The organism is Streptomyces eurythermus (assembly GCF_014649115.1).
Taxonomy (GTDB): domain Bacteria; phylum Actinomycetota; class Actinomycetes; order Streptomycetales; family Streptomycetaceae; genus Streptomyces; species Streptomyces eurythermus.
Genome location: NZ_BMSK01000001.1, coordinates 1 through 108,791, shown reverse-complemented (window position 1 = coordinate 108,791; position 108,791 = coordinate 1). Strand labels below are relative to the sequence as shown.

The 108,791-nt window shown below is 70.4% G+C and carries 118 protein-coding genes and 4 tRNA genes (1 of these 122 running past the window's edge); 25 read left to right on the top strand and 97 right to left on the bottom strand.

The window, feature by feature from the left end; translation table 11 throughout:
• From tsaE to IE251_RS00590, 5 genes are all read right to left on the bottom strand, one after another.
• A protein-coding gene (gene tsaE / locus IE251_RS00610) for a tRNA (adenosine(37)-N6)-threonylcarbamoyltransferase complex ATPase subunit type 1 TsaE (protein WP_030778565.1) crosses the window boundary here: on the bottom strand, positions 1 to 76 show its 5' end (the start). It extends 443 nt beyond the left edge of the window; only the first 76 of its 519 coding nucleotides appear in the window; its start codon is at positions 74 to 76; its stop codon lies off the left edge, out of view.
• Positions 36 to 1,301 (bottom strand): alpha/beta fold hydrolase, encoded by a 1,266-nt coding sequence (locus IE251_RS00605; RefSeq protein ID WP_189750933.1) that lies wholly within the window; start codon positions 1,299 to 1,301, stop codon positions 36 to 38. Before IE251_RS00605 ends, tsaE begins: the two co-directional genes overlap by 41 nt.
• A 40-nt stretch (positions 1,302 to 1,341) precedes the next feature.
• Positions 1,342 to 2,511, bottom strand: coding sequence for an alanine racemase (gene alr, locus IE251_RS00600; RefSeq protein WP_189750932.1), 1,170 nt, complete (start codon positions 2,509 to 2,511; stop codon positions 1,342 to 1,344).
• Positions 2,512 to 2,635: 124 nt separating this feature from the next.
• On the bottom strand, positions 2,636 to 4,069 hold the full coding sequence (locus IE251_RS00595) for an NAD(P)H-hydrate dehydratase (protein ID WP_189750931.1): 1,434 nt from the start codon (positions 4,067 to 4,069) through the stop codon (positions 2,636 to 2,638).
• A gap of 54 nt (positions 4,070 to 4,123) precedes the next feature.
• Positions 4,124 to 4,495 carry a holo-ACP synthase gene (locus IE251_RS00590; RefSeq protein ID WP_189750930.1) on the bottom strand — a complete coding sequence of 124 codons (372 nt, stop codon included), beginning with the start codon at positions 4,493 to 4,495 and terminating at the stop codon, positions 4,124 to 4,126.
• 64 nt (positions 4,496 to 4,559) lie between these two features.
• Here IE251_RS00590 and IE251_RS00585 point away from each other — a divergent pair, with 64 nt between their 5' ends.
• The gene (locus tag IE251_RS00585; RefSeq protein WP_189750929.1) at positions 4,560 to 5,342 is read left to right on the top strand and encodes an SDR family NAD(P)-dependent oxidoreductase; all 783 of its coding nucleotides are present in this window, start codon (positions 4,560 to 4,562) and stop codon (positions 5,340 to 5,342) included.
• Between the two features lie 30 nt (positions 5,343 to 5,372).
• Here the strand turns inward: IE251_RS00585 and glmS are convergent, their stop codons facing one another.
• Positions 5,373 to 7,220, bottom strand: coding sequence for a glutamine--fructose-6-phosphate transaminase (isomerizing) (gene glmS / locus IE251_RS00580; RefSeq protein ID WP_189750928.1), 1,848 nt, complete (start codon positions 7,218 to 7,220; stop codon positions 5,373 to 5,375).
• 332 nt (positions 7,221 to 7,552) lie between these two features.
• Here glmS and IE251_RS41620 point away from each other — a divergent pair, with 332 nt between their 5' ends.
• The 3 genes from IE251_RS41620 (at position 7,553) to IE251_RS00570 (ending at position 9,737) form a co-directional block, all read left to right on the top strand.
• On the top strand, positions 7,553 to 7,678 hold the full coding sequence (locus IE251_RS41620; protein ID WP_267925590.1) for a hypothetical protein: 126 nt from the start codon (positions 7,553 to 7,555) through the stop codon (positions 7,676 to 7,678).
• Positions 7,679 to 7,817: 139 nt separating this feature from the next.
• Positions 7,818 to 8,786, top strand: a complete 969-nt coding sequence (gene coaA / locus IE251_RS00575) for a type I pantothenate kinase (RefSeq protein ID WP_234470637.1) — start codon at positions 7,818 to 7,820, stop codon at positions 8,784 to 8,786.
• A 21-nt stretch (positions 8,787 to 8,807) separates the two neighbouring features.
• Positions 8,808 to 9,737 (top strand): DUF389 domain-containing protein, encoded by a 930-nt coding sequence (locus IE251_RS00570; RefSeq protein WP_189750926.1) that lies wholly within the window; start codon positions 8,808 to 8,810, stop codon positions 9,735 to 9,737.
• A 27-nt stretch (positions 9,738 to 9,764) separates the two neighbouring features.
• Here the strand turns inward: IE251_RS00570 and glmM are convergent, their stop codons facing one another.
• The 3 genes from glmM to rplM form a co-directional block, all read right to left on the bottom strand.
• A complete protein-coding gene (gene glmM, locus IE251_RS00565; protein ID WP_189750925.1) occupies positions 9,765 to 11,123 on the bottom strand; it encodes a phosphoglucosamine mutase in 1,359 nt (452 codons plus the stop codon).
• 216 nt (positions 11,124 to 11,339) lie between these two features.
• Positions 11,340 to 11,852, bottom strand: a complete 513-nt coding sequence (gene rpsI, locus IE251_RS00560; RefSeq protein WP_030601145.1) for a 30S ribosomal protein S9 — start codon at positions 11,850 to 11,852, stop codon at positions 11,340 to 11,342.
• Between the two features lie 42 nt (positions 11,853 to 11,894).
• Positions 11,895 to 12,338: a 50S ribosomal protein L13 gene (rplM, locus tag IE251_RS00555; protein ID WP_014674395.1), complete on the bottom strand. Its 444-nt coding sequence runs from the start codon at positions 12,336 to 12,338 to the stop codon at positions 11,895 to 11,897.
• Positions 12,339 to 12,606: 268 nt separating this feature from the next.
• On the opposite strand from rplM, the gene IE251_RS00550 reads away from it, so the two are divergent.
• A complete protein-coding gene (locus tag IE251_RS00550) occupies positions 12,607 to 13,482 on the top strand; it encodes a hypothetical protein (protein ID WP_189750924.1) in 876 nt (291 codons plus the stop codon).
• A gap of 60 nt (positions 13,483 to 13,542) precedes the next feature.
• On the opposite strand, the gene IE251_RS00545 is transcribed toward IE251_RS00550, so the two are convergent.
• The 36 genes from IE251_RS00545 to rpsJ all read right to left on the bottom strand — a co-directional run bounded on the left by IE251_RS00545 (position 13,543) and on the right by rpsJ (position 37,608).
• Complete coding sequence (locus IE251_RS00545) at positions 13,543 to 14,286, bottom strand: polyprenol monophosphomannose synthase (protein ID WP_189750923.1); 744 nt, start codon at positions 14,284 to 14,286, stop codon at positions 13,543 to 13,545.
• Positions 14,286 to 15,590: a UDP-glucose dehydrogenase family protein gene (locus IE251_RS00540; protein ID WP_189750922.1), complete on the bottom strand. Its 1,305-nt coding sequence runs from the start codon at positions 15,588 to 15,590 to the stop codon at positions 14,286 to 14,288. Before IE251_RS00540 ends, IE251_RS00545 begins: the two co-directional genes overlap by 1 nt.
• A gap of 31 nt (positions 15,591 to 15,621) precedes the next feature.
• Entirely contained in the window at positions 15,622 to 17,604 is a 1,983-nt protein-coding gene (locus tag IE251_RS00535; protein WP_189750921.1) for an ArnT family glycosyltransferase, read from the bottom strand.
• Positions 17,601 to 18,623, bottom strand: coding sequence for a glycoside hydrolase family 26 protein (locus IE251_RS00530; protein WP_189750920.1), 1,023 nt, complete (start codon positions 18,621 to 18,623; stop codon positions 17,601 to 17,603). The genes IE251_RS00535 and IE251_RS00530 overlap by 4 nt, the downstream gene beginning before the upstream one ends.
• On the bottom strand, positions 18,623 to 20,041 hold the full coding sequence (locus IE251_RS00525; protein ID WP_189751279.1) for a glycosyltransferase family 2 protein: 1,419 nt from the start codon (positions 20,039 to 20,041) through the stop codon (positions 18,623 to 18,625). The genes IE251_RS00530 and IE251_RS00525 overlap by 1 nt, the downstream gene beginning before the upstream one ends.
• 382 nt (positions 20,042 to 20,423) lie before the next feature.
• The gene (gene truA / locus IE251_RS00520; RefSeq protein WP_189750919.1) at positions 20,424 to 21,287 is read right to left on the bottom strand and encodes a tRNA pseudouridine(38-40) synthase TruA; all 864 of its coding nucleotides are present in this window, start codon (positions 21,285 to 21,287) and stop codon (positions 20,424 to 20,426) included.
• 92 nt (positions 21,288 to 21,379) lie between these two features.
• Positions 21,380 to 21,871 carry a 50S ribosomal protein L17 gene (gene rplQ, locus IE251_RS00515; protein WP_189750918.1) on the bottom strand — a complete coding sequence of 164 codons (492 nt, stop codon included), beginning with the start codon at positions 21,869 to 21,871 and terminating at the stop codon, positions 21,380 to 21,382.
• 115 nt (positions 21,872 to 21,986) lie between these two features.
• Positions 21,987 to 23,009 carry a DNA-directed RNA polymerase subunit alpha gene (locus tag IE251_RS00510; protein WP_003966937.1) on the bottom strand — a complete coding sequence of 341 codons (1,023 nt, stop codon included), beginning with the start codon at positions 23,007 to 23,009 and terminating at the stop codon, positions 21,987 to 21,989.
• Between the two features lie 147 nt (positions 23,010 to 23,156).
• Positions 23,157 to 23,561 (bottom strand): 30S ribosomal protein S11, encoded by a 405-nt coding sequence (gene rpsK / locus IE251_RS00505; RefSeq protein WP_003956432.1) that lies wholly within the window; start codon positions 23,559 to 23,561, stop codon positions 23,157 to 23,159.
• Positions 23,562 to 23,626: 65 nt separating this feature from the next.
• A complete protein-coding gene (gene rpsM, locus IE251_RS00500) occupies positions 23,627 to 24,007 on the bottom strand; it encodes a 30S ribosomal protein S13 (RefSeq protein WP_023547369.1) in 381 nt (126 codons plus the stop codon).
• A 192-nt stretch (positions 24,008 to 24,199) separates the two neighbouring features.
• A complete protein-coding gene (gene rpmJ / locus IE251_RS00495) occupies positions 24,200 to 24,313 on the bottom strand; it encodes a 50S ribosomal protein L36 (protein WP_003998809.1) in 114 nt (37 codons plus the stop codon).
• A 60-nt stretch (positions 24,314 to 24,373) separates the two neighbouring features.
• Positions 24,374 to 24,595: a translation initiation factor IF-1 gene (gene infA, locus IE251_RS00490; protein WP_003948620.1), complete on the bottom strand. Its 222-nt coding sequence runs from the start codon at positions 24,593 to 24,595 to the stop codon at positions 24,374 to 24,376.
• Between the two features lie 151 nt (positions 24,596 to 24,746).
• Complete coding sequence (gene map, locus IE251_RS00485; RefSeq protein ID WP_189750917.1) at positions 24,747 to 25,583, bottom strand: type I methionyl aminopeptidase; 837 nt, start codon at positions 25,581 to 25,583, stop codon at positions 24,747 to 24,749.
• Positions 25,584 to 25,683: 100 nt separating this feature from the next.
• Positions 25,684 to 26,346 carry an adenylate kinase gene (locus tag IE251_RS00480; protein WP_189750916.1) on the bottom strand — a complete coding sequence of 221 codons (663 nt, stop codon included), beginning with the start codon at positions 26,344 to 26,346 and terminating at the stop codon, positions 25,684 to 25,686.
• Positions 26,346 to 27,659 carry a preprotein translocase subunit SecY gene (gene secY, locus IE251_RS00475; RefSeq protein WP_189750915.1) on the bottom strand — a complete coding sequence of 438 codons (1,314 nt, stop codon included), beginning with the start codon at positions 27,657 to 27,659 and terminating at the stop codon, positions 26,346 to 26,348. The genes IE251_RS00480 and secY overlap by 1 nt, the downstream gene beginning before the upstream one ends.
• A 189-nt stretch (positions 27,660 to 27,848) precedes the next feature.
• Positions 27,849 to 28,304: a 50S ribosomal protein L15 gene (gene rplO / locus IE251_RS00470; RefSeq protein ID WP_095748086.1), complete on the bottom strand. Its 456-nt coding sequence runs from the start codon at positions 28,302 to 28,304 to the stop codon at positions 27,849 to 27,851.
• A gap of 2 nt (positions 28,305 to 28,306) precedes the next feature.
• Positions 28,307 to 28,489 carry a 50S ribosomal protein L30 gene (rpmD, locus tag IE251_RS00465; RefSeq protein ID WP_003974250.1) on the bottom strand — a complete coding sequence of 61 codons (183 nt, stop codon included), beginning with the start codon at positions 28,487 to 28,489 and terminating at the stop codon, positions 28,307 to 28,309.
• A gap of 2 nt (positions 28,490 to 28,491) precedes the next feature.
• The gene (gene rpsE, locus IE251_RS00460; protein WP_019753099.1) at positions 28,492 to 29,097 is read right to left on the bottom strand and encodes a 30S ribosomal protein S5; all 606 of its coding nucleotides are present in this window, start codon (positions 29,095 to 29,097) and stop codon (positions 28,492 to 28,494) included.
• A 36-nt stretch (positions 29,098 to 29,133) separates the two neighbouring features.
• The gene (gene rplR, locus IE251_RS00455; RefSeq protein ID WP_030601188.1) at positions 29,134 to 29,517 is read right to left on the bottom strand and encodes a 50S ribosomal protein L18; all 384 of its coding nucleotides are present in this window, start codon (positions 29,515 to 29,517) and stop codon (positions 29,134 to 29,136) included.
• A gap of 3 nt (positions 29,518 to 29,520) precedes the next feature.
• Complete coding sequence (gene rplF / locus IE251_RS00450; RefSeq protein ID WP_030778519.1) at positions 29,521 to 30,060, bottom strand: 50S ribosomal protein L6; 540 nt, start codon at positions 30,058 to 30,060, stop codon at positions 29,521 to 29,523.
• A gap of 24 nt (positions 30,061 to 30,084) precedes the next feature.
• On the bottom strand, positions 30,085 to 30,483 hold the full coding sequence (rpsH, locus tag IE251_RS00445) for a 30S ribosomal protein S8 (RefSeq protein WP_014674378.1): 399 nt from the start codon (positions 30,481 to 30,483) through the stop codon (positions 30,085 to 30,087).
• 214 nt (positions 30,484 to 30,697) lie between these two features.
• Positions 30,698 to 30,883, bottom strand: coding sequence for a type Z 30S ribosomal protein S14 (locus tag IE251_RS00440; protein ID WP_003948630.1), 186 nt, complete (start codon positions 30,881 to 30,883; stop codon positions 30,698 to 30,700).
• Positions 30,884 to 30,888: 5 nt separating this feature from the next.
• Complete coding sequence (gene rplE / locus IE251_RS00435) at positions 30,889 to 31,446, bottom strand: 50S ribosomal protein L5 (protein ID WP_030345436.1); 558 nt, start codon at positions 31,444 to 31,446, stop codon at positions 30,889 to 30,891.
• Positions 31,446 to 31,769, bottom strand: coding sequence for a 50S ribosomal protein L24 (gene rplX, locus IE251_RS00430; RefSeq protein ID WP_030601194.1), 324 nt, complete (start codon positions 31,767 to 31,769; stop codon positions 31,446 to 31,448). Before rplX ends, rplE begins: the two co-directional genes overlap by 1 nt.
• Positions 31,770 to 31,771: 2 nt before the next feature.
• The gene (gene rplN, locus IE251_RS00425; RefSeq protein WP_003998823.1) at positions 31,772 to 32,140 is read right to left on the bottom strand and encodes a 50S ribosomal protein L14; all 369 of its coding nucleotides are present in this window, start codon (positions 32,138 to 32,140) and stop codon (positions 31,772 to 31,774) included.
• Between the two features lie 99 nt (positions 32,141 to 32,239).
• Positions 32,240 to 32,527 carry a 30S ribosomal protein S17 gene (gene rpsQ / locus IE251_RS00420; protein ID WP_020941675.1) on the bottom strand — a complete coding sequence of 96 codons (288 nt, stop codon included), beginning with the start codon at positions 32,525 to 32,527 and terminating at the stop codon, positions 32,240 to 32,242.
• A complete protein-coding gene (rpmC, locus tag IE251_RS00415; RefSeq protein WP_018564811.1) occupies positions 32,524 to 32,748 on the bottom strand; it encodes a 50S ribosomal protein L29 in 225 nt (74 codons plus the stop codon). The genes rpsQ and rpmC overlap by 4 nt, the downstream gene beginning before the upstream one ends.
• Complete coding sequence (rplP, locus tag IE251_RS00410) at positions 32,748 to 33,167, bottom strand: 50S ribosomal protein L16 (protein ID WP_009190136.1); 420 nt, start codon at positions 33,165 to 33,167, stop codon at positions 32,748 to 32,750. The genes rpmC and rplP overlap by 1 nt, the downstream gene beginning before the upstream one ends.
• 5 nt (positions 33,168 to 33,172) lie before the next feature.
• Positions 33,173 to 33,997, bottom strand: coding sequence for a 30S ribosomal protein S3 (gene rpsC / locus IE251_RS00405; protein WP_010036723.1), 825 nt, complete (start codon positions 33,995 to 33,997; stop codon positions 33,173 to 33,175).
• Entirely contained in the window at positions 33,997 to 34,344 is a 348-nt protein-coding gene (gene rplV, locus IE251_RS00400; RefSeq protein ID WP_030601197.1) for a 50S ribosomal protein L22, read from the bottom strand. Before rplV ends, rpsC begins: the two co-directional genes overlap by 1 nt.
• A 45-nt stretch (positions 34,345 to 34,389) precedes the next feature.
• The gene (rpsS, locus tag IE251_RS00395; protein WP_030601199.1) at positions 34,390 to 34,671 is read right to left on the bottom strand and encodes a 30S ribosomal protein S19; all 282 of its coding nucleotides are present in this window, start codon (positions 34,669 to 34,671) and stop codon (positions 34,390 to 34,392) included.
• A gap of 12 nt (positions 34,672 to 34,683) precedes the next feature.
• Positions 34,684 to 35,520: a 50S ribosomal protein L2 gene (gene rplB / locus IE251_RS00390; RefSeq protein ID WP_030601203.1), complete on the bottom strand. Its 837-nt coding sequence runs from the start codon at positions 35,518 to 35,520 to the stop codon at positions 34,684 to 34,686.
• A gap of 40 nt (positions 35,521 to 35,560) precedes the next feature.
• Positions 35,561 to 35,980, bottom strand: coding sequence for a 50S ribosomal protein L23 (gene rplW / locus IE251_RS00385; protein WP_030601206.1), 420 nt, complete (start codon positions 35,978 to 35,980; stop codon positions 35,561 to 35,563).
• Positions 35,980 to 36,630, bottom strand: coding sequence for a 50S ribosomal protein L4 (rplD, locus tag IE251_RS00380; protein ID WP_189750914.1), 651 nt, complete (start codon positions 36,628 to 36,630; stop codon positions 35,980 to 35,982). The genes rplW and rplD overlap by 1 nt, the downstream gene beginning before the upstream one ends.
• A gap of 8 nt (positions 36,631 to 36,638) precedes the next feature.
• On the bottom strand, positions 36,639 to 37,283 hold the full coding sequence (gene rplC, locus IE251_RS00375) for a 50S ribosomal protein L3 (RefSeq protein ID WP_030601213.1): 645 nt from the start codon (positions 37,281 to 37,283) through the stop codon (positions 36,639 to 36,641).
• A gap of 16 nt (positions 37,284 to 37,299) precedes the next feature.
• Positions 37,300 to 37,608 (bottom strand): 30S ribosomal protein S10, encoded by a 309-nt coding sequence (gene rpsJ / locus IE251_RS00370; RefSeq protein WP_003948644.1) that lies wholly within the window; start codon positions 37,606 to 37,608, stop codon positions 37,300 to 37,302.
• 482 nt (positions 37,609 to 38,090) lie between these two features.
• On the opposite strand from rpsJ, the gene IE251_RS00365 reads away from it, so the two are divergent.
• Positions 38,091 to 38,726, top strand: a complete 636-nt coding sequence (locus tag IE251_RS00365; RefSeq protein WP_189750913.1) for a hypothetical protein — start codon at positions 38,091 to 38,093, stop codon at positions 38,724 to 38,726.
• Here IE251_RS00365 and IE251_RS00360 read toward each other — a convergent pair.
• The 5 genes from IE251_RS00360 to IE251_RS00340 form a co-directional block, all read right to left on the bottom strand.
• A complete protein-coding gene (locus IE251_RS00360; RefSeq protein ID WP_189750912.1) occupies positions 38,716 to 39,225 on the bottom strand; it encodes a hypothetical protein in 510 nt (169 codons plus the stop codon). The two genes, IE251_RS00365 and IE251_RS00360, sit on opposite strands and share 11 nt — an antisense overlap.
• Before the next feature lie 20 nt (positions 39,226 to 39,245).
• Positions 39,246 to 40,343 (bottom strand): hypothetical protein, encoded by a 1,098-nt coding sequence (locus tag IE251_RS00355; RefSeq protein ID WP_189750911.1) that lies wholly within the window; start codon positions 40,341 to 40,343, stop codon positions 39,246 to 39,248.
• Positions 40,344 to 40,719: 376 nt separating this feature from the next.
• Positions 40,720 to 41,715, bottom strand: a complete 996-nt coding sequence (locus IE251_RS00350) for a hypothetical protein (protein WP_189750910.1) — start codon at positions 41,713 to 41,715, stop codon at positions 40,720 to 40,722.
• A gap of 39 nt (positions 41,716 to 41,754) precedes the next feature.
• Positions 41,755 to 44,052 (bottom strand): hypothetical protein, encoded by a 2,298-nt coding sequence (locus tag IE251_RS00345; protein ID WP_189750909.1) that lies wholly within the window; start codon positions 44,050 to 44,052, stop codon positions 41,755 to 41,757.
• Positions 44,053 to 44,099: 47 nt separating this feature from the next.
• Positions 44,100 to 44,480: a hypothetical protein gene (locus IE251_RS00340; RefSeq protein ID WP_189750908.1), complete on the bottom strand. Its 381-nt coding sequence runs from the start codon at positions 44,478 to 44,480 to the stop codon at positions 44,100 to 44,102.
• 194 nt (positions 44,481 to 44,674) lie between these two features.
• Here IE251_RS00340 and IE251_RS00335 point away from each other — a divergent pair, with 194 nt between their 5' ends.
• Genes IE251_RS00335 through IE251_RS00325 form a run of 3 tightly spaced genes read left to right on the top strand, consistent with a single transcriptional unit; the run spans position 44,675 to position 46,890 of the window.
• A complete protein-coding gene (locus IE251_RS00335) occupies positions 44,675 to 45,133 on the top strand; it encodes a MarR family winged helix-turn-helix transcriptional regulator (protein WP_229896515.1) in 459 nt (152 codons plus the stop codon).
• Positions 45,130 to 46,563 (top strand): MFS transporter, encoded by a 1,434-nt coding sequence (locus tag IE251_RS00330; RefSeq protein WP_189750907.1) that lies wholly within the window; start codon positions 45,130 to 45,132, stop codon positions 46,561 to 46,563. Before IE251_RS00335 ends, IE251_RS00330 begins: the two co-directional genes overlap by 4 nt.
• 33 nt (positions 46,564 to 46,596) lie before the next feature.
• Positions 46,597 to 46,890, top strand: coding sequence for a DUF1330 domain-containing protein (locus IE251_RS00325; RefSeq protein ID WP_189750906.1), 294 nt, complete (start codon positions 46,597 to 46,599; stop codon positions 46,888 to 46,890).
• Between the two features lie 30 nt (positions 46,891 to 46,920).
• Here IE251_RS00325 and IE251_RS00320 read toward each other — a convergent pair whose 3' ends face one another.
• Genes IE251_RS00320 through IE251_RS00310 form a run of 3 tightly spaced genes read right to left on the bottom strand, consistent with a single transcriptional unit; the run spans position 46,921 to position 48,289 of the window.
• Positions 46,921 to 47,172, bottom strand: a complete 252-nt coding sequence (locus IE251_RS00320) for a DUF397 domain-containing protein (RefSeq protein WP_189750905.1) — start codon at positions 47,170 to 47,172, stop codon at positions 46,921 to 46,923.
• 23 nt (positions 47,173 to 47,195) lie between these two features.
• Complete coding sequence (locus IE251_RS00315; protein ID WP_189750904.1) at positions 47,196 to 47,447, bottom strand: DUF397 domain-containing protein; 252 nt, start codon at positions 47,445 to 47,447, stop codon at positions 47,196 to 47,198.
• Positions 47,444 to 48,289, bottom strand: coding sequence for a helix-turn-helix domain-containing protein (locus IE251_RS00310; RefSeq protein WP_189750903.1), 846 nt, complete (start codon positions 48,287 to 48,289; stop codon positions 47,444 to 47,446). The genes IE251_RS00315 and IE251_RS00310 overlap by 4 nt, the downstream gene beginning before the upstream one ends.
• 150 nt (positions 48,290 to 48,439) lie before the next feature.
• Here IE251_RS00310 and IE251_RS00305 point away from each other — a divergent pair, with 150 nt between their 5' ends.
• From IE251_RS00305 to IE251_RS00290, 4 genes are all read left to right on the top strand, one after another.
• Complete coding sequence (locus IE251_RS00305) at positions 48,440 to 48,916, top strand: ATP-binding protein (protein WP_200692266.1); 477 nt, start codon at positions 48,440 to 48,442, stop codon at positions 48,914 to 48,916.
• A 200-nt stretch (positions 48,917 to 49,116) separates the two neighbouring features.
• Positions 49,117 to 49,962, top strand: a complete 846-nt coding sequence (locus tag IE251_RS00300; protein WP_189750902.1) for a helix-turn-helix domain-containing protein — start codon at positions 49,117 to 49,119, stop codon at positions 49,960 to 49,962.
• A 33-nt stretch (positions 49,963 to 49,995) separates the two neighbouring features.
• Positions 49,996 to 50,541 (top strand): Uma2 family endonuclease, encoded by a 546-nt coding sequence (locus tag IE251_RS00295; RefSeq protein ID WP_234470244.1) that lies wholly within the window; start codon positions 49,996 to 49,998, stop codon positions 50,539 to 50,541.
• Positions 50,538 to 50,885, top strand: a complete 348-nt coding sequence (locus IE251_RS00290; RefSeq protein ID WP_189750900.1) for a hypothetical protein — start codon at positions 50,538 to 50,540, stop codon at positions 50,883 to 50,885. The genes IE251_RS00295 and IE251_RS00290 overlap by 4 nt, the downstream gene beginning before the upstream one ends.
• A 96-nt stretch (positions 50,886 to 50,981) precedes the next feature.
• On the opposite strand, the gene IE251_RS00285 is transcribed toward IE251_RS00290, so the two are convergent.
• The 3 genes from IE251_RS00285 to IE251_RS00275 are packed head-to-tail and all read right to left on the bottom strand — an operon-like array spanning position 50,982 to position 55,382.
• Positions 50,982 to 52,010 carry a serine hydrolase domain-containing protein gene (locus IE251_RS00285; RefSeq protein WP_229896513.1) on the bottom strand — a complete coding sequence of 343 codons (1,029 nt, stop codon included), beginning with the start codon at positions 52,008 to 52,010 and terminating at the stop codon, positions 50,982 to 50,984.
• On the bottom strand, positions 52,007 to 52,294 hold the full coding sequence (locus IE251_RS00280; RefSeq protein ID WP_200692153.1) for a carboxyvinyltransferase: 288 nt from the start codon (positions 52,292 to 52,294) through the stop codon (positions 52,007 to 52,009). Before IE251_RS00280 ends, IE251_RS00285 begins: the two co-directional genes overlap by 4 nt.
• Before the next feature lie 31 nt (positions 52,295 to 52,325).
• On the bottom strand, positions 52,326 to 55,382 hold the full coding sequence (locus IE251_RS00275; protein WP_189750898.1) for a glycosyl hydrolase 115 family protein: 3,057 nt from the start codon (positions 55,380 to 55,382) through the stop codon (positions 52,326 to 52,328).
• Positions 55,383 to 55,553: 171 nt separating this feature from the next.
• On the opposite strand from IE251_RS00275, the gene IE251_RS00270 reads away from it, so the two are divergent.
• Positions 55,554 to 56,558 (top strand): hypothetical protein, encoded by a 1,005-nt coding sequence (locus IE251_RS00270; RefSeq protein WP_189750897.1) that lies wholly within the window; start codon positions 55,554 to 55,556, stop codon positions 56,556 to 56,558.
• An 88-nt stretch (positions 56,559 to 56,646) separates the two neighbouring features.
• Here IE251_RS00270 and tuf read toward each other — a convergent pair whose 3' ends face one another.
• The 17 genes from tuf to IE251_RS00185 form a co-directional block, all read right to left on the bottom strand.
• Entirely contained in the window at positions 56,647 to 57,840 is a 1,194-nt protein-coding gene (gene tuf, locus IE251_RS00265; protein ID WP_030601270.1) for an elongation factor Tu, read from the bottom strand.
• Positions 57,841 to 57,996: 156 nt separating this feature from the next.
• Entirely contained in the window at positions 57,997 to 60,123 is a 2,127-nt protein-coding gene (gene fusA, locus IE251_RS00260; RefSeq protein ID WP_189750896.1) for an elongation factor G, read from the bottom strand.
• A 39-nt stretch (positions 60,124 to 60,162) separates the two neighbouring features.
• Complete coding sequence (rpsG, locus tag IE251_RS00255; protein ID WP_003998848.1) at positions 60,163 to 60,633, bottom strand: 30S ribosomal protein S7; 471 nt, start codon at positions 60,631 to 60,633, stop codon at positions 60,163 to 60,165.
• A 2-nt stretch (positions 60,634 to 60,635) separates the two neighbouring features.
• Positions 60,636 to 61,007 (bottom strand): 30S ribosomal protein S12, encoded by a 372-nt coding sequence (rpsL, locus tag IE251_RS00250; RefSeq protein ID WP_003948652.1) that lies wholly within the window; start codon positions 61,005 to 61,007, stop codon positions 60,636 to 60,638.
• 271 nt (positions 61,008 to 61,278) lie between these two features.
• The gene (locus tag IE251_RS00245; RefSeq protein ID WP_189750895.1) at positions 61,279 to 61,701 is read right to left on the bottom strand and encodes a hypothetical protein; all 423 of its coding nucleotides are present in this window, start codon (positions 61,699 to 61,701) and stop codon (positions 61,279 to 61,281) included.
• Between the two features lie 15 nt (positions 61,702 to 61,716).
• Positions 61,717 to 62,460, bottom strand: a complete 744-nt coding sequence (locus IE251_RS00240; RefSeq protein ID WP_189750894.1) for a hypothetical protein — start codon at positions 62,458 to 62,460, stop codon at positions 61,717 to 61,719.
• A gap of 127 nt (positions 62,461 to 62,587) precedes the next feature.
• Complete coding sequence (locus IE251_RS00235) at positions 62,588 to 66,487, bottom strand: DNA-directed RNA polymerase subunit beta' (protein ID WP_189750893.1); 3,900 nt, start codon at positions 66,485 to 66,487, stop codon at positions 62,588 to 62,590.
• A gap of 99 nt (positions 66,488 to 66,586) precedes the next feature.
• A complete protein-coding gene (rpoB, locus tag IE251_RS00230; RefSeq protein WP_030778446.1) occupies positions 66,587 to 70,072 on the bottom strand; it encodes a DNA-directed RNA polymerase subunit beta in 3,486 nt (1,161 codons plus the stop codon).
• Positions 70,073 to 70,620: 548 nt separating this feature from the next.
• On the bottom strand, positions 70,621 to 71,007 hold the full coding sequence (rplL, locus tag IE251_RS00225; protein ID WP_030601294.1) for a 50S ribosomal protein L7/L12: 387 nt from the start codon (positions 71,005 to 71,007) through the stop codon (positions 70,621 to 70,623).
• A 111-nt stretch (positions 71,008 to 71,118) separates the two neighbouring features.
• Positions 71,119 to 71,649: a 50S ribosomal protein L10 gene (gene rplJ / locus IE251_RS00220; RefSeq protein WP_030601305.1), complete on the bottom strand. Its 531-nt coding sequence runs from the start codon at positions 71,647 to 71,649 to the stop codon at positions 71,119 to 71,121.
• 1,088 nt (positions 71,650 to 72,737) lie between these two features.
• Positions 72,738 to 73,670, bottom strand: a complete 933-nt coding sequence (locus IE251_RS00215; RefSeq protein ID WP_189750892.1) for an SCO4651 family lipoprotein — start codon at positions 73,668 to 73,670, stop codon at positions 72,738 to 72,740.
• A gap of 166 nt (positions 73,671 to 73,836) precedes the next feature.
• Entirely contained in the window at positions 73,837 to 74,562 is a 726-nt protein-coding gene (gene rplA / locus IE251_RS00210; RefSeq protein ID WP_189750891.1) for a 50S ribosomal protein L1, read from the bottom strand.
• A gap of 109 nt (positions 74,563 to 74,671) precedes the next feature.
• The gene (gene rplK, locus IE251_RS00205; RefSeq protein WP_030601313.1) at positions 74,672 to 75,106 is read right to left on the bottom strand and encodes a 50S ribosomal protein L11; all 435 of its coding nucleotides are present in this window, start codon (positions 75,104 to 75,106) and stop codon (positions 74,672 to 74,674) included.
• A gap of 131 nt (positions 75,107 to 75,237) precedes the next feature.
• Positions 75,238 to 75,687 (bottom strand): hypothetical protein, encoded by a 450-nt coding sequence (locus tag IE251_RS00200; protein WP_189750890.1) that lies wholly within the window; start codon positions 75,685 to 75,687, stop codon positions 75,238 to 75,240.
• 26 nt (positions 75,688 to 75,713) lie between these two features.
• Entirely contained in the window at positions 75,714 to 76,592 is an 879-nt protein-coding gene (gene nusG, locus IE251_RS00195) for a transcription termination/antitermination protein NusG (protein WP_189750889.1), read from the bottom strand.
• A gap of 80 nt (positions 76,593 to 76,672) precedes the next feature.
• Positions 76,673 to 76,957: a preprotein translocase subunit SecE gene (gene secE / locus IE251_RS00190; protein WP_030601348.1), complete on the bottom strand. Its 285-nt coding sequence runs from the start codon at positions 76,955 to 76,957 to the stop codon at positions 76,673 to 76,675.
• Positions 76,958 to 77,063: 106 nt separating this feature from the next.
• Positions 77,064 to 77,136, bottom strand: a tRNA-Trp gene (locus IE251_RS00185).
• A gap of 261 nt (positions 77,137 to 77,397) precedes the next feature.
• Between IE251_RS00185 and IE251_RS00180 the strand changes: the two genes are divergently transcribed.
• Both IE251_RS00180 and IE251_RS00175 read left to right on the top strand, forming a co-directional pair.
• Complete coding sequence (locus tag IE251_RS00180; RefSeq protein WP_189750888.1) at positions 77,398 to 78,624, top strand: pyridoxal phosphate-dependent aminotransferase; 1,227 nt, start codon at positions 77,398 to 77,400, stop codon at positions 78,622 to 78,624.
• Positions 78,625 to 78,751: 127 nt separating this feature from the next.
• Entirely contained in the window at positions 78,752 to 79,792 is a 1,041-nt protein-coding gene (locus IE251_RS00175) for an adenosine deaminase (RefSeq protein ID WP_189750887.1), read from the top strand.
• A 22-nt stretch (positions 79,793 to 79,814) separates the two neighbouring features.
• Here the strand turns inward: IE251_RS00175 and IE251_RS00170 are convergent, their stop codons facing one another.
• Positions 79,815 to 80,438, bottom strand: coding sequence for a TetR/AcrR family transcriptional regulator (locus IE251_RS00170; protein WP_189750886.1), 624 nt, complete (start codon positions 80,436 to 80,438; stop codon positions 79,815 to 79,817).
• A gap of 112 nt (positions 80,439 to 80,550) precedes the next feature.
• On the opposite strand from IE251_RS00170, the gene IE251_RS00165 reads away from it, so the two are divergent.
• Positions 80,551 to 81,183, top strand: coding sequence for an NAD(P)-dependent oxidoreductase (locus tag IE251_RS00165; protein ID WP_189750885.1), 633 nt, complete (start codon positions 80,551 to 80,553; stop codon positions 81,181 to 81,183).
• Between the two features lie 31 nt (positions 81,184 to 81,214).
• On the opposite strand, the gene IE251_RS00160 is transcribed toward IE251_RS00165, so the two are convergent.
• From IE251_RS00160 to IE251_RS00135, 6 genes are all read right to left on the bottom strand, one after another.
• Positions 81,215 to 82,270: a UDP-N-acetylmuramate dehydrogenase gene (locus IE251_RS00160; RefSeq protein ID WP_189750884.1), complete on the bottom strand. Its 1,056-nt coding sequence runs from the start codon at positions 82,268 to 82,270 to the stop codon at positions 81,215 to 81,217.
• A 142-nt stretch (positions 82,271 to 82,412) separates the two neighbouring features.
• Positions 82,413 to 82,841: a MaoC family dehydratase gene (locus IE251_RS00155; protein WP_030778424.1), complete on the bottom strand. Its 429-nt coding sequence runs from the start codon at positions 82,839 to 82,841 to the stop codon at positions 82,413 to 82,415.
• A gap of 7 nt (positions 82,842 to 82,848) precedes the next feature.
• Complete coding sequence (locus tag IE251_RS00150) at positions 82,849 to 83,301, bottom strand: MaoC family dehydratase N-terminal domain-containing protein (protein WP_030601369.1); 453 nt, start codon at positions 83,299 to 83,301, stop codon at positions 82,849 to 82,851.
• 160 nt (positions 83,302 to 83,461) lie between these two features.
• The gene (gene rpmG, locus IE251_RS00145) at positions 83,462 to 83,626 is read right to left on the bottom strand and encodes a 50S ribosomal protein L33 (protein ID WP_003948671.1); all 165 of its coding nucleotides are present in this window, start codon (positions 83,624 to 83,626) and stop codon (positions 83,462 to 83,464) included.
• 90 nt (positions 83,627 to 83,716) lie between these two features.
• A tRNA-Met gene (locus IE251_RS00140) sits at positions 83,717 to 83,789 on the bottom strand.
• A 46-nt stretch (positions 83,790 to 83,835) separates the two neighbouring features.
• A tRNA-Thr gene (locus IE251_RS00135) sits at positions 83,836 to 83,908 on the bottom strand.
• A gap of 244 nt (positions 83,909 to 84,152) precedes the next feature.
• Here IE251_RS00135 and IE251_RS00130 point away from each other — a divergent pair.
• Together IE251_RS00130 and IE251_RS00125 are read left to right on the top strand one after the other, a co-directional pair.
• Positions 84,153 to 85,427 (top strand): amidohydrolase family protein, encoded by a 1,275-nt coding sequence (locus IE251_RS00130; RefSeq protein WP_189750883.1) that lies wholly within the window; start codon positions 84,153 to 84,155, stop codon positions 85,425 to 85,427.
• Positions 85,428 to 85,535: 108 nt separating this feature from the next.
• Entirely contained in the window at positions 85,536 to 86,192 is a 657-nt protein-coding gene (locus IE251_RS00125; protein WP_189750882.1) for an SDR family oxidoreductase, read from the top strand.
• 6 nt (positions 86,193 to 86,198) lie between these two features.
• Here IE251_RS00125 and IE251_RS00120 read toward each other — a convergent pair whose 3' ends face one another.
• The 3 genes from IE251_RS00120 to IE251_RS00110 all read right to left on the bottom strand — a co-directional run bounded on the left by IE251_RS00120 (position 86,199) and on the right by IE251_RS00110 (position 87,528).
• Positions 86,199 to 86,411, bottom strand: a complete 213-nt coding sequence (locus tag IE251_RS00120) for a hypothetical protein (RefSeq protein ID WP_189750881.1) — start codon at positions 86,409 to 86,411, stop codon at positions 86,199 to 86,201.
• A 78-nt stretch (positions 86,412 to 86,489) separates the two neighbouring features.
• Complete coding sequence (locus IE251_RS00115; RefSeq protein ID WP_030641125.1) at positions 86,490 to 86,714, bottom strand: hypothetical protein; 225 nt, start codon at positions 86,712 to 86,714, stop codon at positions 86,490 to 86,492.
• A gap of 88 nt (positions 86,715 to 86,802) precedes the next feature.
• Positions 86,803 to 87,528, bottom strand: a complete 726-nt coding sequence (locus tag IE251_RS00110; RefSeq protein WP_189750880.1) for a class I SAM-dependent methyltransferase — start codon at positions 87,526 to 87,528, stop codon at positions 86,803 to 86,805.
• Positions 87,529 to 87,620: 92 nt separating this feature from the next.
• Here IE251_RS00110 and IE251_RS00105 point away from each other — a divergent pair, with 92 nt between their 5' ends.
• Entirely contained in the window at positions 87,621 to 90,239 is a 2,619-nt protein-coding gene (locus IE251_RS00105) for a SpoIIE family protein phosphatase (protein ID WP_189750879.1), read from the top strand.
• Positions 90,240 to 90,307: 68 nt separating this feature from the next.
• Here IE251_RS00105 and IE251_RS00100 read toward each other — a convergent pair.
• A tRNA-Tyr gene (locus IE251_RS00100) sits at positions 90,308 to 90,389 on the bottom strand.
• A gap of 226 nt (positions 90,390 to 90,615) precedes the next feature.
• Here IE251_RS00100 and IE251_RS00095 point away from each other — a divergent pair.
• Complete coding sequence (locus tag IE251_RS00095) at positions 90,616 to 91,107, top strand: YajQ family cyclic di-GMP-binding protein (protein WP_189750878.1); 492 nt, start codon at positions 90,616 to 90,618, stop codon at positions 91,105 to 91,107.
• Between the two features lie 98 nt (positions 91,108 to 91,205).
• Here the strand turns inward: IE251_RS00095 and IE251_RS00090 are convergent, their stop codons facing one another.
• Positions 91,206 to 91,472: a GlsB/YeaQ/YmgE family stress response membrane protein gene (locus IE251_RS00090; protein ID WP_189750877.1), complete on the bottom strand. Its 267-nt coding sequence runs from the start codon at positions 91,470 to 91,472 to the stop codon at positions 91,206 to 91,208.
• Between the two features lie 157 nt (positions 91,473 to 91,629).
• On the opposite strand from IE251_RS00090, the gene IE251_RS00085 reads away from it, so the two are divergent.
• Positions 91,630 to 92,883 carry an APC family permease gene (locus IE251_RS00085; protein ID WP_189750876.1) on the top strand — a complete coding sequence of 418 codons (1,254 nt, stop codon included), beginning with the start codon at positions 91,630 to 91,632 and terminating at the stop codon, positions 92,881 to 92,883.
• A 15-nt stretch (positions 92,884 to 92,898) separates the two neighbouring features.
• Here the strand turns inward: IE251_RS00085 and IE251_RS00080 are convergent, their stop codons facing one another.
• From IE251_RS00080 to IE251_RS00025, 12 genes are all read right to left on the bottom strand, one after another.
• Positions 92,899 to 93,291 carry a YccF domain-containing protein gene (locus IE251_RS00080; protein ID WP_189750875.1) on the bottom strand — a complete coding sequence of 131 codons (393 nt, stop codon included), beginning with the start codon at positions 93,289 to 93,291 and terminating at the stop codon, positions 92,899 to 92,901.
• Entirely contained in the window at positions 93,288 to 94,148 is an 861-nt protein-coding gene (gene htpX, locus IE251_RS00075) for a zinc metalloprotease HtpX (protein ID WP_189750874.1), read from the bottom strand. The genes IE251_RS00080 and htpX overlap by 4 nt, the downstream gene beginning before the upstream one ends.
• 191 nt (positions 94,149 to 94,339) lie before the next feature.
• Positions 94,340 to 95,857, bottom strand: a complete 1,518-nt coding sequence (locus tag IE251_RS00070) for an NADH-quinone oxidoreductase subunit N (protein WP_030778400.1) — start codon at positions 95,855 to 95,857, stop codon at positions 94,340 to 94,342.
• Positions 95,854 to 97,428, bottom strand: a complete 1,575-nt coding sequence (locus IE251_RS00065; protein WP_189750873.1) for an NADH-quinone oxidoreductase subunit M — start codon at positions 97,426 to 97,428, stop codon at positions 95,854 to 95,856. Before IE251_RS00065 ends, IE251_RS00070 begins: the two co-directional genes overlap by 4 nt.
• Before the next feature lie 6 nt (positions 97,429 to 97,434).
• Positions 97,435 to 99,429: an NADH-quinone oxidoreductase subunit 5 family protein gene (locus IE251_RS00060; protein ID WP_189750872.1), complete on the bottom strand. Its 1,995-nt coding sequence runs from the start codon at positions 99,427 to 99,429 to the stop codon at positions 97,435 to 97,437.
• Complete coding sequence (nuoK, locus tag IE251_RS00055; RefSeq protein ID WP_030601406.1) at positions 99,426 to 99,806, bottom strand: NADH-quinone oxidoreductase subunit NuoK; 381 nt, start codon at positions 99,804 to 99,806, stop codon at positions 99,426 to 99,428. The genes IE251_RS00060 and nuoK overlap by 4 nt, the downstream gene beginning before the upstream one ends.
• Complete coding sequence (locus IE251_RS00050; RefSeq protein ID WP_229896512.1) at positions 99,806 to 100,408, bottom strand: NADH-quinone oxidoreductase subunit J family protein; 603 nt, start codon at positions 100,406 to 100,408, stop codon at positions 99,806 to 99,808. Before IE251_RS00050 ends, nuoK begins: the two co-directional genes overlap by 1 nt.
• Positions 100,405 to 100,962, bottom strand: coding sequence for a NuoI/complex I 23 kDa subunit family protein (locus tag IE251_RS00045; protein WP_189750871.1), 558 nt, complete (start codon positions 100,960 to 100,962; stop codon positions 100,405 to 100,407). The genes IE251_RS00050 and IE251_RS00045 overlap by 4 nt, the downstream gene beginning before the upstream one ends.
• Complete coding sequence (locus IE251_RS00040; RefSeq protein ID WP_181797013.1) at positions 100,962 to 101,930, bottom strand: complex I subunit 1/NuoH family protein; 969 nt, start codon at positions 101,928 to 101,930, stop codon at positions 100,962 to 100,964. Before IE251_RS00040 ends, IE251_RS00045 begins: the two co-directional genes overlap by 1 nt.
• The gene (locus tag IE251_RS00035) at positions 101,927 to 103,600 is read right to left on the bottom strand and encodes an NADH-quinone oxidoreductase subunit C (RefSeq protein WP_189750870.1); all 1,674 of its coding nucleotides are present in this window, start codon (positions 103,598 to 103,600) and stop codon (positions 101,927 to 101,929) included. The genes IE251_RS00040 and IE251_RS00035 overlap by 4 nt, the downstream gene beginning before the upstream one ends.
• A complete protein-coding gene (locus tag IE251_RS00030; RefSeq protein WP_189750869.1) occupies positions 103,597 to 104,202 on the bottom strand; it encodes an NADH-quinone oxidoreductase subunit B in 606 nt (201 codons plus the stop codon). The genes IE251_RS00035 and IE251_RS00030 overlap by 4 nt, the downstream gene beginning before the upstream one ends.
• A complete protein-coding gene (locus IE251_RS00025) occupies positions 104,193 to 104,612 on the bottom strand; it encodes an NADH-quinone oxidoreductase subunit A (protein WP_030778387.1) in 420 nt (139 codons plus the stop codon). Before IE251_RS00025 ends, IE251_RS00030 begins: the two co-directional genes overlap by 10 nt.
• Positions 104,613 to 104,853: 241 nt before the next feature.
• Between IE251_RS00025 and IE251_RS00020 the strand changes: the two genes are divergently transcribed.
• The 3 genes from IE251_RS00020 (at position 104,854) to IE251_RS00010 (ending at position 108,390) form a co-directional block, all read left to right on the top strand.
• Entirely contained in the window at positions 104,854 to 106,062 is a 1,209-nt protein-coding gene (locus tag IE251_RS00020) for a sensor histidine kinase (RefSeq protein ID WP_189750868.1), read from the top strand.
• A gap of 155 nt (positions 106,063 to 106,217) precedes the next feature.
• Positions 106,218 to 107,543, top strand: a complete 1,326-nt coding sequence (locus tag IE251_RS00015) for a sensor histidine kinase (RefSeq protein WP_189751276.1) — start codon at positions 106,218 to 106,220, stop codon at positions 107,541 to 107,543.
• Between the two features lie 187 nt (positions 107,544 to 107,730).
• A complete protein-coding gene (locus tag IE251_RS00010) occupies positions 107,731 to 108,390 on the top strand; it encodes a response regulator transcription factor (RefSeq protein ID WP_280842467.1) in 660 nt (219 codons plus the stop codon).
• Positions 108,391 to 108,791: the final 401 nt, after the last annotated feature.

The following is a 108,791-nucleotide window of genomic DNA, read 5'->3' as shown; positions in this document are numbered from 1 at the left end:
GCATCTGCTCCGGGGAGGTGATCGTCAGCCGGATCTCAGCGGCCTCGTGCGCTGCTGGTGCTGCTGGTCGTTCCATAGCCACTTACGGTAGCCCCTGCGGGCACCGCTCCCGCGCGGGTGAGCAGGTCGGCGAGCCGGTCGGTGACCACCTCGGGATGCTCCAGCATCACCAGGTGCCCGGCGTCCGGTACGAGCACCAGCTCGGCGTCGGGCAGCAGGCCGGCGATGGCCTCGCTGTGCTCACTGGGCGTGACCAGGTCCTGCACGCCGGCCAGCACCAGCACCGGCAGGTCCCGGAAGCAGGCGAGCGCCTCGGTCTTGTCGTGGTCGGTGAAGGCCGGGTAGAACTCGGCGACGACGTCGATCGGCGTGGACTCGATCATCCGCTCGGCGAACCGCTCCACCGACGGGTCGACCTCCCGGCCCGCGAACGAGTACCGCTTGATGACCCCGGCGAACAGGTCGGCGGTGGCCCGGCGCCCCTTCTCCACCAGCTCCGCCTGCCGGCCGAGCGCCCGCAGCACCCCGGGCAGGATCCGGCGCACCGCGTTGACGCCGGCCACCGGGAGCCCGAAGTTGACCTCGCCGAGCCGTCCGGACGACGAGCCGACGAAGGCCGTGGCGACCACCCGGTCCCGGATCAGCTCGGGGTACTGGGCGGCCAGCGCCATCACCGTCATCCCGCCCATCGAGTGGCCGACCAGCACCACCGGGCCCTCGGGGACGGCGGCGTCCAGCACGGCCTTCAGGTCCCGGCCGAGCTGGTCGATGGTGACCGGCACCCGGTCCCGGGTCTGGGCCACGCCCCGCCCGGACCGGCCGTGGCTGCGCTGGTCCCAGTACACGCTCCGCACGACCCCGCGCAGGGCGGCCCGCTGGAAGTGCCAGGAGTCCTGGCCGAGGCAGTAGCCGTGGCAGAAGACGACGGTGACCGGGGCGGGCGCCTTGCGGCCGAAGAGCCGGCGCCGGCGCGGGGAGACGTCCGGACCCGGGTCGGGCTCGGCCTCCTCGACCTCGTAGTACAGCTCGGTGCCGTCGTCGGCGTACGCCGTGCCGGGGGTGCCGCGCAGGGTGCCGTACGGGCCGGCCGCGTCCAGCGCCAGCCGGGCCTTGCGGCGCACCTCGCGCCCCACCGTCATCCGCTCCACGGCGACGCCGGCCGCCGCGCCCGCGGCGAGCACGCCCAGCGCCGCGCCGGCTATGCCGGTCGCCCTGCGCCAGCTCCCGGCCGCCCCCGCGGCGGAGGCGGAGGCGGCCGAGGCGACGACGTCCGCCACGGTCTGCGCGCTGCTCTCGCTCACGTACCGCTCCTCTTCCCCTGCTGGAGTTCGCCTGGACGGGTTACCCGGCTTCCCGCTCGTTCACATGGACGCGCGGGACCCGGGTGCCGATGCGGGTGACGATCTCGTACGCGATCGTGCCGCAGGCCTGCGCCCAGTCCTCGGCGGTGGGCTCGCCCCGGTCGCCCGGTCCGAAGAGCACCGCCTCGGTCCCCACCGGGGGCTCGTCACCGCCGAGGTCCACCACGAACTGGTCCATGGCGACCCGTCCGGCGACCGTCCGCCACTTGCCGTCGACCAGCACCGGGCCGGTGCCCGAGGCATGCCGCGGGATGCCGTCCGCGTAGCCGACCGGCACCAGGCCGAGGGTGGTCTCGCCGGAGGTGACGTAGTGGTGGCCGTAACTGACGCCGTGGCCGCCCGGCGTGTGCTTGACCAGGGCCAGCGAGGCGCTGAGCGTCATCACCGGGCGCAGCCCGTAGTCCGCCGGGGTGCCCAGTTCGGGACTGGGCGAGATGCCGTACATCGCGATGCCGGTGCGGACCAGGTCGAAGTGGGCCTCGGGCAGGGTGAGGGTGGCCGGCGAGTTGGCGATGTGCCGCACCTCGGGCCGTACGCCCCGCTCCTCGGCGTGGGCCACCATCTCCCGGAACCGGGTGAGCTGGGCGGCGATGGACGGGTGCCCCGGCTCGTCCGCGCACGCGAAGTGCGACCACAGTCCGGTGATCCGGACCAGCCCCTCGGCCTCGGCGCGCAGCGCCTCGCCGACCAGTTCGGCCCAGTCGGCTCCGGGCTGGCAGCCGTTGCGGCCGAGCCCGGTGTCGGCCTTGAGCTGCACGCGCGCGGGCCGGCCCGCCGCGCGGGCGGCGGCGGTGACCTCGCGCAGCGCCCACATGCCGCTCAGCGACACGTCGATGTCGGCCTCGACGGCCTCCCGCCAGGGGCCGCCCGGCACCCACAGCCAGCACAGCAGACGGCCGGACAGCCCGGCGGCACGCAGCGCGAGGGCCTCCTCGGCGGTGGCCGTGCCGAGCCAGGTGGCACCGGCCGCGAGGGCGGCACGGGCGCACGGCACCGCGCCGTGGCCGTACGCGTCGGACTTGACGACGGCCATCACGGCGGCGCTCTTCGCCCGGGCGCGCAGGGCGCGCACATTGGCGCGCAGGGCGCCCAGATCGATCTCGGCGCGGGCGCGCAGGGCGGCGGTCGGCTCAGCTGCTGTCTCAGTCATCGCGCCCCAGTCTCTCAGAGCCCACCGACGGCCCCTGGGGGGCCGGGGGCCGGTACCCGCGACACCTCCGCCGAGCCCAGGCACCCGGAACCCCCGACGCCCCCGAATGCCGGATCCCGGCGGCTCACCCCCGTACGTTCCGCCAAGCCTCGGGGATCCGGGCCGCCACGTCGTGGGCCCCCGTCGGCGCCCCCTGCGCGGCGAAGCGGCCCGCCAGGCCGTGCAGATACGCGGCCACGCTCCCGGCGTCCAGCGGGTCCAGGCCGGCCGCCAGCAGGGAGCCGGCGAGGCCGGAGAGCACATCGCCGCTGCCTGCCGTGGCCAGCCAGGGCGTGCCGGTGGGGTTGACCCGTACCGGTCCGCCGCCGGGGCCGGCGACCAGGGTGGTGGAGCCCTTCAGCAGGACCGTCGCCCGGTAGGCCGCGGCCAGTTCGCGCACCGCGGCCAGCCGGGCGGCCTCGACCTCCTCGCGCCGCACCCCCAGCAGCGCGGCGGCTTCGCCCGCGTGCGGGGTCATCAGCGTCGGCGCGCCGCGCCCCCGTACGGTGTCCCGGTCGGCCAGCCGCAGCCCGTCCGCGTCGAGCAGTACGGGCACGTCCGTCGCCAGCACCTCGGCCACGGTCGCCGCGTCGTCCCCGGCGCCCGGCCCGGTCACCCACGCCTGCACCCGGCCGGCCTTGGCGGGTCCGGCGTCGGAGACGAGGGTCTCCGGGAAGCGCGCGAGGACCGCGTCCCCGGCCGGGCCGACGTACCGTACGGCCCCGGCGCCGCCGCGCAGCGCCCCGGACACCGCCAGCACGGCCGCGCCCGGGTACCGTGCCGAGCCCGCCGCGATGCCGACCACCCCGCGCCGGTACTTGTCGCTCTCCGCCTCCGGAGTCGGCAACAGCCGGGCCACGTCCGCGTGTTGCAGGGCCTGGAGTACGGCGTCGGCGGGCGGCGGTTCGATGCCGATGCCGACGAACCGGACCACTCCGGCGTACTCCCGCGCGGGATCCACCAGCAGCCCGGGCTTGTACGCGCCGAAGGTGACGGTGAGGTCGGCGCGCAGCGCGGCCCCCCGTACCTCCCCGGTGTCCGCGTCGACGCCGCTGGGCAGGTCCACGGCGACGACGGCGGCCCCGGAGCGCGCGACCGCCTCGGCGAGCCGTGCGGCGTCCGGCCGGAGCCCGCCCTTGCCGCCGATGCCGACGATCCCGTCCACGACCAGGCGGGCCCGCGCGATCGCCTCCTCGCCCCGGTCCGCGGTGACGGTCCGGCCGCCCGCCCGGCGCAGCGCGGCCAGCCCGGCGGCGTGGGTCCGTTCCGGCGCGAGCAGGACGGCGGTCACCCCGGCGCCGCGCCGGGCCAGCCGGGCCCCCGCGTACAGGGCGTCCCCGCCGTTGTCCCCGCTGCCCACCAGCAGCACCACCCGGCTGCCGGACACCCGCCCGAGCAGTCCGGCGCAGGCGGCGGCCAGCCCGGCGGCGGCCCGCTGCATCAGCGCGCCCTCCGGCAGCCGTGCCATCAGGGCCCGTTCGGCCGCCCTTACCGTCTCCACGCTGTACGCAGTTCGCATGGCACCGAGTCTGCCCCCGAACCCGGGCCGTCCACACCCGCGGGGCCGGTCCGGTCAGCCCTCGGCGATCACCACGGCCGAGGCCACACCGGCGTCGTGACTGAGCGACACGTGCCAGGCCCGTACGCCCAGCTCGGCCGCGCGCGCGGCCACCGTGCCCTTCACCCGCAGGCGGGGCTGGCCGCTGTCCTCCACGTACACCTCGGCGTCGGTCCAGTGCAGTCCCGGCGGTGCCCCCAGCGCCTTGGCCAGCGCCTCCTTGGCGGCGAACCGGGCCGCGAGCGAGGCGATGCCGCGCCGCTCCCCGCTGGGCAGCAGCAGTTCGTGCGCCACGAACAGCCGGTCGGCCAGCCCCGGCGTCCGCTCCAGGGACGCCCGGAACCGGTCGATCTCGGCGACGTCGATGCCCACCCCGATGATGCTCATGCCGAGCACCCTACGACCCGGGCCGACGGCGTACCGGCGACACCACGTCACCTACGCTGCGGACATGACCTCATCGAACGCTTATCTCTCCGGCCTGTTCGCGCTGGACGGCCGTGTCGCGCTGGTGACCGGGGGCAGCTCGGGCATCGGGCGGGCCGTGGCGGGGGCGCTGGCGCGGGCCGGGGCGAGCGTCGTGGTCGTGGCCCGGCGCGAGAGGGAACTCGCCGACACAGTGGCGGAGTTGACGGCAGACGGCTGCCGGGCGGCCTGGGTGAGCGGCGATCTGGGCAGCCGGGACGGGGTGCGCGCGGCCGCCGAGGACGCGGTGGCCGTGTTCGGGGAGCCCGACATCCTCGTCAACTCCGCCGGGATCAACCTGCGTCCGCCGCTGGGCGAGCTGGGCGAGGACGTGTGGGACGCCACCATGGCGGTGAACCTGGAGGCGCCGTTCCTGCTGGGGCAGCGGTTCGGGCCGCGGATGGCCGAGCGGGGCTTCGGCCGGATCATCCACATCAGCTCCCAGCAGGCGCACCGGGCGTTCGTGCAGAGCGGCGCCTACGGCGTGTCGAAGGGCGGGCTGGAGTCGCTGGCCCGCTCCCAGGCCGAGGCGTGGTCGCCGTACGGGGTCACCTGCAACACCCTGGTCCCGGGCTTTGTGATGACCCCGCTCAACGCGCGGCTGTCGGCCGACCCGGAGCGGGTGGCGGCCCTGGCCGCGCGCACGATGACCGGCCGCAACGGCGTGGCCGAGGACTTCGCGGGCGCGGCCGTGTTCCTGGCGAGTGGCGCCTCCGCCTATGTCACCGGCCAGTCGATCCACGTGGACGGCGGCCTGTCCGTCCACTGAGGAGCGGCTCCCCGTCCCGGAGCGTCCGGCTCACTCCACGGTGACGGACTTCGCCAGGTTCCGGGGCTGGTCCACCTCGTTGCCCCGGGCCGTGGCCAGCTCGCAGGCGAAGACCTGCAACGGCACGGTGGCCACCAGCGGCTGGAGCAGCGTCGGCGTGACCGGGATGCGGATCAGGTGGTCGGCGTACGGGACCACCGTCTCGTCGCCCTCCTCCGCGATGACGATGGTGCGGGCGCCGCGCGCGCGGATCTCCTGGATGTTGGACACGATCTTGTCGTGCAGGAGGGACCGGCCGCGCGGCGACGGTACGACCACCACCACCGGCAGGTCCTCCTCGATCAGCGCGATCGGGCCGTGCTTCAGCTCGCCGGCGGCGAAGCCCTCCGCGTGCATGTAGGCGAGTTCCTTGAGCTTCAGCGCGCCTTCCAGGGCCACCGGGTAGCCGACGTGCCGGCCGAGGAAGAGGACGGTGTTCTTCGTGGCCAGGGTGCGGGCCAGCGCCCGGACCGGCTCCATGGTCTCCAGGACCCGTTCCACCTCGTGCGAGATCCGGGACAGGTCCTTGATGACCGCGTGGACCTCGTCGCCCCACTTGGTGCCGCGCACCTGGCCGAGGTACAGGGCGACCAGGTAGCAGGCGACGAGCTGGGTGAGGAATGCCTTGGTCGAGGCGACGGCGACCTCGGGGCCGGCGTGCGTGTACAGCACGGCGTCGGACTCTCGGGGGATGGTCGAGCCGTTGGTGTTGCAGATCGCCAGCACCTTGGAGCCCTGTTCGCGGGCGTGCCGCAGCGCCATCAGGGTGTCCATGGTCTCGCCGGACTGGGAGATGGCGATCACCAGGGAGCGGCCGTCCAGGATCGGGTCGCGGTAGCGGAACTCGCTGGCCAGCTCGACCTCGCAGGGGATGCGGGTCCAGTGCTCGATGGCGTACTTGGCGATCAGGCCGGCGTGGAAGGCCGTACCGCAGGCGACGATGACGACCTTGTCGACCTCGCGCAGTTCGGAGGGGCTGATCCGCACCTCGTCCAGGGTCAGCGAGCCGCTGGGGTCGATGCGGCCGAGCAGGGTGTCGGCGACGGCCTTGGGCTGCTCGGCGATCTCCTTGAGCATGAAGTAGTCGTAGCCGCCCTTCTCGGCGGCGGAGGCGTCCCAGTCCACGTGGTAGGAGCGGATGTCGGCCGGGCGGCCGTCGAAGCCGGTCACCGTGACGCCGTCCCGGCGCAGTTCGACCACCTGGTCCTGGCCCAGCTCGATCGCGGAGCGGGTGTGGGCGATGAACGCGGCGACGTCGGAGGCCAGGAACGCCTCGCCCTCGCCGACGCCCACCACCAGCGGCGAGTTGCGGCGGGCGCCGACCACCACGTCCGGGGCGTCGGCGTGCACCGCGACCAGGGTGAACGCGCCTTCCAGCCGGCGGCACACCAGCCGCATCGCCTCGGCGAGGTCGGCGGTGACCGAGAACTCCTCGGCGAGCAGGTGGGCGACGACCTCGGTGTCCGTCTCGGAGGTCAACTCGTGCCCGCGCTCGGCGAGTTCGGCGCGCAGTAGGGCGAAGTTCTCGATGATGCCGTTGTGCACCACGGCGACCCGGCCGGCGTTGTCCAGGTGCGGGTGCGCGTTGGCGTCCGTGGGCCCGCCGTGGGTGGCCCAGCGGGTGTGCCCGATGCCGGTCGAGCCGGTCGGCAGCGGCCGTTCGACCAGCTCCTTCTCCAGGTTGACCAGCTTCCCGGCCTTCTTCGCGGCGGCCAGCCCGCCGTCCGCGAGCACGGCGACCCCCGCCGAGTCGTAGCCTCGGTACTCCAGCCGCTTCAGCCCGGCCATCACGACATCCAGCGCCGACTGTGACCCTACGTATCCCACGATTCCGCACATGAGCGGCAGCCTAAGGGCCACAACCGATCAGAAACGGCCGCACCCTGCCCGGAATCGGAAATTCCCACCGTCGTACGAAGGGCCTTTGTGCAGTCACACCGTCCGAGGCGGGCCAGCCTCCCTTCTCCGGCGCTGTGTGAGGCACGGCTGTCCACGGGCGCGGAGGCGGACCGTTCACAGGCGCGGACGCGGAGGACGGCGCCGCCTGCCTCGACGCGGTCCTCGCCGGGATCGACGCGGCACGGTTCCTGGACCCCGAGGTCCGAGCGGCGCTCACCGACTGCGCGCGCCGCTGCACCCCGGACCTGGCGTTCCGGGTGCTGCTCAGAACGATGAGATGCGCGCCGGACGCCTCACTGTCCCCGGATCAGTACCAGCGGCTGGAGGCCGTCGGATCGGCTCTCCAGTACGGCGAGTTCGTCGTGGACTCCGTGAAGTACCTGGTCGAACGGCCGTAGCGGCACGGACGGTGTTCCTCCCCGGCAGCTCGGGGAGGAACACCGTCCGGTCTCCCGCCGGAGGCCACGTGACGCACCCCACCCCGCCACCCCGTTCAAACTCCGTTAACAATGGACTGTGATCTCACCGGTCTCCTCGATGCCCCGGAGCGCCCACCGGCACAGGCCGGAGGCGACTCCTTACGTCGATCTCACCCGCGCCGAGTGGAGCGCGCTGCGCGACAAGACGCCGTTGCCGCTCAGTGCCGAGGAGGTGGAGAAGCTCCGCGGTCTCGGTGACGTCATCGACCTGGACGAGGTGCGGGACATCTACCTCCCGCTCTCCAGGCTCCTCAACCTCTACGTCGGCGCCACGGACGGTCTGCGCGGCGCGCTGAACACCTTCCTCGGGGAAAAGGGCTCCCAGTCCGGCACCCCGTTCGTGATAGGCGTCGCCGGCTCCGTGGCCGTCGGCAAGTCCACCGTCGCCCGCCTGCTCCAGGCCCTGCTCTCCCGCTGGCCCGAGCACCCCCGCGTGGAACTGGTCACGACGGACGGCTTCCTGCTGCCCACCCGGGAGCTGGAGGCCCGCGGCCTGATGTCGCGGAAAGGTTTCCCCGAGTCCTACGACCGCCGGGCCCTGACCCGTTTCGTCGCCGACATCAAGGCCGGCAAGGACGAGGTGTCCGCGCCGGTCTACTCCCACCTGATCTACGACATCGTGCCGGGCGAACGCCTCGTCGTCCGCCGTCCGGACATCCTCATCGTGGAGGGCCTGAACGTACTCCAGCCCGCCCTGCCCGGCAAGGACGGCCGTACCCGGGTCGGTCTCGCCGACTACTTCGACTTCAGCGTGTACGTCGACGCGAGCACCGAGGACATCGAGCGCTGGTACCTCAGCCGCTTCCGGAAGCTGCGGCAGACCGCCTTCCAGAACCCGTCGTCGTACTTCCGCAAGTACACCCAGGTCTCCGAGGAGGAGGCCCTGGACTACGCGCGCATGCTCTGGCGGACCATCAACCAGCCGAACCTGGTGGAGAACATCGCCCCGACCCGCGGCCGGGCCGGCCTCATCCTGCGCAAGGGCCCGGACCACAAGGTGCAGCGGCTGCGGCTGCGCAAGCTGTAGCCGGTCCGGTTGGATGGGCGCATGCTGCATCTGCGCCTGATCACCCCGGCCGGGCAGACGGAGGAGGTGGTGCGGCTGATTGAGCGGACGGTCGGCACCACCCACCTCGTCGTCCTGCCCGGCACCGCCCGCGACCCCGCCGGCGACCTCGTCCTGTGCGACGTGGCGCGCGAGGCGGGCGACCAACTCATCGCCGGCCTGCGGCGGCTGGGCCTGGAGGACACCGGGTCCATCGCCGTGGAGGACATCGGCCTGTCGCTGTCCCGGCGGGCCGAGGAGGCCGAGAGAAAGGCGCCCGGCGAGGGCGCGGACGCGGTGCTGTGGGAGGGCCTGATCGAGGCCACCCACGAGGAGTCGACGCTCTCGGTCACCTACCTCGCGTTCATCACCCTGGCCACGATGATCGCCGCCTGCGGTGTGGTGCTGGACAACGCGGTCCTGATCGTGGGCGCGATGGCGGTCGGCCCGGAGTTCGGCCCGCTGGCCGGCATCAGCGCAGCGCTGGTACGGCGCCGTCCGCGCCTGGCCTGGCGCTCGGTGCTCGCCCTGCTGGTGGGCTTCGCGGTGGCCATGTCCCTGACGTCCGCCTTCAGCCTGCTGATGGACGCGACCGGGCTGTTCAGCAAGGACCAGTTGGAGGGCGCCCGGCCGAACACCGGGTTCATCTACGCCCCCGACTGGTTCTCGTTCGTCGTGGCCGTGCTCGCCGGCATCGCCGGGATCCTGTCCCTGACCTCCGCCAAGTCGGGCGCCCTGGTGGGCGTGGCCATCTCGGTGACCACGGTCCCGGCCGCGGCCAACGCGGCGGTGGCGCTGGCCTACGGCGACACGTCACAGACCAGCGGCTCCACCGTCCAGCTCCTGCTGAACCTGCTGGGCATCGTGCTGGCGGGGACCGTCACCCTGCTCGCTCAGAAGTATTTCTGGGAGCGTCGGCGCCAACGCCCTTGAAGGGCCCGGCCCCGCCAGGTTCCGGTGCTAGCCCAGCGCCGCCTTCACCGCGTCGGCCAGCCGTCCCGCGACCGCCCGGGCCTGCTCGATGTCCGCGGCCTCGACCATCACCCGCACCAGCGGCTCCGTGCCCGACGGCCGCAGCAGCACCCGCCCGGTCTCGCCGAGTTCCCGCTCCGCCTCGGCGACCGCGGCGGCGAGGTCGGCGGACGTCTTCACCCGCGACTTGTCCACGTCCGGCACGTTGATGAGGACCTGCGGCAGCCGCTCCATGACGGAGGCCAGCTCCCGCAGCGTACGGCCGGTCTGCGCGACCCGCGCGGCCAGCAGCAGGCCGGTCAGCGTGCCGTCGCCGGTGGTGGCGTGGTCGAGGATGATGACGTGCCCGGACTGCTCGCCGCCGAGGGCGTAGCCGTGCTCCTTCATCTCCTCCAGGACGTACCGGTCGCCCACGGCCGTCTGCACGAGCCGGATGCCCTCGCGTTCCATCGCCAGCTTGAAGCCGAGGTTGGACATCACGGTGGCCACCACCGTGTCGGACGGCAGCGCGGACCGCTCCCGCAGCGCCAGCGCGAGCACGGCGAGGATCTGGTCCCCGTCCACCTCCTCGCCGGTGTGGTCCACGGCCAGGCAGCGGTCGGCGTCACCGTCGTGCGCGATGCCGAGGTCGGCCCCGTGCTCGGCGACCGCGGCCTTGAGCAGGTCCAGGTGGGTCGAGCCGCAGCCGTCGTTGATGTTGAGCCCGTCCGGCTCGGCGCCGATCGTGACGACCTGGGCGCCCGCCCGGGCGAACACCTCCGGCGAGACCCCCGAGGCCGCGCCGTGTGCTTCGTCCAGGACGATCTTCAGGCCGTCGAGCCGGTTGGGCAGCACCGCCAGCAGATGGGCGATGTACTGCTCGAAGCCCTCGTCGTACGACCGTACGCGGCCGACGCCGGCGCCCGTCGGCCGCTGCCAGGGCTCGCCGTGCCGGTGGGAGTCGTAGACCGCCTCGATCCGGTCCTCCAGTTCGTCGGCGAGTTTGTGGCCGCCGCGGGCGAAGAACTTGATGCCGTTGTCCGGCATGGCGTTGTGGCTGGCGGAGAGCATCACGCCGAGGTCGGCGCCGAGCGCGCCGGTGAGGTACGCCACCGCGGGCGTCGGCAGCACGCCGACCCGCAGGACGTCGACGCCCGCGCTGGCCAGCCCGGCCACCACCGCGGCCTCCAGGAACTCCCCGGACGCGCGCGGGTCCCGTCCGACCACCGCCGTCGGCTTGTGGCCCTCGAAGGTGCCCGCCTCGGCCAGCACATGCGCCGCGGCGACGGAGAGGCCCAGCGCCAGCTCGGCCGTCAGATCCGCGTTGGCGACACCGCGCACGCCGTCCGTGCCGAAGAGTCGTCCCACTTGTCCTCCTGAGGAAGCATCGTTGTCGGAAGCGGACCGCGCCGCGTCGGGTGGCAGGCGACCCGGTATCCGATCACACAAGCCTTTGAGCGTCTTGTGCCGTTATACGCCCTTGGCTGGGATAAGCGAACGCCCCGGGGCACATGTGGCGTGCCGCCGGGGCGTTCGGAGTACGCGGGGCCGAAGCCCGTACCACGTACGAGCAGGCAGCGAAGCTTAGCGCTTGCTGTACTGCGGAGCCTTGCGGGCCTTCTTCAGACCGGCCTTCTTGCGCTCGACCGCACGGTCGTCGCGCTTGAGGAAGCCGGCCTTCTTCAGCGGGCCGCGGTTGTTGTCGACGTCGGCCTCGTTCAGCGCGCGGGCGACACCGAGACGCAGCGCACCGGCCTGGCCGGAGACACCGCCACCGGCGATGCGGGCGATGACGTCGTAACGACCGTCGAGCTCCAGCACCTTGAACGGCTCGTTGACTTCCTGCTGGTGCACCTTGTTCGGGAAGTAGTCCTCGAGGGTGCGACCGTTGATCTTCCACTTGCCGGTGCCCGGGACGATCCGGACGCGGGCGATGGCGTTCTTGCGGCGGCCCAGGCCGGCGGCCGGCTGCGGCTCGCCGAAGCGGGAGGCCAGGGACTCCGAGGTGTACTCGCCCTCGACGGGGACCTCGGACTCGGTGGTGTAGCTGTCGATGTCAAGCTCTTCGAGCGGCTGCTCGGCAGTGGTCTCGGCCACGATTCTCCTCAGATTCTGTTCAGTCTTAGGGGGTGGCCGGACTTACTGCGCGACCTGGGTGATCTCGAACGGCACCGGCTGCTGGGCCGCGTGCGGGTGCTGGTCACCCTTGTAGACCTTCAGCTTCGAGAGCATCTGACGGCCCAGGGAGTTCTTGGGGAGCATGCCCTTGACGGCCTTCTCGATGGCCTTCTCCGGGTTCTTGTCCAGCAGCTCGTCGTAACGGACGGAGCGCAGACCACCCGGGTAGCCGGAGTGGCGGTAGGCCATCTTCTGGGTCCGCTTGTTGCCGGACAGGTGCACCTTGTCGGCGTTGATGATGATGACGAAGTCACCAGCGTCGACGTGCGGCGCGTAGATCGGCTTGTGCTTGCCCCGGAGGAGGGTCGCAGCAGTGGTGGCGAGACGGCCCAGGACAACGTCCTGAGCGTCGATGACGTGCCACTGGCGCGTCACATCGCCGGGCTTGGGGCTGTACGTACGCACGGTTCGTAGCCTTCGCTTCGAGTGAATGGTCCTAAACAAGGTCACCGAAACGATCACGACAGCCTTGACCCACGGCGGCGACGCAAACCGCGTGCGTGGGGTCGCTGGTCATCGGCCCGGTGGACCGGTGTAAGGGCCCGTCCCGTGAGAATGAGCAAGCCAATACACAACGAAGAAGCAGGTTACCGGCTGGCCCCCGGGCGGGTCAAAACGAGGCGGTCCGCCGCACGGCCCCCGTGTCACCGGGCCCCCGTCTAAGATGCGCCCCATGAGTTACGGGCAGGGGGGACCCCAGTCTCAGTGGGATCCCTGGAAACCGCATTCCCAGCAGCCGTGGAACAGCGGAGAAGACGACGGGACGCCCGACTGGGCCGCGCTCGCCGAGGCCTCCGAGACCCGGAACAAGCGCCGCAAGCTGCTGTTCATAGCCGGCGGTGCGCTGGCCGCGGTCGCGATAGGCACCGCGGTCGCCGTGGCCGTGGTCTCCGCGAACGGCGGTGACCCCGAGGCCGGCCCGAGCAACCTGCCCGCCACCGCCTCCATACCCGGCACGGCCTCCGGGACGCCGTCCTTCGAGCCGACCAGCGCGCCACCGCCGCTGAACCCGGCGGACTTCATATCCAGCGCCAAGAAGGACACCGCTCCGCTCGGCCCCGACACGCTCTTCCCCGGCAAGCAGCTCACGCTCGGCGACACCGTGTACACGAAGGGCGCCACGGACGACACCTCCGGCTGCGCCTCGGTCGCCGGCGGCACCCTGCCGGGCATCCTCACGAACAACGGCTGCACCCGTCTGCTGCGCGCCACCTACACCCACGGCGACATCGCGGTCACCGTGGGCGTCGCCGTCTTCGACAACGCGGCGCAGGCCGGCCGGGCCAAGGCGCAGACCGACGACCGGTCCATCGTCCGCTCGCTGTTCGGCAAGGGCGGCGTCAAGCCCTTCTGCGACGGGGCGTTCTGCCGCTCCACGCGCAACGCCTACGGCCGCTACGCCTACTTCACGATCTCCGGCTTCACCACCGGCAAGGACGTCACGAAGAAGGACACCGACGTCTTCGGCGCCGGCAACGGCCTGGCCCAGTTCACCGTGAACCAGATCCACCGCCGCGGCCAGGAGCAGGCCGAGGCCGCCGCCCGGTAGCCGGCCCGCCCGGCGGCCGCACCGGCCGGTCGCCGCCCCGGCCGGCAGCCGCCCCGGCCGCTAGTACCGCTTCATCCGCAGCCGCAGCGGCAGCACGGCCGACTCCAGCTGGGTGCGCAGCGTCATCTTGGACTCGCCCTCGGTGCGCTCGGTGAACCGGATGGGGATCTCCACGGCCGTGTGCCCGGCCCGGACGGCCCGGTACTTCAGCTCCACCTGGAAGCTGTAGCCGGCGCTGTCCAGGGACGCCAGGCCGACGTCCCGCAGGGTCCGCGCCGACCACAGGTTGAACCCGGCCGTGATGTCCTGGATGTCGGTGCCGAGGATGGCGCGCGCGTACCGGTTGGCGAACCGGGACAGCAGCACCCGGTGGGCGCCCCACTCCTCGTCCAGCGAGCCGCCCTCGACGTACCGGCTGCCGACCACCAGCCCGGCGCCGGAGTCCAGGGCCGCCTGGAGCATGCGGGGCACCGCCTCCACCGGGTGGCTGCCGTCGGCGTCCATCTGGACGACGTACTCGGCGCCCTCGTCCAGCGCGGCGGACATCCCGGCGGTGTACGCCCGGCCCAGCCCGTCCTTCTCGGTGCGGTGCAGCACGCTCATCCGGGTGCGGCCGGCGCCGTTGTACTTCTCGGCCAGCTCCTCGGCGATCCGCCCGGTGCCGTCCGGGCTGGAGTCGTCGACGATCTTCAACTGGAGCCCGTCCAACGGCAGCCCGAGCACGGCCTCGGCCATGCCCGGCAGATTCGCCGCCTCGTTGTACGTCGGCATGACCACGGTGACCCGGGCCTCGCTCTGTGCCATCACTGTCCCTCCCCTGCGGGCACCGGCCTGCCCGGTGCCCGGAACCGCCAGCCCGCCGCGGCCCAGCGGTCCGCGTCGAGCCCCCCTCGCCCGTCCACGATCCGCGGCCGGGCCACCAGCGTCGCCGCCCGCTCCGGGTCGATCTCCCGGAACTGCGGCCACTCGGTCAGATGCAGGACCAGGTCGGCCCCGCGCAGCGCGTCCTCGACGGTCCCCGCGTATCCCAGCAGCGGGAACGCCTTGCGCGCGTTGTCCGCGGCCACCGGGTCGTACACGGTGACGTCGGCGCCCTCCAGCCGCAGCCGGGCGGCCACGGCCAGCGCGGGCGAGTCGCGGATGTCGTCCGAGCCGGGCTTGAAGGCGGCGCCGAGGACGGTGACCCGGGCGCCGAGCACCGCTCCCCCGCACTGCTCGCGGGCCAGCTCCACCACCCGGTCCCGGCGCCGCATGTTGATCGCGTCCACCTCGCGCAGCAGCCTGAGCGGGACGCCCAGCTCGCCGGCCCGGTGTGCGAAGGCGCGGATGTCCTTGGGCAGACAGCCGCCGCCGAAGCCGAGCCCGGCGCTCAGGAACTCCGGCCCGATCCGGTCGTCGTGGCCGAGGGCCTCGGCGAGCGTGCGCACATCGCCGCCGGCCGCCTCGCAGACCTCGGCCATCGCGTTGATGAAGGAGATCTTGGTGGCGAGGAAGGCGTTGGCGGCCGTCTTGACCAGCTCGGCGGTCGCGAAGTCGGCGGTGACCAGCGGGGTGCCGACGGCGAGGACCGGCGCGTACACGGCGCGCAGCACGGCCTCGGCGCGCGGCGACGCGACGCCGAACACCAGCCGGTCCGGGCGCAGCGTGTCCTGGACGGCGAGGCCCTCGCGCAGGAACTCCGGGTTCCAGGCGATCTCCGCGTCGTACGTCCGGGCCAGCCGCTCGGCCGTGCCGACCGGCACGGTCGACTTGCCGACGAGCAGCGCGTCCGGCGCGGCGTGCGCGGCCAGGGCGGCGAAGGCCGCGTCCACCTGGCTCAGGTCGGCGGCGCCGGAGTCGGCGCGCTGCGGGGTGCCCACGCAGACGAAGTGGACCTCGCCGAAGGCCCCGGCCTCGGCGAAGGAGGTGGTGAACCGCAGCCGGCCGCTCGCGGTGTGCCGCGCGATCAGCTCGGGCAGGCCCGGCTCGTGGAAGGGCACCCGCCCGGCGCCGAGCGCGGCGGCCTTCTCCGGGTCGGCGTCGACGCCGAGCACCTCGTGGCCGAGTTCGGCCATGCAGGCGGCGTGGGTGGCACCGAGGTAGCCGGTGCCGATGACGGTGAGCCGCATGGGGACGGCCTTTCTCGCTTCGGACCTGCGGTCAGGAGGTCTTGGTCCAGATGCGGTAGTGACCGGTGCCGCTGGAGTTGCGGAAGGGCAGGTCGGCCAGGAGCCGGTAGTGCGGGTTGCCCTTGACCGCGTCCGCGACCACGGTGTCCACCCGGGGGTTGGTGAGGCCGTCCAGGACGATCAGGTCGAACTCGCCGTCGCGCAGCGCCGCCCGGTAGGCCTCGTCGCCCTGGTGGTACGTGCCCTTCTTGTCCGTGTACTCCAGGGCGAACACGCCCTGCCACTGCCGGTGGCTGGTCTTGTCCCGCAGGTAGTAGACGGGCACCTCGGGGGTGGAGGCGAGGTAGTGGCCCTTGCGGTCCACGTGGGAGTCGATGACCCGGATCATCTTCGAGGAGTCGGGCCAGACGCCGAAGCGCCAGTCCGCCTGCGAGATGCCGAGGCAGAGCGTCGCGGTCCACAGCATGATGCCGAGCTGGGGGTAGCGGAAGTGGGCGCCGATCAGCCGGGTGACGCCCACCCCGGCCATCGGCGCGGCGAACAGCAGGCCGAAGCCGACGTGCTTGAACAGCGAGACGACGGTGCCCAGGTGGATCTGGTAGGCGGGCGCGAGCAGCGCGGTGCCGCACAGCACCAGTCCGAGCAGCGCCCGCCAGCGCCATCCGGGGTTGCCGAGCCGCTGGGCGGCCGGGGACTCGTTCATCCGGCTGCGCCGCACATAGGAGACCGCGCCGCCGACGGCGGTGAGGAACATCAGCCCGCCCCACTCGCCGGACCGCTGGAGCAGGAAGGCGGTGCTGTCGGAGCCGTGGTCCCGGTCGGTGGTGGTCTGCCGCACACCGGCCATCAGGTCGGTGCCGTACATGCCGGCCGCCAGCAGCGCGCCGATGCCGAGCGCGAACAGCAGCATCCGCAGGAACGCCTTGCGCCCCTGGTGCGGCCAGCCGGTGAGCAGCGCGAGCACGACGATGGTCGGCAGGTACAGGCCCGCCGCGTACTTCACGCCGACGGCGAGGACGGCGACGGGGACGGCGAGCAGTACGGCGGCCACCGGCGCCCGGTCGGTGCGTACGACGATCCAGGTGGCGAGGGCCAGCAGGAACACCGCGGCGGCGTCGTAGGTGGCGAAGTAGCCCATGACGACCGTGGACTGCACCACGGCGAACAGGGCGGCGCCGGCCAGCGCGGCCCGCTCGTTGAACAGCCGCCGGGTGAAGGAGTACAGCAGTCCGGTGGTGCCCAGCATGAACGCCAGGCTCAGCAGGCGCGCCCCGGTGAGCCCGAGCACGTCGTCCACGGCGGCGGCGAGCACCGGGTACAGCTGCGGCGAGCCGGAGAAGTAGGCCGCGTAGTCGATGGGCAGCGGGGTGCCGTGCAGCAGGTGCTGGAGCTCGGCGTGGCCGGCGGCGAGGTAGAGGGCCTCGTCCTGGAACGCGGTGTTGGCCAGGCGCAGCGAGAGCACGGCCTGGACGGCCAGCACGCACAGCAGCACGGCCCGGCTGACCCAGGCGCGCCGCCGGCTTGCGGCCATGTCCCAGCCGACCTCGGGCGTCTCGGGCACGTGGTACCCGGGCTCGGCGGGCGCGGCCGGCTCTTCCTCGGCGGTCTGCCCGGGGTACGCCGGCTGACCGGCGGGCTGCTGGTGGGCGTGGGCCCCGGGGTCGTACCCGTACCCCTCGGGTATGCCGTACTCCTGGGGGACCTGGTGGTGGCCCTGCGCGGTGTCGTACTCCTGAGGGACCTGGTGGTAGCCCTGCGGGCTGTCGTACCCCTGGGGGACCTGGTGGTAGCCCTGCGCGGTGTCGTACTCCTGAGGGACCGGGTGCCCGTGTGCGACCCCGTAGTCCTGCGGGGTGTCGTACCCCTGGGGGGCCTGGTGGTAGCCCTGCGGGACCTCGTGGCCCTGCGGCCGGTGCGGGAGGTAGCCGTCGGAGTTGAACCAGCCGCCCTGCTGCTCCTCCTCGGCGTACGGGTCGTAGGGCTGCGGGGTGTAGTACTCGGGACGAGAGGTCATGACGGCTTCCGTACGTCGAAGCCGAAACGGTCGTCGGCGGCCAGGCGCTTGAACTCCGTCAGCGCCAGCGGGCTCGCCTCCAGCCGCCAGTCGGCGCGCTTTTTGTAGTCGAACCAGATGAAACCGAGCATGTCGTCGTCGGCCGTGACGCCCGCGAACAGGTTGCGGACATCGGCCCGCCGCCGCTCGCCGGGCATGGCCGCGGTCTCCAGCAGCAGCATCGGTTTCCTGGTGAAGGTGCGGATCTCGTCGCGGGTCGGCCCGAAGACGCTGTCGAAGGCGTTGTCCTGGCCGATCGTGAAGTAACCGACCAGACCGATCCAGTCCACATAGGCGTCACCCGGGTAGTACGGCTTGAGCCGTACGTTCTTCACCGGGTTGACGATGTTGGGCGCCCAGGCCCAGATGACGTTGGTGGCGCCGACGTCGACGAAGGTCTGGTGGATGTGGCGCCAGGCGGCCACGTACTGGGCCGGGGTCGCGTCGTGCGTGCCCCACTTCTCCCAGTGGCCGTTGAACTCGTCCGCGAAGTCCATCACCACGGGCAGGTTCAGCTTGCGCACGGCGGTCGCGTACTCCTTGATGTACGCGTCCGACCTGCCCGCCGCGATGTCGGCGAGGGAGGTGTCGAAGGGCTCCCAGGACATCAGTGTCAGGGCGCCCTCGGCCCAGGCGTTGCGCACACCGGTGGCGTCGAAGCCGTCGCCCCAGGCGGCGTAGTACTCGATGAGGTTGGGCTGCTTGCCGGTCTTCGCCGTGTACGCGTCGATGTTCTTCATGGAGATCGGCGCGCCCGGCACGGCGGCCCCGTAGTACTTCTTCGCCGGCTTGATCAGGGGGGTGACGTCGTAGGGGATGTCCTGGGGGCTCGCCGAGGAGCGCGGGGCGGACCCGCCGCCGGACTCCGAGGAGCCCCCGGAGTCGTCGCCGAACAGTGAGCAGCCGCCGAGCGCGAGGACGCCGGCCAGAACGCAGGCCAAGGCCGCGCCGGACATGCGGAATCGTTCCCTCAGTCGCATCAGGCGGCCTCCGCCCCGGACCGCGGCTGCACCAGCACCCGGCCGACGACCAGCGCGTAGAACAGCCCCGAGGACAGGATCAGGGCGAAGTCCGGGGCGTTCATGGTGAACGTCCGGTACACCGCCGCGGTGACCCACACCAGCGCCGTGCCACCGCTCCACGCCCACATGCCGATCCAGAACCGCCGCGTCTTGTTCTTCTTGGCACCGGAGGAGCCGGTCGGCTGCCAGCCCATGCGGTTCTTGCGCAGGATGTCCCAGATGGCGAAGACGTGCGCCCAGCCGTACATCATCCGGGTCGCCCAGGCCTCCAGGCGGTAGGGCGCCCGGTGCCACATCGGGAAGACGATCGTGGTGTAGAGGATGCTGGGCAGCACCAGCAGCAGGTGCTCGACCTTGAGCTTGTCCGGCATGACCAGCAGCAGCACGATCGGGATGACCGGGGCCGCGAAGGTGAACAGCGCGGTGTGGATGTAGTAGAAGAAGCCGGACATGTAGCACAGCCGGCTGGACAGCTTGATCTTCGCCTGCCAGAACTTACGGCTGCCGAGCAGGCTCATCGAGCCCGAGCACCAGCGGTACTGCTGGTTGAAGAAGGCGCCCGCGCTGTCCGGGCAGACCCCGGTGGACACCGCGACCGGGACGTACCGGAGGTCCCAGCCGAGCCCGCGCAGATCGAACCCGGTGTGCACGTCCTCGGAGTGCTCGATCAGCGTGGTGCCGCCGTTGGTCTCCAGCGCCGCCCGCCGGTAGATCGCGCAGGAGCCGACGCAGATGGCGCCGTCGCTGCCCTGCCGGGAGACCTGCACGGAGCGGTAGAACAGCTCCTGCACCGCGCCCGCGCCGCGCTCGATCCAGTTCTGCGAGTCGAGCACCCGGAAGTACTGCGGGGACTGGACGATGCCGATCCGCGGATCGTCGTCCATGTACGGCAGCAGTTCCTCCAGCAGATCGGCGCGCGGGGTGAAGTCGGCGTCCAGGATGAGGATGTACTCACCGTCGGACTGGGCGAAGCCGAAGTGCAGGTTGCCGGCCTTCTTGAACCAGCCCCGGTTCTCCCGGGTGCCGTAGCGGAAGCCGAAGTCCCGGGCCATCGCCGCCAGTTCGGGGCTCGCGCCGTCGTCCAGCACGAACGGCACACAGACCCCGGGGTACCGGTCGGCCATCGCCCGCACATGCCGCCAGGTGTTGTGCAGCACCTCGATGGGCTCACCGCACACCGGCAGGAACACGTCCACGGTCGGATACACCCCGGGCCGCCAGTTCTGCACCAGCCGCCGGTGGTGGGCGATGTCGAAGTCCCGGGTGAAGCCGTTCACCCGCAACGACACCAGGTAGTAGATCACCGTGAAGGCGAGCAGCGGCGTGTAGATCCACAGCACCGGTGTGGACGCCGCCAGCTTGAACTGGCTCAGCACCAGGCAGCAGAAGCTGATCAGCGAGCTGATCGTCAGGATCCACAGGTGCCGTCGCGCGTAGGAGTACTTCTCCTTGTCCGTCGGCGGGAGCGGCAGCAGTCCGAGCGCGGCCGTTCCGCCCCGCCCGGCCCGTCGCCGCCCACCGCTCTGCCGTGCCGCGCGACGCCCCCCGGCCCGCACGGAATCCACTGAAGTCATTCCGTTGTCCCACCCCGGGCCTTACCGACCCGTCGACCCCCCAGCCAATCCCGGCCTCTTCATCGAACGTGTGGCCGGGTCGCGCAACTGTATCCGAGACGTATGAAACGCGTAAGAGTCGGTAAGGGCTAATACGCCCCTCAAGTCCGGATATGGGGCGTAAGAGACGTGAAATGCGACGTAACTAACAGGTTTCGCATCCCGGAAGTCCGGGAAGCGACCGCTTGTTCCGGGCCTCCTTGCTCCGGGCCGCCAGCAGCTCGTCGGCCGGGTAGCCGACCTCCTCCAGCGTCAGCCCGTGCGGCCGTACGACATGCACCGCGGAGTCCCGTACGCCCGCCGCCAGCACCTTCCCCGGCCACTCCGGCCCCCGGTGGCCGTCCCCGACGAACAGCAGCGCGCCGATCAGCGAGCGCACCATGTTGTGGCAGAACGCGTCCGCCCGCACGGTCGCGGTGATGATCCCGTCCTCGCCCCGCACCAGGCTCAGCTCCTGGAGGGTACGGATGGTGGTCGCGCCTTCGCGCTTCTTGCAGTAGGCGGCGAAGTCGTGCTCCCCGAGCAGCGCCCGCGCGGCCTCGTTCATGGCGTCCACGTCGAGCGGCCAGTCGTGCCACAGCACGTGGCCTCGCAGCAGCGGATCCACTCCCCCGGGATTGTCGGTGACCCGGTAGGCATAGCGCCGCCACACCGCCGAGAACCGCGCGTTGAACCCGCTCGGCGCCTTGCGCAGCGCCCACACCCGGACGTCCTTCGGCAGCCGGCCGGCCAGCCGCTTCAGCAGCTTCTGGTGGTGCTCGCGCCACAGCTCCTCGGGCAGATCGACGTGCGCCACCTGCCCCCTGGCGTGCACCCCGGCATCGGTGCGACCGGCCACGGTCAGCTCGTACGTCTCCTTGGACCGCGTGACCGTCCGCAGGGCGTCCTCGATCTCCCCCTGCACGGTCCGCCGGCCCCCGGCCTGCTTGGCCCAGCCGTGGAAGGCGGAACCGTCGTAGGACAGATCGAGACGGACACGAACGTAACCGGGCTGCACTTCGTCACTCACGTGCAGATCCTCTCAGGGCTGTGCCGTAGGGAAAAACGCGAAAGCGGGCCCACCCCTAAGGGTGGGCCCGCTTCCCGCGTTCAGGCAGAGCCTCAGGCGTCCTTGGACTCCTCGGCCGGAGCCTCGGTCTCCTCGACCTTGGTCTCCTCGGCCTTGGCCTCCTCGGCCTCCTTGACCGCACGCTTGGTCGCGGCCTCGGCCTCGCCCACGGCGTTCTGCTGCACCGTCAGCGCCTCGACCAGCTCGATGACGGCCATGGGCGCGTTGTCGCCACGGCGGTTACCGATCTTGGTGATGCGGGTGTAACCACCGGGGCGGTTCTCGTAGCGCGGGCCGATCTCGGTGAAGAGCGTGTGGACGACGCTCTTGTCCGTGATCACCTGAAGCACCTGGCGGCGGTTGTGAAGGTCACCCTTCTTCGCCTTGGTGATCAGACGCTCGGCGTACGGGCGCAGGCGGCGGGCCTTGGCCTCGGTGGTGGTGATCTTGCCGTGCTCGAAGAGGCTCTTCGCGAGGTTCGCGAGGAGCAGCTTCTCGTGCGCGGCGCTGCCGCCCAGACGGGCACCCTTGGTGGGCTTCGGCATGGTTCTTCTCCTAGGTGTCTGCCCCGGCCGTATCAGGTACCGGGGTCAGTATCTGAGCAGGCGGTCGCCTGTCAGAGATCCGGGGTCCGCTGACGCGAACCCCGGAAGCAGAGACTCAGTACTGCTCGGTCTCCACGAAACCCGCGTCCGCGTCGTCGTCGGCGCCGAAGGCGTCCGCGGCGGCCGTGGGGTCGAATCCGGGCGGGCTGTCCTTCAGGGCCAGGCCCATGCCGGCCAGCTTCGCCTTGACCTCGTCGATGGACTTCGCACCGAAGTTGCGGATGTCCAGCAGGTCGGCCTCGCTGCGCGCGACCAGCTCACCCACGGAGTGGATGCCCTCGCGCTTGAGGCAGTTGTACGACCGAACGGTGAGCTCGAGCTCCTCGATCGGCAGCGCCAGGTCCGCGGCCAGGGCGGCGTCCGTCGGGGACGGGCCCATGTCGATGCCCTCGGCGTCGATGTTCAGCTCGCGGGCGAGACCGAACAGCTCGACCAGGGTCTTGCCGGCGGAGGCCATGGCGTCACGCGGACGCATCGCCTGCTTGGTCTCGACGTCGACGATCAGCTTGTCGAAGTCGGTGCGCTGCTCGACACGCGTGGCCTCGACCTTGTACGTGACCTTCAGCACCGGCGAGTAGATCGAGTCGACCGGGATACGGCCGATCTCCTGGCCCACCTGCTTGTTCTGCACGGCGGAGACGTAGCCGCGACCGCGCTCGACGGTCAGCTCCATCTCCAGCTTGCCCTTGCCGTTGAGCGTGGCGAGGACGAGGTCGGGGTTGTGCACCTCGACACCGGCCGGGGGCGCGATGTCGGCGGCGGTGACCAGACCCGGGCCCTGCTTGCGCAGGTACATCACGACCGGCTCGTCGTGCTCCGAGGAGACGACCAGCTGCTTGATGTTGAGGATCAGGTCGGTGACGTCCTCCTTGACGCCCGGCACGGTGGTGAACTCGTGCAGGACACCGTCGATCCGGATCGAGGTGACGGCGGCACCCGGGATCGAGGAGAGGAGCGTACGGCGCAGGGAGTTGCCGAGGGTGTAGCCGAAGCCCGGCTCCAGCGGCTCGATCACGAACCGGGAGCGGAACTCGTCGACGACCTCTTCGGTCAACGAGGGACGCTGAGCGATCAGCATGTGTGGATCAGATCCTTCTTTCGTGGACGCCCGCTATTTGACGTCCGACGGAGACCGCGCCCGGGAAAAGCGCGGGTACTGCAAGGGTACGGGCGGCACGACCCCGAAGAGCCGTACCGCCCGGAACCCAGCCAGTCGAAGCGAGCGTCAGACGCGACGGCGCTTCGGCGGGCGGCAGCCGTTGTGCGGGGTCGGGGTGACGTCCTGGATGGAGCCGACCTCGAGACCCGTGGCCTGGAGGGAACGGATCGCGGTCTCGCGACCGGAGCCCGGGCCCTTCACGAACACGTCGACCTTGCGCATGCCGTGCTCCTGGGCGCGGCGGGCGGCCGACTCGGCGGCCATCTGCGCGGCGAACGGCGTGGACTTCCGGGAGCCCTTGAAGCCGACGTGGCCGGCGGAGGCCCAGGAGATCACGTTGCCGGACGGGTCCGTGATCGAGACGATCGTGTTGTTGAACGTGCTCTTGATGTGCGCGTGGCCGTGAGCGACGTTCTTCTTTTCCTTGCGGCGCACCTTCTTGGCAGCGCCCTGACGACCCTTGGGGGGCATCTAATAACTCCTACGGGAGGTGGTCGGTCCTACAGCGAAGACCGTGGACAGGCGTCCGCTGCGGACTACTTCTTGCCCGGCTTCTTCTTGCCGGCGATGGCGCGACGCGGGCCCTTGCGGGTACGGGCGTTGGTGCTGGTGCGCTGACCGCGGACGGGCAGACCGCGACGGTGACGGAGACCCTGGTAGCAGCCGATCTCGACCTTGCGGCGGATGTCGGCCTGGATCTCGCGACGGAGGTCACCCTCGGTCTTGATGTTGTTGTCGACGTACTCGCGGATCGCGACGAGCTGCTCTTCCGTCAGGTCGCGGACGCGGGTGTTCGGGTCGACGCCGGTCGCAGCCAGCGTCTCCTTGGAGAGGGTCCGGCCGATGCCGAACACGTAGGTGAGGGCGACCTCCACGCGCTTTTCGCGCGGGATGTCAACACCGGAAACGCGTGCCATTCAATGGCTCCTGGTGATTCTTCGGAGGTCTTCCGCAGAACCGGCTCCCGGCCGCCGTACCAGGTACGAACCGGGTCCCCGGCCTCCGAACCGGGGGTATCGAGCTGGATGGCTCGGGTCCTGCGTATGAACATATTCAGCTCGCGTCGCGCGAAACTCTGCGATAGAGGTGCAGAGGGAAACGGTCGTGCGTCAGCCCTGGCGCTGCTTGTGGCGCGGGTTCTCGCAGATGACCATGACCCGGCCGTGACGGCGGATCACCCTGCACTTGTCGCAGATCTTCTTGACGCTCGGCTTGACCTTCATGGGGTGAGGTTCTCCGGGTCAGTGCCATCGCTCCGGGCGGGCCCGAAGCGCGGGCAAGATCTACTTGTACCGGTAGACGATCCGGCCACGCGTCAGGTCGTACGGAGACAGCTCCACCACGACCCGGTCGTCAGGGAGGATGCGGATGTAGTGCATACGCATCTTGCCGCTGATGTGTGCCAGGACCTGGTGGCCGTTCTGGAGCTCGACCTTGAACATGGCGTTCGGCAGAGACTCGACGACAGTGCCCTCGATCTCGATGGCACCTTGCTTCTTGGCCACGCTTCGCCCTTCGAATCGACTACCTTGATCGACTCCGCCGTGCACCGATTGTGAGCATGCAGGCATGCGGGTGCACAAGAGCCGACGAGTCAGTCTACGTCGGCGCACCCGGAAAGGCGAATCGAGGAAGTCTGCCCCATCGGGGTGATCCTTACGCGAGCGGGTCGGGAGCCGCCGTGACGCCGTACTCCGCCAGCTTCGCCTTGCCCCCGTCGGGAGCCGTGAGCACCAGCGGTCCCTGCTCGGTCAGGGCGACGGAGTGCTCCCAGTGGGAGGACCAGGTGCCGTCGGTCGTGATGACCGTCCAGTCGTCGGACAGGACCTCGGTCTTCGGGGTGCCGAGGGAGACCATCGGCTCGATGGCCAGGCAGAAGCCGGGGACCAGCTTGGGGCCCTTGCCGCGGCGCCGGTCGACGTAGTTCAGCAGGTGCGGGTCCATGTGCATCTCGGTGCCGATGCCGTGGCCGCCGTAGTCCTCGATGATGCCGTAGCGGCCGCCGCCGGGCTTGGGCTGGCGGCGGATGTAGGTCTCGATCGCCCGGGAGATGTCGACCAGGCGGTTGCCCTGCTTCATGGCCGCGATGCCGGCCCACATCGACTCCTCGGTCACCCGGGACAGCTCGATCAGCTCCGGGGAGTGACCGGAGCCGACGAAGGCCGTGTAGGCCGCGTCACCGTGCCAGCCGTCGACGATGGCGCCGCAGTCGATGGAGATGATGTCGCCGTCCTTCAGGACGACGTCGTCGGAGGGGATGCCGTGCACGACCACGTCGTTCACGGAGGTGCAGATGGTGGCCGGGAAGCCGCCGTAGCCGAGGAAGTTCGACTTGGCGCCGTGCTCGGCGAGGACCTTGCGGGCCACCTCGTCCAGGTCCCGGGTGGTCGCGCCGGGCACCGCGGCCTCGCGCGTGGCCGCGTGGATGGCGGCTACGACCAGGCCCGCCGCCCGCATCTTCGCGATCTGCTCGGGGGTCTTGATCTGCACCATGGGGGGCCTGCGCTCTCCGTCACTCACATCGACTGGGGTACCTGTACAACAGTACGGCCGCGGCGCCCGGGGAGGGCACCGCGGCCGGAAGGGCCGGGATCTACTTCTCGGCCTTCTCGCGCTTGAGGGCCTCCAGCGCCCGCTGCGTGATCTCGTCCACCGGCCCCAGGGAGGAGATCGTCACGACCAGCTCCTGTGCCTTGTAGTAGTCGATGATCGGCTCGGTCTGCGTGTGGTAGACCTCGAGCCGCTTGCGGACGGTGTCCTCGGAGTCGTCGTCGCGCTGGTACAGCTCGCCGCCGCAGACGTCGCAGACGCCCTCCTGCTTGGGCGGGCTGTAGGTCACGTGGAAGACGTGCGAGGAGTCGTTGCGGCAGATGCGCCGGCCGGCGATCCGCTTGACGACCTCGTCCTCGGGGACCTCCAGGTCGAGGACGGCGTCCAGCGTCATCTGCTCGTCCCGCAGCAGCTGGTCCAGGGCCTCCGCCTGCGAGACGTTGCGCGGGAAGCCGTCCAGCAGGAAGCCCTTCTCCGCGTCCTGCTGCTCCATGCGGTCCTTGGCCATCGCGATGGTCACCTCGTCGGGGACGAGGTTGCCGGCGTCCATGTAGGACTTGGCGAGCTTGCCCAGCTCCGTCTGCCGGCTGATGTTGGCGCGGAACAGGTCGCCCGTGGAGATGTGCGGGATGCCCAGCTTCTCTGCGAGCCGGACGGCCTGCGTTCCCTTACCGGCACCCGGCGGCCCGACGAGGACGATACGCATCAGCGGAGGAACCCTTCGTAATTGCGCTGCTGGAGCTGGCTCTCGATCTGCTTCACCGTCTCGAGGCCCACACCCACGATGATGAGGATGCTGGTCCCGCCGAAGGGGAAGTTCTGGCTTGCCCCAAAGCCCACCAACGCCATTGTCGGTACGAGAGCGATCAGACCCAGATACAGCGAACCCGGCCAGGTGATCCGGTTGAGCACGTAGCTCAGGTACTCAGCGGTCGGTCGGCCAGCCCGGATGCCCGGGATGAAGCCACCATACTTCTTCATGTTGTCGGCTACTTCCTCGGGGTTGAAGGAGATAGCGACGTAGAAGAACGCGAAGAAAACGATGAGCAAGAAGTACGAAGTGATGTAAATCGGGTGGTCGCCCTTGGTGAGGTTCTGCTCGATCCAGGTCTTCCAGCCCGAGTTGCCTCCCGCGAACTGCGCCACGAGCGCCGGGATGTAGAGCAGCGAGGAGGCGAAGATGACGGGAATCACACCCGCCTGGTTCACCTTGAGCGGGATGTACGTGGACGTACCGCCGTAGGACCGGCGGCCGATCATCCGCTTCGCGTACTGCACCGGGATGCGGCGCTGGGCCTGCTCGACGAAGACGACGAGCGCGACCATGACCAGGCCGACCGCGATGACGGTGCCGAACTCGATCCAGCCGCCCGCCAGCGAGCCCTGCTTCTTGATGGCCCACAGCGCGGACGGGAAGGTCGCGGCGATCGAGATGAACATGAGGATCGACATGCCGTTGCCGATGCCGCGGTCGGTGATCAGCTCACCGAGCCACATCACCAGGGCGGTACCGGCGGTCATGCAGATGACCATCGTGATGGTCGCGAAGATCGCCTGGTCATCGACGATGCTCGTGGCGACCGAGCAACCGTTGAAGAGCGCGCCGCTGCGGGCGGTGGCCACCAGGCCGGTGCCCTGGAGGATGGCGAGCGCCACGGTCAGGTAGCGGGTGTACTGCGTGATCTTCGCCGTGCCGGCCTGGCCCTCCTTCTTCAGGGCCTCCAGGCGCGGGATCACCACGGTCAGCAGCTGAAGGATGATGCTGGCGGTGATGTACGGCATGATGCCGAGCGCGAAGACCGTGATCTGGAGCAGCGCGCCGCCGCTGAACATGTTCACGAGGCCGAACAGGCCCTGGTTGGCGCCGGCCTCCTTCACACACTGCTGGACGGCCTGGTAGTTGACGTTGGGGATCGGGATGTGGGTACCGACCCGGTAGACCACGATGATGCCCAGCGTGAAGAGCAGCTTCTTGCGCAGGTCGGGCGTCCTGAACGCCCGGGCGAACGCGGTGAGCACGGTGCCTCCTGCGACCCCCGCGCAACTGCGTCAAGGGTGACGGTCTGAGGTTCGACGAATACGAAAGAGAACAGTGCAGGCCACCTTACCGGCGACCATGCCCCCCTAGGAACGACCAACCGGGGATACCTCATTGTGAGGTATCCCCGGTCGGGATCGTTTACGTCATCGACGCTGCGTCCGAGGGACTCAGACGAGCTCGGTGACCGTGCCGCCGGCGGCGGTGATCTTCTCCTTGGCGGAGCCGGAGACGGCGTCGACCGTCACCTGCAGCGCCACGGAGATCTCGCCCTGGCCGAGGACCTTGACGAGGCTGTTCTTGCGAACGGCGCCCTTGGCCACCAGCGACTCGACGGTGACCTCGCCACCCTCCGGGTAGAGCGCGGCCAGCTTGTCGAGGTTCACGACCTGGTACTCGGTCTTGAACGGGTTCTTGAAGCCCTTCAGCTTCGGGAGGCGCATGTGGAGCGGCATCTGGCCACCCTCGAAGCGCTCCGGAACCTGGTAGCGGGCCTTGGTGCCCTTGGTACCACGACCGGCCGTCTTACCCTTCGACGCCTCACCACGACCGACACGGGTCTTGGCGGTCTTGGCGCCCGGGGCGGGACGGAGGTTGTGGATCTTGAGCGGGTTCTGCTCCGCCATGATCAGTCGACCTCCTCGACCGTCACGAGGTGGCGGACGGTGTGCACCATGCCGCGGAACTCGGGGCGGTCCTCCTTGACGACCTGCGTGTTGATGCCCTTGAGACCAAGGGAGCGCAGGGTGTCACGGTGGTTCTGCTTGCTGCCGATGTAGGACTTGACCTGCGTGATCTTGAGCTGAGCCATGATTACGCACCCGCCCCGGCACGCGCACGCAGCAGAGCCGCGGGAGCGACGTCCTCGAGCGGCAGACCACGGCGGGCCGCGATCTCCTCGGGACGCTGCAGGCCCTTCAGGGCCTCCACGGTCGCGTGCACGATGTTGATGGCGTTGTCGGAGCCGAGCGACTTCGACAGCACGTCGTGGATACCGGCGCACTCGAGCACGGCACGCACCGGACCACCGGCGATAACACCGGTACCGGGGGACGCGGGCTTGAGCAGCACGACGCCGGCGGCCTTCTCACCCTGGATCGGGTGCGGGATGGTGCCCTGGATACGCGGGACCTTGAAGAAGTGCTTCTTGGCCTCCTCAACGCCCTTGGCGATGGCGGCCGGCACCTCCTTGGCCTTGCCGTAACCGACACCCACGGTGCCGTCACCGTCGCCCACCACGACCAGCGCGGTGAAGCTGAAGCGACGACCACCCTTCACAACCTTGGCGACGCGGTTGATCGCGACGACGCGCTCAACGTACGCGGTCTTCTCGGCGGCAGCAGCGCCGCCGTCACGGCCCTTCCGGTCCCGCCGCTCGCCGCCACCGGCACCGCTTCCGCGGCGCTGGGGTCCAGCCATTGGATTACCTCTCTCTTTCCGCTAGCTACAAGCGGCTCAGAACTTGAGCCCGGCTTCGCGGGCGGCGTCCGCCAGGGCCGCGATGCGGCCGGCGTACTGGTTGCCACCACGGTCGAACACGACGGCCTCGACACCGGCGGCCTTGGCGCGCTCGGCGACCAGGGCGCCGACCTGCTTGGCCTGCGCGGACTTGTCGCCCTCGGCACCGCGGATCGACGCGTCCAGGGTGGACGCCGACGCCAGGGTGTGGCCCTTCAGGTCGTCGATCACCTGCGCCACGATGTGGCGGTTGGAGCGGGTCACGACCAGACGGGGGCGCTCCGCCGTACCGGCGATCCGCTTGCGGATCCGGATGTGACGGCGCTTGATCGCGGCGCGCTTGTAGGCGTCGCCCTTGAGGATCTTCTGCCCGTATGCCATGGCTTACTTACCCGCCTTTCCGACCTTGCGGCGGATGACTTCGCCCTCGTACTTGACACCCTTGGCCTTGTACGGGTCGGGCTTGCGCAGCTTGCGGATGTTGGCCGCAACCTCGCCGACCTTCTGCTTGTCGATGCCCTCGACCGAGAAACGGGTCGGGGTCTCCACCTTGAAGGTGATGCCCTCGGGGGCCTCGACCACGATCGGGTGGCTGTAACCGAGAGCGAACTCCAGGTTGGAACCCTTGGCGGTCACTCGGTAACCGACACCGCTGATCTCGAGCTTCTTCACGTAACCCTGGGTCACGCCGGTGATCATGTTCGCCACCAGCGTGCGGGAGAGGCCGTGCAGGGCCTTGCTCTGACGCTCGTCGTTCGGGCGCAGCACCTGGAGGGTGCCGTCCTCGCCCTTAGCGATGTCGATCGGAGCCGCAATGGTGTGGGTCAGTTCGCCCTTGGGGCCCTTGACCTTCACCGTACGGCCGTCGATGGTGACGTCCACGCCGGCGGGAACCGCGATGGGGAGCTTGCCGATGCGCGACATAGCTGTTTCCTCCGTTCCCTTCTGCTACCAGACGTAGGCGAGGACTTCCCCACCCACGCCCTTCTTGCCGGCCTGCTTGTCGGTGAGGAGCCCGTGCGACGTGGAGATGATCGCCACGCCGAGGCCGCCCAGCACCTTCGGCAGGTTGGTGGACTTCGCGTAGACCCGGAGACCGGGCTTGGAGATCCGCTTGATGCCCGCGATGGAGCGCTCACGGTTGGGGCCGAACTTCAGCTCCAGGACGAGGTTCTTGCCGACCTCGGCGTCCTCGACCTTCCAGCCCGTGATGAAGCCCTCCTGCTGGAGGATCTCCGCGATGTGAGACTTGATCTTGGAGTGCGGCATCGACACCGAGTCGTGGTACGCCGAGTTCGCGTTCCGCAGACGCGTCAGCATGTCTGCGATCGGATCAGTCATGGTCATGAATTGGCCTGTGGCCTTTCTCGCCGGGGTTTCCTATATGCGCCATCCCTCTCCCCGTACTTCTGCAGACGGGACGGGTGCGGCGCGGGGACCTACGGCGTAGTAAGTCGTTCAGGGCGGCAGAGCCCAACCCCACCAGCCTACGGCATCGGTGGTTCGGGCCCTGCCGTCCCGGTTGCTTACCGAGAGGTCCCAGAATCCCTAAATGAGGGGATTACCAGGAGCTCTTGGTCACGCCCGGCAGCTCGCCACGGTGAGCCATCTCACGGAGGCACACGCGGCACAGGCCGAACTTGCGGTACACGGAGTGCGGACGACCGCAGCGCTGGCAGCGGGTGTAGCCACGCACACCGAACTTGGGCTTGCGAGCAGCCTTCGCGATGAGAGCCTTCTTCGCCATCTCGCTCACGCCTCCTTGAACGGGAAGCCGAGGTGACGGAGAAGGGCACGGCCCTCTTCGTCGTTGGTCGCCGTGGTCACCACGGTGATGTCCATACCCCGGACGCGGTCGATCTTGTCCTGGTCGATCTCGTGGAACATGACCTGCTCCGTGAGACCGAAGGTGTAGTTGCCACGGCCGTCGAACTGCTTGGGGGACAGGCCGCGGAAGTCGCGGATGCGCGGCAGCGCGAGCGACAGGGTGCGGTCCAGGAACTCCCACATGCGGTCGCCACGGAGCGTGACGTGGGCACCGATCGGCTGGCCCTCGCGCAGCTTGAACTGCGCGATGGACTTGCGGGCCTTGGTGACGGCCGGCTTCTGACCGGTGATGGTGGTCAGGTCGCGGATCGCGCCCTCGATCAGCTTCGAGTCACGGGCGGCGTCGCCGACACCCATGTTGACCACGATCTTGACGAGGCCGGGAACCTGCATGACGTTCTCGTACTTGAACTCGTCACGCAGCTTGCCCGCGATCTCCTCGCGGTACTTCTGCTTCAGACGCGGAGTGGTGGTGGTAGCCATCAGATGTCCTCACCCGTCCGCTTGGCAACGCGGATCTTGTTGCCCTCTTCGTCGAAGCGGTAGCCGACACGCGTGACGACCTTCTTGCCGTCCTTCTCCACGACCAGCTGGACGTTGGAGACGTGGATCGGCGCCTCGGTGGTCACGATGCCGCCGGCCTGGGAACCGCTGGCGGTCGGACCGGCCTTGGTGTGCTTCTTGACCCGGTTGACACCCTCGACCAGGACGCGCTCCTCGCGCGGGTAAGCGGCAATGACCTTGCCCTGCTTGCCCTTGTCCTTGCCGGTGATGACCTGGACCAGGTCGCCCTTCTTGATCTTCATGCTTACAGCACCTCCGGCGCGAGCGAGATGATCTTCATGAACTTCTTCTCGCGCAGCTCACGGCCGACCGGGCCGAAGATGCGGGTGCCGCGAGGGTCGCCGTCGTTCTTCAGAATGACGGCGGCGTTCTCGTCGAAGCGGATGTACGAGCCGTCCGGACGGCGGCGCTCCTTGACGGTGCGAACGATGACCGCCTTGACGACGTCACCCTTCTTCACGTTGCCACCGGGGATCGCGTCCTTGACGGTGGCGACGATGACGTCACCGATGCCCGCGTAGCGGCGACCGGAGCCACCGAGCACACGGATGCAAAGGATCTCCTTCGCACCAGTGTTGTCGGCGACACGCAGTCGCGACTCCTGCTGGATCACGTCTATCTCCTGATCGTCTGCCGGTTCCCGGCAGGGGTTCCTTCCCGGAACCCCTGCCGAGCCTGGCGGAACTGACCTGCGGGGTTAGCCCCGCAGGAATTACTTGGCCTTCTCGAGGATCTCGACGACGCGCCAGCGCTTCGTCGCGGACAGCGGCCGGGTCTCCATCAGGAGGACGCGGTCGCCGACACCCGCGGCGTTCTGCTCGTCGTGCGCCTTGAGCTTGTTCGTACGGCGGATGACCTTGCCGTACAGCGCGTGCTTGACGCGGTCCTCGACGGCGACGACGACGGTCTTGTCCATCTTGTCGCTGACGACGAGGCCCTCACGGGTCTTGCGGAAGCCGCGCGCCTCGGTGTTCTGCTCAGTCACGTTGTTCTCGCTCATGCGTTCTCCACCGTTTCGATGCCCAGCTCGCGCTCGCGCATCAGGGTGTAGATCCGCGCGATGTCCTTACGGACGGCCTTCAGCCGGCCGTGGTTTTCGAGCTGACCCGTGGCCGCCTGGAAGCGGAGGTTGAACAGCTCTTCCTTGGCCTCGCGGAGCTTGCCCAGAAGCTCCTCGTTGCCCAGCTCGCGCAGCTCGGACGCCTTGGTACCGGCCGACATCACGCTTCACCTGCCTCGCGCTTGACGATCCGGCACTTCATCGGCAGCTTGTGGGCCGCACGGGTCAGCGCCTCACGGGCGATCTTTTCGTTGGGGTACGACAGCTCGAACATCACACGTCCGGGCTTGACGTTCGCGATCCACCACTCCGGAGAACCCTTACCGGAACCCATGCGGGTCTCGGCGGGCTTCTTGGTGAGGGGACGGTCCGGGTAGATGTTGATCCAGACCTTGCCGCCACGCTTGATGTGGCGGGTCATCGCGATACGGGCCGCCTCGATCTGGCGGTTCGTGACGTAGGCCGGGGTCAGCGCCTGGATGCCGTACTCGCCGAACGCAACCTGCGTTCCACCCTTGGACATACCGTTGCGCTTCGGGTGGTGCTGCTTGCGGTGCTTGACCCTACGGGGGATCAGCATTTCGGTCAGGCCTCCGTTCCGGTGCTCTCAGCCGGAGCGGCAGCCGCGGGGGCCTCGGCCTTGGGGGCCTCGGCACCAGCAGCCTGCTGCGGCTTGCGACCGCGCCGCTCGCCACCGCGGCCACCACGGGCCGGGCGGTCGGCGCCACCGCGGGCCGGGCGGTTACCCGCACGGGCGGCAGCGTTCTCGGCGCGGACCTCGGCGATGTTCTTGACGTCGCCCTTGTAGATCCAGACCTTCACGCCGATGCGGCCGAAGGTCGTCTTGGCCTCGAAGAAGCCGTAGTCCACGTTCGCGCGGAGCGTGTGCAGGGGCACACGGCCCTCGCGGTAGAACTCCGAGCGGGACATCTCGGCGCCGCCGAGGCGGCCACCGCACTGGATCTTGATGCCCTTGGCGCCGGCCTTCATGGCGGACTGCATGCTCTTGCGCATGGCCCGACGGAAGGAGACGCGGGAGGACAGCTGCTCGGCGACGGCCTGGGCCACCAGCTGAGCGTCCGTCTCCGGGTTCTTGACCTCGAGGATGTTGAGCTGGACCTGCTTGCCGGTCAGCTTCTCCAGGTCACCGCGGATGCGGTCGGCCTCGGCGCCGCGGCGGCCGATGACGATGCCCGGGCGAGCGGTGTGGATGTCCACGCGGACGCGGTCACGGGTGCGCTCGATCTCCACCTTGGAGATGCCGGCGCGCTCCATGCCGGACGTCATCATCCGACGGATGGCGACGTCTTCCTTGACGTAGTCCTTGTACAGCTTGTCGGCGTACCAACGCGACTTGAAGTCGGTCGTGACACCGAGCCGGAACCCGTGCGGGTTTACCTTCTGGCCCATTACCGGGTTCCTTCCTTGCTGCTGACGACCACGGTGATGTGGCTGGTCCGCTTGCGGATCCGGTAGGCACGGCCCTGGGCGCGCGGCCGGAACCGCTTCAGGGTCGGGCCCTCGTCGACGTAGGCCTCGGAAACGAAGAGGCTGTCGACATCGGTGTGGTCGTAGTTGTGCGCGGCGTTGGCGATGGCGCTGTCGAGCACCTTGCCGACGGGCACGGAGGCTGCCTGCGGAGCGAATCGCAGAACAGCCTGGGCCTCCGTGGCGTTCATGCCACGGATGAGGTCCACCACACGGCGGGCCTTCATGGGCGTCACGCGGATGTACCGCGCCTGTGCCCTGGCTTCCATGGTTGTCCCTTCAGAGTTACTTACGTGTCTGAATGCGATCCGCTACTAGCGGCGCTTCGACTTCCGGTCTTCCTTGACGTGACCCCGGAAGGTGCGCGTCGGCGAGAACTCGCCGAGCTTGTGGCCGACCATCGACTCGGTGACGAACACCGGGATGTGGGTCTTGCCGTTGTGCACCGCGATCGTGTGGCCGAGCATGGCCGGGACGATCATCGAGCGACGGGACCAGGTCTTGATGACGTTCTTGGTGCCGGCATCGTTCTGGGCGTCCACCTTCTTGATCAGGTGGTCGTCGACGAAGGGCCCCTTCTTCAAGCTACGAGGCATCTCAACCCGTCCTTAGCGCTTCTTGTTCGTCTTGCGGCGGCGGACGATGTACTTGTTCGACGCCTTCTTGGGCGAACGAGTACGGCCTTCCTTCTTGCCCCACGGGGACACGGGGTGACGACCACCGGAGGTCCGGCCCTCACCACCACCGTGCGGGTGGTCCACCGGGTTCATGACCACACCACGGACGGTCGGGCGAACGCCCAGCCACCGCTTGCGGCCCGCCTTGCCCCAGTTGATGTTGCTCTGCTCGGCGTTGCCGACCTCGCCGACGGTGGCGCGGCAGCGCACGTCGACCAGACGGATCTCACCGGACGGCATGCGCAGGTGGGCGTAGGCGCCCTCCTTCGCGAGCAGCTGCACGGAGGCACCGGCGGAGCGGGCGAACTTGGCACCGCCACCGGGACGGAGCTCGATCGCGTGGATCGTGGTACCGACCGGGATGTTGCGGAGGGCCAGGTTGTTGCCCGGCTTGATGTCGGCCCCGGGACCGTTCTCCACGGTGTCGCCCTGCTGCAGGTTGCGCGGGGCGAGGATGTAGCGCTTCTCGCCGTCGGCGTAGTGCAGCAGCGCGATGCGCGCGGTGCGGTTGGGGTCGTACTCGATGTGCGCGACCTTCGCCGGCACGCCGTCCTTGTCGTGACGACGGAAGTCGATCACTCGGTAGGCGCGCTTGTGTCCGCCACCCTGGTGGCGAACGGTCACACGACCGGCGTTGTTACGGCCGCCCTTGCTGTGCAGCGGGCGAACCAGCGACTTCTCCGGCGTGGACCGCGTGACCTCGACGAAGTCGGCAACGCTGGCGCCACGACGGCCCGGCGTAGTCGGCTTGTACTTGCGGATTCCCATTTCTCAGTCCTCGTCCGATATCGGACGATCCGGACCGCCCTTAGGCGGTCGGACCGCCGAAGATGTCGATACGGTCGCCCTCGGCGAGGGTCACGATCGCGCGCTTGCTGCCGGCACGCTGACCGAAGCCGGTCTTCGTGCGCTTGCGCTTGCCCTGGCGGTTGATCGTGTTGACCCCGGTGACCTTGACGTCGAAGACCGCCTGGACGGCCTGCTTGATCTGGGTCTTGTTGGCGTTCGGGTCGACGATGAACGTGTACTTGTTCTCGTCGAGGAGCGCGTAGCTCTTCTCGGAGACGACCGGCTTCAGCAGGACGTCACGGGGGTCCGTGTACGACTTGCTCAGCGGGGTCTCGACGGTGTTCTTGCCCTCGGTGGCGTGGCGACGCGCCTTGGCGACGCGCGCGGCCTTGGCGGCCTTGGCGGCCTTCGAGGCGATAGCGGGGTGACGGATGGCCATCAGACCTCGCTCCCTTCGGTGTCGTTGGCCTTCGGGCCGGCGACGAAGGACTCGAAAGCGGCCTGGGTGAAGACCACGTCGTCCGAGACGAGAACGTCGTACGTGTTCAGCTGGCCCGGCTCCAGGATGTGGACCTGGGGCAGGTTGCGGGCGGACAGCCACGCGGCCTCGTCGGAGCGCTCGGCGACCAGGAGCAGGTTCTTGCGCTCCGAGATCTTGCCGAACAGGCTCTTCGCGGCCTTCGTGGAGATGTCACCCTCGACCACGCCGGAGACGACGTGGATGCGGTTGTGACGCGCCCGGTCGGTGAGGGCACCGCGCAGGGCGGCGGCCTTCATCTTCTTCGGGGTCCGCTGCGAGTAGTCACGCGGCACGGGACCGTGCACGACGCCACCACCGGCGAACTGCGGCGCGCGGGTCGAGCCCTGACGGGCGCGGCCGGTGCCCTTCTGGCGGTACGGCTTCTTGCCGCCACCACGGACTTCACCGCGGGTCTTGGTCTTGTGCGTGCCCTGGCGGGCAGCGGCCAGCTGCGCGACGACGACCTGGTGGATCAGCGGGACGCTGACCTTGGCGTCGAAGATCTCCGCGGGGAGCTCGACGGAACCGGCCTTCTCGCCCGCCGGCGAAAGGATGTCAACAGTGCTCATCGGTTACCTCAGGCCCCCTTGGCCGCGGTGCGGACCAGGACGAGGCCGCCGTTCGGACCGGGAACCGCGCCCTTGATGAGCAGCAGACCCTTCTCCGCGTCAACGGCGTGGACGGTCAGGTTCTGGGTGGTGACCCGCTCGTTGCCCATGCGACCCGCCATGCGGAGGCCCTTGAACACACGGCCCGGGGTGGCGCAGCCACCGATGGAACCGGGCGAGCGGTGCTTGCGCTGGGTGCCGTGACCGGCGCCGAGGCCACCGAAGTTGTGACGCTTCATGACACCGGCGAAGCCCTTGCCCTTGCTCTTGCCGGTGACGTCGACCTTCACGCCGGCCTCGAACACCGCAGCGGTGATCTCCTGGCCCAGCGTGTACTCGGAGGCGTCCGCGGTGCGGATCTCGACGAGGTGGCGACGGGGGGTGACGTCGGCCTTGGCGAAGTGACCCTTGAGGGGCTTGTTCACCTTGCGCGGGTCGATCTCGCCGAAGGCGATCTGGACCGACTCGTAGCCGTCGACGTCGTTGGTACGAACCTGGGTCACGACGTTGGGGCCGGCCTTGACGACGGTGACCGGAACAACACGGTTGTTCTCGTCCCACACCTGCGTCATGCCGAGCTTCTCGCCCAGGATGCCCTTGATCTGCTTAGCCATTCTCAGCCCACCAGCCTCAGAGCTTGATCTCGATGTCGACACCGGCCGGCAGGTCGAGTCGCATCAGAGAGTCAACGGTCTTGGGGGTCGGGTCGAGGATGTCGATCAGGCGCTTGTGCGTGCGCATCTCGAAGTGCTCGCGCGAGTCCTTGTACTTGTGCGGCGACTTGATGACGCAGTACACGTTCTTCTCAGTGGGCAGCGGCACCGGGCCCGCGACCGACGCACCAGTGCGAGTCACCGTCTCGACGATCTTCTTCGCCGAAGAGTCGATGACCTCGTGGTCGTAGGCCTTGAGCCGGATGCGGATCTTCTGTCCCGCCATGGCTACTCAGTAGTCCTGTCTCTCTAACGCTCTGGAACCCGGTGTTGCTTCTGGGTGACCTTTGCTCCTCCGACCCACGCGGTCGGGCGTGTCGCGCTCCCGCTGACATGAATGTCCCTTGTCCGAACATCCCTGCGGGATTGACACGGCCCTTCCGGAACCGCGGACCGGGGACCTCGGGCCCACCGGGCGCCTGGCCGGTATCGCGCTCACACTTCCCGGAAGATTCCCGTACGTCCGCCCCAGCGCTGCCCGAGGGCAGTTAGGACGACGAGTACTGTGGGACTCGCTTCCGGTCCTCCCGGCGGGAGGCGCGCAGCATCAACACTCGACCGAGCAACTCCGACAGTCTGCCATACGGGGCAGGTCCTGTGCCAATCGGGCCGAAGAGATTACCCCGAAGGTGACGTAGGTCAAACCGGAGTGCCGGTGCGGCGCACCGCGGCTACCGCTTCTTGATCACCGGCGCCCAAGATGGCCCCGTGCACGACACCACCCCGTACGCCTTCCGTATCTCGGCGAACAACCCGGTACCGCTGCCCGCTTCCGACGCGGAGCTGGTCTCGACGGTCTCCCACCGCTCCGGGAACGCACCGCTGGCCCGGGTCTATGCCTCCCGTACGCCCGGACGCCCGTTCCGGATCCACTCCGCCCCGGACGACCGCCCGCTCTGCTCCGTCACCCCCGCGGGCCCGGACACCTACGACCTCCACGCGTCCGACGGCACTCCCCTGGCCCGCGTCACCCGCCGCCCCGGCCGCCTGCTCCCCTGGCCCCGCCGGACCCGCTGGACCGCGCAGGTCGCCGGCCCGTCCCAGCGGGTCACGGGCAAGGCGGGCACGTGGTACGCCTGGCTGCTCTACGTGGTCACCGCCCCGGCCTGGCTCCTGTGGGTCCTCTGCGCGACGGTGTACTCCTTCTTCGACGGCAGCCCGGACGACTTCACCTTCGGCCGCCCCGCCCGCACCCGCTGGCGCGCCCCCGGCACCGGCACGGTCCTGGACTACCGGGGCCTGAGCAGGACCTACCGCCACGACCCCCGGCGCCTGGACACCCGGGTCGCCTTCGCCCTCGCTGTCCTGCGCACCTGGGACCGCGACCGACGGCTCAGAGCCTGAACAGCGCCCCGCGCCAGATCCACCCGGCGCCGAGAACCGCCTCCTGCAAGGGCGTCTTCATCTCGGCGGTGTCGAAGCGGTAGTCCTCCGTGAGCCCGATCTTCCCGTCGGACCCCCGCCCGACCGTCCAGCTCCGGGACACGGACCTGACCTGCCCCCGGGAGTACTCCGCCGACAGGCTCAGCCTGGGCCTGTCGCCGACCCAGGTGACCTCCCACTCCCGGTCGAGCGCGCGCACCTCCCGCTTCTCCGGGACCAGCCGCATCCGTGTCTCCAGGGACCGGCTCACCTCGGCCCGCGCGAAGAACCCGTGCCAGGCGGGCTCCCGGATACGCCACTCCGCCACCAGATCGGCACCACCGCCGACCCCTTCCCGCACGACATAGGGCACGTCCGGCCCGCCGACGGCGAGCAGGGCGGCGCGGACCTCCTGGGTGGGCCGGGGCGGGACGGAGGGGTCGGGGTACTTGGTGCCGGTGAAGCGGTCGATAAGGCTCATGTGATCGTCCGTCCGCGGGGTCAGGGCTGGGTGACCATCCGCACGCTGCCGCAGCCGCGCTGCTTCGCCTCGTGGGCGGCGAAGGCCGTCAGGGCCGAGCGGGCGAAGGAGGCGGAGTAGTGCGGGACGGGGTAGCCCTCGGTGTCCTCGTCGTAGAGGTGGTACAGCGCGAACACGGCGGGCTGTGCCGACCGGGGGCACGTCGCGGTGGCCCAGGCGTAGTCGCGCTCGCCGTAGGGCCCGGCCGCCGCCTTGAGCGCCGCTTCCTCGCTGGCCAGGAAGTCCTTGGCGGACGCGCCGTAGTAGGCGTAGAGGCCGTAGCCCGGCTTTCCGGTCTTCGTGACCAGGTAGCAGTTGACCTGCGGGGTGTCGGTGTCCGCCGGGTACTCCAGGACGTCCGGCGTGCCGTTCCGCTCGGCCTCCGTGTCGCGCAGCGCCGCGCACGAGCCGTCGGCCTGCCGCAGCGGCCCGGCCGCGTCGGGCCGGCCGATGGTGTCGGGGGACAGGCCGGTGACGCGTCGGCCTGGTTCCACCTGGCAGCCGTGCTTCTCCGCGGCCTCGCGGGCGGTCTCGGTGGTCACCCGCCCGAGGCCGGTCAGGGTCGTGCTGTTCGCCGCCCCGAGCAGGTCACCGTAGGCGACCAGGGCCTTGTTCCGCTGGTTCACGCAGTCGAGCGCGACCATGACCTGGTAGGTGCCGCTCTCGCGACGGACGACACCGGACCAGCCGTGTCCCAGGGGTGCCGCCTGGTCCCGGACGCCGTTGTAGTTCGCGTTGTACCAGACGAGGGTCGAGTCGGGGGCTTTCGAGGTGCTCCAGCGCAGCTTCACCTCCAGGGAGCCGCGCTTCGCCCCGGATCCCTCGGTGCGGACGCGGCAGGCGGCCAGGTAGTCGCCGTCGTCCAGGTCCTCCGCGCTCAGCCGCGACGAGTGCAGCGCCGCGCTGAGCCCGCCCTGCGCCAGCGTCCCGCCGCACGCCCGGTCCACGGAGTCGTCGTCGCCTCCCGAGCCGATGACCCCGGTGCCGTAGAGGACGAGCCCCAGAAGTGCCAGGACCAGCAGGAGGGCTCCCGCGTACCACCCGGCGCGCCTGGGCCGGAGTCCGGATTTCGTCTGCATCGTGCTCATTCTGTCGGGGCCGTTCCGTCTCCCGGTCGAGTGAGCGCACCTCGCGCTTCTCCGGGACCAGCCGCATCCGTGTCTCCGTCGCGAAGGGGCACGTGATCATCAACCCCTGAGCGATTTCGCGGCTTCCTCGGACTTCCTGGACTGGCCGTTCCGGCAGTCCTCGGTCAGCTTGCCCGGCGCTTTGAAGCCGTCGGCCCGCCCATGGGCCCAGATGGACAGGTACTCGGCCCCCTGGGATCGGAAGGCGTCCGAATCGGTCTTCGTCGTGCCGTTCAGTGATGCCGCCCCCGACAACCAGACCGCGCGTTCGCCGCGACGACGCTGATGCCACGTTGCCCTTCTTCGCTCTGCCTGCCCGCGCCGCGTGTCAGCCCAGGTTGCGTGCGGTCTCGTGCAGGCCCAGGGCAGAGACGTCCCGGGCCTTCTTCAGGAGCGAGGCCCGCAGCCGGGAGTCGAGGGCCGCGCCCTCGCCCCAGGCGCGCACCATCTCACCGCTCTGCGTTTCCAGGGTGGCGAGCAGCTTGTCCTGGCCGCCGCCCCGCAGCTTCCCGTCCCACACCTTCACGATGTGTCCGGAGGGGTCGTCCTGGTACGAGGGCGGTGCGGAGGCGTCCTTCGTCAGCCGGGCGAACACATCGGCCCGCCAGTCCCGCCGGCCGTCCTCCCCCAGGTCCTCGCGGACGTCCTCGGCGACGGCGTCCAGCGCGCCCAGTACGTACCCGGCGCCGCCGGCCGCCGCCTCGAACCGCTCGTGCCCGGCGCCCCGCGGTACCCCGGCGAACTCCTCGGCGATCTCCCGGGTGGCCGAGGCCCGCAGCTGGGCGTAGGCCGCCGGGTGGTCCGCGAGTTGCCGTGTGACGTGGAGAAGCGTCAGCGGGAACACGGACATGTGCACGCCTTGGTCGTCGCTCCAGGGCGGTACGGAGTCACCGGCACGGCGCACGTACTCCACCTGGCCCGGAGCCGTGATCTTCACGTAGTCGGGCATGTAGTCCGAGAGCGCCTCGGCGAGGGGTACCGCGAGGGCGGGGTCGAGTGTGCCCTCACCGTCCCGGGTGACGTCGTCCACGGCGATCAGGACGTTCTTCATGGCCTGAGCCTGCCGCAGCGAGTGCTCACCGGCTTTGTCCCCGGTCGTGGCCTGCCGAATGGCACGGCCGAGCCGGGCACAGTCCGGGTCCTGCCGCTGGGCGGAACCGAGGGCGGTGACGACGCGCTTGTCCTCGCTCAGCTTCCCGCAGTAGTCGGTGCCCTGGTCCGAGGAGCGGGTGAGCCACAGGACGACGCCGGCGGCCAGCGCCAGGCAGAGCACCACGGCACCCACCGCGAGACGTACTGGTCGGCGCTGGGGCGTGGTGCTCACGAACTTCCTCCGGGTACGGATAGCGACATCATGGCGGGGTCAGTTGGTGGTGTCCGTGAGGTATTTGGCAGCCGTGCCGGACCCTCGATCATGACCCTGGAGCATGTTGGTGGTGAAATCGGCCGCCTTGCGCTGCCCTTCGGGCGTGGTGGTGTCGATGTCCGTACGCCCCTGCGCCCATCCGTCGATCATGTACGCGAGCTCCTGGTTCGCGTTGAGGTACTTGTCGGCGATGGCGGCATTGGCGGTGGCGTCGGCCTCCGACTTCATGGAGTTCCCGAGTTCCCAGGTCAGAGTGTCGACACCGCGCTGCAAGGCGTCACCGTACGCGATGGAGACCCCGCCGGTGGTGAAGTAGAGGGGGGTGACCGCTCCGCCGGCGAAGTGGTAGGCCGCCTTCATCTTCCAGTCCGCCTCGGCGTACTTGTCCATGCGCTCGTCGTTGAGGACGTCTTCCTTGATGGCGGTGTAGGCCCCCAGACCGCTGCCCAGGTTCTCCAGCCTCTCGTCGATGTCACCGTGGGCGGCGCCCTCCGGCATGGCGCCCAGTTCGTTGCCGATGTGGCGCAGCTCCGCCTTCTCCAGCGTCGAGTACGCGGTCGGGTCCTCGGACATGCCGCGCAGTACCTGGACGAGGCTCTTGGGATCGACGGCCAGGTGGGTCGAGCCGTCCTTGTCGAAGTATCCGGCCCCGCCCGCGTTGCGGATGTAGTCGATGTCCACTCCGGCGAGGATCCGGTGCGTGTCCGATCCGTACTCGGCGATCGCGTTGGCCAGTGGCTGCCGCAGGTTCGTCTTCACGTCCGCGTCCGTGCCCGACGTCGGGGCCAGTTCCTTGATGATGTCGTGCATCACCCGGGTCTGGGCCTCGTCGTGCTTCATCTCCGGCCACGGTTCCTGGTTGCCGACGAGCGGAGGATGCCCGGTGGCCGCGGCTTCGAGCGCCAGGGCGAGCCCGTAACGGCTGAGCGGGTCGTCCATCTGCGTGACGGAGACCCCGGTGAACACGTGTTTCGGCCACTCGCGCGTGCCGTCTCCGCTGCCGAGGAGGTAGTGCAGGTGGTCGTTCCCGACGTGGTCGGCGCCCTGCCCGTTGCCTTTCGTGTCGAAGAAGGCCGTGGCCGCGTCGGGATTCCTGCTCATGACGGCGAGGAATCCGTCGAGGGCGTCGGCGCGGATGCCGTCGTGGCCGGGTCCCCACTCGGTGAAGAGGCCGGGGTGCTTCTTCTCGGCGGCTATCAGGTCGTCGCCCATCTGGTACAGGAACTGGTCGTCGTACGTGGCGCGACCGTGCTGCATCATGCCGACGAACGACTGGTAGCCGTACAGAGGGTTGGTCTTCGAGCCGTAGTTCTTGGTGCCGTACTTCTCCAGGCCCTCCGTCCACCGGCGGTAGAAGGCGCCGTCGGCGCTGTCGAGCCATGCCTGGAACTTCGGGGATCCCGGGGGCATGTCCGCGACCGACTGCGGCACCTGTGTGGCCTTGGCGACCGTGTCGGCCAGCCCGCCCTGTAGGTCCACGTACACGTTCTTGTGGCCTTTGTCGGACGAGTGGGCGAGATCGTTCAGCTCGTTGGTGAACTTGATCGTCCCGTCCGGCCCGAGACCCTCCAGGAAGGTCTGGCTGAACGCCTTGTCGCCCTCGTTGTCCCGGAAGGCGCGCTGTAGTTCGGCGAGGTCGGCCGCGGAGACCTTCTCGCCGTCGGCGACGCGCCGCGCGATGTCGTCCGCCTCCTGGGCCTCGTACTTCTCGATGTCGCCCTGCGCCTTGCCGTTGAACCCGGGGACCGCGCCGTCGCCCATGCCGGGGCCTTTGACGACGGCGGTGAGGGCCAGCTCGACGCCCTTGTCGGCGTCCTCCACGTCCTTCACGCACTGGTCGATGTGGGCCTGCCAGGAGTCGACGGACTTGCGGACCCGGCCCGCGTAGTCCGTGTCCGTCCCGAGCAACTGGCGGTCCCGGGCGCTGAGTTTGCCTTCGTCCAGCGAAACGACTCCCTGGTCCGACACCTTCATGCCGGCGGCGATCGCGTCGTCCCGTGCCGACTCCAGCCGCTTGCGCAGGTCCGTGAACTGGGCGTGCGCGTCACGGAGGAGCGAGGCGATCGCCTTGGCCTCCGTCTGGGCGCTCTGGTACTCCGTGATCCTGATGCCGAAGCGCGCGTTGGCGGCCTGCTGGCTCTCCCCCAGGAAGGTCGGGCGCAGGGTGATCCCGTGTACGTCGTCCCGGTAGGCCGTCTCCTGCTTGTGCAGTTCCTTCGCCATGCCGTCCCAGCGTTCGGCGGCCGTGGTGAGCGCGGACAGGTCGGTCGTCAGGATCTCGTGATAGGTCGGCATGGGTCCCCGTTGCTTCTGGTGCCGGTGTGAGAAGGCTCAGCCGCGCGTCAGCGCGGCGGCGGCGAGTACATGTCGAACACCGAGACCTGGCGCGCCGTACCACCCACCAGCAGGTCCGTCCCGCTCAGCGCCCTGGCGTTGTCGCGAAGGGCCGCCTCGTCCCCCGCCAGCCGGTTCAGCAGATTCTTGACCTGCTCGCCCCAGGTGGCGTGCGCCTTCTTCAGGGCACCGGACGTGAGCCAGCCGTGCCCGTCCTTCGCGTCGAACGCCTTCACCGCGGCGTTCGTCTCCTCGTCCGCCCACTGGCCCGCCGTCTTGGTGTCCGGCCCGATCTCGCTCTGAAGCTTGTTCGCCGCGGCCGTCTTCTCGGCGGGCGACGAGGCGAGGTCCGGCCGTCCCCCGCCCGCTCCCGTGTCACTGCCTGCCACGCTGTCCACCCCCGTGTGCCCCTCTGGCGTGCTCTCGTCACACTAACAAGCGGCTTGTCGTACTGGGGTGTTGATATGCGGCTTTGACGCTTCCCTTACGGGCGCCCGCCCTCGGCCCCCGAGCGCAGCCCGTGGAGCCGGCACCAGACGACCATTTCCATAGACTGTGAATATAAAGAGGTTATGCTTCTCCCATGAGTCGTCATGACACCGCTCCTGACGCGTCCGCCGCCATCGGGTCGGCCCTCTACGGCCTGGCCACCAGGGCCGCGAGACGCCTGCCCCGGGACATGAGCCTGACGTCCGCCGCCACCCTGGCCACCCTGGAACGGACGGGCCCGCGGCGCGTCACCGATCTGGCCGTGGTCGAGGGCGTCACCCAGCCAGCGATGACCGCCCTGGTCCGGGTGCTGGAGGAGTCCGGCCTGGTCGAGCGGCGGGACGACGCGTCCGACAAGCGGGTCAAGCTGGTGTGTCTGACCGAGGCCGGCGCCTCCTATGTCCGGACGCGGCGCCAGGCGGGCGTCCAGGCGTTCGAGCGGTTGATCGGCAAGCTCACCGGCGACGAGGTCGAGGCGCTGGCGGCGGCCCTTCCGGCGCTGGAGCATCTGGCAGAGCTCGAGAGCCAGGACCGCGAAGGGCCGAAGCGGTGACCGGGCAGCCGGCCGGCGGGGGCGCGGTGAAGGCGTTACCGGTGGCGCGTTCCGAGGCGCGGCTACTGGTCCCCGCCCTGATGTTCATCGCTCTGGTCGTGGCGGCGGTCGGCAGCCTCGGGACGCCGCTCATCACCAGCGTGGCGACCTCGTTCCACGTCTCGCTCGGCAGCGCGCAGTGGACGCTGACCGTCGCACTGCTCAGCGGCGCCGTCGCCACACCGGTCCTGGGCCGGCTCGGAGCCGGTCCGCACCGGCGGGCCACGATCCTCGTCACGCTGGCGGTGGTCGTCGCCGGCAGCGCACTCACCGTGCTGCCGCTGCCGTTCGCGTGGCTGCTGGCCGGCCGGGCGGCCCAGGGCGTCGGGCTCGGACTGACGGCGCTGATGATGGGCGTGGCCCGGGACCACCTCCCCGAGGAGCGCGGCGCGGCCGTGATCGCCCTGATCTCGGTGGTGTCGATCATCGGGGCCGGCGTCGGCTACCCGCTGGCCGCACTGCTCGCCGAGTTCGGCGGGGTACGGGCCGCCTACGGCCTCGGCCTGGCCGTCACCGCCGCCGCCCTCCTGACCGCGTGGCGCGCCATGCCCGAAGCCCCCGAAGGCCGCTCCGCCCACGTGGACGTCCCCGGCGCGGTCGTCCTGGCCGCCGCGCTGCTCCTGGTGCTGCTCCTCGCCGGCGAACGGAACCTGTGGACCCGGCACCTCGCCGTGGCGGCGGGCCTCGCCGTCGTCGCCGTGGTGCTGCTCTGCGTCTGGACCGTCATCGAGCTGCGCGGCAAGACGCCCCTGGTCGGTGTGCGGGCGGTGCGGCACCCGGCGGTCGCCGGGGCGAACCTCGCCATGTTCGTCGGCGGGATCGGCATGTACCTCCTGCTGACGCTCATCACCCGGTACGCACAGACGCCGCCCGGCGCCGGCTACGGCTTCGGGCTGACGACCTTCGTCGCCGGACTGGTCCTCGTCCCGTTCTCGGTGCTGGGGTTCGTCGCCGGAAAGCTCACGCCGCGGCTCCGGACGCGGATCACCGGCCCCCTGCTCCTGGCCGGCAGCGCCGTCGTGGTCGGCGGCGGGTTCGCCCTGTTCGCGGCGGCCCGGTCGAACCTGGCCGAACTGTTCACGGCGATGGGCGTGCTCGGCCTCGGCGTCGGCGGCTTCTCGGCCGCGATGCCCGGCGTGATCCTGGCCGTCACCCCCAAGAGCGAGACGTCGAGCGCCATGAGCTTCAACTACGTCGTCCGCAGCGTCGGGTACTCCCTGGGCAGCGCCATCGGCGGCCTGATCCTCGCCGCGGGCACCGGCCCCGGCCGCCTCTTCCCCGACGACAGCGCCTACACCACCGCGGCACTGGCCGGCCTCGGCGCCATGGCGATCACGACGTTGACGAGCCTCGCTCTCGCCCGCCGACGCTTCCCCGAGACCAACCCGTAAGTCGGATGTACTCGTCCTCACACTGGAGGTTCCATGCCCAAGGGCTACTGGGTCAGCGTCTACCGCACCATTTCGGACCCTGAGAAGCTGGCCGCCTACAACAAGCTCGCCCGCCTGGCCGTCGAGGCCGGGGGCGGTCGGACCTTCGTCCTCGGCGGTCGGGTCGAGGCGTACGACGCCGGGATCGCCGAACGCACCGTCCTGGTCGAGTTCGACAGCTTCGAGCAGGCCGTCGCGACGCGCGAGAGCGCGGCCTACCAGGAGGCGCTGGCCGCCCTCGCCGACGGCGTCGAGCGCGACTTCCGCATAGTCGAAGGCATCGGCTGACCGAGGCCCGTCCCTCAGCGTTTGCCCCGGTCAGCCGCGCGAAGCGAAGGTCACGAAGTCGGCCCAGGCGACCGGGGCGACGGTGAGGCAGGGGCCCTCGGTGTTCTTGGAGTCGCGGACGTGGATGGTGGAGGGGGTGGGGGCGACTTCGAGGCAGTCACCGGCTTCTGCGCTGCTGCTGTAGCTGCTCTTGAACCAGGAGAGGGCTACCTCGATGCAGTCGTGTCCGTTGCTGCTGTCGCTGTAGCTGCTCTTGAACCAGCGGAGTTCCGGGGTGCTCATAGTTCTCCCAGCGTTTGCCTCGGTCAGCCGCGCGAAGCGAAGGCCACGAAGTCGGCCCAGACGGCCGGGGCGACGGTGAGGCAGGGGCCCTCGGTGTTCTTGGAGTCGCGGACGTGGATGGTGGAGGGGGTGGGGGCGACTTCGAGGCAGTCACCGGGTTCGGCGCTGCTGCTGTAGCTGCTCTTGAACCAGGTGAGAGCCGCCTCGACGCAGTCCCCGGCCTCGTTGCTGCTGCTGTAGCTGCTCTTGAACCAGTGCAGTTCCACGGTGCTCATAGTCTGCCCAACGCTTTCTCGATGAAGTCCCGCGACTTCCTCGGCGGGAGAGCCTGCGACCGGATCATGCCACAGCGCAGTTCGAGGATCCGGAGGTCTTTGGGGTTCGAGACCGGGCGTCCGTTGAACGCACCATCGGAGCGCCCGATCGCCGTGCCATCAGCGAACTTCAGCACCTCGACCAGCCCCGAAGCACCGGGGTTCTCCTCACAGTCGGTCGGCATGACCTGAAGCGTGACATTCCTCAACTCAGCTACCTCCAAGAGGTATTCGAGTTGTTTGCGTAGCACCATCTTTCCACCGTAGGGACGTTCGAGCGCCACTTGCTCCAGGACGAAGCTGAGTGCCGGGGCGGGCTCGCGCTCGAAGACGGACTTGCGTGCCATACGAGCAGCAGTCTCCCTCTCCACGATGTCTTCGCTGAGCGGGGGCTGCCTCATCTCGAACAAGGCTCGGGCGTACTCCGGGATCTGCAGCAGGCCGTGGATGTTGTGGTTGCTGTAGAACATCATTTCCACCGCCCGCCCCTCCAGCTCCGCCAACGCCCGTACCTTCTTCGGATACCGGGCCTTCCTCATGTCCTCCCGGAACGCCCGTAGATGCCCCTGTGCCTTCAGGAACGTGTCCGCGCTGTCCAGGAACTCCGGCCTGGGGATGCGTACCCCGCGTTCGATCTTGCGGATCATGTCCTCGCCGTAGCCCACGGCCTCCGCCAGCTCGGTGATACTCACCCCCGCCGACTGCCGGCAGACCTTGAGCAGTCGGCCCACCGCCTGGACCACCGGCTCGATCTCGTCGCCCGGCTCGACGTCCCAGCCGGCCTCGTCCACACCCTCACCCATGGCTCCTCCTTCGGCGCGCAGTCGTACCCGTACAACGCCCGGGACAGCCGAGACAGCCGAGACAAAACAGGAGACAGTGACTGTACGTACAGGCGTTGTCACTCCCTTAAGGAAGCAGGCTTCGCCACGCTCTGTGATGTGAACCAAGAAATGGGTGCCCCTGAAAACCACCTCACCGGCCACATCCCCACCTTCGACATCCGGCTGTCCCCCACACCCCGCGGTGCCCGACTCGCCCGGCTGCTCGCCGAACAGCATCTGCGGTCGTGGGGGCTGCCGGTGGAGCAGGTGACACAGATCGTCGCCGAGCTGGCCGCGAACGCCGTCACGCACGGTCGCGTACCCGGCCGGGACTTCCAGCTCCTGATCTACGTCGTCGGCCACACGCTCCGTATCGAGGTCACCGACACCCGCGACGACCGCTTCCCCCGGCTACGACCCCCCAGCGAGGACGGGGAGGCCGGGCGCGGACTGCTCCTCGTGGAGGCGCTGGCCGACAAGTGGGGCGTAGCCGTGGGCCGTCGCCCGCGCAAGACGGTGTGGGCCGAGGTGACCCTCCCCCACCGGGACCCGGCGGACCGTGCTCCGGTGGCGCGTGCGGCCACTACCCAAGGAACACCGAGGTGAAAGAACCCCACCAAGCCCCACCCCTCCCGCCCACGGAGCAAACTCACTCAGGAGGGTGAACATCACCAACTTGGCTGGATTTGGGGCTGGTTGTCTGCCCTACGCTCAGCGCAACACCACCGCAGACATGCGACGGCCCTCGCCGGGAGTAGCGATCCCAATGCGAGGGCCTGACCACCGAGGAAGGTCCAATCTTCCTGATGGATGCTCAGCACCCTAGCGCGCCTGCGCGCGCCCAGTCCCGAGTTACCGCCAACAACCACCCGAACCGGGGCCCTCACACCGGCGGACTCGTCCACGACCACACCCGCCACACCACCCGCTTCACGGTGATCGGCAACCACCTCGTCCAGCACGCGGAGTTGTCCCTGCTCGCGATCGGCCTGGCGTGCCACATCCAGTCGCTGCCACCGGGTGCCCACGTCGACATCAAGACCCTGGCCGCCCGGTTCCCCGAGGGCGCGGTCCGCATCGCGGCGGCGCTGCGGGAGCTGGAGACCCACGGCTACCTGCGCAGGGAACGCACGCGGGTCCCCGGCGGCCGGATCATCACCCGCACGATCTCCTGCAACCAGCCCGGCCGCCGCGCCGAGGAACCACCCGCCCCCCGGCGTCGGCAACAACCCCGCCGTACGGCCCTCCCGGCGGTACCGAAGCCCGCGTACCCCTCCCCGGAACTACTCCGCTCGGCCACGGACGTCCTGGCCGGCCTACGCCGCAGGGACCCCCGCCTGCTCCTCTCCGCCACGGAGGCCGAACACCTGGCGCCCGGGGTCGCGGCCTGGCTGGAACGCGACGTGTCCCCCACGGCGGTACGCGAGGCCCTGACCACCAACCTCCCACCGGCCCCCCTGACCCGCCCGGCCGCCCTGCTGGCCCACCGCCTGACGACGGGCCTCCCCCCACTTCCCCCGTACCGCACCCCCGAGCCACCCCCACCGGTCCGCCACCCCCTCCAGACCTGCGAGACCTGCGACCGAGCCTTCCGCTCCCCGGGCCCCGGCCACTGCCGCGACTGCCGAACCAACGTGCTGGAGGCCGCGTAGAGCATGAAGGTGCCGCCCAACCGCTATCGAGCCATGCGCGATGCCCTCCCCTCGATGGACGACACCCTCCCCGGCAAGTTCGAGATCACCAGGGAGGGAATCGTCCACGACCCGGTCTCGCCCAACGGCCACCACGAGCTGACCCGGCTGCTTCTCCGCAGGCGCCTGGAGAAGGTCATGCCGAACGAGTTGCTGGCCCACAACGGCACACCGGACGTGGAGGACGAGCGCGAGGCAATCCTGCGACACCCCGACGTCATGGTGATCGCCTGGGAAGACCTCGATACCGAAGGCTCCATCGACCCCCGTACCGTCCTCGCCGCCATCGAGATCGTCTCCCGCTCGAACCCGGACAACGACTGGGTGGGGAAGGTCCGCGACTACGCCCTGATGGGCATCCCCGTCTACGCGGTCTTCGATCCGCGCACCGGCACCGGTGCCGTCTTCACGGACATCCACCCCACCCCTTCCGGCCCGCGCTACGCCACCCGGAAGGACTTCGTCTACGGCGAGGACGTGACGATCGCCGACTGGACGATCCCGACCCAGGGCCTGCCGCTCTACGACCGGACGACATGAGCACGCGAGCCGACCACGGACACGAACTGCTCCCCCGCCCCGCGCCGACTCCCGACGCCCTGCGCGCGGCCCTCGCCGTCGTGGCGCCCGGCCGCCTTGAGGAGATGCGGGCCACGAAGGACGACGCCTTCGCCAAGGCGGTCGAACGGCAGTCCCTGAGCCCGGTGCGGAGCTGGGTCCTCATGTGGGCCAGAGACATCGAGATCGCCCGCCGCCCCGACCTCTCCTCTCGCCACGCCCTCGCGCAATCGAACCTGGAACACGAGGACCCCGTCGTCGCGCAGGACGCCCTGAGAGAACTGAGCGCCGTTCTCGAAGAAGCCATGAAGGCAGTCCGGACGTGAGCCGGAAGTGGAGTACCAGTCCCGGCCGGTCCGCCTGGTCGTTGCCGCAGGGAGGTCAGGGGTGCCAGCGTGGTCGGAGCCACGGCCGGTTGCTCCCTAGGGTTCGGTGGTGATCGCCTTGAGGGCGAGGTCCCGCAGGGGCGCCAGGCGGGTGCGGTTGTCCTGGTGGTGGTAGACCGCGTTGGTGCAGATCACCAGATAGCGGCCGGTGGCCGGGGACAGGTAGAGGCTGGTGCCGGTGAAGCCGTGGTGGTAGGCCACCCGGCCGTCGCCGGTGAGGATCCAGGCCAGGCCCCGGTCCAGGCCCGGCTCGATCGCGGCCTGCGGGACCATGCTGCGGGCCAGCCAGCGGCCCAGCTCGTTGCCGTCGCGGTGCCCGGCCAGCAGGGCGGTCGCGTAGGTGGCCAGGTCGGCGGCGGTGGTGAAGACGCCCGCGTGTCCGGCGACACCGCCCAGCAGGGCCGCGTTGTCGTCATGCGGGATCCCCCACAGCCGTGGGGCCCCGGCGAGCCGCCGTTCGGTCGGCGCGACCCGGCTGGATCGGCCGACCGGCCCGTAGACGGTGTTGGTCATACCGAGCCGGGCCCACAGGTCGGCGGCCAGCTCGTCCAGACGACGGCCGGTGACCTGGGCGAGGAGGAGGCCGGCGAGGATGAACCCGCGGTTGATGTAGCGGTGCCCGGTGCCGGGGCAGGCGATCAGGTCCTCGCCGCAGATCAGGGCGGCCAGGTCCTCGGTCCGGTTCCGGTACTGGTCGAGGCGGGTGTCGGGCCGTAGCCCGGTGGTGTGGGCGAGGATCTGTCCCACCGTCACCTGACCGCCCGGCGCCTCGGCCGCGACCGTGGGCAGGAAGGTGTGGACCGGGGTTTCGAGGTCGATGCCGGTGGTGCCGATGAGCGGCCAGGTGGCGACCACCTTGGTCAGGGAGGCCACGTCGTACACGGTGTCCGGGCCGGGGCGGGCGGCACCGCACTCGGGTGCGACGACCCCCGCCGTCAGGAAGCCGGGATCCCCGTCGAGGGCGCCGTGGGCGATGACGCCGCCGGGCACGGTCCCGTCGGCGGTCATCAGCTCCAGGCACTCACGCAGGCCGGCGAGCGGGGCGGGCTTCCACGAGGTGGTCACGGCGTCTCCTGATCGATCGTCAGCTTGGCACCGAGCGAGACGAGTTTGGGCAGCAGGGTGCCGTAGCCGCGTCGCAGGTGGTACATGCCTCGGATCGTAGAGGTGCCCTCGGCCGCGAGGGCGGCGATCAGCGCGGCGGTGGCCGCCCGGATGTCCTCCCCGGCCACGTCGGCGGCGGCCAGCGGAGCGGGGCCGCGGACGGTGATCGTGGCGCCGTCGGTGTTGACGGTGGCGCCGAGGGCCCGCAGCGGGCCGACGTGGGTGGTGCGGTCGCCAGACCCCACCCGCGTCAACGCCCCCTCCCCGCACCGCCCGTTACACCCGCCGGCTCTCCAGCGGCCCCAGGTACAGCTCTGGAAGCCCGCCCGTGTCGATCAGCAGTCGCTGGACCACCACCGTCGGGTCGACCATCCACAACTTCAGGCGGTGGACGCCGGGTGAGGTCACCGTGTGGCGGGTGGCCGTGCGGTTGATGTTGTCGGAGGTGTTGCGGGCCCACACCGTGTTCAGCGCGCCGTCGTCCGCGCCCTCGGTGATGTCCACCGTGCGGATCGGGCCGTCGTCCAGGGAGACGCCGTAGCGCAGGCCGGAAACTCCGGGCAGGGCCGGGTTGCGCGGGGACAGGTACGCCCACACCGTCACCTCGCCGGGGGCGGACAGCAGTGTCACCTCGTACTCCAGGTGGGGGGTGGAGCCTCCCGGGGTCTGGCGGGGAGCCGTCACCGGCCACGGGGTCATGCCCGCGCTCGTGCGGCCGATGCCGTCGAGGCGGCGCCACTGGCCGACCGCACGGTCATAGTGCTCAGCATCGATCGCCACGTAGCCGCCGGCCTCCACGAAGCCCCGCGGCCGCACGCCCGACGGGCGTTCCGCCACGCAGCGGACCGGGACCGACGCGCCCGCGCCGTGCACCGTCAGGGTCGCCTCCGCGCGCCCCTTGGGGGCCCGGGACCAGTCGATCTCCACCTCCAGGCGGACCTGCTTCTCCACCCGGCCGCGCGGCCGGTCCACCCGCAGCCAGGGCGCCGAGACGGAGACCTCGTAGGGGAAGGGGGTACGGCCCCGGTTGAAGATCTCCACGTACTGGCGGGGGCGGGTCTGGTACGGGCTGAAGGGCGGGAGGGCCGCCGTCCCGGACGAACCTCCGGGCCACCACTCGCCCTTGTCCTCCGCGCCGTCCACCGACACGCCCAGCTCCGCCGCCTCCGGCACCTCGATGCGGCGCACCGCCGGGAAGAGCACGTCGGGTATGGCCACGTTGTCCTTCTCCGGCTGCTGCCAGGGCGCGTTGGGGCCGTAGCGCTCCACATCGCCGTAGTCGATGTGCGGCTGGGTCTGGAAGCCCTTCCACTTGCCGTCCGCCACACGGGAGTTGAAGCGGTCGGCGAGGGCGAAGTCCCGGGCGAGGCCCGCTTCCGCCTGGGCCGCGCGGTCGTTCGTCGCGGCCCGGCCCTGCGCCGCGTAGAGCAGGTTGGTGAACTCCGCCTGCCGCAGCTCGTACAGGTTCGCGGTCGCCGTCACCTCGTAGCCGGCCAGTTCGTACCACGCGTCCCGCAGCCGCTCCGGCAGCCGGCGCTCGACGCGTTCGGCGCGCCGGCCCAGCTCGCGCCACTCCTCGGTGACCCGCTCCAGCTCCCGGTGCGCGAAGTAGTACGGGGTCTGCTGGTCGTCGTAGACGATCCGGTCGCCGGAGAGGGTGATACGGCGGTTCAGCAGCTCCGGTTTGCGGCGGGCCTGGAGCCGGCCGTACTCCGCGAGCAGCGCCGCGATCTCCTTCGCCTGCGCCTCGCCGAAGTTCTGCCGCGCGTACCGTTCCTCCCACTCGCCGAGGCGCTCCAGCGGCAGGCGGTCCGGGTCCCAGGCGTAGCTGAGGAAGAACTCCGTCGGCAGCTCGTTGCCCTTCAGGTCGCCGACGTTGACCACCCACAGGCCGTGGTTGCCGTAGGCGTGCGCCTGGTGGAGCTGGTCCCAGACGTTGCGGAGGTTCGCGGTGTCGACCCACTTGTAGTTGCGGCCGGCACCGACGTAGTCGAAGTGGTAGTACAGGCCGAAGCCGCCGGCGCGCGGGCCGTCCGGGTGCTTGCGGATGTTGCCCCAGTTGTCGTCGGTGAGGACCACGGTGACGTCGTCGGGGGCGCGCAGGCCCCGGTCCCAGTAGCGCTGCACCTCCTTGTAGAGGGTCCACACCTGGGGCGTCTCGGCGGCCGGTTTCCCGGTCACCTCCTCGATGATCTTCCGCTGGTCGGCGATGATCTGCTGCATCAGTTCGATGCCGTCGCCGTCGGGCAGGCTGGTGTCGCCGTTGCCGCGCATGCCGAGGGTGACGACGCCCTCGAAGCCCTCGTCGACCATGCGCTGGATGCCCGCGCGCCAGTACGCGCGGATCGCGTCCGCGTTGCGGCGGTACGACCACTCACCCGTGCCCCCGTAGGGGTCGGACCCCGAGCCCGCGTGCCGGTTCCACTCCTCGATGCCGCGCATCATCGGCGCCTCGTGGGAGGTGCCCATGACGATCCCGTACTGGGCGGCCCTGCGGTGGTTCTCCGGGTCGTCCTCGGCGAACGCCCGGCCCCAGACCGCCGGCCAGAGGTAGTTGCCCTTCAGGCGCAGCAGGACCTCGAACACCTTCGCGTAGAAGTCGGCGTTGAAGCCGTTGGGGAACCCCGGTGCCTTTCCGGAGCCGAAGTAGGCCGGGGCCCAGGTGCCGAGCGCTGGGTTCTCGTCGTTGATGAAGACGCCCCGGTACTTCACCGCCGGGGTCCCCTGGGTGAAACGGCCGGGCTTCACCCATACGTGCTTGCGCCGGGTCGGCGGTACGTCGTCCCACCAGTGCCAGGGCGACACACCGATGCCGTACGAGACGTCGTACGCCCCGAAGATCGTGCCCCGCGGATCGCTGCCCGCGATGACGAACGCCCGCTCCACGCCGGGCATCGGGTGGTCCACGACGGTCTGGAGCGAGGTCTCCCACTTGCCGCGCACGCCGGACACGTCGAGCTTGCCGGACCGGATCAGGCCGTCGATCAGCGGGCTGCGGCCGATCGTGCCGACCAGCACCGGGAAGCGGCCGATCGTCGTACCCGGACGGACCCCGGTCACCCGCGCGAGGTCGTCCCGCAGATCCCCTGCGACCCGTACGACTCCGGGGTGATCCTCCTGGCTGACCACCACCGGCGCGCCCACCAGGGAGAACACCCCACCGGTGAACGAGATGTACGACCCCGGGTCCGTCACCCGCAGCCCCTCCCCGGCCCCGGACACGGCCCCGGCCCCCGCCGCGGCCTCCGCCGCCGGTCCCGACACGGCGGCCAGCCCGGCGCCCAGAACCGTCCCGCCCAGGACCGTCCTACGGCTGACGTGCGCAGACGACATACAGGATTCCTCCAGTCCCACGTGCCTCGCTATTTGCTCAGCGGCATGACAAATAGTGGGCGAGGCAACGGCACCGGGGAACGGGTCGTACGCACCGAATAGTTTCGAGACCCGTGAGGGGCACCCTGGGAGGCCGGGAGCGGTGTCGGCGGGGACCGCTAGCCTCCGGGCATGACCCGTACGACTCCCCCGCGCCCCCTGGACATCACCGTCCCCTTCCCCGAGCTGGCCCCGCTCGCCCGCACCGCCGTACGGCTGCACCCCCGGGCCGGTGCGCCCACCCCGGCGGACAGCTCGCTCGGCGGACCGCTGCTGTGGCCGGCCGGAGAGGCGTGGCCGACGTGCCCGGAGCACACCGGGCCATGGCACCGGGGCGTGGCCCCCGACGACGTACGACGGGCCCGGCGCGTGCTGCGCGAGGCGTGGGCCCGGCCCCGCGCGGAGGGCGCCGCGCTGCTGACGGAGGAGGAGAGGGCCGTCGTGGACCGGGGGCGGGAGCGGGTGCGGATACCGGTGGACGGGCCGCTTCCGCTGGTGCCGGCGCTCCAGCTGTACGCCGCCGACGTGCCCGTACTGCCCCGTCCCGACGGAACCGATCTGCTCCAGGTGCTGTGGTGCCCGTTCGACCACGACCCCGGATGTCTGCCCCGCGTCGAGCTGCGCCGGCGCGACTCCGCCGCCGTCACCGCCCCGCTCACCGCACCTGCGCGGCCGGCCGTCGTCGGTGACCGCGACTACCTGCCCGAGCCCTGCGTGCTGCACCCGGAGGCCGTCACGGAGTACCCGGCCCCGCACGAGCTGCCCGGGGAACTGGCCGACCGGATCGAGGCATGGGAGGACGCCCGGGAGGAGGACACCGGGCTGTGCTACCAGTACGACCTCTCCGTGGCCCCGGGCACCAAGCTGGGCGGGCACGCGCCCTGGAGCTTCTCCGACCCGTTCCCGATGGCCTGCGCCGAGTGCGGCTCGCCGGTACGGCCCCTGCTCACCTTCGACGGCGCCGAGTGGGACGGCGGCAGCGGAAGCTGGCGCCCGCTGGAGGACGCCGGGTACACCGGGCCGATGTTCCAGGGGCCGTCCGGGCAGACCGAGCTGAACTTCGGCCGCGGGTACTGCATGCAGATCTACGAGTGCGAGGCGTCGCACGACCACCCGCCCCTGACCAACATGCAGTGAACGCCCCGGAAAAGCAGAAGAGGCCCGTACGACCGGAGTCGTACGGGCCTCCCCTTAGGTCAGGTGCTGACCATCGAGCAAGCGGAACTTACTTGACGATCTTGGTGACCTGGCCGGCGCCCACGGTGCGGCCACCCTCACGGATGGCGAACTTCAGGCCCTCTTCCATGGCGACGGGCTGGATGAGCTCCACCTTCATCTCGGTGTTGTCACCCGGCATGACCATCTCGGTGCCCTCGGGGAGGGTCACCACGCCGGTCACGTCCGTCGTGCGGAAGTAGAACTGCGGACGGTAGTTGTTGAAGAACGGCGTGTGGCGGCCACCCTCGTCCTTGGACAGGATGTAGGCCTGCGCCTCGAACTCGGTGTGCGGGGTGACCGAGCCCGGCTTGATGATGACCTGGCCGCGCTCGACGTCCTCGCGCTTGATGCCACGGAGGAGCAGACCGACGTTCTCACCGGCCTGGCCCTCGTCGAGCAGCTTGCGGAACATCTCGATGCCGGTGACCGTGGTGGAGGTCTTCTCGGTCTTGATGCCGATGATGTCGACGTTCTCGTTGACCTTGAGGACACCACGCTCGATACGGCCGGTGACGACCGTACCGCGACCGGTGATGGTGAAGACGTCCTCGATCGGCATGAGGAACGGCTTGTCGACGTCGCGCTCCGGCTGCGGGATCGACTCGTCGACGGCCTTCATCAGGTTGAGGACGGAGTCCACCCACTCCTGCTCGCCCTCGAGGGCCTTGAGCGCGGAGACCTTGACGACCGGAACGTCGTCGCCGGGGAACTCGTACTCGGAGAGGAGCTCACGGACCTCGAGCTCGACGAGCTCCAGGATCTCCTCGTCGTCCACCATGTCGGCCTTGTTCAGGGCGACGACGATGTACGGAACGCCGACCTGGCGGGCCAGGAGCACGTGCTCCTTGGTCTGCGGCATCGGGCCGTCGGTGGCGGCGACCACGAGGATGGCGCCGTCCATCTGCGCCGCACCCGTGATCATGTTCTTGATGTAGTCCGCGTGACCCGGGCAGTCGACGTGGGCGTAGTGACGCGCCTCGGTCTGGTACTCGACGTGCGCGATGGAGATGGTGATACCGCGCTGACGCTCCTCGGGCGCCTTGTCGATGTTGTCGAACGGGGTGGCCTCGTTCAGGTCCGGGTACGCGTCGTGCAGCACCTTGGTAATGGCGGCCGTGAGGGTCGTCTTACCGTGGTCGATGTGACCGATGGTGCCGATGTTGACGTGCGGCTTAGTCCGCTCGAACTTCGCCTTCGCCACTGGGGTCCTCCTGTGGAGTGGTTCTGTACGCCTTACTTCATCGGCGCCAGGTGATCTTTGCTGTAAAGGCCCGGAACCCGGGGCAAACACCAGCGATTGCGGACGTTTGCCCCTGGAGGCTCCGGAGTCAAGCCTACGGCGTGTTTACGCGGTGCGTTACTCGCCCTTGGCCTTCGCGATGATCTCCTCGGCGACGTTCCGCGGAACCTCGGCGTAGGAGTCGAACTGCATCGAGTAGCTTGCGCGACCCGACGTCTTGCTGCGGAGGTCGCCGACGTAGCCGAACATCTCCGACAGGGGCACGAGGCCCTTGACGACGCGGGCACCAGCCCGCTCCTCCATGGCCTGGATCTGGCCACGGCGGGAGTTGATGTCGCCGATGACCTCACCCATGTAGTCCTCGGGCGTGGTGACCTCGACGGCCATCATCGGCTCGAGCAGCACGGGGCTGGCCTTGCGCGCGGCCTCCTTGAAGGCCTGCGAACCGGCGATCTTGAAGGCGAGCTCGGAGGAGTCGACCTCGTGGTAGGCACCGTCGTGGAGGATGACACGGACACCGGTCATCTCGTAGCCGGCGAGGATGCCGAACTGCATGGCCTCCTGCGCACCGGCGTCCACCGAAGGGATGTACTCCTTCGGGATACGGCCACCGGTCACCTTGTTCACGAACTCGTACGAGGTGTCGCCACCCTCGAGCGGCTCGATGCCGATCTGCACCTTCGCGAACTGACCGGTACCACCGGTCTGCTTCTTGTGGGTGTAGTCGACGCGCTCGACGGCCTTGCGGATCGTCTCGCGGTAGGCCACCTGCGGCTTGCCGACGTTGGCCTCGACCTTGAACTCGCGCTTCATGCGGTCCACGAGGACCTCGAGGTGAAGCTCGCCCATACCGCCGATGACGGTCTGGCCGGTCTCCTCGTTGGTGTGCACCTGGAAGGAGGGGTCCTCCTCCGCGAGACGCTGGATGGCGACACCCAGCTTCTCCTGGTCACCCTTGGACTTGGGCTCGATCGCGACCTCGATGACCGGCGCCGGGAAGTCCATGGACTCCAGGATCACCGGGTTCTTCTCGTCGCAGAGCGTCTCACCGGTGGTGGTCTGCTTCAGGCCCATGACGGCGACGATGTCACCGGCGCCCACCGACTCGATCTCCTCACGCTTGTTGGCGTGCATGCGGTAGATCTTGCCGATGCGCTCCTTGCGGCCCTTGACGGAGTTCAGCACGGCGGTGCCGGACTCCAGGCGGCCGGAGTACACGCGGACGAAGGTGAGCTTGCCGAGGTGCGGGTCGCTCATGATCTTGAACGCCAGCGCCGACAGCGGCTCGTCGTCGGACGGCTTGCGCTTGACGACCTCGTCGGCGTTGTTGACCGCGTGGCCCTCGATGGCCTCGATGTCAACCGGCGACGGCAGGTAGCGCACGACCGCGTCGAGCAGGGGCTGGACACCCTTGTTCTTGAACGCGGTACCGCAGAACACCGGGGTCACCGTGGTGCCGGTGCCCTTGCCGGAGGCGATGGTGATACGACGGATCGCGGCGTACAGCTGCTCCACGGAAGGCTCCTCGCCCTCCAGGTACAGCTCCATGATCTCTTCGTCGTTCTCGGCCACGGCCTCGAGCAGCTTGCCGCGCCATTCCTCGGCAGCCTCGGTGTGGGTGTCCGGGATGTCGACGATGTCGTACATCTCGCCCTTGGTGGCCTCGGCGGACCACACGAAGGCCTTCATCGTCACCAGGTCGACGACACCCTTGAAGTCCGCCTCGGCACCGATCGGCAGCTGCATGACCAGCGGCTGCGCGCCCAGACGGTCGGAGATCATGTCGACACAGCGGTGGAACTCGGCACCGGTGCGGTCGAGCTTGTTGACGAAGCAGATACGCGGCACGCCGTAGCGGTCCGCCTGACGCCACACGGTCTCGGACTGCGGCTCAACGCCGGCGACACCGTCGAACACCGTCACGGCACCGTCGAGCACGCGCAGGGAGCGCTCCACCTCGACGGTGAAGTCGACGTGACCCGGGGTGTCGATGATGTTGATGGTGTGGTCGACGTTCTCCAGCGGCCAGTGGCAGGTGGTGGCAGCAGAGGTGATCGTGATGCCACGCTCCTGCTCCTGCTCCATCCAGTCCATGGTGGCAGCGCCGTCGTGGACCTCACCGATCTTGTAAGACACACCGGTGTAGAACAGGATCCGCTCGGTGGTGGTCGTCTTGCCCGCGTCGATGTGGGCCATGATCCCGATGTTGCGGACCCTGGCCAGGTCAAGTGAAGTGGTAGCCATAAGGCTTCAGTCTTCTCTCGGTCTCGATGTGGGTAGCGACTACCAGCGGTAGTGCGCGAAGGCCTTGTTGGACTCGGCCATCTTGTGGGTGTCCTCGCGCTTCTTCACGGCCGCACCGAGGCCGTTGGAGGCATCGAGAAGCTCGTTGAGGAGACGCTCGGTCATGGTCTTCTCGCGACGGGCGCGGGAGTAACCGACCAGCCAGCGCAGCGCCAGGGTGTTGGCGCGGCCGGGCTTGACCTCGACCGGCACCTGGTAGGTGGCGCCACCGACACGGCGGGACTTGACCTCGAGGGTCGGCTTGATGTTCTCGAGAGCGCGCTTGAGCGTGATGACCGGGTCGTTGCCGGTCTTCTCGCGCAGACCCTCCATGGCGCCGTAGACGATGCGCTCGGCGGTGGAGCGCTTGCCGTTCAGCAGCACCTTGTTGATCAGGGAGGTCACCAGAGGAGAGCCGTAGACCGGGTCGATGATGACCGGGCGCTTCGGGGCGGGGCCCTTACGAGGCATTCTTACTTCTCCTTCTTGGCGCCGTAACGGCTGCGAGCCTGCTTGCGGTTCTTGACACCCTGGGTGTCGAGCGAACCGCGGATGATCTTGTAGCGAACACCCGGCAGGTCCTTCACACGGCCGCCGCGCACGAGCACGATGGAGTGCTCCTGCAGGTTGTGTCCCTCACCCGGAATGTAAGCGGTGACCTCGATGCCGCTGGTCAGACGCACACGCGCGACCTTGCGGAGGGCCGAGTTCGGCTTCTTCGGGGTGGTCGTGAACACACGCGTGCAGACGCCGCGACGCTGGGGCGAACCCTCGAGTGCGGGCGTCTTGTTCTTTTCGACCTTGTCCTGCCGGCCCTTGCGGACCAGCTGCTGGATCGTAGGCACTACTTCTCCGGTTTCTGTGTGCCGATGGGTACAGCTAACCTGGAACGTCGCCGACCCACGCGGTCGGGTGTGTCGAATCCGCCGAACTCCCGCCGCAAGACGGAAAAGGCGCGAATTACGGTGGCCGCTCGTGACTCGCCGTACGGTTTGGAGGCACGCACAGGAGCCAGGGCACACCCCAGGCACAAGGTCTGAGCGTACCTACCTCATTGGCTGCGGTCAAAACAAATGGGGTCCACACCAACCGGTCAGGCCCGGGGTGTGCGCATGGTCACTTCTCCGGCATCTCCAGGTGACGACGGATCAACCGGACGTCCTCTCGGTCCTTCGGCCGGTCGAGCCTTTCCTTCCAGGCCAGGACGTCGCCCAGCGGCGAAAAGGGGATGCCCTCCACCCATTCCGCGGCCTCGATCATCGCGTCCGGCCCCGGGGAGCCCGGGAGCCACCGGTCGAAGACCTCTATGTCCCCACCGAAGAGCGATACCAGGCAGCCGTACCCCGACAGCGGGACTGAGGGGTCCCCCAGGCGCAGAGCGGCCTTCCACGCATCGCCCCTCGCGACGATGTCGAGATCGCGTTCCACGTTGCGCAAACCGTGCGCGAGAAGCGGGCCGCTACCGGTGACCACGTAGTCCTGCGCCGGCAGTGCAAGCGAGCACAGCTCTCGAACAAGGCGGTGCCTGGACAGTTCCAAGGCAGCCTCCCACCCCTAGAGGGCAGACAGCCCAACTGCCGACCGCGCCGCCATGCCCATGGCCAATGCCGCTATGACACTGGCCAGAGTACCGATCAGAAAGTATTCGGACGCGTGCTTGCCGTGTTCGGCGTTCGGAACCCTGACGAGCGACTTGGCCGCCAGGACCAGTGCGGCGGCCTCCGGCTGGCCCGCGGCGAGGAAGGCGAACAGGAGGCCGCGCTCCAGTATGCCGATCACCGGTCCGCCGCTCATGAGCTCCATGGCCGCCGTGCGCTCGGGCCCCTCCTCCAGCTCCTCTATCTCGCGCCGCACCGGTCGTGTCGCGGCCTTCGCCAGGACTCCGCCGCCGAAGGCCGAGATGAGCAGGGCGGAGGCGAACACCGCCGCGCGGTCGCTTTCCACCAAGTCCAGGAACAGGGCAGCCGTCCTGCCGCCGGCGATCCAGGCCGCCATAAGCAGTGCGGTCCCGGTGGCGACCGCCCCCCACCGAGACGGCGTGCCGAGCGTCCGAGCCCACCAAGAGCCGACGTCGGGAAATCCGAAGCGTTCCGACTCCCCGGGGGACCCCCGGAGAATCACCCCCAGAGCGACCAGAACGGTGGCACAGAGCGCCACCCAGGGCCGTAAGCGGTCCATGTACGAGGAGACGGCGTAGCCGCCGTACAGAACCACCAGAAGAACCGTCGGCCCGGGGCGAGAGCGATGCCACCCCAGGCCCAAAGGCACAACCAGCGCAGCCGCCAGACCGAAGAACACACGCGGGACTTCCACCGCCCCCCAACTCCCTTGCTGAGCAGAGAAGTTCGCCGCACGGATCATACTGCCCGGACACGCCGAAGGGCGGCCACCCCGTAACGGGGTGGCCGCCCTTCATGCTGCTCGCTTACTGGTTGTACGGACCGTAGTCGTAGTCCTCCAGCGGGACGGCCTGGCCGGAGCCGGTGCCGAACGGCGAGTAGTCGATGTCGTCGTAGCCGACGGCCGAGTACATCGCGGCCTTGGCCTCCTCGGTCGGCTCGACCCGGATGTTGCGGTAGCGGGACAGACCCGTACCGGCCGGGATGAGCTTACCGATGATGACGTTCTCCTTGAGGCCGATGAGGCTGTCGGACTTGGCGTTGATCGCCGCGTCCGTCAGGACTCGGGTCGTCTCCTGGAAGGAGGCGGCCGACAGCCAGGATTCCGTCGCCAGCGAGGCCTTGGTGATACCCATCAGCTGCGGACGACCGGAGGCCGGGTGACCGCCCTCCTGGACCACACGACGGTTCTCCTGCTCGAAGCGGGAGCGCTCGACCAGCTCGCCGGGCAGCAGCTCGGCGTCGCCGGACTCGATGATCGTCACGCGGCGCAGCATCTGCCGGATGATGATCTCGATGTGCTTGTCGTGGATCGACACACCCTGCGAGTTGTAGACCTTCTGGACCTCGCCGACCAGGTGGACCTGGACGGCACGCTGGCCCAGGATGCGCAGCACGTCGTGCGGGTTGGTGGCACCCACGGTGAGCTGCTGGCCCACCTCGACGTGGTCGCCCTCGCGGACCAGGACCTTGGCACGCTTCGAGATCGGGTACGCCGTCTCGTCGCTGCCGTCGTCCGGGGTGACGACGATCTTCTTGGTCTTCTCGGTCTCCTCGATGCGGACGCGACCGGACGCCTCGGAGATCGGGGCGACACCCTTCGGGGTACGGGCCTCGAAGAGCTCGACGACACGCGGCAGACCCTGGGTGATGTCGTCACCGGCCACACCACCGGTGTGGAAGGTACGCATCGTCAGCTGGGTACCGGGCTCACCGATGGACTGGGCGGCGATGATGCCGACCGCCTCACCGATGTCGACCAGCTTGCCGGTGGCGAGCGAACGGCCGTAGCACATCGCACAGGTACCGACGGCGGACTCGCAGGTCAGGACCGAGCGGGTCTTGACCTCCTCGACGCCACGGGAGACCAGTTCCTCGATGAGGACGTCACCCAGGTCGGTGCCGGCCGGGGCCAGCACCTGGCCGTCGACCACGATGTCCTCGGCGAGGCAGCGCGCGTACACGGACGTCTCGACGTTCTCCGCCTTGCGCAGCACGCCGTCGGCGCCGCGCTCGGCGATCATCAGCCGCAGACCGCGCTCGGTGCCGCAGTCCTCCTCGCGGATGATGACGTCCTGCGAGACGTCCACCAGACGACGGGTGAGGTAACCCGAGTCGGCGGTACGCAGAGCGGTGTCCGCCAGACCCTTACGGGCACCGTGCGTGGAGATGAAGTACTCCAGCACGGACAGACCCTCACGGAAGGACGCCTTGATCGGACGCGGGATCGTCTCGTTCTTGGCGTTCGACACCAGACCACGCATACCGGCGATCTGCCGCATCTGCATCATGTTTCCTCGGGCACCCGAGTCAACCATCATGAAGATGGGGTTCGTCTTGGGGAAGTTCTCGTTCATCGCCTCGGCGACCTCGTTGGTCGCCTTGGTCCAGATCGCGATGAGCTCCTGAGTGCGCTCTTCCTTGGTGATCAGACCGCGCTCGTACTGCTTCTGGACCTTCTCGTCCTGCGCCTCGTAGCCGCGGACGATCTCCTTCTTCGCCTCGGGAACGACGACGTCGGAGATGGCCACGGTGACACCGGAACGGGTCGCCCAGTAGAAGCCGGCCGCCTTCAGGTTGTCGAGCGTCGCCGCCACGATGACCTTCGGGTAGCGCTCGGCGAGGTCGTTGACGATCTCGGAGAGCTGCTTCTTGCCCACCGAGTAGTCGACGAACGGGTAGTCCTCGGGCAGCAGCTCGTTGAAGAGCGCGCGGCCCAGGGTGGTGCGCAGGCGGAACGAGTCACCCTGCTGCCACTCCGGCTCGCCCTCCTCGCGGGCCGGCGGCGTCCAGCCCCGCGGCGGGATGGTGCCCACCGGGAAGCGGATGTCGATCTGCGACTGCAGCGCCAGCTCACCGGCGTCGAACGCCATGATCGCCTCGGCCGTGGAGCCGAACGCGCGGCCCTCGCCCTTGGTGTCACGCAGCTCGCCGTCGGTGGTGAGGAAGAACAGACCGAGGACCATGTCCTGGGTCGGCATCGTCACCGGACGGCCGTCGGCCGGCTTGAGGATGTTGTTCGAGGACAGCATCAGGATGCGGGCCTCGGCCTGCGCCTCCGCGGACAGCGGCAGGTGCACGGCCATCTGGTCACCGTCGAAGTCCGCGTTGAACGCGGTGCACACGAGCGGGTGGATCTGGATGGCCTTGCCCTCGACCAGCTGCGGCTCGAAGGCCTGGATGCCGAGGCGGTGCAGGGTGGGAGCACGGTTCAGCAGCACCGGGTGCTCGGCGATGACCTCTTCGAGGACGTCGTACACGACCGTGCGGCCGCGCTCCACCATGCGCTTGGCGCTCTTGATGTTCTGCGCGTGGTTCAGGTCGACCAGGCGCTTCATCACGAACGGCTTGAACAGCTCCAGCGCCATCGCCTTGGGCAGACCGCACTGGTGCAGCTTCAGCTGCGGGCCGACGACGATGACGGAACGCGCCGAGTAGTCGACACGCTTGCCGAGCAGGTTCTGACGGAATCGACCCTGCTTACCCTTCAGCATGTCGCTGAGGGACTTCAGCGGACGGTTGCCGGGGCCCGTGACCGGGCGACCACGACGGCCGTTGTCGAAGAGCGCGTCGACGGCCTCCTGGAGCATGCGCTTCTCGTTGTTCACGATGATCTCGGGCGCGCCGAGGTCGAGAAGCCGCTTCAGGCGGTTGTTGCGGTTGATCACACGGCGGTACAGGTCGTTCAGGTCGGAGGTCGCGAAGCGGCCACCGTCCAGCTGCACCATCGGACGCAGGTCCGGCGGGATGACCGGGACGCAGTCCAGGACCATGCCCTTGGGGCTGTTGGACGTCTGCAGGAACGCGGAGACGACCTTCAGCCGCTTCAGGGCGCGGGTCTTCTTCTGGCCCTTGCCGGTGCGGATGATCTCGCGGAGCTTCTCGGCCTCCTCCTCGAGGTCGAAGGACTCCAGGCGCTTCTGCAGCGCGGCGGCGCCCATCGAGCCGTCGAAGTAGGTGCCGAAGCGGTCGCGCAGCTCGCGGTAGAGCAGCTCGTCGCCCTCGAGGTCCTGGACCTTGAGGTTCTTGAACCGGTTCCACACCTCGTCGAGGCGGTCGATCTCGCGCTGCGCGCGGTCGCGCAGCTGCTTCATCTCGCGCTCGGCACCCTCGCGCACCTTGCGGCGCACGTCGGCCTTGGCGCCCTCGGCCTCCAGCTCGGCCAGGTCGGTCTCGAGCTTCTTGGCGCGGGCCTCGAGGTCGGCGTCGCGGCGGTTCTCGATCTGCTGACGCTCGACCGAGACGTGCGCCTCCAGGGAGGGCAGGTCGCGCTGACGGCGCTCCTCGTCGACGTACGTGATCATGTACGCCGCGAAGTAGATGACCTTCTCGAGGTCCTTCGGCGCCAGGTCCAGCAGGTAGCCGAGGCGCGAGGGGACACCCTTGAAGTACCAGATGTGGGTGACGGGAGCGGCCAGCTCGATGTGGCCCATCCGCTCACGACGCACCTTGGCGCGCGTGACCTCGACGCCACAGCGCTCGCAGATGATGCCCTTGAAGCGGACGCGCTTGTACTTGCCGCAGTAGCACTCCCAGTCCCGGGTCGGACCGAAGATCTTCTCGCAGAAGAGTCCGTCCTTTTCGGGCTTCAGGGTGCGGTAGTTGATGGTCTCGGGCTTCTTGACCTCGCCGTGGCTCCACTGACGGATGTCGTCAGCGGTGGCCAGGCCGATCCGGAGCTCGTCGAAGAAGTTGACGTCGAGCACTATGCGTCAATCCCTCTCAGGGTCGTAAGTCTGTGGTCTGTACGGGGGCCTGGGGGTCGGCGGGGCCCCTGGTCGGTCAGGGGGCCCGCCGGACTCCCGTCAGACCTCTTCGACGCTGCTCGGCTCGCGCCGGGACAGGTCGATACCGAGCTCCTCCGCAGCGCGGAAGACGTCCTCGTCGGTGTCGCGCATCTCGATGGACATACCGTCGCTGGACAGCACCTCCACGTTCAGGCAGAGCGACTGCATCTCCTTGATGAGCACCTTGAAGGACTCGGGGATGCCGGGCTCGGGGATGTTCTCGCCCTTGACGATGGCCTCGTAGACCTTCACGCGGCCGGTGACGTCGTCGGACTTGATGGTCAGCAGCTCCTGCAGCGCGTAAGCGGCGCCGTAGGCCTCGAGTGCCCACACCTCCATCTCACCGAACCGCTGGCCACCGAACTGGGCCTTACCACCCAGCGGCTGCTGGGTGATCATCGAGTACGGGCCGGTCGAACGGGCGTGCAGCTTGTCGTCGACCAGGTGGTGCAGCTTCAGGATGTACATGTAGCCGACCGAGATCGGGTCCGGGAACGGCTCACCGCTACGGCCGTCGAACAGCCGCGCCTTGCCGGACGGGAGCACCATGCGCTCGCCGTCGCGGTTCGGGATGGTGTGCTGCAGCAGACCCGCCAGCTCGTCCTCGCGGGCACCGTCGAAGACCGGGGTGGCGACGTTGGTGCGCGGGGCGACCTTGTCGGCACCGATGGCCTGCAGGCGCTGCGCCCACTCGTCCGCGAGGCCGGAGACGTCCCAGCCGCGGCTGGCGAGCCAGCCGAGGTGGATCTCCAGGACCTGTCCCGGGTTCATTCGGGACGGCACACCCAGCGGGTTGAGGATGATGTCGACCGGGGTGCCGTCCTCCAGGAACGGCATGTCCTCGATCGGCAGGATCTTGGAGATGACACCCTTGTTGCCGTGACGGCCGGCGAGCTTGTCACCGTCGGTGATCTTGCGCTTCTGCGCGACGTAGACGCGGACCAGCTGGTTCACGCCCGGCGGCAGCTCGTCGCCCTCCTCGCGGTCGAAGACGCGCACGCCGATGACCTTGCCGGTCTCACCGTGCGGCACCTTCAGCGAGGTGTCACGGACCTCACGGGCCTTCTCACCGAAGATCGCGCGCAGCAGGCGCTCCTCGGGGGTCAGCTCGGTCTCACCCTTCGGGGTGACCTTGCCGACGAGGATGTCACCGGCGATGACCTCGGCACCGATGCGGATGATGCCGCGCTCGTCGAGGTCGGCGAGGACCTCCTCGGAGACGTTCGGGATGTCCCGGGTGATCTCCTCGGGGCCCAGCTTGGTGTCACGGGCGTCGACCTCGTGCTCCTCGATGTGGATCGAGGAGAGGACGTCGTCCTGCACGAGGCGCTGCGACAGGATGATCGCGTCCTCGTAGTTGTGACCCTCCCACGGCATGAACGCCACGAGCAGGTTCTTGCCGAGGGCCATCTCGCCGTTCTGGGTGGCCGGGCCGTCGGCGAGGACCTGGCCCTCGATGACGCGGTCGCCCTCGTTGACGATGACCTTCTGGTTGACCGAGGTGCCCTGGTTGGAGCGGGCGAACTTGGCCAGGCGGTACGTGATGTACGTGCCGTCGTCGTTGGCGGTGGTGATGTAGTCCGCGGAGACCTCCTGGACCACACCGGCCTTCTCGGCCTTGACGACGTCGCCGGCGTCGACGGCGGAGCGGTACTCCATGCCGGTACCGACGAGCGGGGCCTCCGACTTAATCAGCGGAACGGCCTGGCGCATCATGTTCGCGCCCATGAGGGCACGGTTGGCGTCGTCGTGCTCGAGGAAGGGGATCATGGCGGTCGCGACCGACACCATCTGGCGCGGCGAGACGTCCATGTAGTCCACGTCCTCGGGGCCGACGTAGTCGACCTCGCCGCCACGGCGGCGGACCAGGACGCGGCTCTCCTCGAAGCGGAGGTCGCTGGTCAGCGGCGCGTTGGCCTGCGCGATGACGAAGCGGTCCTCCTCGTCGGCGGTCAGGTAGTCGACCTCGTCGGTGACCTGGCCGTCGATGACCTTGCGGTACGGGGTCTCGACGAAACCGAACGCGTTGACCCGGCCGTAGGAGGCGAGCGAGCCGATCAGACCGATGTTCGGGCCTTCGGGCGTCTCGATCGGGCACATGCGGCCGTAGTGCGAGGGGTGCACGTCACGGACCTCGAAGCCGGCCCGCTCACGGGACAGACCACCGGGGCCGAGCGCCGACAGACGGCGCTTGTGCGTCAGCCCGGACAGGGGGTTGTTCTGGTCCATGAACTGCGACAGCTGGCTGGTGCCGAAGAACTCCTTGATGGAGGCGACGACCGGCCGGATGTTGATCAGGGTCTGCGGCGTGATCGCCTCGACGTCCTGGGTCGTCATGCGCTCGCGCACGACGCGCTCCATACGGGCCAGACCCGTGCGGACCTGGTTCTGGATCAGCTCGCCGACGCTGCGCAGGCGGCGGTTGCCGAAGTGGTCGATGTCGTCGGTCTCGACGACGACCGTCTCGCCGTTGTCACCGGTCGTCTCGGTCTCGCCGGCGTGCAGCTTCACCAGGTACTTGATCGTCGCGATGATGTCCTCGACGGTCAGGATGCCCGCGTCCAGCGGGGTGTCCGTACCCAGCTTCTTGTTGACCTTGTAGCGGCCGACCTTGGCGAGGTCGTAGCGCTTGGGGTTGAAGTAGAGGTTCTCCAGCAGCGTCTGCGCGGCCTCGCGCGTGGGGGGCTCGCCCGGGCGCAGCTTGCGGTAGATGTCGAGCAGCGCGTCGTCCTGGCCCTGGGTGTGGTCCTTCTCCAGGGTGGCGCGCATCGACTCGTAGTCGCCGAACTCCTCAAGGATCTGCTCGGTGGTCCAGCCGAGCGCCTTCAGCAGCACGGTGACCGACTGCTTGCGCTTGCGGTCGATGCGGACACCGACCATGTCGCGCTTGTCGATCTCCATCTCCAGCCAGGCACCCCGGGACGGGATGATCTTGGCGGAGAAGATGTCCTTGTCGGACGTCTTGTCGATGCTGGAGTCGAAGTAGACACCGGGGGAACGGACCAGCTGCGACACCACGACACGCTCGGTGCCGTTGATGACGAAAGTGCCCTTGTTCGTCATGAGCGGGAAGTCGCCCATGAAGACCGTCTGGGACTTGATCTCACCGGTCTCGTTGTTGGTGAACTCGGCGGTGACGAAGAGCGGGGCGGCGTACGTGAAGTCGCGCTCCTTGCACTCGTCGATGGAGTTCTTCGGCGGCTCGAAGCGGTGGTCCCGGAACGTCAGCGACATCGACCCGGAGAAGTCCTCGATCGGGGAGATCTCCTCGAAGATCTCCTCCAGACCGGACTTGGTGGGGACGTCCTGACCGTTCTCCAGAGCCTCCTCGACCCGAGTCTGCCAGGCGGTGTTGCCGAGCAGCCAGTCAAAGCTCTCGGTCTGCAGCGCGAGCAGGTTCGGAACCTCGAGGGGCTCCTTGATCTTTGCAAAGGAGATGCGCAGCGGGGCGGTGCTGGCGCCGTTGTTCGTATTCGCGGTCGAGGCAGTGCGCGAGGCGGCCAAGAGGGGGTCCTTCCGAGGGCTCGGACTCACTACGCGCGTACCGGTCCCTCTCCTGTACACAGGGACGGAAACCCCAGGTCGGGGGGCATCGGTCGACTGTGCTCAAGTGAGGGCAGACCCCTGGTGACGGGCAGGGGACAGCTAACAGGCAGCGCAAAGGGTCAGTGTAGCCACTTGGCACACTGATGTCCAGCGCGGGTTTTCGAAGACCCTCGTTGTGCTCAACGCCTCTCTCAACGCCCTCGGCATCCTGCCCTCAACGCACGTTGATACTGCCCTCTTCGTCGTCGATCCATGCCTCGGATTCGGATCCTTGTGACGACGCGTCCTGAGAATTGCGCGCTGCGTGCGGTTCGTCAAGGGTTCCTTGCCGGAACCGGGGCGTCCGGAGACACGACGAAGATCACCTTACCCCGCACGAACACAGGTGCAAGGCAGCCCTCGCCAGGCTCCGGGGAACGCCGAAGGGCGACCACCCAGATGGATGATCGCCCTTCGGTGCGTTCGCGTTACAGCCCTAGCGGGCCGCTGTGGCGCTCGCGAGGGTCTTACTTGACCTCGACGGAGGCACCGGCGCCCTTGAGGGCCTCGGCGGCCTTGTCAGCGGCCTCCTTGTTGACCTTCTCGAGGACCGGCTTCGGGGTGCCGTCGACGAGGTCCTTGGCCTCCTTCAGACCCAGGGAGGTCAGCTCACGCACGACCTTGATGACCTGGATCTTCTTGTCGCCGGCGCCGGTGAGGATGACGTCGAACTCGTCCTTCTCCTCCTCGGCCTCGGCGGCGGCACCACCGGCGGCACCGCCGGCCACGACGACCGGGGCGGCAGCGGCAGCGGTGACGTCGAACTTCTCCTCGAACGCCTTCACGAACTCGGAGAGCTGGATCAGGGTCATGCCCTCGAACTCGGCGAGCAGTTCGTCCTGGGTGAGAGCCATGATGGCTTTCCTTCCACTAAATCGGCTGGTGCCGGATGTACATGAATGGCGGGCGTACGTTCGGCCCGCTACGACCGCTGCCTGACGGCTGCGGTCATGATGCGAGCCGAATTACTCGGCACCGCCCTGCTCGGCCTGCTTGGCGCGCAGCGCGTCCACGGTGCGGACGAGCTTCGACGGCAGCGCCTGGAAGACGGAGGCAGCCTGGGACTGCTTCGCCTTGAAGGCACCGGCCAGCTTGCTGAGCAGAACCTCGCGGGACTCGAGGTCCGCAAGCTTCTTGATCTCGTCGGCGGACAGCGCCTTGCCGTCAAGGACACCGCCCTTGATGACGAGATTCGGGTTCTCCTTGGCGAAGTCACGCAGACCCTTCGCCGACTCCACCGGGTCACCGGTGACGAAGGCGACGGCCGTCGGGCCAGCGAAGAGCTGGTCCTCCAGCGTGATCCCGGCCTCCTTGGCCGCAATCTTGGTCAGCGTGTTCTTCACCACGGCGTACTGGGCGTTCTCACCGAGCGACCGGCGCAGCGTCTTGAGCTGCGCCACGGTGAGACCGCGGTACTCGGTCAGCACGGCGGCGTTGGAGCTGCGGAACTTGTCCGTCAGCTCCGCAACCGCGGCAGCCTTGTCGGGCCTCGCCATAGAGCCTCGGCCTCCTTCCGGGTGATTCGGACCGCGCGGACCCGAAGGAGGACTGGGAAAAAGAAACGCCCCGGCGCAGGCGCACGGGGCGGACTCGACCGGCCTTGCACACGCTCGGCGCGTGCACTCCGGGAGTACTTCCACAGTCACCTGCGCGGGTCGCCCACTTTTCAGCGGATCCTTCGGCCACCGCACCCTCACACGAGCGCACGGCAACGACCAGCGGTCTTTGGCTTCTCCCAGAGAGTACGGGACCGTCTCCCCACAGAGCAAATCGGACCGTTTACGGCTGGGATGTGGTGGGGATAGGGCGACGGCCCGACGGCACACCGGAGCCGCGACGCGAGCGGGGGCCGGCCGGGAGCGGCGGCGGAGAGGGCAGGGCACGCAGACAGAGGCCGGACGGAGTCGGGCCCGTGCCGGAAGGCGGCCCGTACCGCGGTGATCCGGCGCATGGCGGAGGCCCGGACAGAGACGCCACCCGGGCCGCTTCCTGCGGTACGGCGGCGGGTCCTCACGCGGCGCGAGACGAAACCGGCCGGGCCCCGGGGAGGCAGCCGCGGTACTACGGCGAACCGGGCCCGGGAGGCGGCCGGTGCTGCGGCGAGCCGTGGCGCCGACGGGGACGCCGACCGGGCCGGGGCCGGCGGGGCGGCAGCGGGGCCGCACGCAGCGCGAGACGAAACCGGCCGGGCCCCGGGGAGGCAGCCGCGGTACTACGGCGAACCGGGCCCGGGAAGCGGCCGGTGATGCGGCGAGCCGACACACGGCCGAGGCACCGGGCGGGGACACCGACCGGGCCGGGGCCCGCGGGGCGGCAGCGGGGCCGCGCAGGCGCCTTCACGGTGCGGGGGACACGCCACGCGAGCGGGAGTCGGCCTTGGGGTCCGGGACGGGCTGGGGGCTCCCCTGGCGCTCCAGGCGGGGCCGTGGGCCGTAGCCGACGCCGGGGCGGGCCCGGCTACAGGCCCCGGCCCGGGCCCCGACCCGCAAGAGCCTCTTGCAGGCTGGGCCGGGTCCCCCGAGCCTGCCGCGCGGGGCGCTGTGCGGCCGGGAGCGGGCTCAGGGGGCCGGAGGCGTCGGCCGGGTCAGGAGGCGGTGCCCGTGCCCGTGCCGCCCGTGGCCATGCCGCCGGACTTCATCATCTCCCCGAAGTCCTTGGTGTCGTCGGCCGGCGGGGCCTCGGCGCTGACCTTCACGCCGTAGTCCGAGTAGAACGTCGTGTTGTTCAGGGTGCCGTTGGCGGTGGTGGCCTTCTCGGTCTTCTTGATCAGGAGGTCCTGGTCGTCGACCCAGATGTCGATGGTCTCGGTGGTGACGCCGGCCTGGCTGAGCTGCTTCTTCAGGGCCGCCATCTGGTCGGCGTCGAGGTTGCTGGTCTTGTCGGCGAGGGTGGCGACGTCGACCTTGCCGGAGTAGTGCGTGGTCTGGACGCCGGAGACCTTCTCCTCGCCGACCTTCTTCACGTCACCGGAGGCCAGCAGCATCTTCACGGACTGGTTCGGCGTGGCGTTCTGGAGCTGGTCCTTCATGTACGACCCGGACGCGCCGCCGAGCTTGGCGAGGTCGTCGTAGGAGTACTTGATCCAGTGCTTGCCGCCGCCCGCCTGCTGGGCGTACGTCTCGCTCATGTGCGCGTAGTAGGCGTCCGGCAGATACCGGGCCTCCATCGACTGGGTGCCGGCCTTCTTCATCAGCTCGGCCATCTGGCCGCCGGTGTACGTGATGGTCAGGTTGCCCTTGAGACCGTCGTTCCAGGTGAGGGCGCCGTTGGCGGTCATCGACATGATGTCGCCGAGGGACGTCGTGGAGCGCACCTTCGCCGAGTCGGCCTGGTCGGTGGACTTCTCCACGGACCGCAGCGCGGCGATCGGGCTGAGGTGTATCGCGCCCTTGCCGGCCGCCTTGTCACCGCCCTTGTCACCCTTGTCCGAGTCGGAGGAACCGCAGGCGGCAACTCCGGTCAGCGCGGCCACCACCGCGATGGAAAGGGTCGCCCGGCGCATGGTCGTGCTCTTCATCTGCTCCCACCCCTGTTGAGTGTCCTGTGCCTGCACCGTAGCCCAGGCCACTGACAGTCGTTCGAAAGGACGTACACAGAAAGGACGGGCCCGGAACCGGAGAGGTTCCAGGGCCCGCCCTTTTTGTTTACGCGTCCCTGACGCGGCTACCGCGCTGAGCCGGGGCTCAGACGGCGGCCGGGTCCTCCTCGACGAGGAGGTTGCGGGTGCGGTTCGGGTCGACCGGAATGCCGGGGCCCATCGTGGTGGTGATGGCGGCCTTCTTGATGTAGCGACCCTTGGCGGCGGACGGCTTCAGACGGAGGATCTCCTCCAGCGCGGCGCCGTAGTTCTCCACCAGCTTGTCGTCTTCGAAGGACGCCTTGCCGATGATGAAGTGCAGGTTCGAGTGCTTGTCGACGCGGAACTCGATCTTGCCGCCCTTGATGTCGGTGACGGCCTTGGCGACGTCGGGGGTGACGGTGCCGGTCTTCGGGTTCGGCATCAGACCACGCGGGCCGAGGACGCGGCCGAGGCGGCCGACCTTGCCCATGAGGTCCGGGGTGGCGACGACGGCGTCGAAGTCCAGACGGCCCTTCGCCACCTCGTCGATCAGCTCGTCGGCACCGACGATGTCGGCGCCCGCGGCACGCGCGGCCTCGGCACGGTCGCCGGTCGCGAAGACCAGGACCCGGGCGGTCTTACCGGTGCCGTGCGGAAGGTTCACGGTGCCACGGACCATCTGGTCGGCCTTGCGCGGGTCGACACCCAGACGGAAGGCGACCTCGACGGTGGCGTCGAACTTGGTCGTGGAGGTCTCCTTGGCGAGACGGACGGCCTCGAGCGGGGCGTACAGCTTCTCCCGGTCGACCTTGGCGTCCGCAGCGCGGAGAGCCTTGCTGCGCTTGCTCACAACTTGCTCCTGTGTGTTCTGAAAGGAGTCGTGGTCCCTGGGCCGAGCAGGCCCTGCCACGTGCGGCCGCGGAATGCGGGCAGCCGCATGACTGCTACGAAGGTGGGGTTCAGCCCTCGACCGTGACGCCCATGGAACGCGCGGTACCGGCGATGATCTTCGCGGCGGCGTCCAGGTCGTTCGCGTTCAGGTCGGGCATCTTGGTCTGGGCGATCTCGCGGACCTGCGCCTGGGTGATCTTGGCGACCTTGGTCTTGTGCGGCTCGCCGGAGCCCTTCTCGATGCCCGCGGCCTTGAGGATCATCTTCGCGGCCGGCGGCGTCTTGGTGACGAAGGTGAAGGAACGGTCCTCGTAGACCGTGATCTCCACCGGGATGACCCAACCGCGCTGCGACTCGGTCGCGGCGTTGTAGGCCTTGCAGAACTCCATGATGTTGACGCCGTGCTGGCCCAGCGCCGGGCCGACCGGCGGGGCCGGGTTGGCGGCGCCGGCCTGGATCTGGAGCTTGATGAGCCCCGTGACCTTCTTCTTCTTGGGAGGCATGCTCTCTCCGGGTCCTTACTGAGAGGTTGATGGCCGTCTGCGACTGTCGGATCCATGCCGTTGCACGTTCCCGCAGATGGCATACCGCACAACGATAGCCGCTTTCCCCACGAGTCAAGAAATCCCCCAGGTCAGGGGTCCTGTACGGGTTCTTCGGGGCGCCGGTCGCGCAGCACGTGCACGGCCGCGGCGAGCAGTGCGAGCAGGCTCGCGCCCACGGGCACGGCGAGCAGCGCGGCGACCGTCCCGCGCCCGGTGTCGGCGGCGAGCGCCACCCGCTCCGGCTCGCCGGGCGCGGCGCGCACGGACACCGTGTCGCCCTCGGCGTGGCCCCGCGCGCGCGTGCCGACCGGCAGGCCGGCCGTCACCCGTTCGCCCGCGAGGGAGTACGTCACCGTGCAGCGGCCGAGGAGGCAGGCCCCGTCGTGGAAGGTGGCCGCGACCGGCTCGGCGCCGCGCAGTCCGGTGCGCTGCCAGGCCGCCGGGACGCAGACGGCGTACAGCAGGGCCAGCGGCACCAGCACGGCCACGACGACGAGGACGGGCCGGACACGGCGGAAGCGCCCCGGGCCGGTGTTCACCGGCGGGGCGCTTCCGGGGTGTGTGCTCAGTTCTTCTGGATCTGGTCGAAGGACAGCTCGACCGGGGTCTCCCGGCCGAAGATCTCGACCAGGCCCTTGACCTTCTTGGAGTCGGGGTTGATCTCGTTGATGGTCGCCTGGAGCGTGGCGAACGGGCCGTCGGTGACGGTGACCGAGTCGCCGACCTCGAAGTCCAGCACCTGGACCTCGACCTTGCGCTGCGGGGCGGGCTTGCCCTCGGCCTCGGCGGCCTCGCGGGCGGCCTTCTCCTCGGCCTCCGGGGCGAGCATCTTGACGATCTCGTCCAGGGTCAGCGGGTAGGGGTCGTAGGCGTTGCCGACGAAGCCGGTGACACCCGGGGTGTTGCGGACGACGCCCCAGGACTCGTTGGTCAGGTCCATGCGGACCAGGACGTAGCCCGGCAGCTTGTTCTGCTTGATCGTCTTGCGGTCGCCGTTCTTGATCTGGACGACCTCTTCCTGCGGCACCTCGGCCTGGAAGATGTAGTCCTCGACGTTCAGCGAGACGGCGCGCTGCTCCAGGTTGGTCTTCACGCGGTTCTCGTAACCGGCGTAGGTGTGGATGACGTACCACTCGCCGGGCAGGGTGCGCAGTTCCTCGCGCAGGGCCTCGACCGGGTCGACCGGGGCGGCGGGCTCCGCCTCGGCGGTCTCCTCGTCGGCTTCCTCGGCGGCCTCGTCGCCCTCGTCCTCGGAGTCGTCCTCGTCCTCGGCGTCCTCGGCGTGCACGGCGGCCTCCTCGGCCGGCTCCCCCGCCTCGGCCTCGGCAGCCTCGAACTCGTCCTGGTCGTCCGCGCCCTCGACGATGTCGAGCTCGTCGTCCACCGTCTCGGCAGCCACCCCGCGGGGCTCAGTGGCGTCGTCGTTCAGGTTCGGGTCAGACACGATGGCTGCTTCTTCCTGGATACATAGGGGTGGAACATGCGAAAAGGGGCGCCGGTACCACGGCGCCCTTCGCTTTTGGCTCAGCCGAAGACGTACTTGGCCGCGTGGTCGAGCCCATAGTCAATCACGGTCACCAGAGCGATCATGATGACGACGAAGAAGATCACCACGGTGGTGTACGAAGTCAGCTGATTGCGCGTCGGCCAGACGACCTTGCGGAGCTCCGCGATGATCTGGCGGTAGAAGGTGGCGAGGCGCTTCAGCGGGCCCTTCTTGGCGCGCTTACCGCCCTTGCGGGCCTTCTTGGACTCGGGCACCTCGTCCTGGGCATCAGGCGTGTCGATGGAGCCTACGGCGTCCGTCATAGTCCTCACCTGATCCCGGGTCGTGGCCGTGCCGCGCCCGGTTTCTGAGCCGCACGGCGGTGCATTGCTGTACGTACATGCGCACACATCCTGGCGGTGTGTGTAGCAGGGCCGGAGGGACTTGAACCCCCAACCGCCGGTTTTGGAGACCGGTGCTCTACCAATTGAGCTACGACCCTTTGTGTGTCCCCCAACGTACCGCATCCGACCGGGTGCCCGTTGTGCACCTGCTCGGTGGCGGCCGTCGAGAGGCCAACGAGGTGAGAGTGTACGTGCTCCGGGGCCCGGCGTCGAACAGAAAGTGCTCGTCGGGATCCCCGAAGGGAAGATCGTCCTGGCCGGGGGCCGGATTCGGACCCCTGTTCACCCCTCGGCCACCGGCTGCCCAGTCTGTGAAACCCGTGTGCCGGGGACATTTCCGGTCTGGAACGATGGGCCGCATGAGCGCTGCAATCCCTCCCACCGAGCGCCGGGTCTCCGCCCGAGTCGGCGCGATCTCCGAGTCCGCCACCCTCGCCGTGGACGCCAAGGCCAAGGCCCTGAAGGCCGCCGGGCGTCCGGTGATCGGCTTCGGCGCCGGTGAGCCCGACTTCCCGACCCCGGACTACATCGTCGAGGCGGCCGTCGAGGCCTGCAAGAACCCCAAGTTCCACCGCTACACCCCGGCCGGCGGCCTGCCCGAGCTGAAGGCCGCGCTGGCCGCCAAGACGCTGCGCGACTCCGGCTGGGAGCCCGACGTCTCCCAGATCCTGGTCACCAACGGCGGCAAGCAGGCCATCTACGAGGCCTTCGCCGCGATCCTCGACCCGGGCGACGAGGTCATCGTCCCGGCGCCGTACTGGACGACGTACCCGGAGTCCATCCGTCTGGCCGGCGGTGTCCCGGTGGAGGTCGTCGCGGACGAGACCACCGGCTACCGGGTCTCGGTGGAGCAGCTGGAGGCGGCGCGCACGGAGCGGACGAAGGTCGTCCTCTTCGTCTCCCCGTCCAACCCGACCGGTGCGGTGTACTCCGAGGCCGAGACCGAGGCGATCGGCCGCTGGGCCCTCGAGCACGGCCTGTGGGTGCTCACCGACGAGATCTACGAGCACCTGGTCTACGGCGACGCCGCCGCGGTGTCCCTGCCGGCGCTGCTGCCCGAGCTGCGCGACAAGTGCGTCGTGGTCAACGGCGTGGCGAAGACGTACGCCATGACCGGCTGGCGCGTGGGCTGGGTCATCGGCCCGAAGGACGTCGTCAAGGCCGCGACGAACCTCCAGTCGCACGCCACCTCCAACGTCTCCAACGTGGCCCAGGCGGCCGCCCTGGCCGCCGTCTCGGGTGACCTGGAGGCCGTGGCGAAGATGCGCGAGGCGTTCGACCGGCGCCGTAAGACCATCGTGCGGATGCTCAACGAGATCGACGGCGTGGTCTGCCCGGAGCCCGAGGGCGCGTTCTACGCCTACCCCTCGGTCAAGGCGCTGCTCGGCAAGGAGATCCGCGGCAAGCGCCCACAGGACACCGTCGAGCTGGCCGCGCTGATCCTGGAGGAGGCCGAGGTCGCGGTCGTCCCGGGCGAGGCGTTCGGCACGCCGGGCTACCTGCGGCTGTCGTACGCGCTCGGCGACGAGGACCTCGTCGAGGGCGTGAGCCGCATCCAGAAGCTGCTGGCGGAGGCTCGGGACTAGTTCCCGGCCGCCACGCGCGCGTGCGGGCCGTCTCCCCCCGGGGAGACGGCCCGTTCGTGTGTACGGGCAAGCCCACCTACGGTGAAACGGCTACCGGGAAGGCGGTGACGTACGGCAGGATCTGGGAATGGAGCGTGTACGTGATCTCTCTGAGCTGCCGAAAGCCCATCTGCACCTGCACTTCACCGGGTCGATGCGACCAGGGACCGTGCTGGAGCTGGCCGACAAGTACGGCGTACGGCTGCCCGACACGCTGCGGGACTCCCTCGTCAGCGGGGACCCGCCCCGGCTGCGCGCCACGGACGAGCGGGGCTGGTTCCGTTTCCAGCGGCTGTACGACGCGGCCCGCTCCTGCCTGCGCACCCCGGAGGACATCCAGCGCCTGGTCCGGGAAGCCGCGCAGGAGGACCTGAAGGACGGCTCGGGCTGGCTGGAGATCCAGGTGGACCCGACGTCGTACGCGCCCCGGCTTGGCGGTCTGATCCCGGCGCTGGAGGTCATCCTGGACGCGGTCGACACGGCCTCCCGGGACACCGGCCTCGGCATGCGCGTCCTGGTCGCGGCGAACCGCATGAAGCACCCGCTGGACGCGCGCACGCTGGCCCGGCTGGCGGTGCGCTACGCGGACCGGGGCGTGGTCGGCTTCGGGCTCTCCAACGACGAGCGGCGGGGCCTGGCGCGGGACTTCGACCGGGCCTTCCACATCGCCCGCGAGGCGGGTCTGCTGTCGGCCCCGCACGGCGGCGAGCTGGCCGGCCCGGCGTCGGTCCGGGACTGCCTGGACGACCTGCACGCCTCCCGGATCGGGCACGGGGTGCGGGCCGCGGAGGACCCGCGGCTGCTGAAGCGGCTGGCCGACCGGGGCGTGACCTGCGAGGTGTGCCCGGCCTCGAACGTGGCGCTCGGCGTGTACGAGAAGCCGCAGGACGTCCCGCTGCGCACCCTGTTCGAGGCGGGCGTGCCGATGGCGCTGGGCGCGGACGACCCGCTGCTGTTCGGCTCGCGGCTGGCCGCGCAGTACGAGATCGCCCGGCACGCCCACGGCTTCTCGGACGCGGAGCTCGCGGAACTGGCCCGGCAGTCGGTGCGGGGCTCGGCCGCGCCCGAGGAGGTCAAGGCGCGGCTGCTGGCGGGCGTGGACGACTGGCTGGCCCGTCCGGCCGGCTAGACCGCCCGGCGGGGCCCCGGGGTCATCCGGCGGGCTGGTGCGGGGACTGGATGCCGCCGAGGAGGGTCCGGGCGAGGCGGGCGGCGAACTCGTCCACCGGGGGCCGCCGCCCGGTCTCGGTGGCGTCGTAGGCGAAGGCCCGCTGGGCGCAGGCGCCCATGAGGAGTGAGGCGGCGGCGTAGGTGTCGGCGTCGGCGCGGACCCGGCCGGCCGCCTGTTCGGCGCGGAGGTAGGCGTCCACGCCCTGGATGGGCATGTGCGGGCCGGAGCCGAGGGCGCGCAGGGTGTCGTCGTGGCGCCGTTTGAGCTGCGTCTCGGCGTACAGGGAGGCGGCGATCGGGAAGCTCTGCTCGTAGAAGAGCGCGGCCTGGCGGGCGATCTCGGTGAGGTTCTCCTCCAGGGTGGCCCGTCCCGGTGCGGCGGAGAGGCTGTCGAGCAGCGGGGTGAGCCGGGGCAGCCGCTCGGTGAGGACCCGCACGAACAGCTCTTCCTTGCTGTCGAAGTACTTGTAGAGGGCCGCTTCGGAGCAGCCGGCCGCGCGGGCGATCTCCTTGGTGGTGGCGCGGGCGAGTCCGACGGTGAGCATCAGCTCGTGGGCGGCCTCCAGGATGCGCACGCGCGCGGGCTTCGTCTCCACGGGCTCCATGGAACTCCTAATCGGCCTTGACGCATCAGTAAGTGATTACTCACTCTAGGAGGCACGTAGGTGAGTGAGCACTCACTCACTCGGATGCGCAGGGGAATCGGGGAAGACCACCATGAAGCTCACTGTTTTCGGCGCCACCGGAGGGACCGGCCGTGAACTGGTCCGCCAGGCCCTGGACGCCGGTCACGACGTCACGGCGGTCGTGCGGGACCCCGCCCGGCTCCCGGTGTCCGGGGACCGCCTGGAGGTCGTCCGCAGCGGCCTGGAGGACCCGGAGGAGCTGCGCGCCGCCGTCCGGGGCCGCTACGCCGTCCTGTCCGGCCTGGGGCCGCGCGGCCGCAAGGCCGACGGGGTGACCGCCCGGCTGACCCGTGCGATCACCGGCGCCATGGAGGCGGAGGGGGTGCGCCGGCTGCTGGTGGTCAGCGCCAGCCCGGTCGGCCCGGCCCCCGAGGGCGACGGCCCCCTGGACCGCGCGGTGCGGGGCATCGTGTCGGCGGTCCTGAAGGACGTCTACGCCGATCTGCGCGAGATGGAGGCCGGTCTGGCCCGCAGCGACACCGACTGGACGTGCGTACGGCCCCCGCGCCTCCAGGACAAGCCGCTCACCGGCCGCTACCGCACGGTCGTCGGCGGCACCCCGGCCAGGGGCCGCTTCCTCGCGCGCGCGGACGTCGCGCACGCGATGCTGTCGATGATCGACGCCAGGGAGACCGTGCGGCAGGGCGTGGGAGTGGCCTACTGAGCCGGTACGGCGGCTCTCGCGGGACCCGTCCCTACAGGCTGACGCCGACGGTCACCGGCTCGTTGACGAGCGTGACGCCGAAGGCCGCGCGGACCCCGTCGACCACCTCGCGGGCCAGGGCGAGCAGGTCCTCCGTGGTGGCCTCGCCCCGGTTGGTCAGGGCGAGGGTGTGCTTGGTGGAGATGCGGGCGGGGCCGGTGCCGTAGCCCTTGGTGAAGCCCGCCTTGTCGATCAGCCAGGCCGCGGACGTCTTCGTACGGCCCTCCCCCGCCGGGTAGGCGGGCGGTTCGGCGCCCTCGCCCAGCCGCTCGCGCACGCGCGCGTGGAAGGCGGCGAACTGTTCGTCGGTGAGGATCGGGTTGGTGAAGAAGGAACCGGCGGACCAGGTGTCGTGGTCCTCGGGGTCCAGCACCATGCCCTTCCCGGCGCGCAGCCTCAGCACGGTCTCGCGGGCGTCGGCGAGCGGCACCCGGTCGCCGGTCGCCACGCCGAGCGCGCGGGCGGTCTCGGCGTACTTCAGCGGCGCGGACAGCCCGTCCGCGTCCTCCAGTTCGAAACGGACCCGGAGCACGACATAGCGGTCCGGGTCGGCCTTGAAGCGGCTGTGGCGGTACGAGAAGGCGCACTCCTCGTTCGTCAGGGTGACGGTCCGGCCGGCCCGGCGGTCGTACGCGATCACCTCCGTGATCGTCGAGGAGACCTCCTGGCCGTAGGCGCCCACGTTCTGGATCGGCGTGGCGCCCGCGGAGCCGGGGATGCCGGCCAGGCACTCGATCCCGGCGAGCCCGGCCTCCACGGTGCGGGCGACGGCGTCGCTCCACACCTCGCCGGCCGCCAGCTCCAGCGTGTTGCCGCGCAGTTCGAACCCGCGCGTGGCGATGCGCAGCGCGGTGCCGTCGAATCCCTTGTCGCCGATGACGAGGTTCGAGCCGCCGCCGATGACCAGCAGCGGCGTTCCGCTGTCGTCGGCCTCGCGTACGGCGGCGATCACCTCGGCGTCGGTGCCGGCCGTGACCAGCCGGGTCGCGGGGCCGCCCAGCCGGAAGGTGGTCAGCGGGGCAAGGGGGGCGTCGTGGAGTACCTGCACGGGGCCAAGCGTACGAGACGTCACCGAGGGGGCCGGGCAGGCGGGGAGCACCCGCCTGCGGGAACGCCGGGCACCGGCAGAACAGGCAACGCGTAAGGGGCGTCCTCAAGGGAGGGCGCCCCTTACATCGGCTCCGGCTCGGTCAGGCCAGGCGGACGACCGCCCGGGACATGCCCAGCACCTTCTGGCCGGCGCTCGTCGCCGTCAGGTCCACGCGGACGGTGTGGTCGTCCAGCTTGGCCGCGACCTTGCCGCTGACCTCGATCAGGGCGCCCTGGTCGTCGTTCGGGACGACGACGGGCCGGGTGAAGCGGACGCCGTACTCCACGACCGCGCCCGGGTCCCCGGTCCAGTCCGTGACCACGCGGATCGCCTCGGCCATGGTGAACATGCCGTGCGCGATGACGTCCGGCAGGCCCACCTCCTTGGCGAACTTCTCGTTCCAGTGGATCGGGTTGAAGTCCCCGGAGGCACCGGCGTAGCGCACCAGCGTGGCGCGCGTCACCGGGAAGCTCCGCGCCGGCAGCTCGGTGCCGACCTCGACCTCGTCGTACGCGATCTTCGCCGTCATCGGATCCTCACGCCTCCTCGGCCGCGCGGGCCACGAGCTTGGTCCAGGCGGTCACGACGAGCTCGCCGGACTCGTCGTGGACCTCACCGCGGATGTCCAGGATGTCGTTGCCCGCGAGGGACTTGATCGCCTCGATGGTGGAGGTGACCGTGAGCCGGTCGCCGGCGCGCACCGGGCGGGCGTAGGCGAACTTCTGGTCGCCGTGCACCACGCGGCTGTAGTCCAGGCCGAGCTGCGGGTCCTGGACGACCTGTCCGGCGGCCCGGAAAGTGATGGAGAACACGAAGGTCGGCGGGGCGATCACATCGGGGTAGCCGAATTCCTTGGCGGCCTCGGGATCGGTGTACACCGGGTTGGTCTCGCCCACCGCCTCGGCGAACTCGCGGATCTTCTCCCGGCCCACCTCATAGGGCGCGGTGGGCGGGTAGGTCCGTCCCACGAAGGACTGGTCGAGCGCCATGGCCCGGCACCTCCTGATCTCTGCTGTGATGGCCCCAAATTAGCCGGAAACCGGTCACGGAATGCGCGGGGGGCCGGTGGCGGCCTCGATACGGGACGGACCGCGGAAACGCCGTGAGGCCGCCCCCTCGGAAGGGGACGGCCTCACGGACGAGCCTGATTTATCGCGTTTCGCGGTGCGCGGTGTGCGCGTTGCAACGCGGGCAGTGCTTCTTCATCTCAAGACGGTCCGGGTTGTTACGCCGGTTCTTCTTGGTGATGTAGTTCCGCTCCTTGCACTCCACGCAGGCCAGCGTGATCTTCGGGCGGACGTCGGTGGCAGCCACGTGAGTGCTCCTAAGACGAACGGATGGACTGGTTCAACGCAAGAAAGAGTAGCCGATCGAAGGACCGACCCCGCAATCGGCTACTGTCAGTAGCGGTGACCGGACTTGAACCGGTGACACAGCGATTATGAGCCGCTTGCTCTACCGACTGAGCTACACCGCTTTGATGAGATCAGCTCCCGTCTCGCGACGGGAACCTCTCACACCAGAGCCCCAAAACGGAATCGAACCGTTGACCTTCTCCTTACCATGGAGACGCTCTGCCGACTGAGCTATTGGGGCGAGCGATGAAGACATTACACGGTCCGCCGCCGTTCACCCAAATCCGTATCCCGCCGCCCCACCGGGAGCCCTCCGCGAGGTGCCGGGAGAGGGCGGACCACGCCGGTACGACTATTGCGCTCCTGCGGGATCCGCGCGGCTCACGACCCTAGGCTCGACTCGCCCTGCGTGATCTTGGGGCGACCCACGCGCCCCTGCCTCACGCCGGCCCACCCGAGCCCCTCCCGCCCGACCCTGGAGCGCGATGCCCGACAGCCAGCCGCAGCCGCAACCGCCGTCGAACCCGCCGCGCCCGCCGGGGCCCCCGGGACCGTCCGGCCCGGCCGCCCTGCTGCTGTGCGGGGCGCGGCTGACCGACGGCCGGACCGTGGACGTACGGCTCGGCGGCGGGCGCATCGAGGCGGTGGGCACGGCCGGCAGCCTCGCGCCCGGCCCGGCCCGCACGGGCCCCACCCGCGTGGACCTGAGCGGCTATCTGCTGCTGCCGGCCCCGGTCGAACCCCACGCGCACGGGGACACCGCGCTGTCCGCCGAGCACCCGGGGCCGGTGTCGTACGCCCCCGAGGACGTCCAGCGCCGGGCGACCCAGGCGGCGCTGCTGCACCTCGGGCTCGGCGCGACGGCGGTGCGCGCGCACGTGCGCGTGGGCGACGTCCGGGGGCTCGGCGCGCTCGGCGCGGTGCTGCGGGCCCGGCGGTCGCTGCGGGGGCTGGCGGAACTGACCACGGTGGCGATGCCCCGGCTGCTGACCGGGGTGGCTGGGGCCGACGGGCTGGCGATGCTGCGGGACGCGGTGAGGATGGGCGCCTCGGTGGTGGGCGGCTGCCCGGACCTCGACCCGGATCCCGCCGGCTACGTGGAGGCGGTCCTGGAGGTGGCCTCCGAACACGGCTGCCCGGTGGACCTGCACACCGACGCCGCCGACCCGGCCCGGCTGGCCCGGCTCGCGGCCATGGCCGGGGGCCTGCGCCCCGGCGTGACGATCGGACCGTGCGCCGGTCTCGCGCGCCTGCCCGCCCAGCTCGCCTCGCGGGCCGCCGACCAACTCGCGGCGGCCGGCGTGACGGTGGTCTGCCTGCCCCAGGGCGGCTGCGGCGGCGCGTCCCGGCGCGGCACGGCACCGGTACGGCTGCTGCGCGCGGCCGGGGTACGGGTGACGGCCGGCGGCGGGGCGCTGCGCGATGTCTCCAACCCCGTGGGCCGCGGCGACCCGTTGGAGGCGGCGTACCTCCTCGCGTCCGTCCACGGACTGCGTCCCGAGGACGCCTACGACGCGGTGTCCGTCTCGGCCCGTGCGGCGCTGGGCCTGCCGGAGGTGCGGGTGGAGGCGGGCTTCCCGGCCGAGTTGCTGGCCGTACGCGGCGACCGGCTGGCCGGGGCGCTCTCCCTGGCCTACAGCAGGATCGTGGTGCACCGGGGCCGCGTGGTGGCCCGTACGAGCGCGGTACGCGAGTACTGCCACGCGACGGGCACGGGGGAGCCGGGGCTGCCCCGGCAGGGCCGCGGAGAGCTGTCCTGAGGGGGCGCCGGGCGGGCCCGGCGGGGGTGCACGCGCGCGTGGCCGCGCCGGTGTCACGCCGGCCGACTCGTGCGGCGGGTGCGGCCCTTCGGGCGTACGGTCGGAATCATGCGCATTGTCATCGCTGGTGGTCATGGTCAGATCGCGTTGCGGCTGGAGCGCCTGCTCTCCGCGCGCGGTGACGAGGTCGCGGGGATCATCCGCAGCCTGGAACAGGGCGACGACCTGCGGGCGGCCGGCGCCGAACCGGTCCTGCTCGACCTGGAGTCGGCCCTGGTGGAAGAGGTCGCGGCGCATCTGCAGGGCGCGGACGCGGCGGTCTTCGCGGCGGGCGCGGGCCCGGGCAGCGGCGCGGCCCGCAAGGACACGGTGGACAGGGGCGCGGCGGTGCTGTTCGCGGACGCGGCCGTACGCGCGCGCGTGCGGCGCTTCCTGGTGGTGTCCGCGATGGGCGCGGATCCCGCGCACCAGGGGGACGAGGTCTTCGACGCGTATCTGCGCGCCAAGGGCGAGGCCGACGCGTACGTCACCCAGCAGGAGGCGCTGGACTGGACGATCCTGCGCCCCGGCGCGCTGACGGACGAGCCGGGCACCGGGCTGGTCCGCATGGAGGCGCACACCGGGCGCGGCTCCATCCCCCGGGACGATGTCGCTGCCGTCCTCGCGGAACTGGTGGACACGCCCGCGACGGCCGGTCTCACGCTGGAGCTGATCAGCGGTTCCACGCCGGTGTCGGTCGCGGTCAAGTCGGTGGCCGGGAACTGAGCGGACTCAGAACAGGGGCAGCTGACCGGGAAACTCCGGCAGGACGTAGCCGTCCAAGGAGGGCTGGGCGGCGCCGAGTTGCGCGTGCCGCCGGGATCCGGCGCAGGAGACGAGGTCGCCGTTCGCCCGCGTCCCGGGCGGGTCGTGGCGCGCGAAGCGGCCTGCCACGACGGCGATGTCGCGGTGGCACACGGGACAGGTTCTGCGTCGGGAGGACATACCGCCAGTGTGCCCGCCGGCGTGCCGGGACATCGACCGGCCGTCAGATGCGCGTACGGGGGCGGGTGATGGCAGTGGTCAGGTCCGGGTCTCCGCCTCCCACCGGTCGGGGCCCACTCCGCGCCAGTCGATCAGCGGGGAGTCGGCGACCTCCTCCGGTTCGATCTCCAGCCCCGCCCGGCGCAGGAACTCCACGAGGTCCCGCACGTTGTGCGCGAGTCCGAGGATCTCGCCGTCGACCCGCACCCGGCGGCCGCCGGTCGGGGACGGCAGGTGCACGATGATGGGGCGTTTCCCGGCCATGGCTCCAGCATCGTCCGCACCGCCCGGTCCCGCACCCGGGCCGCCCGTCCGGCCGGCCGGGACCGCGGTCGTGGGAGCGTTCCGGAGTTCACGGCCGGCGGGCCACGAAGACGAACTCCCGTCCCGGTCGGTCGGGGGCGTCACGGACCTCCTCCACCACGTAGCCGTGCGCGAGCAGGTCCCGCTCGATCTCGGCGCGCTCCCGGAAGCGCAGCGTGGAGTCGGAGGTGAGCACCTGTCCGTCCGCCGCGAAGGCGTAGCTCTGGCGGAAGGTCACCAGCGGGCCGCTCACCTCGGTCAGCTCGACCCAGTACTCGACCGTTCCGGCGCCGGGGACCTCCGTCACGGAGTACGACTGCTCACGGGTCCACTCCGCCCAGCCGCGCCGGGCCGGATCACGGGTCTCGAAGACCAGCCGTCCGCCGGGCCGCAGCGCTTCCCGGGCTCCCCGCAGCGTCTCCCGCCACGCGTGCGGATCGACGATGGCCTGGGCGACGTTCCCCGTCATCGTCGCCAGGTCCGCCCGGAGCGGTGGAAGGCCGGTCGCGTCGCCGTGGATCCAGCGGACGCGCTCACCACCCGGTCCGGCGCGGGCGATGTCCAGGGATGCCCGGGCGGGGTCGGCGCCGACGACCTCGATCCCGCGGCCGGCCAGGAGGAGGGCGAACACCCCGGTCCCGCAGCCGATGTCCAGCACGCGGCGCGCCCCGAACTCCTCCGCCATGCCCAGATACGCGTCGAGGTCCGCCCGGTCGGAGTGGAGCGGGTCGTAGACCGCGGCGAGACGGGGATGCGTGAAGCAGTCGTCGGCCATGCGGGCGAACGTACGCGGCGCCGGGCGCGGCGGGCGACGGGTTTTCCCGGGCGGGCGGAATTCAGGTGCGGGGTTCTGGGCACCCAGCCGGTATGGGCAGCCCGATTCCTCCGGGAGCGTCGGCACGGCGCCTGGCTCCGGTGCCGGAGAACGTCGTGGCGGCCCGGAGGTTCGTACGGTCGGTGCTGGACGGTCTGGTGCCGGACGTGGTGGACACCGCCGAGCTGCTGACCGGCGAGCTGGTGACCAACGCGGTCGTCCACGCGCGCACCGGGATCGAGGTCGAGGCCTGGACCGTCGAGGGCCAGGCCCATGTGCGGGTCAGCGATCACCGCCCGGACTACGGGCTGGTACCGCACGTCCGCCATCTGTACGCCTGCACCGGCAGGGGCCTGGGCCTGGTCGAGGAGCTGGCCACCAGCCATGGCGTCCACAGCGGGGAGGACCGCAAGACGGTCTGGTTCGAGGTGTGGCCCGAGGCGCCGGCGCCGCCGCAGTCCGCGTGGGAGACCGTGGCGCCGCCCGGCCGGACCGTCACCGTGACGCTGAACGACGTTCCGTACGCCCTCTACTGGGCGGCCCAGCAGCAGTGGGAGGGCATGCTGCGCGAACTGCTCCTCGCCCGCTCAGGCCCCTCCTGGACCGGGGTGTCCCCCGAGGAGCACGCCGTCGCCCAGGACACGAGCAGCATGATCTGCGCGTCCATGACGGCGGCGGTGGAGCAGGAGACCCCCGACAGTTCGACGCTCTCCCTGCGAGTGGCGTTCGCGGCGGACGCGGCGCCCCGCATCGCGACGCTGCGCCGGGTCCTCGACGCCGCCGACACCGCGGCACAGCAGGAGAGCCTGCTGGCCCTGCCGCCCCTGCCGCACATCCGGGCCTTCCGGCACTGGCTGCTCGACCAGATCACCGGTCAGCTGCTCGGCGGACAGCCCACCTCCTGGACGCAGGTCACCGGCGCCCCGGGCGCCAATCCGACGGATCTGGCGCCCTGGGACGCGAGCGAGGTGGAGGCCGCCCTCGTGCCGACCGTCGCGGCCGACGACACCAACCGGATCGTCGCCGTGAACGACGCCGCGTCGAGCCTGCTGGGCTGGGCGGCGCACGATCTCGTCGGCCGGCCGCTGACCGCGCTCATGCCCGAACACCTCCGCCGACGCCATGTGGCGGCCTTCACCTCGCTGCTGCTCACCGGCGAGTCCCGCATCCTGGGCCGCCCGATCCCGGTTCCCGCGCTGCACCGGGACGGCCGGGTGGTCCCGATCCGCCTCACCATCCAGACGCAGGAGGCGATCGACGGGCGGACCGTGTTCGTCGCCCAGCTCACCACGACGACGGCTCCCCCCGCCCCGCCGGACGCCCCCGGGGACGTCCGCCACGCCACCCGGCCGGTGCCGGGCCCGGTGCATCTGCCGACCACCACCAAGAAGACGAAGACGCTGAGCACCGAGACGGCGGCGCCGGAGTGGCTGTCCCTGTTCGCCGACACCGGCATGGCGCTGACCAGCACCCTCGATCCGGAGGAGCGGCTACGACGGGTGTGCCATGTCCTGACCCGGAACCTGGCCGACTGGTGCGTGGCGGACCTGGTCGACGAGCAGGGGCGGCTGGAGCGGGTCTGTGTCGTGCACCGCGACCCCCATGTGCCGGTGTCCGAGGCCCACCTTGGCACGCTCCCGCCGGCGTCCAGGGGCACGCAGAGCTCGCTGCTCAGGGTGGTCCGCGGCGCCGGCCCGCTGCTGGTCACCGACATCGCCCCGCCCGATGACCCGCAGAGCCCCTTGGACGCCCGGCAATGGGACCTCGTGCGGCAACTGGGCGCGAGCAGCGCGGTCGTCGCTCCGCTGCGGGCCGAGAGCGCGGTGTTCGGGGCCCTGACCATGGTCCGTACCGATGCCGGGCGCCCGTTCGCCAAGGAGGACGTTCCGTTGATCGCGGAGCTGGTCCGCGCCGTCGCGCTCGGGGTGGACAACGCCCGTCTGCACCAGCACGCCCGCTCCAACGCCGAACACCTCCAGCGCGCGCTGCTGCCCGAACTGCCCCGCGCCGACCGGCTGGAGCTGGCCGCCCGCTATGTGCCGTCCAGCACCACCGCCGAGGTCGGCGGCGACTGGTACGACGCCTTCACGCTGCCGGGCGGTGACATCGTGCTGGTCATCGGGGACGTGTCCGGTCATGACCTCCAGGCCGCGGTCGCCATGAGCACCCTGCGCAACATGCTGCGCGGTATCGCCGTCGACCGGCAGGAACCGCCCGAGGAAGTCCTGCGCCGCCTGGACCTGGCGAGCCAGACCCTGAACCCGCAATTCACCGCGACCTGCGTGTACGGCCTGGTCAAGAGCGACGCCCGCACGACGTACCTGCACTACTCCTCGGCCGGCCACCTGCCGCCCCTGCTGACCACCGAGGAGGGCGGGACGCGGTACCTGGACGCGGGCCGGGGCCTGCTGATCGGGATGGACCCGCAGCTGCCCCGCCGGTCCGCCTGGGAGCTGCTGCCGCCCCACTCCACGCTGCTGTTCTTCACGGACGGCCTCATCGAGCGCCGCGGCGAGTCGCTGGACGAGGCCATGGGCACGCTCCGCCGGTCCACCGCCGCCCTGGCCCGGGCCCCGCTGGACGTCTTCTGCGACGAGCTGGTCCTCCGGTTCGGCCGCGACACCACCGACGACATCGCCCTGCTCGCCCTGCGCCCCGGCCCACTGGCCTGACCCGCGTACGCATACGACGAGAGCCCCGTGATCTGCGTATCGCAGATCACGGGGCTCTCGTTCCCGTGTGGCGGCGCCAGGATTCGAACCTGGGAAGGCTGAGCCGGCAGATTTACAGTCTGCTCCCTTTGGCCGCTCGGGCACACCGCCGGGTATCGCTGCCGTTCGAACCCCGCTTTCGGCGGTGTTCCCCGGCAACGACGTAAACAATACCCGATGCACGGGGGTGCTTCGCCACCCGGTTGATCTCCGCATCTGGGGGCGCGGGGTGGCTAGGCTGGTGCGGATGCGGCCCGGTGCTCCACCGGGCCCGGCGGTCGCCGCCGCGCGCCGGCACCCACCCCGTACACACCCCGATACCAAGGAGCCACAGGACATGGCCGACTCCAGTTTCGACATCGTCTCGAAGGTCGAGCGGCAGGAGGTCGACAACGCCCTCAACCAGACCGCCAAGGAGATCTCACAGCGCTACGACTTCAAGGGCGTGGGGGCTTCGATCAAGTGGTCCGGTGAAGACAAGATCCTTATGGAGGCGAACTCCGAGGACCGGGTGAAGGCCGTCCTCGACGTCTTCGAGTCCAAGCTCATCAAGCGGGGCATCTCGCTGAAGGCGCTGGAGGCGGGCGAGCCTCAGCTCTCCGGCAAGGAGTACAAGCTCTTCGCCTCGATCCAGGAGGGCATCTCCCAGGAGAACGCCAAGAAGGTGGCGAAGATCATCCGTGATGAGGGCCCCAAGGGCGTCAAGGCGCAGGTCCAGGGTGACGAGCTGCGCGTCAGCTCCAAGAGCCGCGACGACCTCCAGACCGTGATCGCCCTCCTGAAGGGCAAGGACTTCGACTTCGCGCTGCAGTTCGTGAACTACCGCTAGGCGCACGGAACACGGAAAGGGCGGGTGCCGTGGGGCACCCGCCCTTTCCGTACCGCCCGGACCGTCTCCGGCCGCGCTCGGCCGCGTCAGCCGCCGAATCAGTCCCGTGAGTTGCCGAACAGGATGCGGTAGAGGATCAGCAGCACCAGGGAGCCGCCGATGGCCGCCGCCCAGGTCGCGCCGTCGTAGAAGTGCTTGCTGACCGGGTGGTCCAGCCAGCGCGCGGAGATCCAGCCGCCGAGGAACGCGCCCGCGATGCCGATGAGGGTCGTGCCGATGAAGCCGCCGGGGTCGCGGCCCGGCAGCAGGAGCTTGGCGATGGCTCCGGCCAGCAGTCCCAGGATGATCCAGCTGATGATGCCCATGCCGTGAACCTGCCCTCCCGCGCCGTGTCCGCGCCGTCCGTGCCCCGGTTTTCCGCCGTGGGCCCGGTGCCCGGCACGTGCGCGTGTTCGTGCCGTGTCGAGAAGGAAGACGCCGGCGGGCCGTCCACCGGTTGCCGCGCTCAGTAGGGTGCGGCGCATGACACGTACGGATGCCGGTCTGCGCCGCGGTCTGGGCCTGCGGGACGCCGTGGTCGTGGGCCTGGGGGCGATGGTCGGCGCCGGGGTGTTCGCCGCGCCGGGCCCCGCCGCGCGGGCGGCCGGGTCCGGGCTGCTCCAAGGGCTCGCCCTCGCCGCCGTGGTGGCCTACTGCAACGCGCTGTCCTCCGCCCGGCTGGCCGCCCGCTATCCGGCCTCCGGCGGCACCTACGTGTACGGCAGGGAGCGGCTGGGCGCCTTCTGGGGGTATCTGGCCGGCTGGGCCTTCGTCGTCGGCAAGACGGCCTCCTGCGCGGCCATGGCGCTCACCGTGGGCACGTACGTGTGGCCGGGGCAGGCGCACGCGGTGGCGGTCGCCGCCGTGCTGGCGCTGACCGCCGTGAACTACGGCGGGATCCAGAAGTCGGCGTGGCTGACGCGGGGCATCGTGGCCGTCGTCCTGGCCGTGCTCGCCGCCGTGGTCGTGGTGTGCCTGGCCTCGGGCCGGGTGGACGCCGGGCGGCTGGGCGGCGACCCGCCGGCGGGCCCGGGCGGGGTGCTCCAGGCGGCCGGGCTGCTGTTCTTCGCGTTCGCCGGGTACGCGCGGATCGCCACCCTCGGGGAGGAGGTGCGCGACCCGGCGCGCACGATCCCGAGGGCCGTTCCGCTGGCGCTGGGGATCGCCCTGGTGGTGTACGCGGCCGTGGCCGCCTCGGTGCTCGGCGTGCTCGGCGCGGACCGGCTCGGGCACGCGGCGGCGCCGCTGGCCGACGCGGTGCGGGCGGCCGGGGCGCCGGGTCTGGTGCCCGTGGTGCGGGCGGGGGCGGCGGTGGCGGCGCTGGGCTCGCTGCTGGCGCTGATCCTCGGCGTGTCCCGTACGACGCTCGCCATGGCCCGCGACGGGCATCTGCCGGGCGCGCTGGCGGCCGTGCACCCGCGGTTCCGGGTGCCGCACCGGGCGGAGGCGGCGGTGGGCGCGGTGGTCGCCGTGCTGGCCGCGACGGTGGACGTGCGCGGCGCGATCGGTTTCTCGTCCTTCGGCGTGCTCGCCTACTACGCCGTCGCCAACGCCTCGGCCTGGACGCTGAGCGCGGCCCCGCGCGCCCGTGTGGTGCCCGCGGTGGGCCTGCTGGGCTGCGCCGCGCTGGCGTCGGCGCTGCCGCCGGTCTCGGTGGCCGCCGGCGCGGGCGTGCTCGCGCTGGGCGTGGCGGTCTACGGCGTACGGCGGTGGCGGGCGGGCCGGCGCGGGACCTGAGGCCCCTCCAGGCGGTCAGCGGGCGGCGAACGGCCGGTCGGTGGGCACGATCTCGCGGCCCAGCGGCAGCAGGGAGACCGGTATCAGCTTGAAGTTGGCGATGCCGAACGGGATGCCGATGACCGTGACGCACAGCAGGACGCCGGTGACGATGTGGGCGAGCGCCAGCCACCAGCCGGCCAGGATCAGCCACAGCACGTTGCCCACGCAGGAGGGCGCGCCCGCGTCGCGCCGCTCGACCGTGGTGTGCCCGAAGGGCCACAGGGCGTAGGCGCCGATGCGGAAGGCGGCGATCCCGAAGGGGATGCCGATGACCGTGATACACAGCAGGACGCCGGCGAAGAGGTACCCGAGGAACAGCCAGAAACCGGACAGGACGAGCCAGATGACGTTCAGGATCGTCTTCACTGTTGTCCTGCCATCCTTTCGAGGCGGGCGATGCGCTCCGCCATCGGCGGGTGCGTGGAGAACATCTTGGACATCCCCTGGCCCGGGCGGAAGGGGTTGGCGATCATCATGTGGCTCGCCGTCTCGATCCGGGGCTCGGGGGGCAGCGGAAGCTGCTTGGTGCCCGTCTCCAGCTTGCGCAGGGCGCCGGCGAGGGCGAGCGGGTCGCCGGTGAGGTGGGCGCCGGAGGCGTCCGCCTCGTACTCCCGGGAGCGGCTGATGGCGAGCTGGATCAGGGAGGCGGCGAGCGGGCCCAGGATCATGATCAGCAGCATGCCGAACAGGCCGGGCCCCTCGTCGTCGTCCGAGCGGCCGACCGGGATCAGCCAGGCGAAGTTCACCAGGAACATGATCACGGAGGCGAGCGCGCCGGCGACCGAGGAGATGAGGATGTCCCGGTTGTAGACGTGGCTCAGCTCGTGGCCGATGACACCGCGCAGCTCGCGCTCGTCCAGCAGGCGCAGGATGCCCTCGGTGCAGCACACGGCCGCGTTGCGCGGGTTGCGGCCGGTGGCGAAGGCGTTCGGGGCCTCCGTCGGCGAGATGTACAGCCGGGGCATGGGCTGGCGGGCCTGCGTGGACAGCTCCCGCACCATCCGGTACAGCGCCGGGGCCTCGAACTCGCTGACCGGGCGGGCGCGCATCGCGCGCAGCGCGAGCTTGTCGCTGTTCCAGTACGCGTACGCGTTCGTGCCCAGGGCGACCAGGACGGCGACGATCAGCCCGGTGCGGCCGAAGAAGCCTCCGATGACGATGATGAGCGCGGACAGCCCTCCGAGGAGTACGGCCGTCCTGAGCCCGTTGTGCCGGCGGTGCACGGTGCGCCCTCCAAGTCGTGCTGCTGGGGATCACTCCGATCCAGTGGACCCTCCCGCTTCCGACAACGCGAGGCGGGGCCCACGAGTTCCCGCGTGCCCGCGGCCGCCCGCCCCGGCCGGGGCGGATGACGTGCCCTTACGGCCGTACGCGCGCGGGGTGCGACGGGTGCCCCACGCGCGCGTGCCGACTCCTAGAACAGTCCGCCGGCCGCGAAACGCAGGACCAGCTGGGGCGCTCCGGACAGGGCGACGCCGAGGATTCCGGTGAGGGCGAGCGCGGCCGTGAGGGGGGCCGGGACCCGGTGCCGGACGGGCTCGCCCTCGGGGGCGCGGAACAGCAGGGCCGTCCACTGGAGGTAGTAGAAGAGGGCGATCACGACGTTGACGGCCATGACGACGGCGAGCCAGCCCAGGCCCGCGTCGACGGCCGCCGAGAACACGGTGACCTTGGCGAACAGGCCGATGACGCCCGGCGGCAGCCCGGCCAGGCACAGCAGGAAGAAGGCCAGCAGCAGCGCGCTGAGCGGGTTGGTGGCGTACAGGCCCCGGTAGTCGGCGATCCGGTTCAGCGTCCGGCCGCGGCCCACCAGGGCGGCCACGGCGAAGGCGCCGAGGTTCACGGCGGCGTACATCAGGGCGTACGCGACGGTGGAGCCGATCGCCCGCTCGGCGTCCTTGGTGTATCCGGCGGCGGCGATCGGCACCAGCAGATAGCCGGCCTGGCCGACGGAGGACCAGGCGAGCAGCCGTACCGCGCTGTACGCGCGCGTGGCCCGCTGGCGCAGGGCGGCGACGTTGCCGGCGGTCATGGTGAGGGCGGCCAGGACGGCGAGCGCGGGCCCCCAGACGTCGGCGTACGACGGGAAGGCGACGACGGTGACGAGGATCAGGCCGGAGAAGCCGACCGCCTTGCCGACGACCGACAGATAGGCGGCGACGGGCAGGGGCGCGCCCACGTAGGTGTCGGGCACCCAGAAGTGGAACGGCGCGGCGGCCGTCTTGAAGGCGAAGCCGACGAGGGTGAGGACGACACCGGCCTGGACGAGGGTGTGCAGTTGCCCGTCGACGTGCGTCAGGCGCTGGGCGACCTGGGTGAGGTACAGCGTGCCGGTGGAGGCGTAGACGAAGCTGATGCCCATCAGGCTGACCGCGGTGGCGGTGACCGAGGACAGGAAGAACTTCAGCGCGGCCTCCGAGGACCGCTTGTCGCCGTGCCGGATGCCGACGAGGGCGAACGCGGGCAGGGAGGCGACCTCCAGGGCGACGATCAGCGTGGCCAGGTCGCGGGAGGCGGGCAGCAGGGCGGCGCCGGCCGCGGAGGACAGCAGCAGGAACCAGAACTCGCCCGCCGGGACGCGCCGCCGCTCGTCGTCCAGGTGGGTGACGGACAGCAGGGCCGCGAGCAAGGCGCCGCCGAGCACCAGGAACTGGATGACGAGGGTGAAGTGGTCGGCGGTGTAGCTGCACGCGCGCGCGGGCGCGTCGGTGCAGAAGGTGGCACGGTCGCCGTCCAGGAGGGGCAGCAGCAGCGCGGTCGCCGCGGCGAGCCCGGCGACCGAGACCCAGCCGAGCACGGCCTTGCGGGGCTCGGGCACGAACAGGTCGGCGACGAGGACGGCGAGCGCGACGACGGCCGCGAGGGTGGGCGGGGCGATCGCGAGCCAGTCGACGGACTGGACCAGCGACTCGGCAAGCGGCTGGGCGCTCATCGGGTGCCTCCTGCGAGGAGCTGCTGCACGGCCGGGTCGGTCAGGCCGAGCAGGGCCTTCGGCCACAGTCCGGCGAGGACGGTGAGGGCGACCAGCGGGGTCCAGGCGGCGAACTCGTAGCCGTGGACGTCGGCGAGCTTCGCCGTCTCGCGGTCCGCGCCGCCCATGCAGACGCGGCGGACCACGATCAGCATGTACGCGGCCGTGAGCAGGGTGCCGAACGCGCCGATCGCCATGAAGGTGAGGAAGGCCGGGCGGCTGAGGCCGGCGGCGGGCCGGAAGGAGCCGAACAGGGCGAGCATCTCGCCCCAGAACCCGGCGAGTCCGGGCAGGCCGAGGGAGGCGACCGCGCCGAAGGCGAGCAGGCCGCCGAGGCGCGGGGCCCTGCCGTACAGGGCGGCGCCCGTCTCCTCGGCCAGGGTGTCGAGGTCGGTGCTGCCGGTGCGGTCCTTCAGCGCGCCGACCAGGAAGAACAGCAGGCCGGTGATGAGGCCGTGGGCGATGTTGGCGAACAGGGCGCCGTTCACGCCGGTCGGGGTGGTGCTGGCGATGCCGAGCAGGACGAAGCCCATGTGGCCGACGGAGGAGTAGGCGATCAGCCGCTTGAGGTCGCCCTTGGCGCCCTGCCGGGCGAGGGCGAGGCAGGCCAGGGATCCGTAGACGATCCCGACGACGGCGAACGCGGCGAGGTACGGCGCGAAGGTGTGGAAGCCGTCCGGCGCGATCGGCAGGATGATCCGGACGAAACCGTACGTACCCATCTTCAGCAGGACGCCCGCCAGCAGGACCGAGCCGACGGTCGGGGCGGCGGTGTGGGCGTCCGGCAGCCAGCTGTGCAGCGGCCACATCGGCGTCTTCACCGCGAGCCCGATGCCGATCGCCAGAACGGCGATGACCTGCACGGATGTGGCCAGCGACCGGCCGTTGTCAGTGGCGAGTGCCACCATGTCGAACGTGCCCGCCTTGATCCCGATCAGGAGCAGGCCGAGCAGCATGACCACGGAGCCGAGCAGCGTGAACAGGATGAACTTCCACGCGGCCCGGGTCCGGCCCGCACCGCCCCAGCGGGCGATGAGGAAGTACATCGGGATGAGCACCATCTCGAACGCGAGGAAGAACAGCAGCAGGTCGAGCACGGCGAAGGTGGCGAGGGTGCCGGACTCGAGCAGGAGCAGGAGCGCGACGAACGCCTTCGGGGCCGGGCCCGCCGGCGGCTTGAAGTAGGAGTAGAGCGCGCAGAGGAAGGTCAGCAGCGCGGTCAGGACCAGAAGGGGGAGGGAGATGCCGTCGATGCCTAGGTGGATCCGCACGTCGAGCGCGGGGATCCAGCTGATGTCGGTCGTGGCCTGCATCTTCGACGGATGGTCGTGGTCGAAGCCGAGCGCGAGGACGATCGCGGCGAGAAGGATCACGCCGGTGACGGTCACGCCGTGCCGCAGCACGGCCTGCCCCGGCGACTTCCCCTTCAGTCCGGGCGGGGCCGGGAGGAGCGCGGCGACGGCGCCGAGGAGCGGGCCGACGACGACGAATGCCAGAAGGAACTGCATCACGGACTCGTTGATATCGATCACGCCTGCTCACGCTCCCGTGGCGACGAGGAGGACGGCGACCGCCAGGACGACGGTGCCGGCGAGCAGCGCGCTCACATAGGTCTGCACATTGCCGGTCTGCGCACGCCGGACGGCGGCCCCGAGCAGCCGGGGCAGGGCGGCGGCGCCGCGCACGTAGGTGTCGACGACCTCGCGGTCCAGGAACCGCACGAGGCTCGCCCCGGCCCGCACCGGGCGGACGAACAGCGCCTCGTACACGGCGTCCAGGTGGAAGCCCGCCGCGGCGGGCCGGTGCAGCGGGCCGAGCAGCAGCCGTCCGGGGTCCGCCGGGTCGGGCGCGTAGGCGATGTCGCCGTAGGCCGGCCGGTGGGTGGCGATGGCCTCGGCCTCGACCAGGCCGGCGTCGGCCTCCGGATGGGCGGCGACCGCGCCCAGCGGGGAGCGCGCGGCGAGCGCGGTGCCACGCTGCCAGGCGCCGTAGGTGAGCAGCCCGCCGACCAGGGCGAGGCCCGTGCCGAGGATGGAGGTGAGCAGGGTCGGGGTCAGGTCGCGGCCGTCGAACCAGTCGGGCAGGACGCGGTAGGCGAGCCCGCCGAGGGCGAGGGAGGGGATCGCGAGGACCCAGAGCACGGCGTTCATCGTCAGTGGCTGGCGCCCGTGGTCCGGGGCCTCGGTGCCCCGGCCCCGGAAGGCGAGCAGCCACAGCCGGGCGGCGTACGCGGCGGTCAGCAGGGCGGTGAGCAGGCCGGCGACGAGCACGATCCAGCCGGCCGCGCCGGGGGCGTGCCCGGTGTGGCCCTGGGTGACGTGTTCGGCGGCGCCGAGGACGGACTCCTTGGAGAAGAAGCCGCTGAACGGCGGGATCGCGGCGAGCGCGAGCAGTGCCACGGTCATCGTCCAGTAGGCGTCCGGGACGCGGTCCCTGAGGCCCCGCATGCGGGACATGGCGGCCAGCGAGTTGGTGCCGGCGGCGTGGATGACCACGCCGGCCGCGAGGAACAGCAGCGCCTTGAAGGCGCCGTGCGCGAGGAGGTGGAAGACGGCGGCACCGCGGTCGCCGACGGCGAGGGCGCCGGTCATGTAGCCGAGCTGGCCCACGGTCGAGTAGGCGAGGACCCGCTTGATGTCGTCCTGGGCGAGCGCGGCGAGGGCGGAGCCGGCCATCGTGACGGCGGCCATGACGGCGAGGACCACCATCGCGGCCCGGGACGCCTCGAACAGCGGAAGGAGACGGGCGATGAAGTAGACACCGGCGGCGACCATCGTCGCGGCGTGGATCAGCGCGGAGACGGGCGTCGGGCCCGCCATCGCGTCCGGGAGCCAGGTGTGCAGCGGGAACTGCGCCGACTTGCCCGCGACGCCCGCGAGCAGCAGCAGCGCCACCAGCGTCGGGTGGCCGATGCCGCCGCTCGTGACGGCGCCGAGGATCCGGGTGAGCCGGAACGACCCGGCGTCGCCGGCCAGCGCGAACAGGCCGATCAGGAACGGCACGTCGCCGAGCTTGGTGACCAGGAAGGCCTTCAGGGAGGCGGCGCGGGCCTCGGGGGTCTCCCAGTAGTGGCCGACCAGGAAGTAGGAGCAGATGCCCATCACTTCCCAGCCGACCAGCAGCACGATCAGGTCGCCGGAGTAGACGACCAGGAGCATCGCGGAGGTGAACAGGGAGACGAGCGCGGCGTACGACGGGTAGCGCGGATCGTCGCGCAGATAGCCGGTGGAGTAGATCTGCACGCAGGCCGCGACGCAGGTGACCAGGACGGCGACGAGCGCGGCGAAACCGTCGATGTGCAGGGCCAGCTCGATGGGCACGGACCCGGTGGGCGTCAGCTCGGTGTGGGCGTCCACGGCCGTGCCGCCGCCCTGGCGCACGGCGACCAGCACGGCCAGGACCAGCGAGGCCAGCGGCGGGAGCACGGCGAGCGGACGGACGAACCCGGGGGCGGTGCGGCCGAGCAGCAGGCCGGCCGCGGCGCCCAGGAACGGCAGGAGGGGGACGAGGACGGCGAGGGTGGTCGTGGTCACGCGGTGGCCTCAGCCTTCTCGGCCGCGGGGTGGTCGCCGTCGGGGCCTTCCGCGTCGGGGCCCTCGGCGGTGTCGCGGAGCTTGTCGATGTCGGAGGTGCCGCGGTTGCGGTACACCGCGAGCACGATCGCCAGGCCGATGCCGATCTCGGCGGCGGCGATGGCGATGGTGAACAGGGTCAGTGCCTGACCGGAGTGCAGGGTCTCCCGCGCGGTCCGGCTGAGCCACACGTCGAAGGCGACCAGGTTGAGGTTGACGGCGTTGAGCATCAGCTCGACCGACATCAGGACCAGGATCGCGTTGCGGCGGGCGAGGACGCCGTACAGGCCGGTGCAGAACAGGAGGGCGGAGAGTACGGCGGGGTAGGCGAGGTGCATCAGCGGGCGCCTTCCTTGCCGGGGGCCGCGGACAGGTCGCCGGCCGGGTCTCCGGTCTGGTCGCCGGCCTTGGCCTTGCGGGACAGCACGATCGCGCCGACCAGTGCCGCGAGGAGCAGCACGGACAGGGCCTCGAACGGCAGCACCCAGTGCCGGAACAGGCTCGCGCCGGTGACCTCGGTGGTGCCGGCGGCCGGGCCGTCCAGGTCGATCCAGGTGGTGCGGAAGGCGTCCACGACCACCCAGACCAGGGCGACCGCGGAGGCCACCGCGACGGTCAGGGCTGCCCAGCGGTTGCCGGAGTCGGCGTCCGGGGAGCGGCCGATGGGCGCCTTGGTGAGCATCAGACCGAACAGCAGGAGGACGACTACGGAGCCGACGTAGATCAGCACCTGCACCCAGGCGATGAACTCGGCCGTCAGCAGCAGGTACTCCACGGCGAGGCCGCCGAGCGCGACCACCAGCCACAGGGCGGCGTGCACCAGCTGCCGGGTGGTGACGGTGACCAGCGCGGCGCCCAGCGTGACCAGGCCGACCAGCAGGAAGGCGATCTCGACGCCGGTCGGGGACAGGAAGCCGTGCGGGGCCTGGGCGAGCGTCATGACGTGCCCTCCCCCGGCTGCGCCTGCGCCTGCGCGGCGGCCAGCTTCTCGGCGGTCTTGCGGGCCGCGGCGATCTCCTTGGGTTCCTCGGCGCCGGGGTCCAGGGCGGGCGGGGCCGGCACGGTCCACATCCACTCGCGGAGCTTGTCCCGCTCGTGGGTGAGGTCGCGGATGTCGGTCTCGGCGTACTCGAACTCCGGGGACCAGAACAGCGCGTCGAAAGGACAGACCTCGATGCAGATGCCGCAGTACATGCACAGGGAGAAGTCGATCGCGAACCGGTCGAGGACGTTGCGGCTGCGCTCCCGGCCGCCGGGGGCGGCGGGCGGGACGGTCTCCTTGTGGGAGTCGATGTAGATGCACCAGTCCGGGCACTCGCGGGCGCACAGCATGCAGACCGTGCAGTTCTCCTCGAACAGCCCGATCACCCCGCGGGTGCGGGGCGGCAACTCGGGCAGGGCGTCCGGGTACTGCTCGGTGACGCTCTTCCTCGTCATCGTGCGCAGGGTGACGGCCAGGCCCTTGGCGAGGCCGGAGCCGGGGATGGGGGCCATTAGGAGATCACCACCTTGACGATGCCGGTGAGGGCGATCTGGGCGAGGGAGAGGGGGACGAGGAGGGTCCAGGACAGCTTCTGGAGCTGGTCCTCGCGCAGCCGCGGGTAGGTCACGCGGAGCCAGATCACGAGGAAGGCGAGGATCGCGGTCTTCAGCAGGGTCCACACCCAGCCGAGGCCGTCGGCGCCCCACGGGCCGTGCCAGCCGCCGAGGAAGAGGACGGTGGTCAGGCCGCACAGGACGACGATGCCGGCGTACTCGGCGAGCAGGAACAGGGCGAAGCGCAGACCGGTGTACTCGGTGTACGCGCCGAAGATGATCTCGGAGTCGGCGACCGGCATGTCGAACGGCGGGCGTTGCAGTTCGGCGAGTCCGGCGACGAAGAAGACGACCGCGCCGACGATCTGCCACGGCAGCCACCACCAGTGGAAGGCGTGCAGGATGCCGGGCAGGGAGACGGTGCCGGCCGCCATCGCGACGGAGGCCGCCGCCAGCAGCATCGGCAGTTCGTAGGAGAGCAGCTGGGCGGCCGTGCGCAGGCCGCCGAGCAGGGAGAACTTGTTGGCGCTGGCCCAGCCGGCCATAAGCGAGCCGAGCACGCCGACGCCCATCACCGCGAGGACGAAGAACACGCCGGCGTCGAGGACCTGGCCGACGGCGCCCTCGCCCGGGCCGATCGGGATGGCGAGCAGGACGAGGAGGTACGGCAGCAGGGCCACGGCGGGCGCGAGCTGGAAGACACGGCGGTCGGCGCCCGCCGGAACCACGTCCTCCTTCTGCGCGAACTTCACGCCGTCGGCGATCAGCTGGGCCCAGCCGTGGAATCCGCCCGCGTACATCGGGCCGAGGCGGCCCTGCATGTGGGCCATCACCTTGTGCTCGGTCTGACCGACGATCAGCGGGAAGGTGAGGAAGACGGCGAACACGACGAGGAGTCGCAGCGCGACGTCCAGCACGTCGTTCACTGCGGGCCTCCTGTGGGGTCGGGGTCGGGGTCGGGGTCGGTACCGGCGTCGGGGTCGCCGGGGGTGGTCGGGGTTCGGGGAGTGTGGGGGTGGCCGGGTCCGGCGGCAGGGCCGGGCTCGGCCGGCTGGGCCTCGCCCGCTGCCGACTGGGCCTCGCCCGGTGCCGGTCGCGCCGCCGAGGTGCGCCGCGAGTCCGGCTCGGGTCGCGTTTCCGGCTCAGGCCGCGAGTCCGGCTCAGGCTGCGAGTCCGGCTCAGGCTGCGAGTCCGGCTCAGGCTGTGGTGCCGGTTCACGCTGCGAGTCCGGCTCAGGGCGCGTTTCCGGCTCAGGCCTCGGTGCCGGCTGCCGCTCAGGCGCCGGTTGCGGTTCACCCTTCGGCTCCGGCCCCGAAGCCCGCTCCGGCTGCGAAGCCCGCTCCGGCTCCGGCTCGCCAGTGCGCTCCGGCTTGCCGGTGCCCTCCGGCCTGCCGGTCCCCTCCGGCTCGGTCGCCTTTCGGGGCTCCGGTTCCGGGGCCGGTCGCGGCTCGTCGAAGGCCGGGCGGGCGTGGTGCCAGGGGGCGTCCGAGCTGCGCGGGGCACGGGCGCGCTGGGAGGCCGAGCCCTCCGAGGCGCTGCGGGCGCGGCGCGTCGGGGCGGGCGCGGGTCCGGGCTCGTAGGCCACCGAGGCCTCGGCGGCCGGACCTTCCGCCGGTCCCTGTGCCGCCGCACCCGTGGCATCGCCCTCGGCCGCGGCCTCCTTGCGCGGCGCCGCGTCCTCGGCCCGGGCCGCCTGCTGGCTCGCCGAACCCTCACTCGCACTCCGCATCCGGCGCGGACGCGCAGGAGCACCCGCACCCGGCACCGCACCCGAAGCGCCAGCCTCCCCAGAAGCAGCCCCCGGCTCGGCCACCTGACTCGCCGAACCCTCGCTCACACTCCGCATCCGGCGCGGGCGCGCGGGAGCGCCAGGGTCCGTACCCGGCGCCGTGCCCGGCGCGGCAGCGCTCGGCTGGGCCGCCTGGCCGGCCGAGCCCTCCGCTGCCGAGCGGGTGCGGCGTACCGGGCGGTCGCCTGTCGCACGGGTCGCCGCAGCCCTGGCCGGGCGGGCCGGGGCCGGGGGCAGCTGACCCTTCAGGGGACCCCATTCGTTGGGGTCGGGGACGCCCGGCGGCAGCATCTGGCGGCGCTTGGGGCCGCCATGCTCGGACTCGCCCGGCTCCTTGGCGCCGGGCCACGCCTTGGCGACCCGGGCGGCGAGGACGAAGTCCTTGCGGAGGGGGTGACCCTCGAAGTTCTCGGGGAGGAGCAGGTGCTCCAGGCCCGGGTGGCCCTCGAAGCCGACGCCGAACATCTCGTGGGTCTCGCGCTCGTGCCAGGCCGCGCCCGCGTAGACGCCGGTGGCGGAGGGCAGGACGGGCGCCTCGTGCGGGACCGTCGTACGGACGAGGAGCCGGCGGACCGGGTGCAGGGCGACGACGTGCGCGGCGACCCGGAAGCCCGTGCCCGGTTCGTCGACCGCGCTCAGCCAGTCGAAGTAGGTGCAGCCCAGGGTCGTACGGGCCGTCTCCAGGGCGGTGAGCCAGGCGGACGGCGGTACGTCCACGGTCAGGAGGTCGTACGACTCCTCCGCCGTGGCGTCCGGGCCGAAGAGTTCCTCGGCGGGGGCGGGCAGCCAGCCGGCGGCGGTGCTCATCGCGGGCCCTCCTCACCGGCCGGCGCCGGGGGCCGCACCAGGCCGCTCTGCAGGGCCGCGGTGGACGGCCGGCCGGCGGGCCCGTCGCCGTACCGCTCCCCGAGCGACTCGCGGGCGATCTTCTCCTGGAGCTTGAGGATGCCCTGGAGCAGCGCCTCGGGGCGTGGCGGGCAGCCGGGGACGTAGACGTCCACCGGGATGATCTGGTCGACGCCCTTGGTGACGGAGTAGGAGTCCCAGTAGGGGCCGCCGCAGTTGGAGCACGCGCCGAAGGAGATGACGTACTTCGGCTCGGGCATCTGCTCGTACAGGCGCTTGACGGCCGGGGCCATCTTGTCCGTCACGGTGCCCGAGACCACCATCAGGTCGGCCTGGCGGGGGCCCGGCGCGAAGGGGATGACGCCGAGCCGGATGAAGTCGTGCCGGGCCATCGACGCGGCGATGAACTCGATCGCGCAGCAGGCGAGGCCGAAGTTGAACACCCAGAGCGAGTAGCGGCGGCCCCAGTTCAGGACCACCTTCATCGGCTCGGGCGCCAGCCGCGCCAGCGCCCCCAGCCGCTTGGGCTCGGGCAGGAGAACGGGGTCCGGGTTCACGTCCATGCCAGGACGCCCTTCTTGTATGCGTACAGCAGGCCCACGGCGAGGAAACCGAGGAAGACGAACATCTCCACCAGGGTCGCCGCGCCGTAGCCGGGGGCGGCGAAGACCGTGGCCCAGGGGAACAGGAAGATCGAGTCGACGGCGAAGATCACGTACAGGAAGGCATAGACGTAGTAGCGGACCTGGGTGTGGGCCCAGCCCTCGCCGACGGGGTCGACACCGCACTCGTAGGTCAGCAGTTTCTCCGGGGTCGGCACGACCGGGCGCAGCAGGCGGCCGGCGCCGAAGGCGACCGCTACGAACAGCACGCCGACGACGGCGAGCAGCCCGACCACCGAGTAGGACCGGAAGTAGCCGGCCGCGACGACGTGCCCCGCGGCGACCGCCGAGTCCCCCAACGTCTCCCGCACCGTCCGTCCCTCGCTCCCTGACCTCGTGACCGTGGTGAATTAGTGCACTGGGTGATGCCTCGTGGTTCGAGGATCTGTACGCACGCGAGTCTAGGCCCTGATAAAGAGCGGGTAAGCGGCCCGTCACGCCGTGGGACGGCCCGGGCGGACCGGGGCGGGCCCGGGGTGGGGTTTTCCCCCGGCGGCGCAGGGCGGCATACCGCATGGCGGGAACGGTGCCCGGCACGGCAGGCTGACCAGCATGACCGCTCTCCGCCCCACCGCCGCCCCGAACGGCGGCACCGACGCAGACGACGGAAGCGCCGGCCCGCACCGGCTGCCTCCGCCCCGGCCGGCCTACGACGCGCACACCTGGAAGGAGATCGCGCACCTGCTGCTGAACCTGCCGGTGGCGGTGATCGGTTTCACGTACGCGTTCACCGTGGTGGTGGTCGGCGGCACCCTCACCCTCACCGTGATCGGGCTTCCGCTGCTCGCGGTGTGCCTGCTGGTCGCCCGGCAGCTGGGCAAGGCCGAGCGGGCACGGGCCCGGGCGCTGCTCGGGGTGCGGGTGGAGGAGCCGTCGCCGCTGCCGCTCGCCCGGAGCGGGGGGCCGGTGCACCGGGTGTGGATGGCGCTGAAGGACCCGGTGGGCTGGCGCACCCTGCTGTACGACGTGATCCGGCTGCCGTGGGGCATCCTCACCTTCGTCACCACGCTGACCTCGCTGTTCGTGCTGTGGCCGGTGCTGCCGTACCTGGCGCGGCTGATGGCGAACCTGGACCGGGCAATGGTGCGCGGGCTGCTGTCGCCCTCCGACGAGCTGGAGCGCCGGATCGCCGAGCTGGAGTCCGACCGGGGGATCGTGGTGGACACGGCGGCGGCGGACCTGCGCCGGATCGAGCGGGATCTGCACGACGGCGCCCAGGCGCGGCTGGTCAACCTGGCCATGGGGCTGGGCCTGGCCAAGGAGAAGCTGCTGGAGGATCCGGACGCGGCGGCGGCGATGGTGGACGAGGCGCACGGCGAGGTGAAGCTGGCCCTCCAAGAGCTGCGCGACCTGGCCCGGGGCATCCACCCGGCGGTCCTCACCGACCGAGGTCTGGACGCTGCCCTGTCGGCGGTCGCCTCCCGCTGCACGGTGCCGGTGAAGGTGAGCGTGGACCTGCCGGCCCGGCCGGCGGCGGCCATCGAGGGCATCGCCTACTTCACCGTCTCCGAGCTGTTGCAGAACGTCAGCAAGCACAGCGGGGCCCGGACCGCCTCCGTCGACGCCTGGCGGGCGGACGACCGGCTGATGCTCCGGGTACGGGACGACGGCCGGGGCGGCGCCCGGCTCGACGGGGGCAGCGGCATGCGGGGGCTGGCGGAGCGGCTGGGCGCGGTGGACGGCCTGTTCGTGGTCGACTCCCCGCCCGGCGGCCCGACGGTGATCACGGCGGAACTGCCCTGGCGCGACCGGCAGGAGTAGGCCGGGCCCGGCCACCACGGACCAGCCGCGGGCGCGGGGTGGGGAAAACCCCCCGCCGAAGACGCCGACGGCCTCCATGTCCCCGGAAGGCGCGGCGGACCACCCTGGACGTACGGCTGAACCGCCGCGTGGACGAGGAGAACGGGACGACACCGATGGCGACGGAGTACGGACACGGGTACGCCTACCGCAGCGAGCGGCCGCACCGGCTGCCGGCCGGGCTGCGGGCGCCGTTCGAGGCGCGCACCTGGCGGGAGTTCGGGTACGTGCTGCTGAGCCTGCCGGTCGCGATCGTGCTGTTCTGCTGGACGGTGACGATGGTCTCCCTCGGCGCGGGCCTGCTGGTGACCTTCCTCGGCATCCCGGTGCTGGCGGCGGCGCTGGCCGGCTGCCGGGGCTTCGGGGTGCTGGAGCGGGCGCGGGCGCGGGCGCTGCTGGGCCTGCGGGTGGCCGACCCGGAGCCGCTGCGTCCGGCCAAGCCGGGCCCGGTGGCCTGGACGGGGGCGGTGCTGAAGAGCGGCTCCTCCTGGCGGCAGGCGCTGTACACGCTGGTGCAGTTCCCGTGGGCGGTGTTCTCGTTCTCGGTGGTGGTGACCTTCTGGAGCATCGGCTGGTCACTGCTGACGTACCCGCTGTGGTTCTGGGTGTTCCCGGTGTACGGCGGCCAGGGCGGTCTCCAGCTGTACGGCGACAGCCACCACAGCGTCTACCTGGACAACCCCTTCGAGATCGGGCTGGCCACGCTGGTCGGGCTGGCGTTCACGCTGGCCGGCCCTTGGCTGGTGCGGGCCCTGACGAGCGTGGACGGGCTGTTGGTGCGCGGGCTGCTCGGGCCGTCGCCGCTGTCGGCGCGGGTGGTGGAGCTGGAGTCGGACCGGGGGGTCGTGGTCGACGCGGCCGCCGCCGATCTGCGCCGCATCGAGCGGGCCCTGCACGACGGCGCCCAGGCCCGGCTGGCCGGTCTCGCCATGGACCTGGGGCTGGCGAAGGAGAAGCTGCGGGACGACCCGACGGCGGCGGCGCGGCTGGTGGAGGAGGCGCACGGCGAGGTGAAGACGGCCCTCCAGGAGCTGCGCGACCTGGCCCGGGGCATCCACCCGGCCGTGCTCACCGACCGAGGTCTGGACGCGGCGCTGTCGGCGGTCGCCTCCCGCTGCGCGGTGCCGGTCCGGGTGGAGGTCGACCTGCCGGCCCGGCCGGCCCCGGCCATCGAGGGCATCGCCTACTTCACCGTCTCCGAGCTGCTGCGCAACGTCGGCGAGCACAGCGGGGCCCGGACCGCCTCGGTCGACGTGTGGCGGGCGGACGACCGGCTGCTGCTCCAGGTGAGCGACGACGGCCGGGGCGGCGCCGACCCCTCCCGGGGTTCCGGGCTGGCCGGTCTCGCGGCCCGGCTGGGCGCGGTGGACGGCGTCCTCGTGGTGGACTCCCCGTCCGGCGGCCCCACCCGGGTGACGGCGGAACTGCCCTGGCGCGGCTGAAGAGTTTCGGCGCGGCTGCCCGGGGTCCCGTTCCGGCGCGGCTGCCCGAGATCCCCGATCTTTCCCCTGGTACGGCGGCGCCGCGGCCCGATCCCTGGAATGCTGGTGTTCCGTAGGACGGCGGACGCTGGGCGGACGCCGCCGTGACGGATTGTGCTGGGGGGACCGGAAGATCGTGGAGGACAGGGTGCGGGTGGTCATCGCCGAGGACTCGGTGCTGCTGAGAGAGGGCCTGACCCGGCTGTTGACCGACCGCGGGCACGACGTCGTGGCCGGCGTCGGCGACGCGGACGCACTGGTGAAGACCATCGCCGACCTGGACGGCCGGGGCGAGCTGCCCGACGTGGTCGTGGCGGACGTACGGATGCCGCCGACGCACACCGACGAGGGTGTCCGGGCGGCCGTGACGCTGCGCCGGGTCCACCCGGGGCTCGGGGTGCTCGTGCTGTCGCAGTACGTGGAGGAGCGTTACGCCACCGAGCTGCTGGCCGGTTCCAGCCGGGGCGTGGGCTATCTGCTCAAGGACCGGGTCGCGGACGTGCGGGAGTTCGTCGACGCGGTGGTGCGGGTGGCCGAGGGCGGTACGGCGCTGGACCCGGAGGTGGTCGCGCAGTTGCTGGGCCGCAGCCGCAAGCAGGACGTGCTGGCCGGGCTGACCCCCCGGGAGCGCGAGGTGCTCGGGCTGATGGCGGAGGGGCGGACGAACTCGGCGATCGCGCGGCAGCTGGTGGTCAGCGACGGCGCCGTGGAGAAGCACGTCAGCAACATCTTCCTGAAGCTCGGCCTGGCTCCGAGCGACGGCGACCACCGGCGGGTGCTGGCCGTGCTCACCTACCTGAACTCCTGAGACGGCCCACTGCGGCAGAGATTCCCCAGGCGCGCGGAAGCGCTGTGAGCGGCGCTTCCGCGATGCCGGACATGAGGGGAAGCCGGCGCGACGGGCCCTCCAGAAATGTCATCCAATCCGCGAATGGCCTCGGGAAGGCGACCCTGACCGACGTAGGGTTGATCCTGGGATGGTCCGTGGGACGACCGGCCCCGGACAGCCGCCTCGAAGGAGGTCCAGTTCAGTGACCAGCCAGGTCAGCAGCCCAGCGGAGCAGGCCGACGGAACCGTCGTGGGAGAGCAGCGCAAACCGGGCGACGCGAAGGACGTGCGGCGTCTGGACCGGGTGATCATCCGGTTCGCGGGGGACTCGGGTGACGGTATGCAGCTCACCGGAGACCGGTTCACCTCGGAGACCGCTT

What these genes read in the sequence shown, in the direction of transcription:
- alr (WP_189750932.1), bottom strand. Translation starts at nt 2,511, where the DNA reads ATGACTGAGACAGCAGCTGAGCCGACCGCCGCCCTGCGCGCCCGCGCC.
- IE251_RS00595 (WP_189750931.1), bottom strand. Translation starts at nt 4,069, where the DNA reads ATGCGAACTGCGTACAGCGTGGAGACGGTAAGGGCGGCCGAACGGGCC.
- IE251_RS00590 (WP_189750930.1), bottom strand. Translation starts at nt 4,495, where the DNA reads ATGAGCATCATCGGGGTGGGCATCGACGTCGCCGAGATCGACCGGTTC.
- IE251_RS00585 (WP_189750929.1), top strand. Translation starts at nt 4,560, where the DNA reads ATGACCTCATCGAACGCTTATCTCTCCGGCCTGTTCGCGCTGGACGGC.
- glmS (WP_189750928.1), bottom strand. Translation starts at nt 7,220, where the DNA reads ATGTGCGGAATCGTGGGATACGTAGGGTCACAGTCGGCGCTGGATGTC.
- IE251_RS41620 (WP_267925590.1), top strand. Translation starts at nt 7,553, where the DNA reads ATGAGATGCGCGCCGGACGCCTCACTGTCCCCGGATCAGTACCAGCGG.
- coaA (WP_234470637.1), top strand. Translation starts at nt 7,818, where the DNA reads ATGCCCCGGAGCGCCCACCGGCACAGGCCGGAGGCGACTCCTTACGTC.
- IE251_RS00570 (WP_189750926.1), top strand. Translation starts at nt 8,808, where the DNA reads ATGCTGCATCTGCGCCTGATCACCCCGGCCGGGCAGACGGAGGAGGTG.
- IE251_RS00550 (WP_189750924.1), top strand. Translation starts at nt 12,607, where the DNA reads ATGAGTTACGGGCAGGGGGGACCCCAGTCTCAGTGGGATCCCTGGAAA.
- IE251_RS00545 (WP_189750923.1), bottom strand. Translation starts at nt 14,286, where the DNA reads ATGGCACAGAGCGAGGCCCGGGTCACCGTGGTCATGCCGACGTACAAC.
- IE251_RS00540 (WP_189750922.1), bottom strand. Translation starts at nt 15,590, where the DNA reads ATGCGGCTCACCGTCATCGGCACCGGCTACCTCGGTGCCACCCACGCC.
- IE251_RS00535 (WP_189750921.1), bottom strand. Translation starts at nt 17,604, where the DNA reads ATGACCTCTCGTCCCGAGTACTACACCCCGCAGCCCTACGACCCGTAC.
- IE251_RS00530 (WP_189750920.1), bottom strand. Translation starts at nt 18,623, where the DNA reads ATGCGACTGAGGGAACGATTCCGCATGTCCGGCGCGGCCTTGGCCTGC.
- rplQ (WP_189750918.1), bottom strand. Translation starts at nt 21,871, where the DNA reads ATGCCGAAGCCCACCAAGGGTGCCCGTCTGGGCGGCAGCGCCGCGCAC.
- IE251_RS00510 (WP_003966937.1), bottom strand. Translation starts at nt 23,009, where the DNA reads ATGCTGATCGCTCAGCGTCCCTCGTTGACCGAAGAGGTCGTCGACGAG.
- rpsK (WP_003956432.1), bottom strand. Translation starts at nt 23,561, where the DNA reads ATGCCCCCCAAGGGTCGTCAGGGCGCTGCCAAGAAGGTGCGCCGCAAG.
- rpsM (WP_023547369.1), bottom strand. Translation starts at nt 24,007, where the DNA reads ATGGCACGCGTTTCCGGTGTTGACATCCCGCGCGAAAAGCGCGTGGAG.
- rpmJ (WP_003998809.1), bottom strand. Translation starts at nt 24,313, where the DNA reads ATGAAGGTCAAGCCGAGCGTCAAGAAGATCTGCGACAAGTGCAGGGTG.
- map (WP_189750917.1), bottom strand. Translation starts at nt 25,583, where the DNA reads ATGGTGCAGATCAAGACCCCCGAGCAGATCGCGAAGATGCGGGCGGCG.
- IE251_RS00480 (WP_189750916.1), bottom strand. Translation starts at nt 26,346, where the DNA reads ATGCGTATCGTCCTCGTCGGGCCGCCGGGTGCCGGTAAGGGAACGCAG.
- rplO (WP_095748086.1), bottom strand. Translation starts at nt 28,304, where the DNA reads ATGGCGGAGCAGAACCCGCTCAAGATCCACAACCTCCGTCCCGCCCCG.
- rpmD (WP_003974250.1), bottom strand. Translation starts at nt 28,489, where the DNA reads ATGGCTCAGCTCAAGATCACGCAGGTCAAGTCCTACATCGGCAGCAAG.
- rpsE (WP_019753099.1), bottom strand. Translation starts at nt 29,097, where the DNA reads ATGGCTGGACCCCAGCGCCGCGGAAGCGGTGCCGGTGGCGGCGAGCGG.
- rplR (WP_030601188.1), bottom strand. Translation starts at nt 29,517, where the DNA reads ATGGCATACGGGCAGAAGATCCTCAAGGGCGACGCCTACAAGCGCGCC.
- rplF (WP_030778519.1), bottom strand. Translation starts at nt 30,060, where the DNA reads ATGTCGCGCATCGGCAAGCTCCCCATCGCGGTTCCCGCCGGCGTGGAC.
- rpsH (WP_014674378.1), bottom strand. Translation starts at nt 30,483, where the DNA reads ATGACCATGACTGATCCGATCGCAGACATGCTGACGCGTCTGCGGAAC.
- IE251_RS00440 (WP_003948630.1), bottom strand. Translation starts at nt 30,883, where the DNA reads ATGGCGAAGAAGGCTCTCATCGCGAAGGCTGCTCGCAAGCCCAAGTTC.
- rplE (WP_030345436.1), bottom strand. Translation starts at nt 31,446, where the DNA reads ATGGCTACCACCACCACTCCGCGTCTGAAGCAGAAGTACCGCGAGGAG.
- rplX (WP_030601194.1), bottom strand. Translation starts at nt 31,769, where the DNA reads ATGAAGATCAAGAAGGGCGACCTGGTCCAGGTCATCACCGGCAAGGAC.
- rpsQ (WP_020941675.1), bottom strand. Translation starts at nt 32,527, where the DNA reads ATGAGCGAGAACAACGTGACTGAGCAGAACACCGAGGCGCGCGGCTTC.
- rpmC (WP_018564811.1), bottom strand. Translation starts at nt 32,748, where the DNA reads ATGTCGGCCGGTACCAAGGCGTCCGAGCTGCGCGAGCTGGGCAACGAG.
- rplP (WP_009190136.1), bottom strand. Translation starts at nt 33,167, where the DNA reads ATGCTGATCCCCCGTAGGGTCAAGCACCGCAAGCAGCACCACCCGAAG.
- rpsC (WP_010036723.1), bottom strand. Translation starts at nt 33,997, where the DNA reads ATGGGCCAGAAGGTAAACCCGCACGGGTTCCGGCTCGGTGTCACGACC.
- rplV (WP_030601197.1), bottom strand. Translation starts at nt 34,344, where the DNA reads ATGGAAGCCAGGGCACAGGCGCGGTACATCCGCGTGACGCCCATGAAG.
- rpsS (WP_030601199.1), bottom strand. Translation starts at nt 34,671, where the DNA reads ATGCCTCGTAGCTTGAAGAAGGGGCCCTTCGTCGACGACCACCTGATC.
- rplB (WP_030601203.1), bottom strand. Translation starts at nt 35,520, where the DNA reads ATGGGAATCCGCAAGTACAAGCCGACTACGCCGGGCCGTCGTGGCGCC.
- rplW (WP_030601206.1), bottom strand. Translation starts at nt 35,980, where the DNA reads ATGGCCATCCGTCACCCCGCTATCGCCTCGAAGGCCGCCAAGGCCGCC.
- rplD (WP_189750914.1), bottom strand. Translation starts at nt 36,630, where the DNA reads ATGAGCACTGTTGACATCCTTTCGCCGGCGGGCGAGAAGGCCGGTTCC.
- rplC (WP_030601213.1), bottom strand. Translation starts at nt 37,283, where the DNA reads ATGGCTAAGCAGATCAAGGGCATCCTGGGCGAGAAGCTCGGCATGACG.
- rpsJ (WP_003948644.1), bottom strand. Translation starts at nt 37,608, where the DNA reads ATGGCGGGACAGAAGATCCGCATCCGGCTCAAGGCCTACGACCACGAG.
- IE251_RS00360 (WP_189750912.1), bottom strand. Translation starts at nt 39,225, where the DNA reads ATGAGCCTTATCGACCGCTTCACCGGCACCAAGTACCCCGACCCCTCC.
- IE251_RS00355 (WP_189750911.1), bottom strand. Translation starts at nt 40,343, where the DNA reads ATGCAGACGAAATCCGGACTCCGGCCCAGGCGCGCCGGGTGGTACGCG.
- IE251_RS00345 (WP_189750909.1), bottom strand. Translation starts at nt 44,052, where the DNA reads ATGCCGACCTATCACGAGATCCTGACGACCGACCTGTCCGCGCTCACC.
- IE251_RS00335 (WP_229896515.1), top strand. Translation starts at nt 44,675, where the DNA reads ATGAGTCGTCATGACACCGCTCCTGACGCGTCCGCCGCCATCGGGTCG.
- IE251_RS00325 (WP_189750906.1), top strand. Translation starts at nt 46,597, where the DNA reads ATGCCCAAGGGCTACTGGGTCAGCGTCTACCGCACCATTTCGGACCCT.
- IE251_RS00320 (WP_189750905.1), bottom strand. Translation starts at nt 47,172, where the DNA reads ATGAGCACCCCGGAACTCCGCTGGTTCAAGAGCAGCTACAGCGACAGC.
- IE251_RS00315 (WP_189750904.1), bottom strand. Translation starts at nt 47,447, where the DNA reads ATGAGCACCGTGGAACTGCACTGGTTCAAGAGCAGCTACAGCAGCAGC.
- IE251_RS00310 (WP_189750903.1), bottom strand. Translation starts at nt 48,289, where the DNA reads ATGGGTGAGGGTGTGGACGAGGCCGGCTGGGACGTCGAGCCGGGCGAC.
- IE251_RS00305 (WP_200692266.1), top strand. Translation starts at nt 48,440, where the DNA reads ATGGGTGCCCCTGAAAACCACCTCACCGGCCACATCCCCACCTTCGAC.
- IE251_RS00300 (WP_189750902.1), top strand. Translation starts at nt 49,117, where the DNA reads ATGGATGCTCAGCACCCTAGCGCGCCTGCGCGCGCCCAGTCCCGAGTT.
- IE251_RS00295 (WP_234470244.1), top strand. Translation starts at nt 49,996, where the DNA reads ATGCGCGATGCCCTCCCCTCGATGGACGACACCCTCCCCGGCAAGTTC.
- IE251_RS00290 (WP_189750900.1), top strand. Translation starts at nt 50,538, where the DNA reads ATGAGCACGCGAGCCGACCACGGACACGAACTGCTCCCCCGCCCCGCG.
- IE251_RS00275 (WP_189750898.1), bottom strand. Translation starts at nt 55,382, where the DNA reads ATGTCGTCTGCGCACGTCAGCCGTAGGACGGTCCTGGGCGGGACGGTT.
- IE251_RS00270 (WP_189750897.1), top strand. Translation starts at nt 55,554, where the DNA reads ATGACCCGTACGACTCCCCCGCGCCCCCTGGACATCACCGTCCCCTTC.
- fusA (WP_189750896.1), bottom strand. Translation starts at nt 60,123, where the DNA reads ATGGCTACCACTTCACTTGACCTGGCCAGGGTCCGCAACATCGGGATC.
- rpsG (WP_003998848.1), bottom strand. Translation starts at nt 60,633, where the DNA reads ATGCCTCGTAAGGGCCCCGCCCCGAAGCGCCCGGTCATCATCGACCCG.
- rplL (WP_030601294.1), bottom strand. Translation starts at nt 71,007, where the DNA reads ATGGCTCTCACCCAGGACGAACTGCTCGCCGAGTTCGAGGGCATGACC.
- rplJ (WP_030601305.1), bottom strand. Translation starts at nt 71,649, where the DNA reads ATGGCGAGGCCCGACAAGGCTGCCGCGGTTGCGGAGCTGACGGACAAG.
- IE251_RS00215 (WP_189750892.1), bottom strand. Translation starts at nt 73,670, where the DNA reads ATGAAGAGCACGACCATGCGCCGGGCGACCCTTTCCATCGCGGTGGTG.
- rplK (WP_030601313.1), bottom strand. Translation starts at nt 75,106, where the DNA reads ATGCCTCCCAAGAAGAAGAAGGTCACGGGGCTCATCAAGCTCCAGATC.
- secE (WP_030601348.1), bottom strand. Translation starts at nt 76,957, where the DNA reads ATGACGGACGCCGTAGGCTCCATCGACACGCCTGATGCCCAGGACGAG.
- IE251_RS00180 (WP_189750888.1), top strand. Translation starts at nt 77,398, where the DNA reads ATGAGCGCTGCAATCCCTCCCACCGAGCGCCGGGTCTCCGCCCGAGTC.
- IE251_RS00175 (WP_189750887.1), top strand. Translation starts at nt 78,752, where the DNA reads ATGGAGCGTGTACGTGATCTCTCTGAGCTGCCGAAAGCCCATCTGCAC.
- IE251_RS00170 (WP_189750886.1), bottom strand. Translation starts at nt 80,438, where the DNA reads ATGGAGCCCGTGGAGACGAAGCCCGCGCGCGTGCGCATCCTGGAGGCC.
- IE251_RS00165 (WP_189750885.1), top strand. Translation starts at nt 80,551, where the DNA reads ATGAAGCTCACTGTTTTCGGCGCCACCGGAGGGACCGGCCGTGAACTG.
- IE251_RS00155 (WP_030778424.1), bottom strand. Translation starts at nt 82,841, where the DNA reads ATGACGGCGAAGATCGCGTACGACGAGGTCGAGGTCGGCACCGAGCTG.
- IE251_RS00150 (WP_030601369.1), bottom strand. Translation starts at nt 83,301, where the DNA reads ATGGCGCTCGACCAGTCCTTCGTGGGACGGACCTACCCGCCCACCGCG.
- IE251_RS00130 (WP_189750883.1), top strand. Translation starts at nt 84,153, where the DNA reads ATGCCCGACAGCCAGCCGCAGCCGCAACCGCCGTCGAACCCGCCGCGC.
- IE251_RS00125 (WP_189750882.1), top strand. Translation starts at nt 85,536, where the DNA reads ATGCGCATTGTCATCGCTGGTGGTCATGGTCAGATCGCGTTGCGGCTG.
- IE251_RS00120 (WP_189750881.1), bottom strand. Translation starts at nt 86,411, where the DNA reads ATGTCCTCCCGACGCAGAACCTGTCCCGTGTGCCACCGCGACATCGCC.
- IE251_RS00115 (WP_030641125.1), bottom strand. Translation starts at nt 86,714, where the DNA reads ATGGCCGGGAAACGCCCCATCATCGTGCACCTGCCGTCCCCGACCGGC.
- IE251_RS00110 (WP_189750880.1), bottom strand. Translation starts at nt 87,528, where the DNA reads ATGGCCGACGACTGCTTCACGCATCCCCGTCTCGCCGCGGTCTACGAC.
- IE251_RS00105 (WP_189750879.1), top strand. Translation starts at nt 87,621, where the DNA reads ATGGGCAGCCCGATTCCTCCGGGAGCGTCGGCACGGCGCCTGGCTCCG.
- IE251_RS00095 (WP_189750878.1), top strand. Translation starts at nt 90,616, where the DNA reads ATGGCCGACTCCAGTTTCGACATCGTCTCGAAGGTCGAGCGGCAGGAG.
- IE251_RS00090 (WP_189750877.1), bottom strand. Translation starts at nt 91,472, where the DNA reads ATGGGCATCATCAGCTGGATCATCCTGGGACTGCTGGCCGGAGCCATC.
- IE251_RS00085 (WP_189750876.1), top strand. Translation starts at nt 91,630, where the DNA reads ATGACACGTACGGATGCCGGTCTGCGCCGCGGTCTGGGCCTGCGGGAC.
- IE251_RS00070 (WP_030778400.1), bottom strand. Translation starts at nt 95,857, where the DNA reads ATGAGCGCCCAGCCGCTTGCCGAGTCGCTGGTCCAGTCCGTCGACTGG.
- nuoK (WP_030601406.1), bottom strand. Translation starts at nt 99,806, where the DNA reads ATGCACCTCGCCTACCCCGCCGTACTCTCCGCCCTCCTGTTCTGCACC.
- IE251_RS00050 (WP_229896512.1), bottom strand. Translation starts at nt 100,408, where the DNA reads ATGACGCTCGCCCAGGCCCCGCACGGCTTCCTGTCCCCGACCGGCGTC.
- IE251_RS00045 (WP_189750871.1), bottom strand. Translation starts at nt 100,962, where the DNA reads ATGGCCCCCATCCCCGGCTCCGGCCTCGCCAAGGGCCTGGCCGTCACC.
- IE251_RS00035 (WP_189750870.1), bottom strand. Translation starts at nt 103,600, where the DNA reads ATGAGCACCGCCGCCGGCTGGCTGCCCGCCCCCGCCGAGGAACTCTTC.
- IE251_RS00030 (WP_189750869.1), bottom strand. Translation starts at nt 104,202, where the DNA reads ATGGACGTGAACCCGGACCCCGTTCTCCTGCCCGAGCCCAAGCGGCTG.
- IE251_RS00020 (WP_189750868.1), top strand. Translation starts at nt 104,854, where the DNA reads ATGACCGCTCTCCGCCCCACCGCCGCCCCGAACGGCGGCACCGACGCA.
- IE251_RS00015 (WP_189751276.1), top strand. Translation starts at nt 106,218, where the DNA reads ATGGCGACGGAGTACGGACACGGGTACGCCTACCGCAGCGAGCGGCCG.